This is a genomic window from Gandjariella thermophila (assembly GCF_005405885.1).
Lineage (GTDB): Bacteria > Actinomycetota > Actinomycetes > Mycobacteriales > Pseudonocardiaceae > Gandjariella > Gandjariella thermophila.
Map to the genome: position 1 here is coordinate 47,007 of NZ_BJFL01000010.1, position 112,608 is coordinate 159,614.

The window sequence follows — 112,608 nt, forward strand, 5'->3', positions numbered from 1 at the left end:
CACGCGGTGCGACCGGCACGCCACCCCACTTCGGCGTCAGCCCCAGCAGCCCGGTCGCACCGCGTGCGCCGGGTCGAGCGCGTTGCGCACCAACCGGATGGCCACCGGGTCGTAGGTGATGTTGATGTGCTCGGTGAGGTCGGGCCAGCAGTACGCCTGCACCGTGGTGTTCACGACGTTCGGCGCGTCGGCCAGGAACGCCGAGGTGTACGGCGTGACGATCTCGTCGCGCTTGGTAGCGATGGTGACGTAGTTGATCCCGCTACGCGTTTCGCCACCGGAGTTGAGCTGGGTGAGGAACGGCGATCCGGCCTGCTGCTCGAGGCACGCCTCGCAGGCCATGCCGAGGATCGCCGATCCGCCCGGCAGTGAGGTGATCACGTTGAGCAGGCCGTTCAGCGTGGTGCCGTGGTTGGACGGGGCCAGCGCGATGAGCGAGTGGACCTTGCTGGCGCCACCGAGGTTCTTGATGTAGTAGCGCGGCATCATGCCGCCCTGTGAGTGCCCCACGATGTCCACTGTGGACGCCCCGGTGGCGGCGAGCACCCGGTCGACGAACTGGGCGAACCCCGCCGCGGTGTCCTCGATCCTGCCGATCGTCTGCAGCATGAATCCGGGCGGGCCGCCGAGGTTCGGCACGAACACGCAGTAGCCGTCCTGGGCCAGCACGCCGGACAGGCCGGCCCAGTCGTCATAGGCGTTGGCCCCCGTGCCGTTGGAGAGGACCACCGGCCGCGGGTGTGCGGCGCTCGGCCGGCAGGACCAGTCGTTCGCCCCCGGGGGCGAGATGGTGGGGTCAGCCAGTGCGTACAGCGCCGCCGCGACGATGTTCGGCTGCGGCGGGCCGGACTTGGTGGACGCCTCGTCGGCCGAGGCCATGCCCTCGGTCGCGCCGGCCAGCCCGATCGCGGCGACCAGTGCCACGATCATCCGGGCGAGCCGGTGCCATCCCGGGCCACATAACGATCGCGGCGTCCGCCGTAACGTTCGCACGTCCATGGGTGAACCTCCCGGTCCGGCGCGGGCTACGCTGCCCGCACTTGTTCCGGAAACGAAGCGTTCACCTATGGGTGACGCGATACACACGAAATGCGGGATCCGGACGCGCCGGCTACGCCGAACGAAGTAGCTGATCGGTAGTCCAGTTTGCCCTGGGTGGCCTTGTTGTGATCTTTGTGGAACAGTCACCGTGAGTCCGCACGCCGTGACCGCGCGCCGTAAGCCGTCCGGACCGGCGCCGGCACCCCGGATCCGGCCGGCCGCGCAGGGCCCCCCGCTGCGCAGGCCGGCCCCTCGCGGGCGGTGACACGCTCCGTCGCCCCCCAACGGCCGTGTCACCGCCCGCCCTCATCCACCGCGACCCGGACGGGGTACACCACACCGAAGTGGGTGATCTCCCGGATGTGCTCCACCCCGAGGATGAGGCACGGTACGACTGGAGTCGCTGCCACGGAGCCGACCGGGGGCGGATGTGTCCGGCCGGGACGCTCTGGCAGGGTGCCCATGTCGGGCGGGCCGCCGGGCAGCGTCAACCAGCGAGCAACCTGCCGACGAGGAGCTTTGCCATGACCATGTCACGCCGCGGCGCCGCCGGAGCGCCGGAAGCCGGGTACCGGACCGCCGTGGCGCTGCCGCGGCCGCGCAGCCGCACGCTGGCCGGGGAGTCGTCGTGATCGAGGCGTCGGGGCTGACCAAGCGCTACGGCCGCACCCTGGCCGTGGACGACCTCTCCTTCACGGTCCGGCCCGGGCGCGTCACCGGCTTCCTCGGCCCCAACGGCGCCGGCAAGTCCACCACCATGCGGCTGGCCCTGGGCCTGGACCACCCCACTTCCGGCGCGATCCACATCAACGGCCGCCCCTACCGCCAACTCAGCCACCCGCTGCGCGCGGTGGGCGCCCTGCTCGACCCTCGCTGGGTCCATCCCAACCGCAGCGCCCGCGCCCACCTGCACTGGCTGGCCGTCGCCGGCGGCATCCCCACCAGCCGCATCGACGAGGTCCTCGACCTCGTCGGGCTCAGCGCCGTGGCCGGCAAGCGCGCCGGCGGCTACTCCCTGGGCATGTCCCAGCGCCTTGGCATCGCCGCCGCGCTGCTCGGCGACCCGGAGGTCCTGCTCTTCGACGAACCCGCCAACGGCCTGGACCCGGAAGGCATCCACTGGATCCGCACGCTGCTGAAGAACCTCGCCGCCGATGGCCGCACCGTGTTCGTCTCCAGCCACCTGCTTTCCGAGATGGCCAACACCGCGGACGACCTCATCGTCATCGGCAGGGGCAGGCTGATCAGCCAGACCACCACCGCCGAGTTCATCGAACGCGCCACCAAGGCCACGGTGCTGGTGCGGACGCCGCAGGCCGAGCGGCTGCGTGCGGTACTGACCCAGCAGGGCTGCGGCGTGGCGGACCAGCCGGACGGGGCGCTCCTGGTGACCGGCGCGACCGGCGAGCAGATCGGTGAGGCGGCCGCCGCGCACCAGGTGGTGCTGCACGAGCTCAGCCCCCAGCGCGGTTCGCTGGAGGAGGCGTTCATGCAACTGACCGGCGACGCCGTGGAGTACGCCGCGCAGCCCGCCGGCGCCGAGGACAGCGATCTGCTGGCGGCGGGGCGGTGACTCCCATGACGCTGCTCGCCGTCGAACGCATCAAGCTGTTCTCCACCCGGTCGCCGTGGTGGTGCATGCTGCTTGCCCTCGGGCTCACCGTCGGGCTGTCCGGGCTGATCGCCGGGGAGTCCTCGGACCAGTTCCCACTCACCATCGGCGGCACTCAGGCCGGCTACCAGTTCGGCCTGATGGTGATCATGGTGATGGCCGCGCTGGCGATCACCACCGAGTACCGGTTCGGCACCATCCGCACCACGTTCCAGGCCCTGCCGCCCCGGTGGGCGGTGCTGGCCGCCAAGACCGCCGTGGTGGCCGTGGTCTCCGGACTGGTCGGCGAGGCCACCGCGTTCGCCTCCTGGGGCATGGCCAAGGCGGTCAGGCCATCCGCCGACCTGGCGCTGCGCCACGCGAACGACTGGCGGACGGTGGCCGGCGTCGGGCTGGTCTACGCGACCGGCGCGGTGCTCGCCGTGGGCGTCGGCACGCTGGTCCGGCAGACCGCGGGCGCGGTGAGCATCCTGCTGGTGTGGGCGCTGCTGGTGGAGAACCTGGTCGGGCTGATTCCCAAGATCGGCACCGACGTGCGCAAGTGGATGCCGTTCAACGCGGCCAACCACTTCCTCACCTCCGGCCAGGCTTCGCTCGGCACCGGCGGGGCGCAGCAGACGCCGATGCCCTACGGGCCGTGGGGCGGGCTCGGTTACTTCGCGGGCGTGGCGGTGGCGGTGCTGATCGTCGCCGTGGTCACGGCGGAGCGGCGGGACGCCTGACCAGCCGCGGGCGGCCGGACCGGTGGCGGTCGGCAGGCCCGGACCGGGGAAGCGGGCCCGGGCCGTGACGGGGGCGGCCCGGGCCCGCACTGGCACCGAGGCCCGTTGCCGACCGGGCCCGCGCCGGGGGAGTCCGCCGTTCTCAACTTCGGCCCGGGCCGCCGGCGGGTCACCGGCCGCGGCAGGCAGGATGACCTGGTGACTCGTGGACGCACGAACGCGACGGAGGGGCCGTGGTGTCGGGTACGGCGATGACCGGAGTGGTTTTTCGATGCTGATGCCGGTCACGCTGCTGAACACCGAGCGGATCAAGCTGTTCTCCACCCGGTCGCCGTGGTGGTGCGCGCTGCTCGGGTTCGCGCTGCCGGTGTGCTTCGCGGCGATGTACGCGACGGAGTCCGGCGACTTCCTCTCCCTCACCGTGCCGGCCACCCAGGATGGCTACCGGTTCGGCATGGCCGTGCTGATGGTGCTCGGCGTGGTCGCGGTGACCGGCGAGTACCGGTTCGGCACGATGCGCACCGCGTTCCAGGCCGTGCCGCGCCGGTGGGCGGTGCTGGTCGCCAAGACCGCGGTGGTCGCCGCGGTGTCCGGCGCGGTCGGCGAGGCCACCGCGTTCGCCTCGTGGGGCGTCGCGTGCCTGATCAGGCCGGACGTGGACCTGACGCTGAACACGCCGGCCGAGTGGCGATCCGTCGCCGGGGTCGGCCTGGTGTACCTGTTCGCCTCGGTGATCGCGGTCGCGGTCGGTGTGCTGGTCCGGCAGACGGCGGGAGCGATCACCATCCTGTTCATCTACACGCTGCTCGCCGAGAGCCTGATCGCGGCCGTCCCCGGCGCCGGGCCGGCGATCGTGCACTGGATGCCGTTCTACGCCTCGCGGGTGTTCCTGGAGGCCGGGCTGGGCTTCGACGCGGCCGGATCGGCACCGTACGGGCCGTGGGGTGGCCTGCTCTACTTCGGCGGGGTGGCACTGGCGCTGCTCGGCGTGGCCCTCGTGGTGGTGGAACGGCGCGACGCCTGAGCCCCTGTAGCGCACGTCACAGGCGGTCACGCCGGAACGTAATAACCTTGTGAAAACATCGTGAACAAGGCCCTGTTCGGGCATCGCACGACGGTAAAAAGGAACCAAACCAACCGTGGGGCGCCGCCGCGGTCACATGCGGTGTTGTTCCGGCGTTCCCCGCGTTCCTACCGAGTACCGGTTCACCGACCGGTCCCCCGGGGCGTCCGGACGTGTTTCGCCACCGCCGTGGCGTCGGCCGCCGGGGTCGACGAGGAGGTGGTGCGGCAATGACCGGGCCCACACTTGGTCTGCCGAACATCCCGACATCCGATCCGTCCCGTGCCCTGGCCACGGCGTTCTCCTGGCCCACGTGGTCCACCGATGACGACACGCTGCGCGTCGAGCCGCTGGCCGGGCTGGAATGGTCGCACGCCGTGGAACTGCCCCACGTGGACGCCGCCACCACCCCGGCAGGCATCCGGCAGGCGTGGATCCACCGTGCCCCGGAAGCCAGAGTGCTCGCGCTGTACCGAGCCGTGCTGGCCACCGAGCCGGACGCGCCGGCACCGTGGTGGCTGCGCGCGCTGCACGACGGTCTGCTGGCCTCCCGGGAGGCCGGCTTCGAGGTCGAGGACGACGTGGCCACGCTGCTGGCCAACCGGCCGGGGTGGGTGTACGTGCCGTGGACCGGCGCCGGCGAGGACGGCTACTGGGAGTTCGTGCCCTCGGAGACGACCGCACACGGCGTCGGCGTGCCCACCACCGTGGTACTGACCCACCGCCACCCCGGCTGGATCGACGTGTTGCCGGCGCACCGGGAAGGTGCGGTGCAGGCCGTGGTGCCCATGGATGGCGTACCCGACCTGGCCGCCCAACTCGACGAGTTGGAGGCCATCGCGCTGCCCTGACCCGTGCCTCGGTATCCCTCGCGTAGCAGGCACACCCGCCAACCCAGCAGGACCCACCGAACAGCCCCGACATCGGAGTGAGGCACAGTCATCGGGAGTGGGAGGAGCAGCACACCCGATGACACCGACCGAGCACCGTCCACGGCACCACCGCACCGTCGTCAGCTACGTCCGGCGTGGCGAGCGGATGACCACCGGCCAGCAGCGCGCCTGGGACACGCACTGGCCGAGGCTGGGGCGGGAGGTGTACGATCTTCCGCCCGGTCCGCTGGACCTGCCCGCGTGGTTCGGCCGCGAGGCGCCGGTGGTGCTGGAGATCGGCTCGGGCATGGGCGAGACCACGGCCCAGCTCGCCGCGGCGGAGCCGGAGGTCAACTACCTCGCCGTCGAGGTCTACACCCCCGGGCTGGCCCAGTTGCTGCTGCGCGCGGAGAAGCTCGGCGTGCACAACCTGCGGTGCCTGCGCGGCGACGCGGTGGATCTGCTGCGCGACCATCTCCCGCCGGACTCCCTGGCCACGGTGCGGATCTTCTTCCCGGACCCGTGGCCGAAGAAGCGGCACCACAAGCGCCGGCTGGTGCAGCCGCCGCTGGTGTCGCTGATCGCCTCCCGGCTCGCCCCCGGCGGCCTGCTGCACCTGGCCACCGACTGGGCCGACTACGCGGAGCAGATGATGGCCGTGTGCTCGGCGGAACCGGCGCTGCACAACGTCTTCGGCGACGAGCCCGGGGGCTGGGCGCCGCGGCCGGAATGGCGTCCGGTGACGAAGTTCGAGGGCCGGGCGCACGAGGAGGGCCGGGCGGTGCGGGATCTGCTGTTCCGCCGCGCGGCCTGAGCGGCCCGGATCCCGCTCGCCAACAGCACCCGACCAGGTAATCAAGCCGTCCAGGCACCCGGTCGAGGCCAACGAGGTGTTGACACCGGCAGTAGGTCCCCAACGCGTTTCCGTTCCGCCCGTTGACCTCGCGGCGGCCGAAGAGTTCGTCCGCATGTTCCACGAGGCGCACCCGGATGCGGGGCCGGTCGAGGCCCGGCTCGCCCAGGTCCGCGCCGAGATCGCCGGCACCGGTACGTACTGGCATACCCGGGAGGAGCTGGCCTACGGCGCCCGGGTGGCGCTCCGCGACAGTGGTTGGTGTACCAACGTGCTGCCCTGGCGCAGGCTGACCATCCGTGACCTGCGCGGGGTACGGGACGCGCGGGCGGTGGCCAGCGAGTGCGTGGAACACCTGCGCATCGCCGGCGGGGGCGGCCAGATCCGCCCGCTGGTCACCGTGTTCGCCCCGGACGTGCCCGGCGCGCCGGGGCCGTGCGTGTGGAACGAGCAGCTGATCTGCTACGCCGGCTACCGGGACGGGTCCGGGCGGGTGCTGGGGGACGGGCGGTACGTCGCGCTCACCGAGACGGTCCGCAGGCTTGGCTGGCAGCCGCTGGCGCAGCCCACCGCCTTCGACGTGTTGCCGCTGGTCGTGGAGACCGCGCACGAGGGTCCCCGGCTGTTCCGCGTCCCCGGTGACGTGGTGCGGCAGGTGCCGCTGACGCATCCCGAGCTGCCCTGGTTCGCACGGCTCGGCCTGCGCTGGCACACGGTTCCGGTGGTCAGTCACATGAAGCTGGTGATCGGCGGGGTGACCTACCCGGCGGCGCCGTTCAACCGGTGGTTCGTCGGCTCCGAGATCGGTTCCCGCAGCCTGGCCGACGAGGCGGCGTACGGGCTGGCCAGGGAGGTGGCCGAGCGGCTCGGCCTGGACACCTCCACCGAGCGGACCCTGTGGCGGGACCGGGCGACGGTGGAGATCAACCGCGCGGTGCTGCACTCCTTCGACGCCGCCCAGGTGACCATCACCGACCACTACGCCGAGGCCATGCACCGGCTGGCCTGGCTGCGCTCCCGCCGCCCGGGGTTGCGGCGCCCGGCGTTCCGGCTCGATCCGCAGAGCGCGCAGCGGTCCCGGTTCGGTGGCCCGCCGCGGTTCGGCGTGCCACCGCAGCGGCCGGAGGAGCTGACCGAGCCGTCCGGCCGGCTGGTGCTGCTCACCAGCCGCCGCGCCGGAGCTGGCCGGGCGTCCTGACCCCGATCCGGGGCGCACCTGGCGGGCCGCGGACCGCTCACGCGGCCGGCGAAAGCCGCTCGCCGACCGTGGCTGGCGCGTCCGACCGGTCCCGGTGGGTCGGCGGCGCATCGACCAGAGCGTCGGAGGCGGCCATCAGCACCAGCATCAGCAGTCCCAGGGACACGCCGGACCAGCCCAGCACCGTGGCGACCATCGTCATCCCCTCCCGTTTCCGCTCCGCGAGCCGGCACGCGACCGCGGTGCTACCGCCGGGGCGCGGCCATCGCGGCGCGCCCGGTTGGCTCCAGACTCGCCCCGCACCGGGTCATCCGGCATCGGCCTGCGGGGGCGTTTCGCCGACCTGGGCATCACCCTCCCGGATGACGCGTCGCCAGCCCGGCGAACGATCCGCGTCGTACCACCTGACCAGGTCTTTCCCACCCGCGATGACGACCGGGACGGGCTTTTCCGGCCAATCGGTTGATGACCACATATACCGCACGAGGCGCATAGTGGCATTTGTTCGCAAACCACCCATGTGTGGGCGGCCGGTCGGCCCGAGCGGCGGAAGGGTGCGGTGAACGGGGTGACCTCGGCAGTACGTAACGCGTTGACGCTTGCCGGCTGCCTGGCGCTGCTCGGTGTCGGGTGCGCGGTGGCGCTGTCCGCGCTGGAGTCCTACAGCGCACCGCCCACCCGGACCGCGCGGGTCGCCGTGCGGGTGGAGGCCTGGACGTCGAGTGCGGTCATGCGGGTCCGCACGCTGTCCACCGTGCGGGTCGGCGGGCTGTCCGGCACGGACGTGCCTTCCGGGACGCCGCTGGACGTGGTGTCAGCCACGCTGGCCGGGGCGGACGCCGTGCCGCCGCACCCCCAGGTCGGCAGCGTCCTGGGCTGCGACGTGCGGATCCGCCGCAACCCGCAGGGGGAGACCGTGGTGGATCTGGCGAACTGCGTGCCGAGTACGACCACCAACCCGCGGTCCTGACCGCGACGCCCGCGCCGCCACGTGTGGCGACCATCGCCATCCGCCCGGCGCCTCGATGCGGGCCGGGGTGGCCTGGCAGGATCGCGGCCATGAGCCCGGCCGCGCCTCACCTCCGCCTGCATGCTCCGATCGTGCTGCCCTGCGACCCGGATTGCTCGGTGCTGCGGGACGCGGTGGTGGACGTGGTCGCCGACGGTCGGATCGCGTACTGCGGCCCGGCTACGGAGGCACCGGAAGCGCCGGAGGGCACCCCGGTGCGGCGCTGCTCCGGGATACTGCTGCCCGGCCTGGTGAACGCGCACGCGCATACCCCGATGACGCCGCTGCGCGGCATCGGCAGCGACCTGCCGCTGCCGCGCTGGCTGCGGGAGGCGATCTGGCCGGCGGAGGCGAAGCTGCGGCCCGAGGACATCGGCGCGGGCATGTTGCTGGGCAGCGTGGAGATGCTCCGCCACGGGGTGACCACCAGCACCGAGATGTACTTCCACGGCGAGCACATGGCGGAGGCCGTGCTGGCCGCCGGCTCCCGGATGCTGTTCGCCGCCGGCATCCTGGACGTGCCCGGCTGGGACTGGCGGAAGCTGGTGGACGAGCAGTCCGCGTGGATCGACGCGGACGGCCGGTTCCTCGGCCCGGCCCACCGGATCGAACTCTGCTACGGCCCGCACTCCGCGTACGCGCTGCCGCCCGAGGCGCTCGCCCTGGTCGGCGAGGAGGCGCAGCGGCGCGACGCGCTCGTGCACATCCACGTCGCCGAGCACGCCGAGGAGGACGCCGAGCAGCGCGCCGCGCACGGCTCGGTGCCGCGCATGCTGGACCACCTCGGCGTGCTGGACGGCCGGGTGGCCATGGCGCACGCCGTGCACCTCGACGACGAGGACATCGCGCTGCTCGCCGCCAAGGGGGTGGGCGTGGCGCACTGCCCAGGGTCGAACGCCAAGCTGGCGTCCGGCACCGCCCGGCTGGTCGACCTGCTGCGCGCCGGCATCCCGGTCGGGCTGGGCACCGACGGCCCGGCCAGCAACGACGACCTGGACGTGCTGGAGGAGGCCAGGCTCGCCGCGCTGCTCGCCCGGCTGTCCACTGCGGACTCCTCCGCGCTGACCGCGGCGCAGGCGCTGCTGCTGGCCACCCGGGGCAGCGCGGACGCCCTGGGCCGTGACGACATCGGTGCGCTGGAACCGGGCCGGTGGGCGGACATCGTGCACGTGGCCGTGGACGATCCGGCGTTCGCCACCGGCCTGGCGGTGCCGGACGACCAGGTGCTGGCCAACCTGATCTGGGCGGCCGGGTCCCGGCTGGTGCGTGACGTGTGGGTGGCCGGCGAGCAGGTGGTGGCCGACGGCGAGTCGACCCGGGTGGACCGGGCCGGGGCCCAGGCCGCGGTTCGCGCGGTCTCCGCCCGCCTGCACGGCTGACGCCGGCGGCCGGCCCGCAGCGCCGGTTCCGGAACGCGCACCGTGATCGCGTCGGCGGGACGCGGCACCGCGCGGAGCCGACCCTCCGCGCGCGGTCGTCCCGCCTCCGCGCTCGTGGGGGCTTCGCCCTGGCGCGTTCCTGTCCTCGACAGCGCGGGTCCCGCCGGCTTCCGAACAGGCTGTCAGTGGTCAGCCGCCGAGGGGCCGGACCATGATCTCGGTGAGGTGGGCGTCCGGCGTGACGGTCACCGCGGAGAGCACGGCGGCGGCCACCGACTCCGGCCGCAGGTACTTCTGCGGTTCGAACTCGCCGCCCTCGCGGGCCCGCACCGCCCGCTGCATGTCGGTGGCCACCCGTCCCGGATGCACCGAGGTCACCCGCACCCCGTGCGCGGCCTCCTCGGCGCGCAGCACGTCGGCGTAGGCACGCAGGGCGAACTTGCTCGCCGCGTACACCCCCCAGCCCGGGTTGGCGCGCAGCCCCGCACCGGAGTTGACCAGCACCACGTGCCCCCGGGCGGCGCGCAGCGCGGGCAGCAGCAGCCGGGTCAGTTCGGCCACCGCAACGACGTTGACCTCCAGCGTGCGGCGCCAGACCTCGACGGAGGTGTCCGCCAGCGGGCCGATGTCGGCCACCCCGGCGCTGTGCACCAGGACGTCCAGCCGGTCGATCCCGGCCGTGGCCGCGCGAAGCGCCTCCGGATCGGTGAGTTCGGCCACCCACGGCCGGGCGGCGGGCAGCGGCTCGGCGACCCGAGCGAGCGCCGCCTCGTCCCGGCCGCCGAGAAGCAGGTCGTGGGTTGGCGCCAGGGCGTGGGCGACGGCGGCGCCGATGCCGCGGGAGGCGCCGGTGACGAGTGCCAGGGGCCGGTTGCTCATGGGGTGACGGTAAACCGGCCGGGCGGAGCGCTCGCCGGTCGGCACCCCGGTCCGCCGCGATAGCTCGCCGGTGCCCGTTCCGGAACGTGATCGTGGCTCGCACAGGAACGGGATCAGAGTTCCTCGCCGACCAGCACGGCCTCGACCGGCACCCGGCGCCGCTGGCCGGCGGCGGCCGCTGGCCAGCGGCGCCGGGGCGACCAGGCACAGCAGGGCCGCCACCACGAACGGCGAGTGCACCCAGCCGAGCCAGCCGGCGACGTGGCCGACCAGGGTCGCGGCCAGGGCGCCGCCCAGCCAGCGGCAGAAGCCGTTGGTTTCACGTGGATCAGCGCGGCTTTTTATTAGCTATGCTAACAGTTTAGTTGGCTACTGCTAATTCGGTTCGCTCACACCGGTACCGTGCCGGTATGGCGGACCTCGCGGCGGTGGTGTTCGACCTGGACGGCGTGCTGGTCGACTCGGAGCAGGTGTGGGACGCCGTGCGGCGCCAGGTGGTCGCCGAGCACGGCGGCGCCTGGACCGAGGAGGCCACCGCCGCGATGCTCGGCATGAGCACCCCGGAGTGGGCGCGCTACCTGGTCGACGTGCTCGGCGCCCGGCTCGACCCGGGCGCGGCGGCGAAGCTGGTCATCGGCCGGATGGCGGACCGCTACGCCGAGGGCCCGCCGCTGCTGCCGGACGCCGTCGACGCGGTGCGTGCCGTGGCCGAGGACTATCCGGTGGCCATCGCCACGTCCTCGCCGCCGGTGCTGATCCGCTCCTTCCTGGACGGCACCGGGCTGGCCGGCGTGGTGCGCGCCGCGGTGTCCAGCGAGGAGGTCGGCGCCGGCAAGCCCGCACCGGACGTGTACCTGGAGGCGACCGGCCGCCTCGGCGTGCCGGCCGCGGACTGCGCCGCCGTCGAGGACTCCACCAACGGGCTGCGCGCCGCGCTCGCCGCCGGTATGACCGTGTTGGCCGTGCCGAACCCGCACTTCCCGCCGGATGAGGACGTGCTGGCGCGGGCCGCGGCCGTGCTGGGCGGGGTGGGTGAGGTGCCCGCGGCGCTGCGCTCGCTTCCCGGTTAGCGTCCGGCGAGCATGGCCTCGAACCGGCGGGCGAACAGGTAGGCGTCGCCGGGCCAGCGGGCGGACAGGTAGTTGCCGTCCCGCACCACGAAGGCCGGCCCGTCGTCCGTGGCGGTGCCCCTGGCCAGACCGATCGGGCCGCGCTCGAACCGCGCCGGGTCGTCCAGCGCCGCCTTGACCTCGTCCTCCACGTAGGCGGGGTAGGTGCGGTAGTACCGGCCGAGCCGCCATGCGGTGAGGTAGTAGGCGGCACGCTCCAGGTACTTGGGCAGGCAGGTGGTGCGCCGCTCGGCGATCACGCTCCGCCCGGTCGCCGGGTCCATCGTGCGGGCGAGCACGATCACGCCGTGGCAGATGGCGCCGACCGGGCGGCCCAGCGGCCAGTAGGCGGCCACCTTCTCCCGCAGTACGGCGCCGTCCAGGTACTGCCGCATGCCGGGGGCGTGCCCGCCGGGCAGCAGCAGCCCGTCGAAGTCGGTGGGCGTGATCTCCTGCCAGGGAATCGGCGAGCGGTACTCGGGCGCGCCGGTGAGCTGCCGGTAGAACTCCTTGGGTTCGGGGTCCGCGCCGAGTTGACCGAAGATCACCCCGGTGAGCAGGCGGGGGTCCGCCTCGGGCGCCCGGCCGCCGCGCTCGGTGGCGAACACCACCTCATGGCCGGCGTCCCGCAGCAGCCGCCAGGGCACCGAGACCTCGGTGACGTCGAAGTCCCGGTCCGGTAACGGGATCAGGATTCGCATGGGGCCCACTCTCCCAGCGCGGGGACGGGCGCGTCATGGTGATCTCCGGCGCGCCGTTGCGCCGGAGACACCGCGACGGCTACCGGTCCAGCTCGCCCCGGATGAACGCCTCGACCCGGTCCCTGGCCACGGAGTCGTGGTACTGCTCGGGTGGGGACTTCATGAAGTACGAGGACGCGGAGAGGATCGGGCCGCCGATGCCGCGATCCTTGGCGATCTTCGCCGCCCGGATCGCGTCGATGATGATGCCCGCCGAGTTGGGCGAGTCCCACACCTCGAGCTTGTACTCCAGGTTCAGCGGCACGTCACCGAAGGCCCTGCCCTCCAGGCGCACGTAGGCCCACTTCCGGTCGTCCAGCCACTCCACGTAGTCCGACGGTCCGATGTGGACATTACGGGCGCCGAGGTCGTGGTCCACCTGCGAGGTCACCGACTGGGTCTTGGAGACCTTCTTGGACTCCAGGCGCTCGCGTTCGAGCATGTTCTTGAAGTCCATGTTGCCGCCGACGTTGAGCTGCATGGTGCGGTCCAACACCACGCCGCGGTCCTCGAACAGCCGGGCCAGCACCCGGTGCGTGATGGTCGCGCCGACCTGCGACTTGATGTCGTCGCCCACGATCGGCACGCCGGCCGCGCGGAACTTCTCCGCCCACACCGGATCGGAGGCGATGAACACCGGCAGCGCGTTCACGAACGCCACGCCGGCGTCGACGGCGCACTGCGCGTAGAACCGGTCGGCCTCCTCGGAGCCCACCGGCAGGTAGGAGACGAGCACGTCGGCCCGGGCCTCACGCAGCGCCCGGACCACGTCCACCGGTTCCTCGTCGGACTCCTCGATCGTCTCCCGGTAGTACCGGCCCAGGCCGTCGAGGGTGTGCCCGCGCTGCACGGTGACCCCGAGCGGCGGCACGTCACTGATCTTGATCGTGTTGTTCTCGCTGGCCACGATCGCCTCGGACAGGTCGCGGCCGATCTTCTTCGCGTCCACGTCGAACGCGGCGACGAACTCGATGTCCCCCACGTGGTAGTCGCCGAACCGCACGTGCATCAGACCGGGCACGCGCGAGTTGGGGTCGGCGGCGCGGTAGTAGTGGACGCCCTGCACCAACGATGCCGCGCAGTTGCCGACGCCCACGATCGCTACCCGAACGCTCCGGCGGTTTCCGCCCATGCCGGGTCCTCCTTCTCGTTCTGCCGTGACGTTGCTCCCCCCGCAATCCCCCCGCCCGCGGCACCCCGCCGTGACCGGCGGCCGCCTAGGTCTCCCGCTGGCGTTGCTCGGCCTGCTCGTGGGCGATCAGCTCGTTCAGCCAGCGCACCTCGCGGTCGGTGCTCTCCAAGCCCATCCGGTGCAGCTCCCTGGTGTACCGGTCGATCTGCTCGCCGGCCCTGGCCAGCGCGGCGCGCAGCCCCTCCCGGCGCTCCTCCACCCGCCGCCGGCGGCCCTCCAGGATGCGCATCCTGACCTCGGCCGGGGTGCGGGAGAAGAACGCCATGTGGACGCCGAACGCGTCGTCATCCCACGTCTGCGGGCCCACGTCGGCGACCAGGGCGGCGAACCGCTCCTTGCCCTCGGCGGTCAGCTTGTAGACCCGCCTCGCCCTGCGCCCCCACGCCCGCGCGGGGCGCACGTCCACCTCCTCCTCGTCCGGCACGTCCTCCATGATCCAACCGGCCCGTTGCAACCGGCGGAGCGTCGGGTACAGCGAGCCGTAGGAGAACGCGCGGAACGCGCCGAGCAGGTCGTGCAGCCGCTTCCGCAGCTCGTAGCCGTGCATGGGCGCCTCGTGCAATAGGCCGAGAACGGCGAGCTCCAGCACGGGTCACCTCCCGCCGTTCCAGCGCCGATGCCTCGACTCACTATATCGCTCCGATACATCCGCAGCCACCGGTCACACGGCGTTCCACCGGCTGTTGCCCCGTCCGAGACCACCCTGCCCTGAACGGCCCATGGTGCCGCCTGGGCCGCCACGTACCCTGGTGGCGTGCGGACCCAACGGCAGGTGGTGGACTACGCGTTGCGGCGCAGGGCGCTGCTCGCGGAGGTCTACTCGGGCCGGGTCGGGACGATGGAGGTCTGCGACGCCAGCCCGTACCTCCTGCGAGCCGCGAAGTTCCATGGCGAGCCGAGCGAGGTGACCTGCCCGGTATGCCGTAAGGAACAGCTCACCCTCGTGTCGTGGGTCTATGGCGACGAGCTGAAACACGCGTCCGGGTCGGCCCGCAACCCCGAGGAACTCGCCCGCATGGCCGGTCTCTTCGAGGAGTTCACGGTGTACGTCGTCGAGGTGTGCCGCACGTGCAGCTGGAACCACCTGGTGCGGTCCTACGTCCTCGGCACGCGTGGCCTGCGTGCGCGCCGGAGAACCGCGGCGGAGTGAGCGGGCTGTAGACCACGAGCGCCGCGCACCCGTCATCATGCGGCGTACGACCACCGAACCGCGACCTCGTATGGTGCCGGTCTGGGAGGCCAACTCGTGAACGATCAGCATGACGACCGACACCGTGGCGGCGAGCCGCAGTGGCCGACGGGAGACGACCCCGACCTCGCCGAGGGAGCCGGACCGAGACGCCGGCCGGGACCACCGCATGCCGACGAGCGCACCAGCCTCTGGCCGACCACGGACGACGACGAAGCAGCAACCGGTGACGTCGGCGGGCGGCTGCGCGGCGGTGCTGGGCCACCACCGGCCGGTCCGCCACCACGCCCGCACACCCCGCCCGGCGGGTTCCCGGGCCAGGGTGGACCGCCGCGCCGCCCCGGACCGCCACCGCCCGGCGCGGGGGGCCGACCGCCAGCCGGCGGGCAGCGGCCCGGCCCGGGCACCCCGCCCGGCGGGTTCCCCGGCCAGGGCGGGCCACCCCGCGGTCCCGTCGCACCGCCACCCGGCGGCCCCGCGGGCAGGAACCCGCACGGTGGCCCGGGCACGCCCGGCGGTATGCCGCGCGGCGGCCGACCACCCGCGGGCAGCGGCCCACCCGGAAGCGGCCGCCCGCCCGGGCCCGGTGGACCGCCGCCCGGGTACCACCCCGACGACGCGCCCACCGAACTGGTGGAGCCGGCGACCGAGACGATCGACCCGAGGCACCAGCCCGAACCGGCGCTGCTCACCCACGCTGACGCCTTCGGCCCCGAGCACGACGCCGGGTTAGCGGCCGGCCTCGACGACGGCGATCTCGACCCGGACGAGGAACAGCGGTTGCGGCGCAAGAAGATCTGGCGGCGGGTACGCCGCACCTGCTACGTCCTTGCCGCCGCGGGCATCCTCGGCCCGATCATCGGCTTCGTCGTGGCGTACCAGTTCGTCTCCGTGCCCGACCCGCAGGAGGTCGCGGCGAAGCAGCAGCAGGTCGTCACGCTGTACTACGCCAACGGCCAGGAGATGGGGAAGATCAACCCCGAGGGCGGCGCCCGCGTCCTGGTCAAGTACGAGCAGATCCCGGACCAGGTGCGGCACGCCGTCGAGGCCGCGGAGGACGCCAGCTTCGAGGACCCCTCCAACCACGGCTTCGACATGAAGTCGATCGTGCGGGCGGTGTGGATCCAGGCCACCGGCGGCGCCAGCGGTGGTTCCGGGATCACCCAGCAGTACATCAAGCAGGCCACCGGCAACGACCAGCACACGATCACGCGAAAGTTCTTCGAGGTCGTCAAGGCCTACAAGATGAGCCAGCAACAGTCCAAAGAGGACATCATCACGGCTTATCTGAACACGATCTACCTCGGCCGGGGCGCGTACGGCATCCAGGCGGCCGCCCAGACGTACTTCAAGAAGGACGTCGGCCAGCTCAGCCCGGAGGAGGCTGCCTACCTCGCCGGGCTCATCCAGGCACCGGGTCGTTCCGAGAACCGCGACTACGTGCAGACGCGGTGGAACTACGTGATGGACCAGATGGCCAAGAACCGCTGGGTCGACCCGGCCGAGCGGCAGTCGGCGACGCTGCCCACCCCGATCCCGCAGTCCCAGTCCCGGGCCAGCCAGCTTTCCGGACCGGCACGGTTGATCAAGAACCAGATCGAGGCCGAGCTGGACAGCAGGCACCTCACCTGGGACCAGGTACAACTCAACGGCGCGAAGGTCTACACCACGATCGACCCGAAGGCGCAGAAGGCGGCGGAAGACGCCGCACGCCAGGTGATGGCCGCGGACGCCAAGACGCCGAGCCTGGCCACCGCGCTGACCGCGGTGAACCCGAGGACCGGCGGGATCATCGCCTGGTACGGCGGGGACGACCCGGGCTACTACGACCTGGCCACGCTGCCGCAGCCGCCGGGTTCGTCGTTCAAGCCGTTCGTGTTCCTCGCGGCGATGGAGAACAACCCGCAGGTCGGGATCAACTCGCTGTACGACGGCAGCGACAACCAGCAGATCCTTGGCCAGACCGTGCACAACTCCGACGGCGAGACCTGCGGTCCACTATGCACGGTGAAGACCGCGATGACCGAGTCGGTGAACACCGTGTTCTACAAGATGGGCGCGGACACCGGAACCGCCAAGGTGCGTGATGCCGCGCTACAGGCGGGCATTCCGGAGAAGATCCGCGACCCCGCGCGGAACACGTCGTTCCCGAGCCTGCTCACGGTGGACGACGCGGGTAGGCCCGCCGGGGTCGAGGCCGGCATCTCGATCGGCCAGTACCCGGTGCGCCCGATGGACATGGCGGCGGCCTACGCCACCCTCGCCAACAACGGGATGAAGACCACCGAGCACTTCGTGAACAAGGTGGAGGACAGCACCGGCAACGTCATGTACCAGGCGCCGGCCCCGGCGCCGCAGCCGGCGTTCGACCCGAGCGATCCCGACCACAACGCCAAGCTGGCCCGCAACGTCACCGAGGCGATGCTCGACGTGGCCCAGCACAGCGGCGTCCCGCTGGACAACGGTCGGCCGGTGGCCGCCAAGACCGGCACCGTCCAGTTCAAGCTGGACAACAAGGACACCGGGCACAACATGGCGGCGTGGATGGCCGGCTACACCCCCTCGGTGGCCGCGGCGGTCTGGGTCGGCAACAAGGACAAGCCGGGGCCCATCTTCGGCAACTACCGCAACACCATCGGGCCCAGCCACAACTACGACATCTACGGCCGCGAGGAGCCCAGCTACATCTGGCAGTTGTTCATGAACAACTACCTGAAGGGCACCAAGATCGAGCAGTTCCCGCCGTTCGTGCCGCTGGGCACGAACAGCAACTTCAGCGGCCACCCGACGGAGGCGCCTCCGCCGCCGTCGTCGACGCCCGAGTCGACGCCGCCGACCACCAGTTCGGAGACGTCGTCGCAGACCGAGACCAGCAGGCCCACGAAGTCCAGGCCACCGCACTGCGGCCTGTTCGGCTGCCCGACGACGGAGCCGCCGACCACCACGTCGACCAATCCCTTCGGCGCCCAACCACAGCCGGGAGCAACCAGCGATCCACCCAGTGGCTAGCCTGACCCGGCTCGAGCGGCCCGGCACACCCTGTGCGTGCCGGGCCCTCTCTTTGTCGAGCCACAGCGCTCGCAATGCGGAGAGCAGCGCCGCACGAGCCGGCATCGAGGGCCAGCGACCTGCGGAAACAACACCTGCGCCGATGATCGCGGTAACGTGGCATGGCGGCCTCTGCGGGGCCAACCGTCGGGGGGCGGGACACGACCGGGCGGAGCGGTCCGTCCGGTGCCTGGCGTGTCCCGGCCAACACGCTCCGACCACCGAACGGTGGCCCGCAGCGGGTCGCCGGTCTGGGAGGCCCACACAGATGCGCATGGGACAGAACAGACCACGGGGGAGACAGCCGTACTGGCGGGACGCCGTCGAGCCGCCGTACGGGGGTCCGGCGCCATGGGTGCTCCAGCAGCGGGAGGCCCACCGCCGGCGGTTATGGCGGCGGATTCGCCGCGCCAGCTACGTGCTCGCGGCGGCGGGCATCCTCGGCCCGATCGCCGCCTTCGTCATCGCCTACCAGTTCGTCGACGTGCCGTCGCCGGCGGAGGTCGCTGCCTCCCAGAACCAGGTCGTCACGCTGTACTACGCGGACGGCACCGAGATGACGAAGATCATCCCGGACGGTGGCGACCGGACCCTCGTGCGGTACCAGGACGTCCCGGAGCAGGTGCGGCACGCCGTGCTGGCCGCGGAGGACGCCACCTTCGAGACCAACCCCGGATTCGACATCGCCGGCATCGCGCGCGCCGCGTTCAACAACCTCAGCGGCGGCACCGGCGGCGGGTCCACGATCACCCAGCAGTACATCAAGAACGCCACCTCGAACGACCAGCACACGCTGACCCGCAAGTTCTTCGAGGTCGTCAAGGCGTACAAGATGAACAACCAGCAGTCCAAGCAGGACATCCTGACCGCCTACCTGAACACCATCTACTTCGGTCGGGGCGCCAACGGCATCCAGGCGGCGGCGCACGCCTACTACGGCACCGACGTCCAGCACCTCACCGCGGAGCAGGCCGCGATGATCGCCGGCATGATCCAGCGGCCGTCCGACACCGACCAGGCGTTCGCCGAGCGGCGGTGGAACTTCGTGATGGACCAGATGGTGAAGAACGGCTGGCTGAGCCCGACCGAGCGGCAGTCCGCCAGCTTCCCCCAACCGCTACCGCGCGAGCTGACCAAGCCGAAGACGCTGCAGGGCCCGGATCGGCTGATCCAGGACCGGGTGATGGCCGAACTCGACCAGCGCGGCATCCCCGAAGACCAGGTGCAGCATCAGGGCATGAAGATCTTCACCACGATCGACCGCAAGGCGCAGCAGTCGGCCAAGAAGGCCGTGACCGACGTGATGAACGGGCAGCCGGACAACCTCCGGCAGGCGCTGGTGGCCGTGGACCCGCGCACCGGCGGGGTGAGGGCCTACGTCGGCAGCATGACCGGCACCGGCATCGACTACGCGATGCAGCCGCAGGAACCCGGCTCGTCGTTCAAGCCGTTCGACCTGGTCGCCGCGCTGGAGAAGGGCCACGGCATCGGCGAGGCGTACGACGGCAGCTCACCGCGCACCTTCGCCGGGCTGGCCAAGCCGATCCGCAACTCGGAGAACGTGCAGTGCCCGTTCCCGTGCGGGGTGCGGGAGGCGATGCGCCGCTCGATCAACACCGTGTTCATGGACATGGTGATGAACGTGACCGGCACCCAGGCGGTGGCCAACGCGGCGCACCAGGCCGGCATCCCGGAGACCATCGGGGACGCCAGGACGCTGGTCGGTGAGAACGGCGGCGCCCCGGACGCGAACATCGCCATCGGCGGCGGCCGGACCCAGGTGCGGCCGTTCGACATGGCGTCCGCCTACGCCACGTTCGCCGCCGACGGTGTGCGGCGCGCCCCGCACTTCGTCGCCAAGGCCGAGGACTCCCGCGGCAACGTCGTCTACCAGACGGCCATCCAGGCGGTGTCCGCCTTCGACCAGAACGACCAGGCGCACAGCGCGAACATCGCCCGCAACGTCACCGAGACGCTGCTGCCGATCCCGGGCGCGTCGAACATCGGCTGCACCAACAGCCGGCCGTGCGCGGGCAAGACCGGCACGCAGCAGTTCAACGACACCGATCTGAACGCCAAGGCGTGGATGGTGGGCTACACACCGTCGATCTCCGCGGCGGCCTGGGTCGGCACGGACCGGGCCGAACCGATCATGGACTCCAGCGGAAAGACCATTTTCGGCAGCGGGCTGCCCGGCCATATCTGGCAGGCGTTCATGAACACCTACCTGGCCGGGACAAAGGTCGAGCGCTTCCCGAAGGCCAGCCCGATCGGCCAGTACCAGGACGTCGCCACCGCCATCAAGCAGGGCAGGTCGACGAACGAGCAGGACAAGCAGAACCAGGGGGACCGTAACCAGCAGGCCGAGTGCGACAACCCGTTCAACCTGTTCTGCCTGTTCGAGCCGGACCGGAAGCACCGGCGCAAGGACACCGACAACGGCGGGTAGGAAACCGACGAGATGACGCTCGCCGGCGGCCAGCCGACGCTCCGGCTGGCCGCCGAGCGGGAGCGCGCCGGGCCGCCGGCATGGCACCCGTCCGGGGCAGCGCACGCCGGCGCGGAGGATGCCTGACCTCGGGTTGACCCGGATACCCGTAGCATCCGCCGCGTGTCCAGCACCGCGCAGACCAAAGCGACCAGCCCGGCCCCGCCCGGTCCCGGCGACACCGACTCGCTCGGACCGTCCGACCGGGTTGTCCCGACCTGGACCGAGCCGCTGGCCAGGCAGGCCAGCCGGCTCGTCGGCGGACCGCTGGGCCGGCACGCCGCCGTGGGCCGGCAGTGGTTCTGGACGCCGCTGCGCGTGGTGCTGCTGCTCGCCCTGATCACACTCGCGCTGGGCTGGTTCCAGAAGGCGCCGTGCGTCCAGACCTACACCGACGACAACGGCGTGCAGCAGTTGGACTGGCGGGGCAGCAAGCAGTACGTGGCCATGTGCTACTCGGACACGGTGCCGCTCTACACCGCGGAGCGGCTGGACCGGCCGAGCACCTTCCCGTACCGCACCTCGTGGGTGGACAACCCGGGCACGCCGCAGGCGCAGGTGCGCTACATGGAGTACCCGGTGATCACCGGGCTGTTCCAGTGGTTCAACGCCAAGCTGGCGCAGGGCTGGCAGACCATCGCCTCGTACGGCTGGCTGCCCGGCAGCATGACCGTGGTCGCCTACTTCGACATCACCGCGTTCTGGCTGGCGCTGGCCTGGCTGGTGACCACCTGGGCGGTGGCCAGGATCGCCAGGCGCCGGATCTGGGACGCGGCGATCGTGGCGGTCTCCCCGCTGGTCATCGACCAGGCTTTCACCAACTTCGACACACTGGCCACCGCGCTGGCCACCGCCGGGATGCTGGCCTGGGCCAGGAAGAAACCCGTGCTGGCCGGCGTGCTGATCGGGCTGGGCGGGGCGACCAAGCTGTACCCGCTGTTCCTGCTCGGCCCGCTGCTGCTGCTCGCGTTGCGCGCCGGGCGGTTGCCCGCCGCGCTGCGTGCCACGCTGACCGCGGCGATCGCCTGGGCCGCAGTGAACCTGCCGATCGCGCTGCTCTACCCGGCCGGCTGGCGGGAGTTCTTCCGGTTGAACACGGTGCGCGGCGCCGACCCGGACTCGCTGTACAACGCGCTGTCCTACTTCACCGGCTGGCGCGGTTTCGACGGCACGCTCGGACCGGGTCAGGCGCCCACCATGCTCAACACGGTGAGCGCCGCGCTGTTCCTGGCCTGCTGCGCCGGCATCGCCTGGGTCGCCCTCTCCGCGCCGAGCCGACCCCGGTTCGCCCAGCTCGGCTTCCTGTTGGTCGCCGCGTTCCTGCTGACCAACAAGGTGTGGAGCCCGCAGTACTCGCTGTGGCTGGTGCCGCTTGCGGTACTGGCCGTGCCGCGGTGGAAGGTGCTGCTCGCCTGGATGACCGTGGACGCGCTGGTCTGGGTGCCGCGGATGTTCTACTACCTCGGCGTCAACAACAAGGGTCTGCCGGAGGACTACTTCCTCGGCACGGTGCTGGTGCGGGACGCGTTCGTGGTGCTGCTGGCCGTGCTGGTGCTGCGGGACATCTACCGCCCGGAGGGGGACCCGGTGCGCCGGGCCGGTGACGACGACCCGGCCGGCGGTGTGCTGGACGGCGCGCCGGACCGCGTGGTCCTCGGTCGCGCCCGCCGGCCCGCCGCCGTTCCGGCCTGACCCCGGTGGCGGCTACGCGTTGACCACGCCCGGCGGGACCGGCCGGTCCCGCTCGACCGTGCTCCGAGCGGCCAGGAAGGCGAAGAACAACCCGGCGAGCAGCGCGGCCCTGCCCCATACGCCGATCACCACGGCCTGCGCGGCGAAACTGTCGTAGATCCCGGACGGCCGGCCGAACTCGATCTCCCAGTACCAGCGGAAGATGCCGATGCCCATCGCCGCGTCGGCGAGGAGGTAGCCGATCACCCAGCCGAGCCGGATGCGGAGCAGCACGAACATCGGCACCAGCCACAGCGTGTACTGCGGCGAGTGGACCTTGTACAGCAGCAGGAAGCCGCACAGCATCGCGGCGGACACCTGGATCCACGGGTAGCTGCCCTCCCGCCGGTACCGCCGCCAGCCCAGCGCGCACGCCAGCAGGAACGACCCGGCGACGGCGACCGCCGATACCACGCCGATGGCCTGCTGGAACGGCAGGTTGCTCGGGTCCGAGTAAGGCCGGAGACCCCAGAACCAGATCGAGTTCGTGGTGATGTCCACCCGGCGGGTCCGCTGGAAGTCGAACGACGCCAGCCACCCCTGCCCGCCGAGCAGTGCGAACGGCAGATTGATCAGCACGGCGGTGACCACCGCGGCCGCCGCCACCCGCACCGCGCCCACGAGGTCGTAGCGGCGACCGGCCGGCAACTCCCGGCCCCCGGCACCGCCGGTGGCCACGTACAGCACCAGCGGCGGCACGAAGATCGCCGGGTACAGCTTCAGGCAGAACCCGACGGCCAGCAGCACCGAGGCCGCCGTCGCGCGCTGGACCAGCGGCCGGTCCGCGCCCCGCCGGCCCCAGCCGCGGTGCACCACGTAGCCGGCGGCCACCGCGCAGGCCACCACCGGCAGATCCCAGTTGTGGAACGCGTACAGCACCAGCGGCGGCCCGACCGCCCACAGCAACGCCCGCCAACCCGACATCCGGCCCAGCAGCCACGCGGTGAGCAGGCCGAACGGCGCCAGCAGCAGCGCCGAGACGAGCAGGAACCCGGCGTCGGTGTGCACCCGGTTCGCGCCCACCCAGATCAGCAGGCCGGTGAGCACCGGGTACTCGATCGCGCCGCCGGACAGCTCGCCGTCCGGGCTGATCCGCCCACCGATGTAGGGAAAGACGTGCCGGTCGATGTCCCGGCCGATCCACAGGTGCTGGATGTCCGAGTAGCAGGCGTCCCGCTCGGTGCGCTCCTTGTAGTCGGGCTGGCTGCGGCCCCACTGGTCGAACTGCGGCCCGGCGCACCGCGCCTTGTTCAGATAGCCGCCGAGCAGCGTCAGCCCGCACAGCAGCACCAACAGCACGAGCGCGACCCGGCCCAGCGCGCGCCGGGTGGGGGACGGTTCGGAGGCCACCCGCCGGCGACCGACTTCGCCCTGGGTCACCGGCGCCGCCTCCGATGCCGGCTGCCGGGTGGAGCGCACCCGGTCACCGACCGAGCTTGTCGCGCAGGAAGGCGATGTCGTCGGCCTGACCCTCGGCGGGTGTCTCCACCACGATCGGCGCGTCCGCGGCGGCACACACCGCGACCAGCAGTTCCGGGTCGATCGTGCCGCTGGGGATGTTCGCGTGCCGGTCCCGGGACGACCCGAACGGGTCACGCGAGTTGTTCAGGTGCACCAGGTCGATCCGGCCGGTGATTGCCTTCACCCGGTCGACGATGCCGAGCAGTTCCTCGCCCGCGGCGAACGCGTGGCAGGTGTCCAGCACGAACCCCGGCTCGAACTCGCCGATCTGCTCCCACAACCTGGCCACCATGTCCAGCCGTCGGGCCATGGCGTTGTCCCCGCCCGCGGTGTTCTCCACCAGGACAGGTACCGCGAACCCGCCCTCGGCGGCCTGCCGCTCGAACAGCTTGCGCCAGTTGGCCAGCCCCTCGGCCGGGTCGTCGGTCCTGGTCACGTGGCCGCCGTGCACCACGAGCCCCCTGGCGCCCACCGCGGCGGCCGCCTTCGCGTGCTGCACCACCAGCTTGCGGGACGGGATGCGGATGCGGTTGTTCAGCGACGCGACGTTGATGACGTACGGCGAGTGGATGTAGACGTCGATGTCGCTGGCTCGCAGTTCCTCGGCCTGCGGATGCGGCTGCGGAGACTTCCAGCCCTGCGGGTCCGCCAGGAAGAACTGGATGATCTCGGCACCGCGCTCGCGCGCCGCGCCCAGTGGATCACCATCGCGGACGTGAGCTCCGATGCGCATATCCGGCAAGCCTAGTCGGGTGCGCCGTGTCGACCTAGCTGTCACACCATGCGGTCAACCGGCGTTTCGGCCCGTGCGCGTTGTCCGCGACCGGGCCAGCGCGGTTCACCAGCGCGCGCCTCCAGACGGCGCGGTGCCACCCGGAGTACCGCTGCTACTGGACCGAATTGGTTCGGTCCGGGTATGGCGGGCGTCACCGTCGAGGCGTAGCGTGACCCGTTAGGTTACTCACCGGTAGATCCGGAGGGATCAGCATGCGAGCGCGGCTCGGGCGGTTAGTGGCGACCGCCGCGGTGGTCATTGCCGCGAGCTCTGTGGGTGCCGCGGTCGGCACCGAGCCGGCCGCCGCCGCTGCCCCGATCGTGGTCGGCAGCTGCTCGACCTCGGCACAGGGAGCCCCGGGGCAGCCCGTGTCGCTGAGCCCGGCCGCCGTGGTCGAGCCGATCGTGACCGTGATCGACGCGCTGCCCGGCGGCTCACTGGTGGCAGGCTCATTCCGGCAGGCGTTCCTCGCGCTGCCGCCGATCCCGATCGGCGCCATCCCGTCCGGCCAGGGCTACATCTCGGGCGCCACCATCGCCAACCAGGTGGTCGCCCAGCTCGGCAAGACGCCGCTCGGCGCGCTGCTCACACCCGTGAGCAACGGCGTGCGGCAGGTCCTCACCTCGGCGTGCGGGATCGCCGTGACCGGCGTCAACGCCGCCGCCGGGCAGGTGCAGGCCGGCGCGTCCGCCGCGGCGAGCGCGGTCCAGCAGGGCACGGCGGCGCTGTCCCCGCCGAGCCAGTCCTCCGGCGGCCCGGGCAGTGGCCAGCAGAGCCCGCCGGCGAGCCCCGGCGCGGCGCAGCCGGGCGGTTCCGGCTTCGCCGCGGTGGGCGGCTACTCGCCCGGCGGCGCGCCGCTGTACGACTTCGGCGGCGGCTTGGTGGGCACCGGCCGGGCGTCCCCCTTCAACTACGGCGACCTGCCGTTCGCCATCCCCGGGGACTGGGCGCCCTCGCCCGGCCTGCTCTACGGCAACGAGGTACCCGGCTACGCCCCGCAACTCGGCACGCTCGGCGCGGCCCAGGACGACGTGCGCACGGCGGCCGGCGGAGCGCAGGCACTCAACCCGGTCCGGGACGACAACCGGGTCGGCGCCCCGGTGCTGCTGGCCGTGGTCATGCTGTCCTGCGTCACGGCCGCGCTGGTACGCCGCTGGGTGCTCACCCGGGCTGCCGCGGCGACCGGCTGAGAAGGCCTCCGGTACCGGTTGCTATCCTTCCCGGGTTGCTGACGCGACGACCCTCCTGCCACGGAGAGCCCGTGGCCGCCAGTCCACAGGAGGTGACAGGTCTTCATGCGTCATTACGAGGTCATGGTCATCCTCGACCCCAGTCTCGACGAGCGCACGGTCGCGCCGTCGCTGGACACCTTCCTCAACGTCATCCGGACCTCCGGGGGCAACGTGGAGAAGGTCGACGTCTGGGGTCGCCGGCGGCTGAGCTACGAGATCAAGAAGCACGGCGAGGGTATCTACGCGGTGCTGGACGTGGTCTCCGAGCCGGACGCGGTCAAGGAGCTGGACCGTCAGCTGTCCCTGAACGAGTCGGTGCTGCGCACTAAGGTCCTGCGGCGAGAGGACGCCCGGGCCTGACCAGCGAGGAGTTCACTGATGGCTGGCGAGACGACGATCACGGTGGTCGGCAACCTGACCGCCGATCCGGAGCTGCGCTTCACCCCTTCCGGGGCCGCGGTGGCGAACTTCACCGTCGCCTCCACGCCCCGCACCTTCGATCGCCAGACCGGTGAGTGGAAGGACGGCGAGGCGCTGTTCCTGCGATGCAACATCTGGCGTCAGGCCGCTGAGAACGTGGCCGAGTCGCTGACCAGGGGGATGCGAGTGATCGTGTCCGGCCGGTTGCGGCAGCGCTCCTTCGAGACGAAGGAGGGCGAGAAGCGGACCGTGATCGAGCTGGAGGTCGACGAGGTCGGCCCCTCCCTGCGTTACGCGACCGCCAAGGTCAACAAGGTGAGCCGCGCGGGTGCTGGCGGCGGTGGCGGTGGTTTCGGGGGCTCCGGTTCCTCCGCCGCGCCGGCCGACGACCCGTGGGGTTCCGCGCCGCCCGCCGGTTCCGGCGGGTTCAGCGACGAGCCGCCGTTCTGACGCCGAACCCTCGGCGGCACGAAGCCGCACCCGAAAGCATCGCGTACCTGTGCCTGATCCAGGCGATCCAGGCACCGTCATCCAGAGCAACCGAACCGCGTTCGATCCAGGAGTTCAATGGTGGCCAAGGCACCAGTCCGCAAGCCCAAGAAGAAGGTTTGCGTCTTCTGCACGGACAAGTCCGCGCCGTCGATCGACTACAAGGACACCACGATGCTGCGGAAGTTCATCTCCGACCGCGGCAAGATCCGTGCCCGCCGGGTGACCGGCAACTGCAGCAAGCACCAGCGTGACGTCGCCACCGCGGTGAAGAACGCCCGCGAGATGGCGCTGCTGCCGTACACGTCGACCGCCCGCTGACCACGCCTGTCTCCGCTGGGACGGCGGTGCCGCGCGGGATTCCGCGCGCCCGTCTCCGGCGGGACACGCTCGCCAGACCCAAGGAACGAAAGAGGAGTGCGTCGTGAAGCTCATCCTCACCGCTGACGTGAGCGGCCTCGGCGGTCCGGGCGACCTCGTCGAGGTCAAGGACGGCTACGGCCGCAACTACTTGCTGCCCTGGGGGCTGGCCATCGCGGCCACCAAGGGCGCCGAGAAGCAGGTGCGCACCATCCGCCGGGCGCAGGAGGCCCGCCGCATCCGCGACCTCGACCACGCCAAGGAGGTCAAGGGCACGCTGGAGGGCATCAGCCCCGTCGCCCTGTCCGCCAAGGCGGCCGGCGCCAGCGGCAAGCTGTTCGGCTCGGTCACCCAGGCCGACATCGTCTCCGCGGTCAAGGCGGCCGGCGGCCCGACGCTGGACAAGCGGGCCATCGAGTTGCCAGGGCACATCAAGACCGTGGGCACGTACTCCGTGAAGGTGCGCCTGCACCCGGAGGTCGTCGCCGCGCTCGACGTGAACGTCAGCGCCCAGGGCTGAACCGGGCCGGACCACCCGGCGCGATCGCCCGCGCACGGGGGATCGCTCACGCAGCGTTACTGCGGCACGGCCATTATCATCCGGAAGCGCCGTTCGACCTGAATCAATCCAGGGAACGGCGCTTCCGTCTGTTCCGGCGGTCGCACGCATCCACAACGCCTGTGGATAGCTGGCTGTGACGGCTCGATCGCGACACGCCGAAGGGTCGGTCAGGCGCGACACGCCGATCACTTTCGAGCAACGTTTTCCACACCTTACCCACATGGTCTGACCTGGGCTTTTACATCACCCCTGGTCAGGGCTCCACAGGTTTTCCACAGCGAAGGGTGCGCCTGTGGTCACCTGCCCCCGATCATCCCCAGGTTGTCCACAGATCCGTCCCCAGGGCCATTTGCCCGGCGCGGTGAGCCCGATCTAGCGTCCGCCATCACCGGCGCGTGCCATGCCCCAGAACTGTCGGCGCGACGGGGTAGAAAACGGAGGTCGTCGCAACGCTGTGTTGCGACGCGGGAGACGGGGAGGTGCGAGCAAGGTGGCGCTCGCGGACGACCGGGGAGTGGCCGAAGCGTTCGAGAAGCAGCCGCCCCAGGAGATCGCCGCGGAGCAGTCGGTGCTAGGCGGGATGCTGCTGAGCAAGGACGCCATCGCCGACGTGGTGGACGTGCTCCGGCCGGAGGATTTCTACCGCCCCGCCCACCAGGCCATCTACGACTGCATCCTGGACCTGTACGGCAGGGGCGAGCCGGCCGACCCGATCACGGTGTCCGCCGAGTTGGACCGGCGCGGCGAGTTACTGCGCGTCGGCGGGGCACCCTACCTGCACACCCTGATCGCCACCGTGCCCACCGCGGCGAACGCCGGGTACTACGCGGAGATCGTCGCCGAGAAGGCGGTGCTGCGCCGGCTGGTCGAGGCCGGCACCCGGATCGTGCAACTCGGCTACCACGGGGCCGAGGGCGCCGAGATCGACGAGATCGTGGACCGGGCCCAGGCCTCCATCTACGACGTCACGGCGCGGCGGACCAGCGAGGACTTCGTCTCTCTCGAGGACCTGCTGCAGCCGACCATGGACGAGATCGACGCGATCGCGTCCCGCGGCGGCGCGGCGCTCGGGGTGCCCACCGGCTTCGCCGACCTCGACGCGGTATCCAACGGCCTGCACGCCGGTCAAATGGTCATCATCGCCGCCCGTCCCGGTGTGGGCAAATCCACCCTCGGGCTGGACTTCGCGAGGTCGTGCTCGGTGAAGCACGGGCTGACCAGCGTGATCTTCTCGCTGGAGATGAGCCGCACGGAGATCGTCATGCGGTTGCTCTCCGCCGAGGCGAAGATCCGGTTGCAGGACATGCGCGGCGGCCGGATGACCGACGACGACTGGACCAGGCTGGCCAGGCGGATGAGCGAGATCAGCGAGGCCCCGCTGTTCATCGACGACTCGCCGAACATGACCATGATGGAGATCCGGGCCAAGGCCAGGCGGCTGAAGCAACGCAACGACCTGGCGCTGATCGTGGTCGACTACCTCCAGCTGATGACCTCGGGCAAGCGGGTCGAGTCCCGCCAGCAGGAGGTGTCCGAGTTCTCCCGGAACCTCAAGCTGCTGGCCAAGGAGCTGGAGGTCCCGGTGGTTGCCATCAGCCAGCTCAACCGCGGCCCGGAACAGCGCACCGACAAGCGCCCAATGCTCGCCGACCTGCGCGAATCCGGTTCGCTGGAGCAGGACGCCGACATGGTGATCCTGGTGCACCGGCCGGATGCGTGGGAGCGGGACGATCCGCGCGCTGGCGAGGCCGACCTGATCCTGGCCAAGCACCGTGCCGGCCCGACCACCACCATCACCGTGGCCCACCAGCTGCACTACAGCCGGTTCGTCGACCTCGCCCAGGGCTGACGGCGCCTCGAACCGCCGACCGACACGAAGGTTGACGGCGCCTGCACGGCCAGCCGGCACCAGAGCAAAACGCCGTTATGTTCCTCGTGACGGGGATGCGACGAGTGGGGTGTTTGCCTTTGTTGTTGGACGGAAATGAGCGGGTGTGGGAGGTGAAGCGAGATGTCGACACGCCCCGCGCAGACGCCGATCGAGGCACACCCGGACCTGATGGCCCTGCGTGCCCACTATGAGGAGGCCTCCGAGACGCCGCTCGCGAGGACGCTCTACGGACTCACCTGCCTGGCCGGCCTGTACGCCGCGATCTCGCCCTGGGTGGTCAAGTTCAGCGTTATCCCCTACATCACGGTGAACAACCTGATCGTCGGGCTCGCCGTGGCCGTGATGGCGCTGGGGTTCGCGTCGGCGTACGGCCGGACGCACAACCTGGCGTGGACCACACCGGTCCTCGGGGTATGGCTGATCATCAGTCCGTGGGTGATCCTGCAGAAGGCGGCGACTACCGGCCTGATCGCGAGCAACGTCATCGTCGGCGCGATCATTCTCCTGCTGGGCGCGGGAGTGGCCTCGCTCGGGATGACCCGCCAGTTCGGCTGACCGTCCCGATCCGGCTGCCGGTCGCCACGGCCGGCAGCAGGGCTTTGCCTGCATCGATTACACAGAGAATTTACTACTGACTGTGCGTAGTCGACGCGCCGGCGGCACAGGAAGATCACCTTTACGGGTCCGGCCGACCTCTTGAAGTTTGTCCGGCCGGCAGAGCAGGCTCAACGCAGAGGCCGAGGCCAGCGGGGGGTGTGAGCCGATGAGTGCCGTGAACGTGGCGGCACCGAACACCGTCGGGGCGATCTGGGACGACCTGGTCGCCGAGCTGCCGGTGGGCGTGATGCTGCGGGATCAGCACGGTGACGTGCTGGCCGCGAACAAGCGCGCAGCCAGCCTGCTCGGGCTGAGCCAGGCGGACCTGCTGTGCGGCCGCCGGCCCGCGCGGTGGCGGCTGTGCGACGAGTCCGGCGCGCCGCTACCCAGCGACGCCGACCTGGCCGACCAGGTGTTCCGCATGGGTACCCCGCTGGCCGTGCCGATGGTGGTGACCAGGGACGGCACGCCCAGCGCACGGATCTGGGCGGACCATTACCCGCTGAACGTGCACGGTCGCCCCCGGCTGCTGGTGCTGCTGCAGCCGGTGGACGACGACGTGGCCCGCAGCCGAGGGCTGCTGGACCCGGTCACCGGGCTGCCCGGCCGGTTGCTGCTGCTGGACCGCCTGCAGCAGGCGCTGGTCCGGGCGCGTACCCGCGGCACGCTGGCCACCCTGGTGCTGCTGGACGTCCGACAACTGGCCGAGGTGAACGCGCGGTACGGCTTCGCCCGAGGTGACGAGGTGCTCTCCGTGCTGGGTGCGCGGCTGCGCAGCGGGCTGCGTGCCGACCACACCGTGGCCCGTTACGGCGGGGACGAGCTCGCGGTGGTCGCCGAGCATCCCAACGGCACCGGGGAGCCGATCGCGGAACGCGTTCGCGAACTGGCTGAGCGGCCAATCCGGGTGGGCGGGGAGCACCTGCGGCCCGGAGTCCGGGTCTGCTGGGTGACCAGCGACGGCAGTGCTCCGGTGCACTCGGTTCTCGCCTACGCGGAGAGCCGGCTGCATCCCTAGCGTCGTGCGAGGGGCCCCGCCGCGATGACGTGGAATCCCGGCAAGGCCCCTCGGCCACACACCCCCGTCTCCCGGCCCGCCGGCACCAGCGGGCCGGAGGTCAGGCCCTGGGCAGCTGGATCCCTCGGATCCGGTCGCGCAGGCTGCCCAGCAGGGTCCCCGGGTCCACCGGTGGCGCGGCCGGCGACGGCGCGAGCCCGCTGTACCGGTCGAGCCCGGCGCCGGACGGGTCAACGTGCATGCCGGACAGCTGCGCACCCTGCCCGCCGATCACCGGCAGTTCCTGGGTGGGCTCGTCGTCCAGCGCGTGCGCGCCGGAGCGCTCGCTGAACGGCGTGGCCGTGGGCGCGGGCAGCGGCGGCAGGTCCGGAGCCGGCAGCGTGATGCCGATGGGCCGCGCGGCCCTGGCGTGCCGGCCCTGCTGGAGCGCGGCGAAGGTGGGCAGGTCGGCCGGGCCGAGCCCGTCGCCGGTCGGCGGCAGGTCGAGGTGCGGAGTCTCGTCGCCGATCCCGATGTGGTCCCGGTCCTCCCCGTGGGTCAACGCCCGGCCGAGCACCTGGATCGGCACGTCGAAGATCTCCACGGCGGGGTTCGCCGGGGCGTAGCCGATCAGCCCGGACAGGCTGCGGTACGGGCCCTCGGTGGTGTTGCGGCCACCCACCTGGCCGAGGTTGTCGTCGTAGCCGGTCGCCTGGCCGATGCCGCCCACGGCGAGGGCGTCGCCGTACGCCTGCGGCACCTCGCTGGCCACCGGGGCGTTGAGGATGTTGCCGGAGAGCGCCCCGCCGCGGCCCGACGTGTCGTTGTTCCCGCCCGCGGCCGCGTGGGTCCCGTCCTCGCCGAACGCGCCGCCCACCCCGAGCGCGCTCACCGTGTCGCCGAACACCTGGCCGAAGGACAGCACGGCAGGGCTGGCCAGGTTGCCGGACAGCGCGCCGTGGTCGCCCGAGGTGCTGGCGTTGCCGCCGGCGTAGGAGTCGGTGGCGTTCCCCGCGACGCCGCGGGCCAGGCCGAACCAGGCGAGCGCGTCGCCGAACGCCTGGGTGGCGCCGGCCACCGCGGGGTTGGCGACGTTGCCGGAGCCGGCACCGCCGAAGCCGTCCGTGGTGCTGTTGCCACCCGCCTCGGCGGCGGTGTTGTTCAGCGCGGCCGCGTCCGCGGTGCCCACCGTCGAGCTGGCCACGCCGAACAGCTGCGCTGGCTGCGCGAGGGAGCCGTAGAGGATGTTGCCCGAGCCGCTGCCCCTGGTGCCCTTGGCCTCGGTGTCGCCACCGGCCGTAGTGGTGGTGTTGTTGGTGCCGCGGCCGCGCACGTTGGCGATCCACCCGGCGGCGTCGCCGAATGCCTGCACCGGCATCGCCACCGCGCCACCGACGATGTTGCTGCTCAGCGTGCCTCCGTCGTCGTTGGTGTTGACCTTGCCGTTGCCGGAGTGGATGTCCTTGTCGGTTTCCACGCCCTGCGCGTCGGCCGTGCCGGCCACCGCACCGGCGAGGCCGTAGCCCTCCACCGGAGGGGCCAGCGGGGTGCTGATCACGTTGCCGGAGCCGGTGGCGTCGTTGCCGGTGGTCCCGGTGTACCCGCCGGTGGTGGCGCTGGTGGTGTTGCTGCCCCGGCCGCCGGCGTTGCCGAGCACCGAGCCGGCGTTGCCGAACACGTCCACCGCACCGGCGGGCGGCACGTTCACGCCCTCGGCGGACAGCACGGAGTGGTCGCCGTTGGTGAAGGTGTTGCCCCCAGCGCTGGAGTGGGTGACGTTGTCGAAGCCGCTGTCGGCGTTGCCGATCACAGAACCACCATTACCGAACGCCTGCACCGGCACCGCCACCGGCCCCTCGATGGTCGACCCGGATCCGGTGGAGCCGACGCCGCTGGTGTCCACGCCGCCACCGGCATCGGTGTGCTTCTCGGCGCTGCCCCTGGCCAGCGCGTTGCCCACGGCGGAGAGCGCGTTGCCGTCCAACTCCGCCGGGCCGGACAGCGGCAGTTCGCCGCCGTTGCCGGAAAGCGTGCTGTGGTCGCCGCTGGTCCGGACGTAGCTGGGCAGCCCGAACTTGTTGGGCACGGTGCTGCCGGCGATCGCCTCGGCCTCGGTGTCCGAATGCGACTTGGCGTTGCCGCCCGCGCCGATGGCGTTGCCGTTCACGCCGAGCGGCGTGCCGACCGGCAGGCCGAGCGCGTTGCCGGAAAGGGTGGCCTGGTCGCCGCTGGTGGACAGCGCGCCGGGGGCGTGCGCGCTGGACTCCGACGTGGAGTCCGAGTGGGCGTTGCCGAGCACGCCGGCCGCGTTGCCGTCGGCCTGCACCGGCAGGGCAGCCTGGCCAGCCAGGACGTTGCCCGCGAGCACGCCCCGGTCGCCGCCGGTGGTCACGCCGCCGCCGGAGGTGGTGTCCTGCGAGGAGTGGCTGTGCGTGCCGGCGTTGCCGCCCACCGCCAGCGCGTTTCCGGTGACCTGCAGCGGGACCGCCCCGACGAACTGCAACACGTTGCCGGTGAGCACGCCGTGGCCGCCGTCGGTGTCGACGGGGTGGTACGCGGCGGCGGACTGCTGGGAGTCGCCGTTCGCCTCGGCGTTGCCGAGCAGGCCGATCGCGTTGTTCTCCACCTGCACCGGGATCACCAGGTCGGCGCTGGCCCGGTTGCCGCGGAAGGTGTCCCCACCGTCCTGCTGGTGCATCGGTCGGAGGGCGTGCCTGCCGGTCGGCTCCGCGGCACCGGCCAGCGGCGCGGTGAGCCGGCCGGCCGGCGCCTGGAGGGCACTGGGCAGCGCGTGGGCGACCTGGTCGGTGTTGATGTCGCGGTGGATCTCGGGTGCCGCCTTGCTGCCCTGCGGCGTGCCCACCACGTTGTTGCCGATGTCGATCGGCACGTCGACCCCGCCGCCCAGCGGCGTGCAGGGACGGTCCGCGCACTGCTCGGCGGAGGCGATGCCCGCGCCGACGGCCAGCATTCCCCCGGTCATCAGCGCGGTCTGGATGCCGCGCTTCGCCCAGGTCTGCATGGGTTCTCCTTCCATTGGGGTGACGCGAGTGGCCGGTCTCGGGGTACGTCGGGGTTTGGTCCGGCCACCCGGATGGGGATGCGGGTCGGTTTGCCCGCGTGGTCGAGTGCGCCGCGGTCGCGGCAGCGGAGGCGCGCCGGTTCTCCGGCGATCGCGCCTGCCGCAGGCGGCGGGTCAGTCGGGGGTGACGCCGGGCTGCGCGCCGCTGGCGGCCGGCTCGGACTGCGCACCCGGGCGGAGGGCGCGGGCCAGCGCGGTCCCGGGCAGGTGCGCCGGCGAGGCGGTGGCGCCGGCCGGGTGGCCACCGGAGGACGCGGAACCCTGCGATCCGCAGGCGCAGGAGCTGACCGGCACGATCACCGGCGGACCGCCGGGGGCAAGCGGAGCGGGCGGGGGTGCCGGCACGGTGGACCGGTGCGCCGGGATGCCGCGGGGTGCGGGCACCGTGGTCGCGGTGCCGGTCCAGCCGTCGGGCGACACGGCGGTCGCCGGCTCGGCGCTCGGGGCGGTGGGCACAGCCGGCACGGGTGGCGCGGCCATCGACTCGCCGGCCGCCGCGGCTCCGGGCACGCTCTGCGCCAGCCCGCCGGCCGTCTCGACCGGGTTCGGCACGAGTCCGCCGGCGGCGAGCTGGCCGCCGCCGAAGGCGTCGCGTAGCGCGCCGGCGACCTGGTCGATGCCCGGCCGCGGGTTGGGCGCGCCCGGTGCCGGCGCGAGCCAGCCGCCCAGTGCCGGAACGGCCGGGCGGGTCAGTTCGTCGAGGGCGCCGGCGACCGGACCGGTCACGGCGTCGGCCAGCAACGGGGGTGCCAGTCGCGGTGCCGGCACCGGGCGCGCGTCGGAGCTGGCGACCGGCTCGCCCGGGCAGTCCCCGTAGCCGGCCGCCGGGTCGCCCGGGCCCGCGCCGGAGCCGGTGACCGGGACGGTGGGGCGCGCGCCGGGTTCGCTGGTCCACGGCCCGGGCAGCCGGTCGGCCAACCGCCACTCCGCCACCTGCGGCCCGTGCGGGGTGAGGCGGTGGGCCGGGTGGTGCGGGGCGAGGCGCGGCGCATCCGGAAGGTCGATGCCGTGCGAGTGGGTGGGTGGCCGCTCGGCCGAAGTTCTCGCGACGGGGTGCGCTTCGCCATCGGCGCTCGGGGCCGCGGCGGCGCAGGCGGTGGAGAGCAGCCAGGCCGCCGCGGTGCCAGCGACGGTGCCGCCCAGCACGAGCAGGGTGCGGGACAGCAGCCGGCGCACGCGGGTCGCCCCCGCCGTCGCTCGCTGCTCGGCCGCCATCGCTTCCTCTCGTACTTCGTGGCGACGACCCGACCCGGTCCGCGGGCGGCGGAGCCCAGCTCCGATCAAGGACCCACCGGTTACGCGTGGGCGGCACTGCGGTAGCTCGCCGTGCTCGATCCGCCACGCGTCGTCGCAGCAGGCACTCTGCCAACATCGGCCGGCCGGCGCATCCGTTGAGCGAGAAGATCGCTACATCGGGTGACGCACACTGCGTGTATCCGGATGTGAGCGTCCGTATCAGGCCGCGCGGTCCCGGGAGCGGAACGGCGCCACCGCCACAGCCGATCCGGCAAACCGTCTAGAGCGGTGGGCGCCACGGGTTAACGTGCACTGGTGAGCACCCCTGAGCCGGGACGCGGCACCGACAACGGGATTCAGCCACGCGGGAACCAACCGGCGGACGTGACCACGGCGGTCCCCAAGGTGATCCGGGTGGCGGCCGCGCTGAGCTGGCGTTTCCTCGTCGTGGTGGGCGCGCTCTATGTGATCGGGATCGTGGTCGGCCGGCTGGCGGCGGTGGTCATTCCGGTGGCGATCGCGCTGCTCATGTCCGCGCTGCTGGCGCCGGCGGTCAGGCACCTGGTCGCCTGGCGGGTACCGCGCGCGCTGGCCACCGTGGTGGTGCTGGTCGGCGGGCTCGCGGTGGTCGGCGGCGTGCTGACCTTCGTGGTCACCGAGTTCGTCAACGGGCTGCCCGCGCTGCAGGCCCAGGTGGGGCGCAGCCTGGACACGATCAGCCAGTGGCTGCAGAAGGGTCCGCTGCACGTCAGCCCGCAGCAGGTGCACGAGTACCTCAACCGGATCGTCGCGACGATCAAGGAGAACCAGGCGTCGATCACCACGGGCGCGCTGAGCACCGCGGCCACCGTCGGCGAGGCGCTGACCTCGATGCTGCTCGCGCTGTTCACCCTGATCTTCTTCCTCTACGACGGCGACGGGATCTGGCGGTTCGTGCTGCGCGGGCTGCCCGCGAACGTCCGGGGCCGGATGGACGTGGCCGGCCGGCGCGGGTTCGCCTCGCTGGTCAACTACGTGCGGGCCACGGCGGTGGTCGCGGTGGTCGATGCGGTGGGCATCGGCATCGGGCTGTGGGGGGTCGGCGTCCCGCTCGCCGTGCCGCTGTCCGCGCTGGTGTTCCTCGGCGCGTTCGTGCCGATCGTCGGGTCGGTGGTGGCCGGGACGGTCGCGGTGCTGGTCGCCCTGGTGGCCAACGGCCTGATCCCGGCGCTGATCGTGCTCGGCGTGGTGATCGCGGTGATGCAGCTGGAGGGCCACGTGATGCAACCGCTGCTGATGGGCCGGGCGGTGAAGCTGCACCCGCTGGCCGTGGTGCTGGCGATCGCCGCGGGCACGGTGGTCGGCGGTATCGCCGGTGCGCTGCTCGCCGTGCCGCTGCTCGCCGTGGTGAACTCGGGTATCCGCTCGCTGCTGGCGCAGCACGAGGAGCCCTCGGCGGAACCGGCCACGGCGCAGCCGCCCGAACCGGAGCAGTCCCGCGCGGCCGGTACTGAGCGGGAGACCGGGACCGACGTGGAGTCCTCCGGGTAGCGGTGCCCCGCCCGGTTACGCCATGGCGACCAGGTTGCGGCCGAACCCCTTGGCGGACAGCAGCGCGGCGTCCGCGGCGATCAGCAGGTCCGGCAGCTCGTAGCCGTAGCGCACCGAGGTGGCCACGCCGATGCTCACGGTCAACCCGTCCAGCACGTACGGGTCGCCGTTCGCGGTGGTGGTCGGCACGTGCATGGCGGCGACGGCCAGCCGCACCCGCTGCGCCACCGCCTCGGCCTCGGGCGGCTCGGTGTCCGGCAGCAGCACGACGAACTCCTCGCCGCCGAACCGGCCGACCACGTCGCCGCGCCGGACGCTGGCACGCAGCCGCAGCGCCACCGCGGCCAGGGCGGCGTCCCCGGCCAGGTGGCCGACCCGGTCGTTGACCCGCTTGAAGTGGTCGAGGTCCAGCAGCATCACGGCGACCGGCTGGCTGCGCGCCCGGGCCCGGCTCAGCTCGTACCGGGCCAGCCGGTCCCAGTGCACCGCATTGGCCAGCCCGGTCTTCGCGTCCCGCTGCGCCGAACGCCGCCAGTGCGGCAGCTGGGCGGCCCGTTCCAGCAGGGCCATCGGCGGGCCGGCGAGCACGCCGAGCGACGGCTGGAACAGCAGCGCGGTCCCCATCAGCGCGCCGATACTCACCGCGACGATGCCCAGGGTGACATCGATGGAGTCGCCGATGATCTCGTCCATCCCGGCGCCCGGGTTGCGCAGTCGCAGGCCAACCGCGACCAGCACGGTCCTGGTGAGCAGCAGCGCCGCCCCGGCGAGCAGCAGGTGCGCCACGTCCCACCGGGTTTCGTGCCAGCCGATCACGAACCGGCCGGCGAAGGTGCCCAGCGCGCTCGCGGAGAGGGTGAACAGCCAGCGGTGCGGCTCCGGCCGCACCACCATCACGCCGTGCAGCGCGGGGCCGAGGAACAGCAGCGCGAGCAGGTTCAGCGGCAGCACGCACACCCCGGCGGCGAGGTAGCAGACGTGCACCGCCCACGGGTTGCGTTGCGGTTCCCGGCGCATCTGGCTGGCCAGCGTGGTGCCGATGACCACCGCACCGGCGGTCGCCGCGATCATCGTGAACCGGCCCAGATCCGCCGCGTCCGGCGGCGGTGTGTGTGTCACCACAAGTGCTGTGCAGGCGATCGCGGCGAGATCCACCAGCAACCAGTAGGCCAGTGCGGGTCGCCGTAACGACCACAGCGTCCACGTGCGCAAGGAACGGCCCTCCCCCCGACGGGAGCGACACGGAACTCCGAGAAGCCAACGGATTTCGCCGGACATCGGCGGCGTGCTGAGCCTTGCACATGGTGCGCTCCGGCCCCAAGACACCGGCTGCGAGTTCATCCGACTACCCGACACGGCAGGATTAGGTGGGGAAGGGAGCGCACCGTGGGAGAACGCCTATCCGGTTCGGGCCACCCGACCGACGACGACCCGGCCACGCCGTTGTGGCGCGGCACGATCGTACTGCGCATTCTGACGTTCCTTTTCGCCATCGGCGTTTTCGCCGTGCATGACGCGGACTACGCGCGGCCGTGGCTGGGCTGGCCGGTGATCGGGGTGATGGCCGCGTGGACCGCGTTCACCGCCTTCTGCTACGGCCGGCAGGCGGGCCGGCGTGCCTGGGTCGTGGTCGCCGACCTGGTGTTGACCTGCGGGCTGATGACCACGTCGCTGGTGATCCTGACGCCGGAGCAACTGATCCGGCCGGCCCCGCTGATCACCACGGTGTGGGCGTGCGGGCCGGTGGTGTCCGCGGCGGTGTACGGCGGGCGCACCTTCGGGATGGTCGCCGGTGTGATCGTCGCGGTGTTCAACGTCGGCGTGCGCGGCTACTTCAACACCGACATGGCCAGGGACACCGTGCTGCTGGTCGGCGTCGGCGTGGTGATCGGGATGGCGTCGCAGACCGCTCGCCGGTCCGCCGAGCAGCTGCGCCAGGCGTTGCGCACCGAGGCGGCCACGGCCGAGCGGGAGCGGCTGGCCCGGTCCATCCACGACGGCGTGCTGCAGGTGCTCGCCCGGGTCCGCCGCCGCGGCGCCGAGCTGGGGGGTGAGGCGGCCGAGTTGGCGAACCTCGCCGGAGCGCAGGAGATCGCGTTACGCGCCCTGGTCTCCGCCGCCGCACCGGAGTCCACCATGGACGGTGAGGTGGACGTTCGCGGGCAGCTCCAACTGCTGGTGACCCCCAGGGTCCAGGTGTCCGTGCCGGCCACCCAGGTGATGCTGCCCGCGGCCGCCGTGGCGGAGCTGGCCGCGGTCGTTACCGAGGCGCTGTCCAACGTGGACAAGCATGCCGGCGAGGCGGCGCGGGCCTGGGTACTGCTGGAGGACCTCGGCGACGAGGTGGTCATCAGCATCCGGGACGACGGTCCGGGTATCCCCGAAGGGCGGCTGGCCGCCGCCGCGGCGGAGGGCAGGATGGGCGTGGCGAAGTCGATGCGGGGCCGGGTGGCCGGGCTGGGTGGCACGCTGGTGCTCTCGACCGGTCCCGGCGAGGGCACCGAGTGGGAGGTGCGCCTGCCCCGGCAGGAGTCACCGAAGCGTCGCGGGAAGGGAACCTGAATGACCGGGTCGAGCAGCGGCACAGCAGGCGACCACGGCGCGCGCAGCGGTCGCCAGGCCGCACGGGTGTCCGTGATGGTCGTCGACGATCACCCGATCTGGCGGGACGGGGTGGCCCGCGACCTGACCGAGCGCGGGTTCGACGTGCCGGCCACCGCCGGCGACGCGGAGGCGGCGATGCGGATCGCCCGGACCGTGCGGCCCGACGTGGTGCTGATGGACCTCAACCTCGGCCAGCCGTCCGGAGTGGACGCCACACGGTGGATCGCCACCGAGTTACCGGACACCCGGGTGCTGGTGCTCTCCGCGAGCGGCGAGCACTCCGACGTGCTGGAGGCGGTGAAGGCGGGCGCCTCCGGCTACCTGGTCAAGTCGGCGTCGGTGGAGGAACTGGTCGACGCGGTGCGCCGGACGGCCGCCGGGGACGCGGTGTTCACCGCCGGGCTGGCCGGGCTGGTGCTCGGCGAGTACCGGCGGATGGCGGTCAGCCCGAACGACGGCAAGCAGGCGCCGCAGCTCACCGAGCGGGAGACCGAGGTGCTGCGCCTGGTGGCCAAGGGGTTGACCGCCCGGCAGATCGCCAACCGGCTGGTCATCTCGCACCGGACGGTGGAGAACCACGTGCAGTCCACGCTACGCAAGCTGCAACTGCACAACCGGGTCGAGCTGGCCCGGTACGCCATCGAGCACGGGTTGGACGGCGAGCCGGAGGAGTGACCCGCGCCACCGGCGGCGCGGTCGCGGCCCGGCCGGCGGCGCCGGAGTCAGGTCGCCGGCCACCGGGTCGGGCGTGGTCGGGCTCGATTCAGGCGTGGTCGACCAGGCTCATCGCGCCCTCCGACTGGGCGCAGTGCGCGCAGCAGAAGAACCGGCCGTCGGCCTCCATGCCGTGCCCGATGATCCGGCAGCGGCAGTGCTCGCACACCGGCGCCATGGCCTGGATGGCGCACTCGAAGCAGTCGAAGATGTGCACCGCGCCATGCGCGTGCACCTCGAAGGACATGTAGTAGTCGTTGCCGCAGGTCTCACACGTGGCCATGGCCGAGAATCCCTCCGCTCACCGGTGCCTTGTTGGCAGCGTGCGACGGCGCGGGGCGCTCGGCAACCGCAGCCCCGACCCACCCACCCGGACCAGCGAAGCCGGCGGCGGTCACCCGAGGGCGGCGTGCACCGCCTGGCGGGCCGCGGTCGGGTCGGCCGCGGCGGCCGCGGCGCGCGCCGCGCTCTGGCACTGGTCGTGGTTCACCCTCGCCAGCGTCGCGCCGACCATCGTCAGCGCGGCCGCGTTCATGGAGAGGCTGGACACGCCGAGGCCGACCAGCACGCAGGCCAGCCGCGGGTCCGCGGCGGCCTCGCCGCACACTCCCGCCGGCTTGCCGACCTCGCCGGCGGCCTCGCCGACCCGGGCGATCAGCCGGAGCAGCGCCGGCTGCCACGGATCGTTCAGCGCGGCCACCGCGCCGGCCTGGCGGTCGGCCGCGAACAGGTACTGCGCCAGGTCGTTGGTGCCCAGGCTGACGAAGTCGACGGCGTCGAAGATCTCCCGCGCGGTGAGTGCCGCGGCCGGAACCTCGATCATCACGCCGGCCCTGGCGATGCCCGCGGCCCGCACCCGCTCGGCGAACCAGCCCGCCTCCTCGGCGGTGGCCACCATCGGCGCCATCACGGACACCTCGGCGCCGGAGTCCTCGGCGGCGCCGGCGATCGCCTCGAGCTGGCGGTCCAGCACGCCGGCGCGTTCCCGGGCCACCCGCAGGCCGCGGACGCCGAGCGCGGGGTTGGGCTCGGCCGCCAGGCCGAGGAACCCCAGCGGCTTGTCCGCTCCCGCGTCCAGGGTGCGCACCACCACGGGCTTCCCGGCGAACGGGGCGAGCACGGCGCGGTACGCCGTGCGCTGGTCGGCCACGGAGGGCTCGTCGGTGGCGGCGAGGAAGCAGAACTCGGTGCGGAACAGGCCGACCCCCTCCGCGCCGGCATCGGCGGCAGCGCGGGCGTCCTCGGGTTTGCCGACGTTGGCGAGGACCTTGACGCGAAAGCCGTCCTGGGTGGCGCCCACACCGTTCCACCCGGATGCCGCGGTGGTCTCGGCGGCGTGTACCTCGACCGGGCCCTCGGGCACCTCGACCCGGCCGGTGTCGCCGTCCACCGCGAGCCCGGGCACCTCGCCGAGGTCCAGGACGCCGCGGCAGGCGACCACCGCGGGAATGCCGAGCGAGCGGGCCAGGATGGCGGTGTGGCTGGTGGGACCGCCGTCCGCGGTGACGAGGGCGAGCACCTTGGCCGGGTCCAGACCGGCGGTGTCCACCGGGGCCAGGTCCCTGGCTACCAGGATGCTCGGCCCGGGCAGCTCGGGCACGCCGGGCGGCTCGACCCCGAGCAGTTCGGCGACCAGCCGGTCGCGCACGTCGTGGATGTCCCGTACCCGCTCGGCCAGGTAGCCGCCGGCGGCCTGCAACGCGTCGGCGAACCCGGAGGCCGCCTCGTACACGGCGCGCGGCGCGGGGACACCGCGCGTGGTCACGAGTTGCTCGGCCTGGGACAGCAGGGCGGGATCGGCTGCCATGGTGGCGGTCGTCTCCAGGACCGCCCGCATGTCGCCGCCGACGGCGGCGGCGCGGCGGCGCAACTGCTCGGCGACCGCCTCGGCGGCCGGCCGGATGCGCGCGGCCTCGGCCAGCGGGTCCTCCGGGGACGGCGTCTCCGGGGGTTCGGGCAGCGGATCGGCCACCCGCACCACCGGGCCCGAGGCCCGGCCCGGACTGACCCCGACGCCGCTGAGTCGTACGCCCAACATGGTCTAGACCATACCTCTCACCGCCTGCCCCGTGTCGATGATAGGTGTGCGTGACGCACGCCACCGCACGAGCGATCCGGGCTGCTCCGGCCGCTGGCGCGCCGGTCACGGGCCCGCCGGCGGCCGGAAATGTCCATGGTGGACGCGCGCTCTGCCCCGGCACCCGCCCGCACCGGAGCGCCCGCGCAGGGCCGGGAGCCGGGGTCAGGCCAGCAGCACGTCCTCGGCGGCCGGGTAGGACGGCTGGGCGCCGGCCCGGGTCACCGAGAGCGACGCGACCCGCACGGCGAAGTGCACCGCGGCGGCCAGCTTCTCGCCCCCGGCCAGCCGAGCCGCCAGCGCCCCGGTGAACGCGTCGCCCGCTCCGGTGGTGTCCACCGCGCGCACCTCGGGCGCCGGCACCTCGACCACGTCGCCCCGCTCGGCGAGTGCCGCCCCGGCTGCGCCCAGCGTGACCACGACCGAGCGCGGCCCCAGCCCGAGCAGCGCGCTGGCCAACTCGACGCCCGGCACGGCGTCCTCGGCGGTACCCAGCAGCCATGCCGCCTCGTGCTGGTTGACCACCAGCGGATCCAGCGAGGCCAGCGTCTCCTGGCGCAGCCGGGCCACCGGGGAAAGGTTGAGCACCGGGCGGACGCCGGCCGAGACCGCGACGGCCACCGCCTGCTCCACCGCCGGGACCGGCACCTCAAGCGAGCACGCCAGCACCCGCGCCGCACGGAGCGTGCCGGCCGCCGCGACCACGTCGTCCGCGGACACCTCGGCGTTCGCTCCCGGCGACACGACGATCGAGTTCTCCCCGTCCGGGGTGACCGTGATGTAGGCGATCCCGGTCGGCCGCGCCGAGGTGCGCACCAGCTCGGTGGCGACACCGGCGGCGGCCAGCGAGTCGCGCAGCAGGGTGCCGTACTGGTCGTCGCCGAGCGCGCCGAGCAGCGCGACCGGGGCGCCCAACCGGGCGGCCGCGACCGCGGTGTTCGCGCCCTTGCCCCCGGGCACCACCACGGTGTCCGCGCCGAGCACGGTCTCCCCGGCGCCCGGCCGGCGCTGCACGGCGACCACCAGGTCCGCGTTGGCGGAGCCCACCACGACGATCTTCGGCGCCACGGCTGGCCGTCACTCCCTCCCGGTACTCAGGGCGTTCTGGTCCGGCTGACCACCCGGCCCTCGCCGCAGGACCGGCGAGTGACCAGCCGGGCGGGCAGCAGCACGTCGTCCACCCGCTCGCCGGCCACCAGGGCGAGCAGGCTGCGCGCCGCGGCGCGCCCGATCTCCACGGTGGGCTGGGCGATGACCGTGATCGGCGGGTCGAGCAGCGGGAACCACGGCTGGTCGTCGTAGATGGCGAGGCCGACGCCGTCCGGCACCACCCAGCCGCCACCGCGCAGCTCCGCCAGGGCACCCAGGCCCATCAGGTTGTCCATCGCGACCAGGACGGACGGCCGCTCGTCCAGCGCCATCAGCCGCCGGGCCGCCGCGGCGCCGCTCTCCCTGCGGAAGTCGCCGTGCACCACGTGCGCGGGCCGGGGCGAGATGCCCAGCTCGGTCAGGGCGGCGAGGAAGGTCTCCAGCCGCTCCCGGCCGGTACTGGTCCGTTCCGGCCCGGCGATCACGCCGATCCGCCGGTGCCCCAGCCGGACCAGGTGCGCGGCCAGCTCGCGCAGCGCTGCCCGGCCGTCAGCGCGCACCACCGGCACCCTCGGCTCGCGCACTGTGCGGTCGATCAGCACCAGCGGGACCCCGCTGGCCACCGCCTCGGCCACCCAGCCACCATCGTCGGTGGCCGGGCAGACCAGCAGCCCGTCCACCCGGCGGTCCAGCAGTGCCCGGACGTAGGTGAGCTGCTGGTCGTCCCGCTCGTCGGCGTTGCCGAACACCACGCAGTAGCCGTGCTCGCGGGCCTCCTCCTCGACCGCCTGGGCGATCTCCGCGAAGAACGGGTTGAGCAGGTCGCTGATCACCAGCCCGAGCGTCCTCGTGGTGTGCATGCGCAGCGACCGGGCCAGCACGTTCGGCCGGTAACCCAGCTCGTCCACGGCGGCGAACACCCGCGCCCTGGTCTCCTTGGTGGGTGCCGGATGCTCGTTGAGCACCCGGGAGACGGTGGCGACGGAGACACCTGCCCGGGTTGCCACATCACGCATGGTCGCCACGCTGAGCCCCTCACCACTCACCCGACAGCGGGAGATCCGCACCGCTCACCGGTCAGCCCGGCCGCTGAGGTCAAAGGAAGACTAGTGCGACGTCGGTCAACTCGGCGACGTGGCCACGATCGGGTGGCTCCGGTTTTCCCCCGTTCCGCCCCTTGCTCCCGGCCGTCCACGGCGCGGTTTCGCCGAAGATGAGTAATCGTGCGGATCCAATCGGGGGTCTCGTGCGTCAACGTAGGTAGGGCTTCCGCACGGAAGGCCGTCACCCGGGCCCTCCGCCCGTCGACGAGGGGGCGACGGGCGGAGGGAGGGGGCCCGGACGTCCAGCCGGGTTCGCCGGGGGCCGTCGCGCACGGCCCGTTCGCGGCGGGTCCGGACCCCGGCGCCGGTCGCCATGCCCCCCGAGCGGCCGGTGCCGGGGCCCGCCGTCCCGCGGGCTCGGCGCTCCGCCCGCCCGGGCCGGGGCACCCGCTCAGCGGCGCCCGGACAGTTCCGGCGCCCGCTCCTCGATGACCGGCTCGGGTTCCGGCTCGCCGTGGTGCGCGCCGATGCGCCGTCGCAGCCGGCGCAGCCGCCCCGGCGCCCACCATGCCGCGTCGCCGAGCAGCCGGAGCACGGCCGGTACCAGCATCATCCGCACCACGGTGGCGTCCAGCGCCAGCGCGACGATCATGCCCAGCCCGATGAACCGCATGGTGGCGAGCTGGGACAGGCCGAAAGCGCCGACCACCACGATCAGCAGCAGGGCGGCGGCGCTGATGGTGCGCCCGGTGCGCAGCAGCCCGTGGCGCACCGCCTCCGGGCTGGACATGCCCGCGTTGCGGGCCTCGATCATGCGGGACAGCAGGAACGTCTCGTAGTCCGTGGACAGGCCGAACACGATCGCGCCGATCAGCACGATCATGCCCGGCTCCAGCGGCTCCGGGGTCACCCCGAGCAGACCGGCGCCGTGGCCCTGCTGGAACACCCAGACCAGCACGCCGAAGGTGGCGCACAGGCTCAGCGTGCTCATCAGCACCGCCTTGACCGGCAGCAACACCGAGCCGAACGCCAGGAACATCATCACCAGGGTGGCGCCGGCGAGCACCGCGACCATCCACGGCAGCCGCTCCATGATCGCCTGGACGCTGTCCACCACCCGCGCGGAGAACCCGCCGACCAGGGCCTGCTCGCCGGGCGGCACGGGGATGGCGCGCAACCCGCGGACGGCGTCCTTGGCGTCCTCGCCCAGCGGGTCGCCGGCCAGCGTGGCGCGCAGCAGCACCACGTCGCCGGACGCTCCGGCGGGCGCGACGCCGCGCACGCCGGGCACCCGCCGGGCGTCCTCGGCGAACCGCCGCACCTCGGCGGGGCCGGCACCGCGCAGCACGATCTCGGCGGAGCCGTTGCCGCTGGCCGGAAAGGAACGGTCGACCGCGGCCACGGCCTGCCGCGTCGGGTTGCCCTCGGGAAGCTGCTTCTCGTCCACCGCGCCGAACTTCACGCCGAGAAAGGGGGCGCCGAGCACCAGCAGGCCGGCCACCAGGGGCACGGCGAACAGCGCGGGACGGCGCAGCACCACCCCGGCGAGCCGGGCCAGGCCGCGCGGCTCGCCCACCGAGCCGGAGGCCCGGCGCCGCCACGGCACGGCCAGCATGTCCACCCGCCGGCCGAGCAGTCCGAGCAGCGCGGGCAGCAACGTCAGCGACACCACGGCGGCGACGGCCACCGCGGACATCCCGCCGTAGCCGACCGACCGCAGGAAGCCCAGCGGGAAGACCACCAGCCCGGCCAGCGCGACCACCAGCAGCGTCGCGGAGAAGGCCACCGTGCGGCTGGCCGTGGCCACCGTCCGGCGGACCGCCTCCGCCGGGCTCCGGCCGGCGGCCAGTTCCTCGCGGAACCGCCCGACGCTGAACAGCCCGTAGTCGATGGCCAGGCCCAGCCCGAGCAGCGAGGCGACGTTCACCGCGAACGGGTTGACCTCGACCAGGTCGGCGAGCAGGTGTAGCACACCGAGTGAGCCGAGGATGGCCAGCCCGCCGACGGCCACCGGCAGCAGCGCGGCGACCAGGCTGCCGAAGATCACCACGAGCAGTGCGAGGGTGATCGGCAACGAGACCAGTTCGGCGGTCCGCAGGTCGGCGTTGGACCGCTCGGTGATCGCCTGCTGCACCGGTACCGCGCCGGCGATGTCGGCACGCACGCCGGGTACCGCGAGCCGGTCGCGGATCCGGGTGAACTGGGTCTGCTGCGCACCCGGCTGGTCGGCGGCGAGCGTGAGCACCGCCAGCGCATGGGTGTGGTCGGCGTCCACCAGTTGCGCTGCGTGGCCGTCCCAGTAGTCGAGCACGCCGGCCACCGCGTCCCGGGGCAGCGCGCGCAGCGCGGCGGTGACCCCGCCGGCGACGGCGGGGTCGTCCACGGTGCCGCCCGGTGGGGCGCTGTAGAGCACCATCACGTCGCCCTGCTGCCGGCCGAAGTGTTGCTCGACCATCCGGTCCGCCTGCGCCGACTGGCTGGCCGGATCCTCGTATCCGCCCTGGGTCAGCTTGCCGAAAACCCCGGAGCCCCAGGCGCCGGCGCCCAGGGATGCCAGCAGGACCACCACGGTCACCAGCCACCGCCGCCGGTACACCATCGAGCCCCACGTGCCGAACAAGGCCAACGCTCCCCCTCTTACTGGTCACCGGACGTGTACGCGGGTAACGTCCGGACGAACGACGATCGACGTGAACGCCGTTAACTCCGCGCCAGGCTAGCCATGGTGAACGGTGTTCACAACTTTCGAGGATGGGTGCATGGCGCAGGCCACACGTCGCGAGCGACCCCGTTCCGACACCGAGCGGGAGATCCGGGAGACCGCCAGGAACCTGCTGGTCCGGCACGGCAGGGAGGCCGTCACCCTGCGCGCCATCGCCCGCGAACTGGGCATCACCGCACCGGCGCTGTACCGCTACTACAACTCCCGCGAGGACCTGCTCCGGCAACTCTGCGACGACATCTGCCTGGACGTCTCCGGGCACCTCTCCGCCGACCTGGCCGGCATCCCCGAGGGTGACACCACCGCCCAGGTCTTCGCGGTGTGCCGGGGTTTCCGCCGCTGGGCGCTCGCCCACCCGCACGAGTTCGCCCTGGTCTTCGCCTCGCCGGAGGGATCGAAGGCGCCGCCGGCCGGCGAAGCGGGCGAGTGCGGCCCGGGTCCGGCCCACGACCAGTTCGGCCGGGTGTTCCTCATGGTGGCCGGGCGGGTGCTGATCACCCACGAGGTCCGCCCGCCGCGCCCGGTCGCCATCCCCCGTGCGCTGGTCGCCGACCTGGAGGCGTTCCGCGACGCGCTGCTGGCCAGCCTGGCGGAGCACGGCATCGAGGTGCCGCCGGAACGGCTGGGCCTGGACACCGTCTACTTCATGCTGCAGTTCTGGGTGCGGCTGTACGGGCACGTGGCGCTGGAGGTGTTCGGCCGCTTCCCGATCGCGGTGTCCGACCCCGAGCCGATGTTCGAGTCCATGCTCACCGACCTCGCCACACAGGTCGGCCTGCAGGTGCCCTGATCCCGCCGCGGTCGTGCCCCGGCGGGATCAGGGCCAGAGTTCACACCACCACGTTGACCAGCCGACCGGGCACCACGATCACCTTGCGCGGCTGCCGGCCCTCCAGCAGCGCCACGATCTTCTCCTCGGCCAGCGCCGCGGCGCGCACCTCGTCCTGCCCGGCCGAGGCCGGAACCACCACCCGCGAGCGCACCTTGCCGTTGACCTGGATCGGGTACTCGGCGGTGTCCTCGACCAGGTACCGCTCGTCCGCCTCGGGGAACGGCCCGTGCGCCAGGGAGTGCTCGTGGCCCAGCAGCGACCACAGCTCCTCGGCCAGGTGCGGGCTCAGCGGCGCCAGCATCAGCACCATCGGCTCGGCCACCGCGCGCGGCGTGCCGTCCCCGTTGCCCGGACCGAACGTCTTGGTGACGTGGTTGTTCAGCTCGATCAGCCGGGCGATGCCGGTGTTGTAGCGCAGGTTCGCGAAGTTCTCCCGGACCTCGGCGATCGTGCGGTGCAGCACCCGCAGCGTCTCGGCGTCCGGCTGCTCCTCGGACACCCGCGGCGCACCGGTGTGCTCGTCCACCAGGTTGCGCCACAGCCGCTGCAGGAAGCGGTGCGCGCCCACGACATCCTTGGTGGCCCACGGCCGGGAGACATCCAGCGGCCCCATGGCCATCTCGTACAGCCGGAACGTGTCGGCCCCGTAGCCGTCGCACATCTCGTCCGGGGTGACCACGTTCTTCAGGCTCTTGCCCATCTTGCCGTACTCCTGGTTGACCTCCTGGCCGTTCCAGAAGAACCGCCCGTCGCGCTCCTCGACCTCCTCAGCCGGCACGTACGTGCCGCGCGCGTCGGTGTAGGCGTAGGCCTGGATGTAGCCCTGGTTGTACAGCCGGCGGTACGGCTCCTCGCTGGACACGTAGCCCAGGTCGTACAGCACCTTGTGCCAGAACCGGGAGTACAGCAGGTGCAGCACGGCGTGCTCGACGCCGCCGACGTACAGGTCGACACCGCCCGGATCGTCCTGGCCGTGCTCCGCCGGCCGCGGCCCCATCCAGTACCGCTCGTTCTCCGGCGCGCAGAACTGCTCGTCGTTGTACGGATCCAGGTAGCGCAGCTGGTACCAGCAGGACCCGGCCCACTGCGGCATCACGTTCGTGTCCCTGCGGTAGCGCTTCGGCCCGTCCCCCAGGTCCAGTTCCACCTCGACCCAGTCGGTGGCCTTGGCCAGCGGCGGCGCCGGCTCAGAGTCCCGGTCGTCCGGGTCGTAGGTGCCCGGCGAGAAGTCCGGCACGTCGGGCAGTTCCACCGGCAGCATGTGCTCCGGCAGCGCCACCGGCAGGCCGTCCTCGTCGTACACGACCGGGAACGGCTCGCCCCAGTACCGCTGCCGGGAGAACAGCCAGTCGCGCAGCTTGTACTGCACCGAGCCCTCGCCGTGGCCGTGCTCCTCCAGCCACTGAATGATCGTCTTCTTGGCCTCGTCGATGCCCAGGCCGTCCAGGAAGCCGCTGTTGATCGCCGGGCCCTCGCCGATGTACGCCTCGCCGTCGAAACCCTCCGGCGGCCGGACGGTACGGATGATCGGCAGCCCGAACTCCCGGGCGAAGTCCCAGTCACGCTGGTCCTGGCCGGGCACCGCCATGATCGCCCCGGTGCCGTAGCCCATCAGCACGTAGTCGGCGACGAACACCGGGATCGCCGCGCCGTTCACCGGGTTGGTCGCGAAGGCACCGGTGAAAACCCCGGTCTTGTCCCGGCTCTCCTGGCGGTCCAGCTCCGACTTCTGCGAAGCGGCCAGCCGGTACGCCGCCACCGCCTCGGGCGGGGTGGCCGCGCCGCCCGTCCACCGAGAGTCCACATCGGACGGCCAGGTGGTCGCGGTGATCTCGTCGACCAGCGGGTGCTCGGGCGCCAGCACCAGGTAGGTGGCGCCGAAGACGGTGTCCGGTCGAGTGGTGAACACGTCCACGCCGTGCTCGCCCACCGGGAAGCGGATCCGCGCGCCGTACGAGCGGCCGATCCAGTTCCGCTGCATGGTCTTGACCTTCTCCGGCCAGTCCAGGCGGTCCAGGTCATCGGCCAGGCGGTCGGCGTACGCGGTGATCCGCATCATCCACTGCCGCAGGTTGCGGCGGAACACCGGGAAGTTGCCGCGCTCGCTGCGGCCGTCCGCGGTGACCTCCTCGTTGGCCAGGACCGTGCCCAGCCCGGGGCACCAGTTCACCGGCGCCTCGTCGAGGTACACCAGGCGGTACGAGTCGATGATCTTCCGTTGCTCCACCCGGCTCAGCTCGCCCCAGGGCCGGCCGTCCGGTGTGGCCCGCCTGCCCTCGGCGAACTCCGCCTCCAGCTCGGGGATCGGGCGGGCCTTTCGCGCGTTCGTGTCGTACCAGGAGCCGAAGATCTTCAGGAAGATCCACTGCGTCCAGCGGTAGTACGGGATGTCCGTGGTGGCGATCCGGCGGCGCTCGTCGTGCCCCAGGCCCAGCCGGCGGATCTGCGCCAGGTACCGCTCGATGTTCGCCTCGGTGGTGGTCCTCGGATGCGTCCCGGTCTGCACCGCGTACTGCTCGGCGGGCAGGCCGAACGCGTCGAAGCCCATGGTGTGCAGCACGTTGCGGCCCAGCATCCGGTTGAACCGGGCGAAGACGTCGGTGCCGATGAAGCCCAGCGGATGGCCCACGTGCAGCCCGGCGCCGGACGGGTACGGGAACATGTCCTGCACGAACAGCTTGTCCTCGGGCACCGGTCCGGCCAGCGAACCGACTGGGTTCGGCGCGTGGAACGTGCCGTGCCGCTCCCAGTACGCCTGCCAGCGACGCTCGATCTCCGCGGCCAGCTCGGCGGTGTAGCGGTGCGCCGGCACCGCCTCGGCGGCCGCGGTGGATGTCCCGGGGTTGCCGGTCCCGCCGTCACTCATCGCAAACGTTCCTCTCTCCGCGGGTCTGCGCGCCCACGATCCCGTCGGCAGGGCACGTCTCGCCGGTGGCGTCGCGTCCCGTGGAAGGGTGCCCCGCCTCGTCCACGCCCCTGACAACACAAAACCCCTCAGCCCGACCAGGGGCATGAGGGGTCGCCGCGCTGACCTCTGAACCGGATCAGCGCGGCCAGCGAAGAAGCAGGCGGGCCATGGGACGAGGATAGCGCACGGGTCCGAGTCGATTCCGCAGGTCCGTACCGGACGACGGGTGGCGATACCACATGCGTAGACCGCTTCTTGCGACGATCGTCGTGCCGCTGCTGCTGGCCGCGGCATGCGGCACCGGCGGGTCGGCCGGGGACCCGGCCGGCATCCCGCCCACCACCAACGCGGACCGGCACGCGTCCGCGCCGCTCGGCCCGGACGACTGGCCCACCTACCACCGGGACAACGCGCGCACCGGGTTCGTGCCGGCCTTCCCCGCGCCGGCCAACCCGGCCGTGGCGTGGCGGGCCGGCCTGGACGGCGCGGTGTACGGGCAGCCGCTGGTGGTCGGCGGCCGGGTGCTGGTGGCCACCGAGAACGACACGCTGTACGCCCTGGACCCGGCCACCGGCGCGGTGCGCTGGTCCACCCACGTGGGCACGCCGGTGGCGAAGTCGACGCTGCCCTGCGGCAACATCGATCCGCTCGGCGTCACCGGCACGCCGGTCTACGACCCGGCCACCTCCCGGGTGTTCGCCGTGGCGGAGACCACCGGCGGCCGGCACGAGCTGGTCGGGGCGAACGTGGACACCGGCCGGATCGAGGTGCGGGTGGAGGTCGAACCGCCCAGGGGCGACCGCACGGTGCACCAGCAGCGCGCCGCGCTGACCGTGCTGAACGACCGGGTGCACATCGCCTACGGCGGGCTTTACGGGGACTGCGGCGACTACTTCGGCACGGTGGTGTCGGTGTCCACCGCGGGCACCGACCCGCGCTCCTACACCGTGCCGACCAGCCGGGAGGCGGGCATCTGGGCTCCGGGCGGCGCGGTGGTGGACGGCGAGCGGCTGCTCTACTCGATCGGCAACGGCGAGGCCACCTCCAGTTTCGACGACAGCGACTCGGTCACCGCCCTGGACGCGAACCTGCGCCGGGTGGACCTGTTCGCGCCGGCCACCTGGGCGGAGGACAACCGGAAGGACCTCGACCTCGGCTCTGGCGGCCCGACACTGCTCGGCCCGTGGGTGCTCATGGCGGGCAAGTCCGGCACCGGGTACGTGCTGGACCGCAACCGGCTCGGCGGCATCGGCGGGCAGCGCGGCCAGGGCTCGGTGTGCAAGTCCTACGGCGGCAGTGCGGTCGCCGGCGACACCGCCTATCTGCCGTGCCTGGACGGTCCGAGGGCGGTCACCGTCGGTGCCGACGGCACGCCGAGCGTGCGCTGGAAGGCCGCGGTCCCGGCGAACGGCTCCCCGGTCGTGGGCGGGGACGCGGTGTGGGTACCGGACTGGCGCGCCGGCGTGCTGTACGCGCTGGACCGGGCGACCGGCGCGGTCCGGGCGCAGGTCGCGGTCGGCCAACTGCCGCACTTCGCCTCGCCGACGCTGTCCGGCCGCCGTGTCTACCTGGGCACGATGAGCGGCGTGGTAGCCGTGGACGCGGCCAGGTAGCCCGCCGTTTACCCTCGTCCCGTGAACCTTGCCGCCGCCGAGTCCGCGCCCGCCGCCCTGCGGGCCACCGCCCTGGTCGTGCTGGCCGTCGCCGGGCTGGGATTGGCCGTGATCGGTTACCTGGGTTGGCGCGCCCGGTTGCCGCGCAACCGCTTCGCCGGGGTGCGCACCCCCGCCGCGATGCGCTCCGACGACGCGTTCCGCGTCGCCAACCAGGTGGCCGGCATCCCGGTGATGGTGGCCGGGCTGGTCGGCGTGTTCGGCGGGGTGGCCGCGTTCTTCCTGCCCTCGGCCCCGGCCACGGTCACCGCCCTGGTCATTGTGGTGCTGGGCATGGGTGGCCTGGCGGTGGCCGGCGGCGTGCTCGGCAGCCGGGCGGCCGGAGCGGTACCCGAGCCCCGGGCCGGCGGCTGCGCCGGGTGCTGCTGCGGCGGCTGCGGCTGAGCCTGTTTCACGTGAATCCGGGTGTTCGTGCACCCGGCGCGCCGGATCAGTTGCGCTGCAGGTCAATCGGGTGCGTGGCGAGCAGCGCCAGCGGCATGCCCTGGCGGCGGAGCACCCGGCCCCACAGGTCGGCGCCCATCGGGGCGAGCACGTCGTCCGGCAGCCCGGGCACGACCACCCAGTCACCCCGCTCGATCTCGCCGGCCAACTGATCGGCACCCCAGCCGGCGTAGCCCGCGAACACCCGCATCCCGCGCACCCGAGGGACCAGCACGTCCGGGTCGGAGTCGAGGTCGACCAGGGCGACCGGGCCGTGCACGGCGATCACCCCGTCCAACTCGCCGACCACCTGCCCGGTGCGCAGCGCAGCCAGGCACAGCGCCGTCTTCTGCTCCACCGGCCCGCCCACGTACACCGCCTGCGGGCGGCTCACGTGCGGCCCCCATGCGGGCAGCACGTCGTGCACGGCGATCTCGCTCGGCCGGTTGAGCACCACGCCGAGCGTGCCCTCCGCACGGTGGTCGATCACGTAGACCACGGTGCGCCGAAAGTTCGGGTCGAGCAGACTCGGCGCGGCCACGAGCAGCGTTCCGGGCTCGACGTCTGCGTCTGGTCGCACGGACACATGATCCCACCCGGCGCCGACGGTTCGGGCACCAAGCATGGGGCCGGCGGGAACAACGCGGCCCGGCCTCGCGTTGGGTGAGATGTCGGGCGTCATCGAGTCCCCCGGGCCCACCAGACAAGAGCCTTCGCGGAATACCGTTCGGCTGGAGCCGCGTCGCGCCATTCGCCGAGAGGCGACCGGGGCGCCCGACCCCGTACTGGCCGAGTCCCACCGGATTCGGCCAGTACGGTTTCCGGGCCAGGTCCCCGCCGCATCCCCGGGGCCACCGACCGCACCGGCGGTGGAGTGTTCGCCCGCGCGAACCGTCCCACGACCATGCCGCCGCCCCTAGGCTCGGAAGCGTGAGACCCGCAGCCGGTGCCGCGGCCGGCACGCCCAGCAGCGCCGCCATCCCGGATCCGGCAGGCCAGCGACGTCGGCTCGGACCGAGGCGGCTGCTCGCGCAGCGCGGCTACCGCCGGCTGCTGGCCAGCCGGTTGGCGGCGCAGTGGGGGGACGGCGTGTTCCAGGCCGGGCTGGCCGGTGCGGTGCTGTTCAACCCGGAGCGGCAGACCGACCCGCTCGCCATCGCCGGCGGATTCGCCGTGCTGCTGCTGCCGTACTCGGGGATCGGCCCGTTCGCCGGCGCGCTGCTGGACCGCTGGGACCGGCGCCGGGTGCTGGTGGTGGCAAACCTGCTGCGGGGAGTGTTGGTCCTACTCACCGCGCTGCTGGTAGGTGCCGGGGTGGGCGGCGCCGGCCTGTACGCGGCGGCGCTGCTGGTTACCGGCGTGAGCCGGTTCGTCAACTCGGGGCTTTCCGCGTCGCTGCCGCACCTGGTCCGGGATCGCTACCTGGTGGAGGGGAACGCGTTCGCGGTCACCTCCGGCGCGGTGATCTCGGTGGTCGGCGCGGCCTGCGCGGTCGGGCTGCGCGGGCTGTTCGGCGCCGGCAACCACGGCTCGGCGCTGACCACCGCGGTGGCCGTGCTCGGCTCGCTGACGGCCGCTTCCCTCGCCGGCCGGTTCGCCCGCGGCTCGCTGGGGCCGGACGCGGTCGACGAGCCGGCCGCCACGATGGTGGCCGTGGCGCACGGCCTGCTGGACGGCGGCCGCGCCGCGCTGCGTGCCACCGGGGTGGCCGCCGGGTTCGCCGCGTTGCTGGCGCACCGGGCGGCGTTCGGCGCCTCGCTGCTGATGACCGTGCTGCTGCTGCGCTACTCCTTCCACGACATCGGTCCGCTGCGGGCCGGGCTGCCCGGCCTGGGCGAGGCGGCCACAGCGGGCGGCGCGGGGCTGCTGGCCGCCGGGCTGGTCACCGCGCGCATCGTCGCCCGGTTCGGCCGGCCGGTCGCGGTCTGCGGCGCGCTGCTGCTGGCCGCGGTCGCCCAGCTCGGGCTGGGCCTGCCGATGACGCTGCCCGCCGTGCTGCTGGCCGCGTTCCTGGTCACCGGCACCGGTCAGGTGGTGAAGCTGTGCGTGGACGCGGCCGTCCAGCAGGAGGTGGGCGACGAGACCCGGGGCCGCGTGTTCTCCGTGTACGACATGCTGTTCAACGTCACGCAGGTGGTCGCGATCACGGTGACCGCGATGCTGGTGCCGACCGACGGCCGCTCGCCCGGGCTGGTGGTCGCCGCCACCCTGGTCTACCTGGTCGGGCTGGTGGGGTACCTGCTCGTGCGGCGCGCCCGGCGCGGCACCACGGCGGCGCACCGCCAACCGGCTGGCACGGCCTGCGCGCCGGCGCCGAGGGGTGCCTCCGAGTAGCTACTCGGCCGGCGGCTCGACGCCGTTCTCCCTGGCCCAGCGCAGCAACTCGGCCTCGGCCTCCTCGCGGGTCAGCGGGCCGCGGTCCAGCCGCAACTCCTTGAGGTGCCGCCACGCCCTGCCGACCAGCGGGCCGGGCGGGATGCCGAGCAGCCGCATGATCTCGTTGCCGTCCAGGTCGGGGCGGACCCTGGCCAGGTCCTCCTCCTCGGCGATCCGCGCGATCCGCGCCTCGAGGTCGTCGTAGGAGCGCTGCAGCGCCTGCGCCTTGCGCCGGTTACGGGTGGTGCAGTCGGCCCGCACCAGCTTGTGCAGCCGGGGCAGCAGGTCCCCGGCGTCGGTGACGTAGCGGCGCACCGCCGAGTCGGTCCACTCGCCGCGGCCGTAGCCGTGGAAGCGCAGGTGCAGGTAGACCAGTTTGGCCACGTCCTCGACCACGTCCTTGGGGAAGCGCAGCGCGCGCAGCCGCTTGCGGGCCAGCTTCGCGCCGACCACCTCGTGGTGGTGGAAGCTCACCCCGCCGCCCGGCTCGAACCGGCGGGTGGCCGGCTTGCCGATGTCGTGCAGCAGCGCGGCCAGCCGCAGCACCAGGTCGGGGGAGGAGTCCCGGTCCTCCAGGTCGATCGCCTGGTCCAGCACGACCAGCGAGTGGTGGTAGACGTCCTTGTGCTGGTGGTGCTCGTCGATCTCCAGCCGCATCGCCGGCACCTCGGGCAGCACGTACTCGGCCAGCCCGGTGTCCACCAGCAGTTCGACGCCCTTGCGCGGGTGCGCGCCGCAGATCAGCTTGGTCAGCTCCACCTGGACCCGCTCGGCGGTGATCCGCTCGATCTGCTCGGCCATCGCCCGCATCGCGTCGACCACCCTGGGCGCCGCGGTGAACCCGAGCTGACTTTCGAACCGGGCGGCGCGGAGCATGCGCAGCGGATCGTCGGCGAAGGAATCCTCCGGAGCGGCCGGCGTGTCCAGCCGCCCGGCGAGCAGCGCGTCCATCCCGCCGTACGGGTCGATGAACCGCTGCTCGGTGAGGTCGACCGCCATCGCGTTGACGGTGAAGTCCCTGCGCAGCAGGTCACCCTCGATGGTGTCACCGAAGGTCACCTCGGGATTGCGGGACACCCGGTCGTAGGTCTCGGAGCGGAACGTGGTGATCTCCACCGTGGTGCCGCCCCGGGACGCGCCGACGGTGCCGAACGCGATCCCGGTGTCCCACACCGCGTCGGCCCAGCCGGAGACGATCTTCAGAACCTTGCCCGGGCGGGCGTCGGTGGTGAAGTCCAGGTCGCCGGCCAGCCTCCCGAGCAGGGCGTCCCGCACGCTGCCGCCGACCAGGTACAGGCGGTGACCCGCGGCGGTGAACCGCTTGGCCAGCTCGCCGACGACCGGGGACACCCGCAGCAGCTCCACCACTGCATTCTGCTGCGCCTGCGCCCGGCTACGGGCAGGCGCACGCGAAGTGCCCGGCCGAGGGTGCTCGGTGTGACTGAGGGTGCGCGAGGTGGCTGCTGCGGAGCGGGACACGGGATATCAGGGTAACGGTCCGCTACCGTCACCTCGCGCACACGACGTACCACGGGCGGGGGTCCCGGCCGCCATTACCATCGGCTCCATGCCCCCGTCGCCCGGACGTTCCGGCGGTACCAAGCCGGGGCGCCGGACCCGGCGCCGGGGCCGTCGGCTGCGTACCGTTGACGAGACCTCGGCCGGTGGTCTGGTGCTGGATCCACGTCGCACGCGGGCCGCCGTCATCGGCCGGTTGGACCGCGGGGGCAGGCTGCTGTGGTCGCTACCGAAGGGCCACATCGAGCCGGGAGAGACGGCGGAGCAGACCGCGGTGCGCGAGGTGGCCGAGGAGACCGGGATCGAGAGCAGGGTGCTGCACCCGCTTGGCACCATCGACTACTGGTTCGTCGCGGAGGACCGCAGGGTGCACAAGACCGTCCACCACTTCCTGCTGGAAGCGATGGGCGGTGAGCTTTCCGACGAGGACGTGGAGGTCACCGAGGTGGCGTGGGTGCCGCTGGGTGAACTGGAGGAGCTGCTCGCCTACGCGGACGAGCGCCGCCTGGTGCGCCGGGCGACCGAACTGCTCACCGAACCGGCCGGCGAGTTCGGCGGCACCGAGGCGGCTGCCCGGCGCGCCAGCGGAGCGGAGATCCAATGACCCCGCCGCGGCACGCCGGCCTACTACAGCGCACGCCGTGGCCGACCGAGGCGCGAGAGAGGGAGCGCGCGTGAGTCGGCTGCTGGCGGCCATCGTGGCGGCCGGCTTCGCGCTGGTCAGCTCTCCGGTCACGGCACAGGCCGGCACGGATCGTCCGGTGCGCGCGCCGTCAGCCGCCCCGGCCGCCGCCCGGGTGGACCAGCGACCGCCGGCCGACGCACTCCTCCCCGGCCGGGCGGCGGGCCGACCCGCCGAGATGCCCGTCGCGGCCGCGAACCAGTCCGGCGCCGCCAGCCGGATCCACCTCGAGGTCACCGGGCTGACTCCGCGCACGGTCACCGCGGACGGCCCGCCGACCGTCGTGGTCACCGGGAAGGTGACCAACACCGGCGACCGCCGGATCGACGACGTGGCCGTCCGGCTGCAGCGCGGCGACGCGGTGACCACCGAGGATCGGCTACGTGCCGTGTTGCGCGACCCTCCGCCGGCCGAGCGCGCCTCCTCACGCTGGGTGCCGGTGGCCGCGTTGCTGGAGCCGGGGCAGAGCCAGCCGTTCCGGGTGGAGGCGCCGCTGCAGGGCGCGCAGAGCGGATCGCTGCAGATCGGCGAGCGGGGCGTCTACCCGCTGATGGTGAACGTCAACGGCCAGCCGGACCACGGCGGCCAGGCGCGGCTGGCCGTGCTGAGCACCCTGCTGCCGGTGCTGTCCCTGCCCGGCGGCCCGCCCGCCGGGAAGCCGCCGAACCCGGCGGCGATCACCATGCTGTGGCCGCTGGCCGACCGGCCGCGCCTGGTGGAGACGCTGCCCGGCCAACCCGCGCTGCTCACCGACGACGACCTGACCGAGTCGTTCGGCGCCGGCGGCCGGCTGGCCAACCTGCTGCAGGCCGCCGAGCAGGCCGCAGCGAACCCCGCGGTCGGCGCGTCGCTGTGCCTCGCGGTGGACCCCGACCTGCTGGTCACCGCCCAGGCGATGAGCGGCGGGTACCGGGTCCGCGCCGGTGCGACGACAGTGCCCGGCCGGGGCGTGGACGCGGCCAGGGAGTGGCTGGCCCGGCTGCGCGCGTTCGCCCCGGGGCACTGCCTGATCGCGCTGCCCGCCGCCGACGCCGACCTGGTCACGCTGTCCCGCGCCGACCAGAGCGGGCTGACCAAGCTGGCCCTCTCCGGCACCGACACCCTGCAGGAGATGCTGCGGCCGGCGCAGCCGCTGACCGGAGTGGTGTGGCCGAGCGAGGGGGCGCTGGACGACAGGACGCTGGGCAACCTGGCCGCCGACGGGGTGACCAGCGTGCTGGTCTCCCCGGACAGCATGCGCCCGAACGCCGGCAGCCAGCCGGTCGCGCTCACCGCGGCCCGGGCGCGCGTGCGCGGCGTCCGGCTGGATCCGCTGCTGGCCGCCGCGCTCGGCGGGGCTGCCGGTCAGCCGCGCGCCGCCGGGGTGACCACCGCGGCCGACGAACCCTCGCTGGCGGTGCAGAACGGGCTGGCCGCGCTGGCGTTCCGCACCGAGTTCACCGGCGACCCCGGCCGTACCGTGGTGATCGCCCCGCCGCACGTCTGGAACGCGTCCCCGGGTGAGCTCGGCGCCCTGGTGGACGCGCTGCAGAACCTCTTCGCCGGCCGGATCGCCGTGCCCGTGGGCCTCGCCCAACTGGTCGGCGGTCCGATGCCGGCGCAGCCGGCGGCGCTCGCGTACCCGCCCCAGGACGCGCCGGCCACGTTGCCCGCGGCGGTGACCGACGACGTGACCGCCGCGGAGAACACGCTGACCGACCTGACCAGCGCGATGCAGAAGGACGTCAGCGGCAACATCGGCCCGGCCGAGTTCGCCGTGCCGTTCGCCAGGAACGTGCTGCGCAGCGAGTCCAGCGGGTGGCGGGGTGACGAGGCCGCGGCCCGTGGCGCGCTGCGGGACGCCACCGAGCAGACGGCGGCGCTGCAGGGCAGGGTCACCGTGGTGCCACCGACCAACCCGCTGTCCTGGGCCTCCGGCGACAGCCTGCTGCCCGCGCTGGTGACCAACGAGCTGCCGGTGCAGGTGGTCGTCCGGGTGGTGCTCGGCGACACCCAGGGCGTGCGGCCGCAGGCCTACGATTCCCAGCTCATTCCTGCGATGCAGCGCCGTACCCTGTACATCCCGGTGCAGGTGCTCCGGTCCGGGCGACTGTCGGTCGACGTGCGGCTCACCACGCCTTCGGGCACGCCGCTGGGCACAGCCGCCCGGTTCGAGGCCACCTCCACCGCGTACAGCACGGTCACGATCGTCATCACGGCGACCGCCGCGGCGGCACTGGTGCTGCTCGTCGCCCGGCGGATCTACCGGCGGGTGCGGTCGAGCCGGCGCGGGGCCGGGGCGCACGACACCGCGCGTGGCGTGCGGCTGCCGGTGAACGGATCGGTGGCGGTCGACGATGTCCAGACGGGCGGCCGGACGAGCGAGCGGGGGCGAGCGGACCGGCCGGAGCCAGCACCCCGGCCGCCGGCCGGGGTGCCCGGTGAAGAGGGGTCGAGCGGGAGTTGAGCGACGACACGACGGCCACCATCGTGATCGAACAGGTCATCCCCTCGGACGGTCACGGGGACGAGACCCCCTCGCTGGCCAGAGCCAGCGGGTCGATGGCGATCGCCACCCTGTTCAGCCGGATCACCGGGTTCGTGTCCAAGCTGGTGATCGCCTGGCTGATCGGCTTCAGCGTGATCAACGACTCCTACACGATCGCCAACACGCTGCCGAACCAGGTGTTCGAACTGCTCATCGGCGGGGTGCTGACCAGCGTGGTGATCCCGCTGCTGGTGCGCGCGCAGGATGACCCGGACGGCGGAGTGCTCTACACCCAGAAGCTGCTCACGGTGGGGTTGGTCGTGCTGGCCGCCGGCACCGTCGTGTCGATCGCGGCCGCTCCGCTGATCGTGCGGATGTTCATCGACTCCTCGGCCGGGCAGTCCAACCCGGAACTGGCCACCGCGTTCGCCTACCTGCTGCTTCCGGAGATCTTCTTCTACGGCCTGGGCGCGCTGCTGGGCGCGATTCTCAACGCCAAGAACGTGTTCGGCCCGCCCGCGTGGGCCCCGGTGCTGAATAACCTGGTGGTGATCGTCACCGCGGCCGTCTACTACGTGGCGCCCGGCACGATCTCGCTGAACCCGGTCCGGATGGGCGACGCCAAGCTGCTCATCCTGGGGCTCGGCACCACGCTCGGCATCGTGGTGCAGGCGCTGGTGCTGGTCCCGCCGCTGCTGCGGCTGGGCTTCCCGCTGCGCTGGCGGTGGGGATGGGACTCGCGGCTCTCCGAGTTCGGCGGGCTCGCGCTGTGGGTGCTCGGCTACGTGGCGGTCAGCCAGGTCGGCTACGTGGTGGTCAACCGGGTGGCCACCGCCGGCGAGCCGGGCGGGGTGACCATCTACAGCTACTCCTGGCTGCTGCTACAGGTGCCGTACGGGGTGCTCGGCGTCTCGCTGCTCACCGCGATCATGCCGAGGATGAGCCGGGCCGCCGCCGACGGGGACACCCAGGGCGTGATCGACCACCTGGCGCACGGCAGCCGGCTCACCGCGGTGATGCTGGTACCGATCAGCGCGCTGATGACGGTGCTCGGTCCCTCGCTCAGCGACGCGCTGTTCTCGCTGGGCAAGGGTGGCGCGGACGCCGGCCGGCTCGGTCTGGCGCTGACCGCCTCGGCGTTCGGCTTGCTGCCGTTCTCGGTCACGCTGCTGCAACTGCGGGTGTTCTACGCGCTGAAGGACGCGCGCACCCCCACCCTCATCATGATCATCATGATCGCGGTGAAGGTGCCGCTGTCCTACCTGTGCCCGGTGCTGCTGTCCCCGGACGCGATCGTGTTCGGCCTGGTCTTCGTCAACTCGCTGAGCTTCGTGGTGGGCGTGGTGGTCGGTGAGGTCTGGCTGCGCGCCCGGTTGGGCCGCACCGGCACCCGCGGCGTGCTGGTGTGCACCGGGAAGACGCTGATCGCATCGGTGTGGGGCTCGGCTGCGGCGCTGCTGGTCAGCCAACTCGCCGACCGGGTGCTGCCGAACTGGCCTGCGGCCAACGCGTGGCTGTCCCTGCTGGTGGGCGGCACGCTCGGCATGGTGTGCGCGTTCGGGATGATGGCCGTGCTCGGGGTGGACGAGCTGCGCCCGGTGATGAACCGGATCACCCGGCTGGCCGCACGTCGCTGACCTGCGTCGTCGATCCTCAGCCGGCGCCATCACGTAGGCTCGGGCACGGTATGTGACGGCACGGGCGCGGATGCCGATGGCCGCGGCGGCGGCCCGGAGTCGTCGAACACGTGGGAGGGCCGGGCGAAGACGGGAGACCTTCGGTGCGGAGAGTGCTCCCCTGATGCGCGTGTCGAGCCATGATGCCCGAGGTGCCCACGGTGCGCGCGCCGCCGTCCGCTCCGCCGACAGGGTCGCGGGGGCGCGCGAGGCCGCGAGAGGGAGGCAGCGTGAGCGGTAGTCCGACCGAGCACACGGCACGCCACCAGGACGGCGCCGGTGGCGGCGGATCGGGCACGCTGCTTCCCGGTGCGGTACTCGGCGCGGGCCGGTACCGCCTGCTCGCCCAGGCCGGGTCCGACGCCCGCGCCGGTGCCGGGTTGTGGCGGGCCAGGGACGGTCAGCTCAAGCGGGACGTGGCGCTCACGGTGCTGCTCGGCGATCCGGCCGACCCGGCGGCGGCCGGCCGGGCCAGGCGCACGCTGGAGCGCGCCATGCACGCGGCCAGCTTCGTCCACCCCGGCGTGGCCCGCGTGCTGGACGTGCTCAGCCCGGGCAACGGGGTCAAGCCGACCGAGGGCATCCTCGGCATGGTCGTCGCCGAGTGGACGCAGGGCACCGACCTGGTGGACCTGGTCGCCGACGGCCCGCTGCCGCACGCCACCACCTGCCGGCTGCTGGAGCCGCTGGCCGCGGCGGTGGAGGGCGCGCATCACGCCGGCCTGGTACTGGGCACCGATCATCCGCAGCGCATCCGGGTGACCGCGGACGGCCGGTTGCGGCTGGCGTTTCCCGGGCCGCTGCCCGACGCGGTGGCGCAGGATGACGTCCGTGGCCTGGGTGCCGTGCTCTACCTGCTGCTGACCGGCCGCTGGGCGCTTCCGGGCGGGCCGGAGGGCCTGCCCGCCGCACCGCAGGGGCCGGGCGGCTCGGTCGTCGCGCCGCGCAGCCTGCAACCGGCGGTCCCGCATGCGCTGTCCAGCGTCGCGGTGCGCAGCCTCGAGAACACCAGCGTCGGCGGCATCCGCACCAGCGCGGCCATCCTCCAGGTGCTCGCCGAGGTGGCCGAGGCCGAGTTGCAGGCCACCCAGCCGCACCAGATCAGCGACGACCCCGAGGACGAGGTGGTTTGGACCACCCGCAAGCCGGTGCGGGACCCGGAGCAGCAGCGCAAGCTCATGATCGGCGTGGTGGCACTGGTGGTGGCCACCCTCGTGGTGATCGCCTGGCTGGGCATCAGCGTGATCAACTTCTTCAGCGACTCTCCGGCCCAGGGCGGTCCGCCACTGGTGGTGAGCCCGACCACACCGCCGCCGAGCCCGCCGCCCACCTCGGCGCCGCCGCCGACCACCAGCCCCTCGGCGGCCGCCGGGCCGGTGCGACCCTCCGGCATCGTGGTGTACAGCCCGGACGGCGACCCGGACAGCCCGAACCGGGCCAGGCTGGCCATCGACGGCAACCCGGGCACGGTGTGGAAGACCGACAACTACTTCCAGAACTTCCCGGCGCTCAAGTCGGGGATCGGGCTGATGGTCAGCTTCCCGACGGCCGTCCGGCTGGCCGCGGTCACGGTCACCTCGCCCAGCCAGGGCGCGACGGTGGAGATCCGCACCGCACCGTCGGACAACGCCGACCTGGACCAAACCCAGGTGATCGGCTCGGCACCGCTGGGCGCCGGGGACACCCGGATCCCGGTGAACATGCCCGCTCCCGGCCAGCGGGTGCTGATCTGGATCACCTCGCTGGGCGGAGGCGGCCGATCCTTCCAGGCCGCGATCGCGGAACTGGTGTTCCAGCCGGCCTGACCGGTCGGCGTACGGCGGTGAGATCGGCTTGGGGCGACGCTGCGTCGCCCCAAGCACACCTCTGGGTGATCGAGATCACCTCGATATCCTCTTTCCGTGACCGCCGCCGCCAGTTCGGATGCCGACCTGATCGCGGCCCACGCTGCGGGTGACCCGAACGCGTTCACCGAACTGGTGAGGCGGCACCGGGACCGCATGTGGGCGGTGGCCATGCGCACCCTGCGCGATCCCGAGGAAGCTGCGGACGCTCTGCAGGAGGCGTTCATCTCCGCCTACCGGGCGGCGGCCTCGTTCCGCGCCGAGTCGCAGGTGACCACGTGGCTGCACCGCATCGTGGTGAACGCCTGCCTGGACCGCATGCGGCGCAGGCAGGCCCGACCGACGGTGCCGTTACCGGAGGAGGGTCCCGGTGAGCCGGCGGCGCCCAGGGACGTGATGGCCGAGCGGGAGACCCACCTCGTCGTCCAGCAGGCTCTGGACACGCTGCCGGCCGAGCAGCGGCTGCCGATCGTCCTGGTGGACGTGGAGGGATACTCGGTCGCGGAGGCCGCGGAGATCCTCGGCATCGCGCAGGGCACGGTGAAAAGCCGGTGCGCGCGGGGACGGACCCGGCTGGCCAAAGTTCTGGGCCACCTGCGGAACCCCGATGCAGTTGCGAACGTCCCAGATGGCGCGGTGGATGTGCGTCAGCAACGGGAGGGTCGATGACCGGCGACGAGCGCCGTTCCGGGGCGCCGATGGGGCCGCCGTGGTCCGTCGACCTCCTCGCCGACCTGCATGCCGGCGCGCTGGACGAGGCCACCGAGGCGAACCTGCGGCCCAGGGTGGCGGCCGACCCGGAGGCCACGGCCGTGCTGGACGCGCTGGAGCGCACCCGCACGCAACTCGCCTCGCTGCCGCGGCTGACCATGCCGGATGACGTGGCCGCCCGGATCGAGTCCGCGCTGGCCGCCGAGGCACGGCAGGCGGCGATCAGCGCCCCGCCGCGTGGCGCAGCGGCGTCCGAGTCGGCCGCTCCGGTCACCGACCTCGGCGCGGCCCGCCGCCGCCGGAACCGTCGGATGGGCTGGGCCACCGGGTTGCTGGCGACCGCGGCGGCCGCCGGGGTCGTCCTGCTGACCATCCCGCGCGGTCCCGCCCCGTCCACCGCGCCACCTCCCCAGGCCGGCGGCGCGCCCACCGGCGGAGCGTCGACCTCCGGCCCGCTCGCGCTGCGCAGCGGCGACCTCGGTGCCTCGGTGTCGCAGGTGATCGGCGTCACCGACTACGGTCCGCTGCGCGACCAGCAGCGGCTGGCCGGCTGCCTGACCGCCAGCAACGTGGCCGCCGCGGGCCGGCCGCTCGGCGTCCGCCCGGTGGTGCTGGACGGCCAGCCCCGGGTGCTGGCGATCCTGCCCGCCGGCAGGCTCGGCGCGTACCGGCTGCTGGTGATCGACCCGAGCTGTGGCCCTGGTCACCCCGGTGTGCTCTCCGACACCACCATCGGCGCCCGCTGAAGCGTCCTGACCAGCGTTGATACCGCCGGCCCCGGAGCGTCGCCCGGCCGCTGCCACGGTCCAGGGAACACCGGAACCTAGGATCGTGTTGACATCGATGCGCCCGGCCGCAGCAGTCGGAAGGGCGGCCGAAGCCGGTGAAGACGGAGGTCCAGGGTGACGGCGCAGAGTGGGGACGTTCGCAACGTGATCATCGTGGGGTCAGGGCCGGCTGGCTACACGGCCGCGCTCTACGCGGCCCGTGCGGAACTGGCCCCACTGGTGTTCGAGGGAACGCAGTACGGCGGCGCGCTGATGACCACCACAGACGTGGAGAACTACCCGGGCTTCCGCGACGCGATCATGGGCCCGGAGCTGATGGAGCAGATGCGGGCCCAGGCCGAGCGGTTCGGCGCTGAACTGCGCACCGAGGACGTCGAGTCGCTGGAGCTGACCGGCGAGGTCAAGTACGCGACCGCGAACGGGGTCCGCTACGCGGCCAGCGCGGTGGTGCTCGCGATGGGCGCCGCGCCCCGCTACCTCGGCGTGCCGGGCGAGCAGCGGTTGCTCGGCCGCGGGGTGTCCTCCTGCGCCACCTGCGACGGGTTCTTCTTCCGGGATCAGGACATCGCCGTGGTCGGCGGTGGCGACTCGGCGATGGAGGAGGCCACCTTCCTCACCCGGTTCGCCCGCTCGGTCACGATCATCCACCGGCGCAACGAGTTCCGCGCCTCCAAGATCATGCTCGAGCGTGCGCAGGCGAACGAGAAGATCAAGTGGCGGACCAACGCCGTGGTCACCGAGGTGCTGGGCGAGAACAGCGTCGCCGGGGTCACGCTGCGGGACACGGTGACCGGCGAGACCTCCGAACTCGACGTCACCGGCCTGTTCGTGGCCATCGGCCACGATCCGCGCAGTGAGCTGGTGCGCGGCCAGATCGACCTGGACGAGGACGGCTACGCGCTGGTCCGGGGCAAGACCACCCACACCAACCTGGACGGCGTCTTCGCCGCCGGTGACCTGGTCGACCGCAGCTACCGGCAGGCCGTCACCGCCGCGGGGTCCGGCTGCTCCGCGGCGATCGACGCGGAGCGGTGGCTGGCGGAGCGGACCCACGTGACGGCCGAGGCGCTCGACACCGCGCCCGCCGTTCCGGCAACCACCAACTAGGCAGTCGTCAGCAGCTTCCACACCCGACAGCAAGGAGACAACATGGCCGGCAGCACCGTGCAGGTGACCGACGCGTCGTTCAACACCGACGTGCTGGGCAGCGACAAGCCCGTCCTGGTCGACTTCTGGGCCACCTGGTGCGGCCCCTGCAAGATGGTCGCCCCGGTCCTCGAGGAGATCGCCGCGGAGCACGCCGACCAGATCACCGTCGCCAAGCTGGACATCGACGCCAACCCGTCGACGGCGCGCGACTACCAGATCATGTCCGTGCCCACCATGATCCTCTTCAAGGACGGGCAGCCGGTCAAGCAGATCGTCGGCGCCAAGCCCAAGGCCGCGCTGCTCAACGACCTCGCCGACTACCTGAGCTGAACCCTGTCCCGCCCGCGCTCGAGGCGGCAGGATGTCGGCGTGAACGTACGTGAACGGCCGGCGTGCTCCCCCGGCGGCGCGACGGCCGCGCACGCGGGAAAATTCAAGACATGCAACCTACGGCCGTGACCGGTCCGTCCCTCAACAGGGCGGACGGGTCACGGCCGTTGCATCCGTTCGGGCTAGCTACGTACGCGTGTGACAGCACCGCGTAGCCTTGCCATCGGCCACTTCGGGGGCAAGGCACAATGAACCGTCACCAGTCGCGCCGGCCGGGTCCGGCGCCCTAGTCGAGCGAGGGGTGCATGCAGCTGCTCCGCCGCGGTGATGCCGGACCGGCCGTTGCCGAGATCAGGGCGACACTCGCTGGGCTGGGCCTGCTGCCGCCAGCCGATCCGCAGGGGCCGCCGGTATTCGATCTCGCGGTCGAGCACGCAGTACGTGCCTTCCAGCAGCAACGCGGCCTCATCACGGACGGCGTGGTGGGGCCGGCGACCTATCGGGCCCTCCGCGACGCCACCTACCGGTTGGGTGACCGGCCGCTGGCCTACCTGGTGTCCCAACCGGTGAGCGGGGACGACGTGTCGGCTCTGCAGGAGCGGCTGCTGGAGCTGGGCTACGACGCTGGCCGGCCGGACGGCGTGTTCGGCCAGCAGACCGAGCAGGCGCTGCGCAGCTTCCAGCGCGACTACGGCCTCACCCCGGACGGCATCTGCGGGCCGGGCACCGTGCGTGCGCTGCGCCAGCTCCAGCCGAAGGTGCGCGGCGGGCGCCCGCTGTTCCTCCGGGAGCAGGAACGGGTGCGCATGGCCGGCCCCCGGCTGCGCGGCAAACGGATCGTCATCGACCCCGGCCACGGGGGCGGCGACCGGGGTGCCCAGGCCGGCGGGCTGTGCGAGGCCGACCTGGTCTGGGACCTGGCCCGGCGGCTGGAGGGTCGCATGGTGGCCACCGGCATGGAGGCCCTGCTCACCCGCGGGCCGGACAACTGCCCCGCCGAGGGGGACCGGGCCAAGTTCGCCAACGACGCCGGCGCCGACCTGTTCCTGTCACTGCACGTGGACGCGAACCGCTCGCCGCTGGCCCAGGGGCTGGCCTGCTTCCACTTCGGCACCGGAAACGGCACCACGTCCACCGTCGGCGGCGTGCTGGCCGGGTTCATCCAGCGTGAGCTGGTGGCCCGCACCGGCATGCTGGACTGCCACACCCATCCCAAGACCTGGGAAACGCTGCGGATGACCCGATGCACCGCGGTGCGGGTCGAGGTGGGCTACCTGACCAACCCGCAGGACCGCGCCCGGCTGGCCGATCCGGCGTTCCGGGACGTGGTGGCCGAGGGCGTTCTGGTCGCGGTGAAGCGGCTCTACCTGCTCGGCGAGAACGACCAGCCGACCGGCACGTTCACCTTCGACGACCTGCTCCGCCACGAACTGGCCAAGGCCGAGTAAGAGGATCAGGCGGGCCGGAAGCTCGGCTCCACCGCGCCGACGCTCACCGAGCCCAGCAGGCGTTCCAGCGCGGCCTCGACGTCCTCCTTCCAGGACAGCGCGGTGCGCAGTTCCAACCGCAGCCGCGGCCACTTCGGGTGCGGCCGGACCGTCTTGAAACCGACCTGCAGCAGGAACTCGGCGGGGATGACGCAGGTGGCGTCCGGGGTGGCGATGGCGTTGCCGAACACTTCGATCGCCTTCACCCCGCGCCGGGTGAGGTCCTTGGCCACTGACTGCACCAACATCCGGCCGAGCCCGCCGCCGACGAACTCCGGCATCACCCGCAGCGCGGTGAGCAACACCGCGTCCGGGCTGACCGGGGCGGTGGGGAAGGCCGCGACCCGGGGCACCGCGGCGGGCGGGGCGTACAGGGCGTAGCCGGCCGGGATGCCGTCGGCGTAGACGATACGGCCGCAGGACCCCCATTCCAGCAGCACACTGGACACCCAGGCTTCCTTCTCCAGTTCGGTCTGCCCGAACGCCTCGGCCTGGTCCTTGATGTGCGGCGCGAGCTCCCAGAACACGCAACCCCGGCACCGCCTGGGAAGGTGATCCAGGTTGTCCAGCGTGACGCCCACCACGCGTCGCGACACCCCTGACCTCCCGCAGCCTGCATTGCCCGCGTCCCCGCAGGCCACCGTGAGTCTAGGCACGCCGACCGGGGCCGGGAAGCGGCCGCGCCCGATCGGGACGCGCGTTACACTCCACCGATCTACCAGCACTTACCAGCCGGAGCCGAGCAGACCCCCGAGACACTCACTACCGTGGAGGCGTCGCCCAGCCCGCCGACCTCCTTTGTACCGTGACGGCGGCGATGGCGTCTCTCGTCAGCACCGCGACCACGGCTAGCTGCCGTGGGCGGCAACGAAGTCGGAGCAGCGCATGACCGCACCCGGATCGCAACCAGCCCGTCAGGGCGCCCGCAGCCTCGACCCGCACCTGCGCCGCTACGCGCGGCGGACCGCGGGCATGACGGCATCGGAGATCCGCGCGCTCTTCGCGGTCGCCAGCCGGCCGGAGGTCGTCTCGCTGGCGGGCGGCATGCCGCACCTGGCCGCACTGCCGCTGGAGTCGCTGTCCGCTGAGGTGGGCCAGTTGATCGCCAGCGACGGCCTGGTCGCCCTGCAGTACGGGTCCGCGCAGGGCGTCCCCGAGTTGCGCGAGCAGATCTGCGAGATCATGGCCCTGGAAGGGATCTCCGCCCACCCCGACGACGTGGTCGTCACGGTGGGCTCACAGATGGCCCTGGACATGGTCACCCGGATCTTCTGCGATCCGGGTGACGTCGTTCTCGCCGAGGGGCCGTCCTACGTCGGCGCGCTCGGCTCGTTCGCCGCCTACCAGGCCAACGTGGTGCACGTGACCATGGACGACGCCGGGCTGGTGCCGGAGGCGTTGCGGGAGGCCATCGTCACGGCCGTCGAGCGTGGGCAGCGGCCGAAGTTCCTGTACACGATCCCGAACTTCCACAACCCGGCCGGCGTCACCCTGGCCGCCGAGCGACGCGCCGAGATCCTCGACATCTGCGCCGAGCACGAGGTACTGGTGATCGAGGACAACCCGTACGGGCTGCTCGGTTTCGACGGGCAGACCTACCCCGCGCTGCGGTCGATGGACGCGGACAACGTCGTCTACCTGGGCTCCTTCTCCAAGACCTTCGCGTCCGGGCTTCGGGTGGGCTGGGCGCTGGCCCCGCACGCGGTGCGGGAGAAGCTGGTGCTGGCCGCGGAGTCCGCGACCCTGTGCCCGCCGACGTTCAACCAGCTCGTGGTGTCCCGTTACCTGTCGACGCACGACTGGAAGGGCCAGATCAAGACCTACCGCGAGGCGTACCGTGAGCGGCGGGACGCCATGCTCGGCGCGCTGGAACAGCACATGCCGCCGGGTTGTACCTGGACCAGACCGACCGGCGGCTTCTACGTCTGGCTCACCGCCCCGGAGGGGGTAGACACCAAGGCCATGTTGCCCAGGGCGATCACCCAGCGGGTCGCGTACGCCTCCGGGACTGGCTTCTACGCCGACCGGCTGGGGAGCAGGCAGATGCGGCTGTCGTACTGCTACCCGACGCCGGAGCGGATCCGCGAGGGTGTGCGGCGGCTGGCGAACGTGCTGGAGGACGAACTCGAGCTGTACCGTACGTTCGGCAGCGTGCCCGGCCGGGAGGTGTCGGGGCCGCAGGCGCCGTCCCCGGACACGGCATGATCGTCCGCTGGTAGGAGTTCTTCGGTCTCGCCGCGCGGTCCTGGCGGGTCGCGCGCGGGCCGCATGATGCGGATCGCGAGGAGTCGACGCGTGTCGGATCGTTGGGTGGCGGTGCTCGCAGGCGGGCTGTCGCACGAGCGGGAGGTGTCCCTCCGGTCGGGCCGCCGGCTGTCCGCGGCCCTGCGGGCGACCGGGCTCATGGTGGAGGAGTGGGACGCCGACGCGAGCCTGCTGGCCAGGCTGCGGGAGCAGCGTCCGGACGCCGTGGTGGTCGCCCTGCACGGCGGCGAGGGGGAGAACGGCTCGATCCAGGCGGTCCTGGAGATGCTCGGTGTGCCGTTCGTGGGCAGCGACTCCCGGGCGTGCCGGCGCGCCTGGGACAAGCCCAGCGCCAAGGCCGAGTTGGCCCGCGCCGGCCTGAGCACCCCCGACTGGGTGGTATTGCCGCACAGCACCTTCCGCGAGTTGGGCGCGCAGGCCGTGCTGGACGCGATGGTGGACCGGCTCGGGCTGCCCATGGTGCTCAAGCCGGACCAGGGTGGGTCCGCGCTCGGTGCCCGGGTGGTCCGGGAGGCGAGCGAGTTGCCCGCGGCGATGGTCGGCTGCCTCGCCTACGGCGAGACCGTGCTCGCCGAGCGGTTCGTCGACGGCGTCGAGGTGGCGGTCACCGTGCTGGAGGGGTCAGAAGGCCCCGAGCCGCTGCCGGCGGTGGAGATCGTGCCGGACAGCGGCATCTACGACTACACCGCCCGATACACCGCCGGACTCACCGAGTTCCACGCGCCCGCCCGGCTAGACCCCACCACCGCCGCGGCCGTCGGCGAACTCGCCGTGGCCGCGCACCGGCTACTTGGACTGCGCGATATCTCCCGAACCGACGCGGTGGTGGCGCCGGACGGCACGGTGCAGTTTTTGGAGGTCAACGTCTCGCCAGGGTTGACCGAGACCTCGCTGCTACCGATGGCGGTGGAGGCGTCCGGCCGCTCGCTGGGCGACGTGTTCGCGGCGCTGGTCGAGCGGGCCGTGGCCCACGACACACGCTGACGGTCACCCGGCCTCGGTGGCGCCCGCCGGCATGCCGGAAGGACGCCACCGAGGCGGTCGACCGGGGTTGTCACCGTGACGAAAAGACCCCGGTATGATCATTCCGGGCTGGTACGTATCCGTTTTGCCGTATTTGGCGCCATCAGCGCGACGATCCGCTCCAGGTCGTCGACGGACCCGAACTCGACCACGATGCGCCCCTTGCGCTGGCCGAGTTCGACCTTGACCCGGGTGTCGAAGGTGTCCGAGAGTCGCTCGGCGAGATCCTGCAACCCAGGGGCCTGCATGGGCTTGCGCGCCGGCGCCTTGCGCTTGGCCGGCTCCTCCCGCTTCGCGAGCGTCACCGCCTCCTCGGTCGCCCGCACCGACAGGCCCTCGGAGACGATCCGCGCTGCCAGCTCCTCCTGCGCCCCGGGATCCTCGACACCGAGCAGCGCGCGGGCGTGGCCCGCGGACAGCACGCCAGCAGCCACCCGCCGCTGCACCGGAAGGGGCAGCCGGAGCAGCCGGATCGTGTTGGTGATCACCGGTCGGCTCCGACCGAGCCGGCTGGCCAGCTCCTCGTGCGTCACGTCGAACTCGTCCAGCAACTGCTGGTACGCCGCCGCCTCCTCGAGCGGGTTGAGCTGGACCCGGTGGATGTTCTCCAGCAGGGCGTCGCGAAGCATGGCGTCGTCGGGAGTCTGCCGGACGATCGCCGGGATGCGATCCATCCCGGCGCGCTCGGCGGCCCGCCAGCGCCGCTCGCCCATGATCAGCTGGTACTGACCGGCATCCAGCTCGCGCACCACGATCGGCTGCATCAGGCCGAACTCGCGGATCGAGTGTTCGAGCTCGGCAAGCGCCTCCTCGTCGAAGACCTGCCTCGGCTGCTTCGGGTTGGTCTTGATCGCGTTGACCGGAACCTCGCGGTACACCGCGCCGGCAACCGTGCCGCCGTCCTCGCTCGCCCGGCCGTCGCCCTGGCCGCGCGACGGCACCCTGATCGCGGCCACCGCCCCACCAGCCGGCTCCGCCGGACCGCTCGGAATCAGCGCCGCCAGGCCGCGCCCGAGTCCCCCCTTCCGCTCGCTCACGCCGTCTCCTTTTCCGCCGATTCGAGGCCCCTGCGCGCGCCGCGGTCAACGTAGATCCCGCGGTTCGACCAAAGCATCAGGAAGTCTCCCTTCTGGCGCCCCGCTCGGCGATCTCCTTGGCGGCGTCGAGGTAACTCATCGCGCCCCGCGAGCCGGGGTCGTAGGTGAGTACCGTCTGCCCGAAGCCGGGCGCCTCGGACACCTTCACGCTGCGCGGAATGACGGTCCGGAGGGCCGTGTCGCCGAAGTGCCCGCGCACCTCGGCGGTCACCTGGTCGGCCAACTTGGTGCGGCCGTCGTACATCGTGAGCAGGATCGTGGTGATCTCCAGCGACGGATTGAGGTGCGACTGGACCAGCTCGATGTTGCGGAGGAGCTGGCTCAACCCCTCCAGGGCGTAGTACTCGCACTGGATGGGGATCAGCACCTCCTGGGCAGCCACCATCGCGTTGACGGTGAGCAGCCCCAGTGACGGCGGGCAGTCGATGAACACGTAGTCGGGGCTCAGCTCGTCCAGCGCCTCGGAAGTCAACGCCTCCTTGAGGCGGGACTCCCTGGCCACCATGGAGACCAACTCGATCTCGGCACCAGCCAGGTCGATGGTGGCCGGCACGCAGAGCAGGTTGTCCGACTGGTTGCTGACCGCGGCGGCGTCCGCGAGCGAGATCTCGCCCAGCAACACCTCATAGACCGACGGCGTACCCGAACGGTGCTCGACGCCGAGCGCGGTGCTCGCGTTCCCCTGCGGGTCGAGATCGATGACGACCACCTTGAGCCCGTGTAGCGCGAGCGCGGCGGCCAGGTTCACCGCGCTGGTCGTCTTGCCCACGCCGCCCTTCTGGTTCGCCACCGTCAGCACGCGGCGACGCCTCGGACGGGGCAGCCGCAGATCCTCGGGATGGAGAACCTTGGTGGCTCGTTCGGCCTCCTCAGCGATCGGCGTCCAGGGCAGCTCGCTCGCCACGCCGGTGTCGGTGGTGCCCGCGTTCACGTGGTCCTCCAGATCCTCGGTCGGGACGGCGCCGGCCCCAGCGCCATGATCTGCGTCGGAGAGTGTGGTTTCACGTGGAACATGGGCCGCTCCGTTCTGCGCCTCGGGGTGCACGCTCACCGATCCTTCCTTCTGGGGCGCATGCCGTCATGATGTCTTGGCGAGTTCTCCCGCTCGATGAGCACCACAGTGGTCGGCACGTCCATCACGTCAACTCCACAGGTCACGATCCGCCCTCGACACCCTCCGGCACGAAGCACGGAGTCCGCGTCCCGCGCGAGCTCCTCCTCGGCGCTCGCTCCCTTCAGCGCCAGCAGCGTGCCGCCGGGACGAAGCAGGGGAAGGCACCAGGTGGCCAGCCGACTGAGCGGCGCGACGGCGCGCGCGGTGACCGCATCGCAACCGCGCAGCCGCTGCCGCACGTCGACCTCCTCAGCCCGGCCGCGGATCACCGATGCGCGCAGCCCCAACCGATCGACCACCTCGTTGAGCCACGCCACCCGCCGCGCCATCGGCTCCAGCAGGGTGACGCCGAGATCCGGCCGCGCGATCAGCAGCGGGATACCCGGGAGGCCCGCACCAGAGCCTACGTCGACGACCCGGCTGTGCTCCGGTAGCAACTCCGCGATCACCGCGGAGTTCAGCAGGTGCCGGTCCCACAGCCGGTCCACCTCGCGCGGACCGATCAGGCCGCGGTCCACCCCGTGCTCGGCGAGCATCTCGGCGAATCGGACCGCCGTGGGTAGGTTCGCGCCGAACACCCGGTCGGCCCCCTCCGGTGGCGCGGGCACGGCCCGGGCGCCGCCGTGCGCTCCCGACTGCGTCATGCTTCCCGTCCGTCTTCGCCGTTCCACGTGAAACCATGCCGATCCGGTCGGCGCATGTGGTTCCTGCGAGCAATCGCCGCGAACCCGGGCACCGCGATTCCTTCGGCACGGGCGGTTCGATGTCCCCGACGACAAGCGTGCCGCATGACCCTCGGGTCGCGACTTTCGGGTCGGGCAAACGTTGCTCAGCCGTCACACGGCGACCGGACAGAACGCCACCGCCGGCACACCACCAGGTGCGGGCCGCCGCGCCGGGCTGTGACGCCGCGCCGTCTACCGGGCGCGCGGTAGCCGGGACGCCCGTGTTCCACGTGAAACCGGCGCCGTCGCGTTGCGCGCCTCAGCGCGGATCGAACTAACCGGCAGCTCTCTCACGATGGGTCGCCTCGAGACCAAGCCGCCGACTCGGAATGTCATCGCCGCCGGCGCCGACAACCGGAACCACGCCGTGCGCACCCGACCACACCGCCGTCGACCCGGAGGAACCGCTCGTGTCCATCGTCAGGTCCGGCGCCACGGGCCGTGACGCGAAGGGGCCGCCCTGCCGCCTCGGCGGCGCCTCCGGTGGGATCAGTTCGTCTCACCTCGCCGGGGACACGAGGGCCACCTCGCCATCGCGCGGTCACCGTCCTCGCCGCGACCCACGGCTTCGCGCCGCGTGGCCCGAGCACGGATCGGCGCCACGCCGCAGGCATGGGTTGCCTCACCACCGCGCGGTCACCACCCACCGGAGACGTTCCACGTGAAACGGAGCGCGTACGCGACAACACCTGTCCCGTCGCCGCCAAGGCCGGCGGCCGCCACCCGCTCACAGCGCCGGCCGCGCCTGACCCCACGGATATCCAACCCCGTCGGCCGTGCACCACGACGGCCATCGCGAACCCAAGACGCCAGCCCAGGGACCGGCTCCCCGGCGCGGGCAACGGGAGTGGCGGCACAGAGGCGGTGCCGGTAGCGGCGGAGCATCCGCCTTCCCCGTGGCGCGTCGAATGGAAGCACCTCCCGGTGCCGTGCGCGATGACCTCCCGGACAACTCTGGTCGTCGTGTCGCAGACGTCAACAGTGATCGCGAGCGCGGGATCGCGGAGCACTCGGCGGAGGAGTCCGGACCAGGGCCGGTAAAGATCCAGAAGCCACGTCCTCCCAGAGGTACCACACGGGCCGCACGGTCGGACCGTTCGTCACGACGGGAGCGACGACCGGCCGCGCCAGAAACGCGTCGAAGTCGGAAACGACGGCGCGGCGCGCTCCGGGGAGCGCGCCGCGCCGTGGGGCTTCGGTTCGGGCCGGTACCGGTCAGTCGGCCGGGAAGACCACCACCCGACGATGGGGCTCCTCGCCCTCGCTCTCACTGTGCACACCCTCGATCGCCGCGATCGAGTCGTGCACCACTTTGCGCTCGAACGGCGTCATCGGCTGGAGCTTCACCGGCTGCCCCGAGGCGAGAACCTTGTCCGCGTTGGCTCGCCCGATCTCGGCCAACTCGGCCCGTCGGCTCTCCCGCCAGCGGGCGATGTCCAGCATCAGCCGACTCCGCACGCCGGTCTCCTGCTGCACCGCGAGCCTGGTCAACTCCTGCAACGCCTCGAGCACCGAGCCACGCGGGCCGACCAGCTTCTCCAGATCGTCACCGCCGTCGATGCTCACCACGGCGCGGCCGGCCTCGACATCGAGATCGATGTCCCCGTCGTAGTCCAGCAGGTCGAGCAGCCGCTCCAGGTAGTCACCCGCGATGTCGCCCTCCCGGACCAGAAGGTCCTCACTGTCCGAGGACCGCTCGCCACCGCGGTCGACGTCCTGGTCGGGCGCCTCCCGTTCCGCCTGCTCGGCTTCCTGCTCAGCGCCGGTCGCCTGCAACGTCTCCGACACCATGTCTCCTCTCCAGGACCGCGGCCCTCAGCGACGCTTGCGGCCCTGCTTCTTGCTTCGGGCACGGCCTGAGGTCAGGCCGGGGACCTCACCGGACTCGGCGCGCGCTCGTCCGTTGCTCGACGTAGCCGACGTGCTCGACGTGCTGGCCGTCGTGCCGGAGTCGGAGGCGGCGGTCTCGGTGGTTGTCTTGGGGTTCGCCTTGCCGGATTCCGGGCGCTTGCCGCCCTTGGGCGCCGTCGGCTTCTGGCCGGGCTTCGGTGCGAGCGCCTGCCGCTTCTCGCTGGCGACCGCCTTCTTCTCCTGCTCCTCGCGGTCGATCGTGCGGTACACGACGTACTGCTGGCCCAGCGTCCAGCCGTTGTTGCTCAGCCAGTAGAGCAGGATCGCGATCGGCAGGAACGCGCCACCGACCAGAACACCGAGCGGGAAGACCCATACGGTCAGCTTGTTCATGATCGCGGTCTGCGGATTGGCCATCGCCGCCTCGGTCTGCCTGGCCACCGAGTGCCGCGCGGTGAAGTGGGTGGCGATGCTCGCCACGATCATCAGCGGAATGGCCACCAGGATGACGTTGAACCGGTCGATGTGGCCGCCGAAGGCGTCGAGTTGCTGCTGCGGCTCGATGATGTAGGAGGACAGCGGCACGCCGAAGAGCCGCGCGTCCAGGAAGGTCTTCACCTCGTCGGCGCTGAAGAAGTAGTTCGCCGTGTGCGCGTTCGCCTCGTAGCTCCACCCGGGGCGGTTGAACGAGCGCAGCACGTGGTACAGGCCGATGAACACCGGCACCTGCACGAGGACCGGTAGGCAGCCGCCCAGCGGGTTGACGCCGTGCTCGGACTGCAGCTTCTGCATCTCCTGGGCGAGCTTCTGCTTGTCGTTCGCGTACTTCTTCTGCAGCCGCTTGATCTCCGGAGCGAACTCCTGCATCTTCCGCATCGAGCGGACCTGCCCCACGAACGGCTTGAACAGCAGCGCCCGCAGGGTGAAGACCAGGAAGACCACCGAGAGCGCCCATGCGATGCCGCTGGTGGCACCGAGGTGCAGCCAGACGCCGAACACCTTGTGCCAGAACCAGAGGATGGCCGACACGGGGTAGTAGATGAAGTTGAGCACGGAGCTACTCCTCAGCCGGGGTGTGGTGAGCCTGGTCCGAACCCGCACCCGATTGCCCGGCCACTCGGGTGCGCGCTGGCGGAACTGGGTCCAGACCTCCAGGGTGCCAGGGTCCACAGCGCAACAGGCGGCGCACGGTCAGCCACGAGCCGCGCAGCGCGCCGTGGGTGGTCAACGCCTCCACCGCGTAGGTGCTGCAGCTTGGATAGAACCGGCAGCTTGGCGGCAGCAGGGGGGAGATCCACCGCCGGTAGAACCGGACCGGCTGCACCAGGAGCCACGCCGCGGGGCTGGACCGCGCGGCGCCCGACCGAGCCGAGGCCGTCACCGCGCATCGCCGCCGTTCTCGGCGGGGGAGAGCAGCCGGAGCCGGCGCAGCGTGGCGTCCAGGTCCGCACCGAGGTCCCGGCTGGTCGCGTCAGCCGACGGGGGCAGAGCGCGAACCACCAGGTCGGTGCCCTCCGGCAGGGCGGCGAGCCGATCGCGCATCAGGTGCCGCAGCCGCCGGGCCACCCGGTGCCGGACCACCGCGTTGCCGACGGCCTTGCTCACGACGAAGCCCACCCGCGGCGGGCTACCCCGACCGCGGGTGGGCGACGACGAGCGGATCCCAGCCCGCTGACCACCATCCATCAGCGCGTGCACCACCAGCCGGGGTCGCCCGGCTCGGCGACCTCGGCGGATCACCAGACCGAAGTCCTGGCTGCGGGTGAGCCGGGCGGCCGCGGGGAGCACGGCACGACAGGGGTCAGGCGGACAGCCGAGCGCGACCCTTGCGGCGCCGAGCAGCCAGGATGGCGCGGCCCGCACGGGTCCGCATGCGCAGCCGGAACCCGTGGGTCCTGGCGCGACGACGGTTGTTGGGCTGGAAGGTGCGCTTGCCCTTGCTCACGGCGGAACTCCCGGTGCTGACTACCAAGCAGGTCTGTAAGGCGTGTCCCCTGCCAGCGTCCGGCAGTGCGGGCTGGATCGGCTTGGTGCGGGCACACCAAACAAGCCCGGCACCAGCGGGAGACCATACGAGAGTACGCAGCGTGCATCCCGTTCTCAAACTCGGGGCATGCCTCGCCCCCGTTTCGGGAGGTCAACCCCCTTCGGTGTAGTCGTGACCTTCGGCGTCTTGTGACAAGCCACGCCCCTTGTTAGCGTGCCCCTCCACGGTTCCGGGCCGAGGAGCCTGGGGCAGCGGGAGCCGGTTCCCGGTCGCTCGGTACGTTGCATCTACGGGGGTTCTGCTGCGTCGCGGCGCGCCTTCGTGCACAGTTGTGGACAACCCTGTGGATGCCTGCCGTCGGTGTCCACGTGGTGAGGCGCCGCATGCCACCGGAGGCCCCGGCACGGTGTCCACCGCGGCGGTGAGCCATGGGCCAACGGAGGGGAGGGGAGCGCCGAGGTGTCCGACCACCAGGCCGAGCTTGGCTTTGTGTGGGAGCAGGTCGTCGAGGAGTTGTCCGCCGGCACCCTCTCCCCGCTGCAGCGCGCCTGGATGCGGGTCACCCGCCCGATCGGGTTACTCGACGGCACCGCGCTGCTCGCCGCGCCGAGCGAGTTCGCCAAGGACGCCATCGAGCGCGTACTCCGGGAACCGATCACCGCGGCGCTGTCCCGGCGACTGGACCGCCCCGTGTCGCTCGCCGTCAAGGTCGACTCCATCGAGTCGCTGCCGCCGCCGACCCCCAGCCCGGCGGCCACCGGGACCGGGATGAGCGGGCTACCCAACTTCGCCCCCGGCGTCGGTCCCGGCGCGGCGGCCCCCGGCCACGACGGCTCGAGCCAGCCGACCCGCGCCACCGGCACCGGCGAGACCGCCGGCACCGCGCCTACCACCTCCGCGCCCGCCGAGGAAAACGCCGGCAGCGGCGAGACCGAGGACGAGGTGGACGAGGAGCGTGAGGCGCTGGCCACCGTCCACGAGATCTGGCCCACCTTCGGCGGCCAGCGGCCACCCAGCGGCCAACCGTTCACCGCGCCGGCGCGGCCACCGAGTGCGCAGAGCCGGCTGAACGAGAAGTACACCTTCGACACGTTCGTGATCGGCGCCTCGAACAGGTTCGCCCACGCGGCGGCGGTCGCAGTGGCCGAGGCGCCCGCCCGCGCGTACAACCCGCTGTTCATCTGGGGCGAGTCCGGGCTGGGCAAGACGCACCTGCTGCACGCGGTCGGCCACTACGCCCAGCGCCTCTTCCCCGGCATGCGGGTGCGCTACGTCTCCACCGAGGAGTTCACCAACGACTTCATCAACTCCCTGCGGGACGACCGCAAGGTCGCCTTCCAGCGCCGCTACCGGGACATCGACGTGCTGCTCGTCGACGACATCCAGTTCCTGGAGGGCAAGGAGGGAACCCAGGAGGAGTTCTTCCACACCTTCAACACGCTGCACAACGCCAACAAGCAGATCGTGGTCTCCTCGGATCGGCCGCCCAAGCGCCTGGAGACCCTGGAGGACCGGCTGCGCACCCGGTTCGAGTGGGGATTGATCACCGACATCCAGCCGCCCGAGCTGGAGACCCGGATCGCGATCCTGCGCAAGAAGGCGGCGCAGGACAAGCTCAACGCCCCGGCCGAGGTGCTGGAGTTCATCGCGGCCCGGATCGAACGCAACATCCGGGAGCTCGAGGGCGCGTTAATCCGGGTCACCGCGTTCGCCTCGCTCAACAGGCAGCCGGTGGACGTGCAGCTCGCCGAGATCGTGCTGCGCGACCTCATCCCCGACTCGCAGGCGCCGGAGATCACCGCCTCCACCATCATGGCGATCACCGCCGAGTACTTCGGGGTGACCATCGAGGACCTCTGCGGTCCCGGCCGGTCCAAGGGCATGGCCCAGGCCCGGCAGATCTCCATGTACCTCTGCCGCGAGCTCACCGACCTCTCCCTGCCCAAGATCGGGCAGACCTTCGGCGGCCGCGACCACACCACGGTTATGCACGCGGACAAGAAGATCCGCAAGGAGATGGCTGAGCGGCGCCGCATCTACGACCAGGTGCAGGAGCTGACCGCGCGGATCAAGCAGCGCGCCCGCGGGGGCGTCTGAGCGCCGCTCGGTTCGCCATCCGAGGCCCCGCGACCGCCTTCCGGTTCGCGGGGTTTTCTGTTGCGCTCACCTGTCCCCCCGGTGTGGTGACCCTCGCCGCGCGCGCCCACCCTTTCTGTTCCGCCCGCTCCGCCCGACCGACCCCGTCACACAGAAACCCGGCGCGGCGCCGGCGAACTTTCTGGGCACCCCCACGGGCGGGACCGAGCCTCCCCAGAGAAACCGCCCGGCCCGGCGGCCGGGGGTCGGCACACCGCCACCCAGCCGCCGCCGCGAACACCGACACCCTTTCTGTTGACCCCGAGCGGTCCGACCCGCACGTCCCAGCAGAAAGCAAAAGCAGCGGAAAACCCGCCGTCCACACATCACTGATCAGGGGGCTTCCGCGAAGATCCACACCGCACTCACCCTGTGCAGGACCTGGGTACGAACGGCCGCGCATCTGGGGATGGAACTGTGGACAGCTGGGGAACACTGTGGATGGAGCCGGGACGCCGCCGAGTTCTCCACCGCCGGCCCGAGCTGTCCACCGCTCGTCCCCCGGGTATGTCCACACCGGGCAGCCTCACCCGACCAGCCCAAACAGCCGCTGTCCACACCGCCCACAGCCCCTACTACTGGCACTGGTTTTCTCCTTCGAGGAGATGAACAAACCAAGAACAGGCGATAGCCGAAGCTGGGGATGGCGGGCGCCGCGACGCGCCACGCGGTTGCCGCCCCGAGATGACGCCGGGGCGGCGCACGCTCTACGGTGGAGCAGCCGCGCCGGGACAGCCGACCGCCGCAGGACCCATCCGGGCCCTCCCGCTGCTGCCACCTCCGCCGCGCGGAACCATCCGCCCCGCCTGTTGGGTCGTGCCGAACACGAAAGGACGCCCCATGAAGATCCGCGTCGAGCGTGACGGCCTTGCCGACGCCGTCGCCTGGGTCGCGCGCAGCCTGCCGTCCCGACCGCCCGTGCCGGTGCTCGGCGGGGTGCTGCTCGATGCCGGCTCCGGGGCCGGAGACACCGACGAGCCGCTGACCATCTCCGCGTTCGACTACGAGGTGTCGGCCACCGTTGGCGTTCCTGCCACGGTCGCCGACGGCGGCCGGGCGCTGGTCTCCGGCCGGCTGCTGGCGGACATCACCAAGTCGTTGCCCAACCATCCGGTGGAGATCTCGGTCGACGGCGCCCGCATGTCGATCACCTGTGGCAACGCCCGGTTCAGCCTGCCCACCATGCCGGTGGAGGACTACCCGCAGCTGCCGGCCATGCCGCAGGTCGTCGGCGAACTCGCCGGCGAGGTGTTCAGCGAGGCGGTCGGCCAGGTGGCGGTCGCCGCGGGCAAGGACGACACGCTGCCCATGCTCACGGGCGTCCGGCTGGAACTCGCCGCGGACAAGCTCACCCTGGTGGCCACCGACCGGTTCCGGCTGGCCATGCGCGAGTTCGCCTGGCAGCCCTCGGCCGAGGTGAGCGAGACCGCCGTGCTGGTACCGGCGCGCACGCTGGCCGACGCGGCGAGGACGCTGGGCGCCTCGGGCACCAAGGTCGAGCTGTCGCTGGCCTCCGGCGACGGCCTGCTCGGCCTGTCCGGCGCCGGCCGCCGCACCACCAGCCGGCTGCTGGACGCCGAGTTCCCGAAGTACCGCCAGCTGCTGCCCAGCGAGCACAGCGCCACCGCGGTGGTCGAGGTGGCCCCGCTGGTCGAGGCGATCAAGCGGGTTTCCCTGGTCGCCGAGCGTGGAACGCAGGTGAGGCTGGAGTTCAACGAGAGCACCCTGCGACTGTCCGCCGGCGGCGACGACGAGGGCAGCGCCGAGGAGGAGCTGCCGGTCGAGTTCACCGGCGAACCGGTGGTGATCGCGTTCAACCCCGGCTACCTGCTCGACGGGCTGGGCGCCGTGCGCGCCAACCGCGCCCACGTGTCGTTCACCACGCCGAGCCGGCCGGCGCTGATCAAGCCGGCGGACGAGGAAGGCAACGTCGTCGAGGGCTACCTCTACCTGCTGATGCCGGTGCGGCTGCCCGGCTGACCAGCGGCAACACCGGCGCCCCGCTGCGGCCGCTCCCGCGGCGGTGGGCTCGCTCGAACGGGAGGACAGCGATCGTGCAGCTCGGACTCGTCGGCCTGGGCAAGATGGGCTTCAACATGCGGGAGCGGTTGCGCCGAGCCGGCCACGAGGTGGTCGGCTACGACCGCAACCCGGACGTGAGCGACTCCTCGTCGCTGGCCGACATGGTCGGCAAGCTGGGCGCTCCGCGCATCGTCTGGGTGATGGTGCCGGCCGGCGGTCCCACCCGGCAGACCATCGCCGAGCTCTGCGAGCTGCTGGAGGCCGGCGACCTGGTGATCGACGGCGGCAACTCCCGGTTCACCGACGACCGTGCCAACGCCGCGGAGCTCGGCAAGAAGGGCATCGGCTACCTGGACTGCGGCGTCTCCGGCGGGGTGTGGGGCCTGCAGAATGGCTACGGGCTGATGGTCGGCGGTGACGCGGCGCTGGTGCACCGGGCGATGCCGATCTTCGACGCGCTCCGCCCCGAGGGGCCGCGCGAGGAGGGCTTCGCGCACGCCGGGGACATCGGTGCCGGCCACTTCGCCAAGATGGTGCACAACGGCATCGAGTACGGCCTGATGCAGGCCTACGCGGAGGGCTTCGAGCTGCTGTCCGCCGCGGACTTCGTGCGGGACGTGCCGGGTGTGCTCAAGGCGTGGACCCGCGGCACCGTGGTCCGGTCCTGGCTGCTCGACCTGCTGGTCAAGGCGCTGGAGGACGACCCGGAGCTGGAGCGGCTGACCGGCTGGGTGGAGGATTCCGGCGAGGGCCGCTGGACCGTCGAGGAGGCCATCAACCACGCCGTGCCGGTGCCGGTGATCTCGGCGGCGCTGTTCGCCCGGTTCGCCTCCCGCCAGGAGGACTCGCCGGCGATGAAGGCCGTGGCCGCGCTGCGGAACCAGTTCGGCGGGCACGCCGTGCACCGCGCCGGCCCCAGCTCCGGCACCGGCAGCACACACCACTGACCACTCCGCCGTGTACGTTCGGCAACTCCAGGTGACCGACTTCCGCTCGTGGGCGCACGCCGACCTCACCTTCGAGCCGGGAGTCAGCGTGCTGGTCGGGGCCAACGGTCAGGGGAAGACGAACCTCATCGAGGCGATCGGGTACGTGGCCACCCTCGGCTCGCACCGGGCGCCCACCGACGCCCCGCTGGTCCGGCACGGCAGCACCCGGGCCATCGTGCGCACCGCGGTGGTCAACGCGGGCCGTGAACTCCTGGTCGAGCTGGAGATCACCCCGGGGAAGTCGAACCGGGCGCGGATCAACCGCGCCCCGGTCGGCCGGCCCCGTGACGTGCTCGGGGTGTTGCGCACCGTGCTGTTCGCGCCCGAGGACATCGCCCTGGTCCGCGGCGACCCCGCGGAGCGCCGGCGGTTCCTGGACGAGCTGCTGGTCGCTCGTTCCCCGCGGTACGCCGGGATCCGCGGCGACTACGACCGGGTGCTGAAGCAGCGCAGCGCGCTGCTGAAGACGGCGGGCGCCGCCCGCCGGGCCGGGGCCCGGGGCGAGGAACTGGCCACCCTGGACGTCTGGGACGGCCACCTGGCCAGGCACGGGGCCGAACTGCTCGCCGCCCGGCTGGACCTGGTCGCCGACCTCGGCCCGCACGTGGCCGCGGCCCACGCGGGGGTGGCGCCCGAGTCCCGGCCGGTGGAGGTGCGCTACCGGTCCACCCTGGGTGCCGCGCTGCCCGACGGCTACGGCGTCCCCGGCGGCGGGCGGGCCGACCCGGAGGCGCTGGCCGACGCGCTGCTCGCCGAGTTGGGCCGGATCCGCGCCCAGGAGGTGGAGCGCGGGGTGTGCCTGGTCGGACCGCACCGCGACGAGCTGGAACTGGTGCTGGGCGAGGCACCGGCCCGCGGGTACGCCAGCCACGGCGAGTCGTGGTCGTTCGCGCTGGCCCTGCGCCTCGGCGCGTTCCACCTGCTGCGCGGCGAGGGCACCGAGCCGGTGCTGCTGCTCGACGACGTGTTCGCCGAACTGGACCGCCGCCGCCGGGAACGGTTGGCGGAGGTCGCCGCCGAGGCCGAGCAGGTGCTGGTAACGGCCGCGGTGGAGGAGGATCTCCCGGAGAAGTTGGCCGGTGCCCGGTACGAGGTGCGCGACGGCGAGGTGAGCCGTGCCGGGTGACGGCCGCGGAAGGGCGGGACCGCCGGGCGGGTCCGCGACGACGAGTGAGCGGATCGGCTATGACGAGTAACACATCTGGGGACAACCCTGTGGATGGTGTGGATAACTCGGCCGCTCAGCGGGAGCAACGTCCCGCCGAGTCCGACATTTCAGACACCTCGACGCCTGCTGCGCTCACCGGAGCGGGCGAACAGGAGCTCCGCGGCGCCGACCTCGCCAGGGCGGCCCTGGAGTCGGCGCGGGCCTCCGCCCGGGCACGCGGCCGGCGCCCCTCGGCGGCCAGGGGCACGCCGCGGGGGGCGCGGCGCCGCCGCGGCTGGTCCGGCGCCCGGCCGGACGACAGGGACCCGCAGCCGCTCGGCCGCATCGCCTCCCGGATCGCGGCGGACCGCGGGTGGACCGACCGGCTGGCCGGTGGTCAGGTATTCGGCCACTGGTCCCGGCTGGTCGGCGCCGAGGTGGCCGAGCATGCTCGCCCGGTGTCCCTGCAGGACGGGGTGCTGACCGTGCAGGCGGCGTCGACGGCGTGGGCCACCCAGCTCCGGCTGCTACAGCGGCAACTGCTGGCCCGCATCGCCGCCGGGGTCGGCAGGGACGTGGTGAGGCGACTGAAGATCCAGGGGCCGACCGGGCCGAGTTGGCGGTTCGGCCCGAAGCACGTGCCCGGCCGGGGTCCCCGCGACACCTACGGCTGACCGCGATGACCTCGGCGAACGTCGCCCGACCGCCCGCCGTCCGCGCAGCCGGCGCGGACCCCGCTCGCCAGCGTCCGCACTCGTCCAGGTCCGTTTACGTCCGTCTGTGAGCTTTCTAGGGGTGTCCTTGGGCCACTTCCGCAGCCATGGCCAAGTAGAATCGAGGCCGACACCCGCGTGACCGTCCGCGACCCCGCGCGGCGCGTCCGCGGTCCCCGTCGGCTTGAGGAGAGACCGAGGCCCGTGGCAGCCAAGAAGAACGAGTACACCGCGTCGTCCATCACCGTCCTCGAGGGTCTCGAAGCCGTCCGCAAGCGGCCTGGCATGTACATCGGCTCCACTGGTGAGCGTGGCCTGCACCACCTCGTCTGGGAGGTGGTGGACAACGCCGTCGACGAGGCGATGGCCGGCTACGCGACCAAGGTCGAGGTGGTGCTGCGCGCGGACGGCGGCGTGCAGGTGATCGACGACGGCCGTGGCATCCCGGTGGACACCCACCCGGTGGAGAACCGACCGGCCGTGGAGGTCGTGCTCACCACGCTGCATGCCGGCGGCAAGTTCGGCGGCGACTCGTACGCGGTCTCCGGCGGCCTGCACGGTGTCGGCGTGTCCGTGGTGAACGCGCTGTCCAGCGCGCTGGAGGTGGAGATCCACCTGCGCGGGCACGTGTGGCGGCAGCGCTACGAGGACTCCAAGCCGGTGCACCCGCTGCGCAAGGGCGAGACCACCAGGCGCACCGGTACCACGGTGACCTTCTGGCCCGACCCGAACATCTTCGAGACCACCACCTTCAACGCCGAGACCGTGGCCCGCCGGCTGCAGGAGATGGCCTTCCTCAACAAGGGGCTGACCATCGTGCTGCGCGACGAGCGGCCGGGGGAGGTCGAGGAGGACGCCGAGACCGGCCCGGTCCGCGAGCGCGTCTTCCACTACCCGGGCGGCCTGGAGGACTTCGTCAGGCACATCAACGCCACCCGCGAGGCGGTGCACCGCAAGGTCATCTCGTTCGCCGCCAAGGAGGACAACATCGAGGTCGAGGTGGCGATGCAGTGGAACACCGGCTACAGCGAGTCGGTGTTCACCTTCGCCAACACGATCAACACGCACGAGGGCGGCACCCACGAGGAGGGCTTTCGCGCCGCGCTCACCCGGGTGATCAACGCCTACGCGCGGGACAAGCGGCTGCTCAAGGAGAAGGACACCAACCTCACCGGAGACGACGTCCGCGAGGGCCTGGCCGCGATCATCTCGGTGAAGCTCAAGGAGCCGCAGTTCGAGGGCCAGACCAAGACCAAGCTGGGCAACACCGAGGCCAAGTCGTTCGTGCAGACCACCTGCAACGAGTGGCTGGCCGACTGGTTCGACCGGAACCCGAGCGAGGCCAAGGCGATCATCAGCAAGGCGGTGTCCTCCGCGCAGGCCCGGATCGCCGCGCGCAAGGCCAAGGAGCTGGTGCGCCGCAAGGGCGCGCTGGACATCGGCGGGCTGCCCGGCAAGCTCAAGGACTGCCGGTCCACCAACCCGGAGGAGTGCGAGCTCTACGTCGTGGAGGGTGACTCCGCGGGCGGCTCGGCCAAGGACGGCCGGGACTCGCGTTTCCAGGCGATCCTGCCGATCCGCGGCAAGATCATCAACGTGGAGAAGGCTCGGCTGGACCGGGTGCTGAAGAACACCGAGGTGCAGAGCCTGATCACCGCGCTGGGCACCGGGATCCATGACGAGTTCGACCTCAGCAAGCTGCGCTACCACAAGATCGTGCTGATGGCCGACGCCGACGTGGACGGCCAGCACATCCGTACCCTGCTGCTCACCCTGCTGTTCCGGTTCATGCGCCCGCTGGTCGAGCAGGGGCACGTCTACCTGGCCCAGCCGCCGCTGTACAAGATCAAGTGGCAGCGCAGCGACCCCGAGTACGCCTACTCCGACCGGGAGCGGGACGGGCTGCTCGAGCAGGGCCAGGCCGCTGGCAAGAAGCTGCCCAAGGAAGAAGGCATCCAGCGGTACAAGGGCCTCGGCGAGATGAACCCCGAGGAGCTGTGGGAGACCACGATGGACCCGGCCAACCGGATCCTGCTCCAGGTCACGCTGGACGACGCGGCCACCGCCGACGAGCTGTTCAGCGTCCTGATGGGCGAGGACGTGGAGGCCCGCCGGTCCTTCATCACCCGCAACGCCAAGGACGTCCGCTTTCTCGACGTGTGAACCCCTTGTCCGTATTGGACTGGTGGGTGCCGACGGATGAAGGGAACGACGCCGTGAGCCCCTTGGAGCAGTGTCCGGTCTGTAACGGCACCGGAAGGAACCCAGCCGACAAACGACATATCTGCCCGAGTTGCGGTGGCTCAGAACAAGGGCGCTGACGCTCGTATCCCCGGCGGGCGCTTGAAAGGAAAACTCGGTCGTGACTGAAACCATCCCCCCCGAGGGCGACCGCATCGAACCGGTCGACATCCAGCAGGAGATGCAGCGCTCCTACATCGACTACGCGATGAGCGTCATCGTGAGTCGCGCGCTGCCGGACGTCCGCGACGGGCTGAAGCCGGTCCACCGCCGCGTCCTCTACTCGATGTTCGACTCCGGGCTGCGCCCGGACCGCAACTACTCCAAGTGCGCCCGGGTCGTCGGCGACGTGATGGGTAACTACCACCCGCACGGCGACTCGGCGATCTACGACGCGCTGGTCCGTCTGGCCCAGCCGTGGTCGATGCGCTATCCGCTCGTCGACGGCCAGGGCAACTTCGGCTCCCCGGGCAACGACCCGGCCGCCGCGATGCGGTACACGGAGTGCCGGCTCACCCAGTTGGCCATGCACATGCTGGCCGACATCGAGGAAGAGACCGTCGACTTCTCGCCGAACTACGACGGGCGCACCCTCGAGCCGGACGTGCTGCCGGCGCGTATCCCCAACCTGCTGGTCAACGGCGGTAACGGGATCGCGGTCGGGATGGCGACCAACATCCCGCCGCACAACCTGCGCGAGGTCGCCGACGGCGTGGTGTGGGCGCTGGAGAACTGGGAGGCCTCCGAGGACGAGACCCTCGCCGCGCTCATGCAGCGGATCAAGGGTCCGGACTTCCCGACCTCCGGGCTGATCCTCGGCACCTCGGGCATCGAGGACGCCTACCGCACCGGCCGCGGCTCGATCCGCATGCGTGCGGTGGTCGACGTGGAGGAGGACGCCAAGGGGCGGACCATCCTGGTCGTCACCGAGCTGCCCTACCAGGTCAACCCGGACAACCTGGTGGAGAACATCGCCGCGCTGGTGCGGGACGGGAAGCTCACCGGGATCTCGGACATCGCCGACGAGTCCAACCGGCGGCGCGGCATGCGGATCGTGGTCACGCTCAAGCGGGACGCGGTCGCCAAGGTGGTGCTGAACAACCTCTACAAGCACACCCAGCTCCAGACCACCTTCGGGGTCAACATGCTGGCCCTGGTCGACCAGGTGCCCCGCACGCTGCGGCTGGACCAGATCATCCGGCACTACGTCCGCCACCAGGTCGAGGTCATCGTCCGGCGTACCCGCTACCGCCTGCGCAAGAAGGAGGAGCGGGCGCACATCCTGCGCGGCCTGGTCAAGGCGCTGGACATGCTCGACGAGACCATCGCGCTGATCCGCCGCTCGCCCACGGTTGACGAGGCGCGCACCGGCCTGATCGAACTGCTCGACGTGGACGAGATCCAGGCGAACGCGATCCTGGAGATGCAGCTCCGCCGGCTGGCCGCCCTGGAGCGTCAGAAGATCATCGATGAGCTGGCCGAGATCGAGCGGGAGATCGCCGACCTGCAGGACATCCTGGCCAGGCCGGAACGGCAGCGTTCCATCGTCCGCGACGAGCTGATGGAGATCGTCGAGAAGCACGGCGACGACCGGCGGACCCGGATCGTGCCGTTCGACGGCGAGGTGTCGATCGAGGACCTGATCGCGGTCGAGGACGTGGTCGTCACCATCACCCGCACCGGCTACGCGAAGCGCACCCGGACCGACCTCTACCGCGCGCAGAAGCGCGGCGGCAAGGGCGTGCAGGGCGCGGTGCTCAAGCAGGACGACATCGTCGCGCACTTCTTTGTCTGCTCGACACACGACTGGATTCTTTTCTTCACCAACAAGGGTCGGGTCTACCGGGCGAAGGCGTTCGAGCTGCCCGAGGCCAACCGCAGCGCCCGCGGCCAGCACGTGGCCAACCTGCTGGCGTTCCAGCCGGACGAGCACATCGCCCAGGTCATCCACATCAAGGACTACGACGCGGCGCCGTACCTCGTGCTGGCCACCAAGAGGGGCCTGGTGAAGAAGAGCCGGCTGGCCGACTTCGACTCCAGCCGCTCCGGCGGGCTGATCGGCATCAACCTCCGGGAGGACGACGAGCTGGTCGGGGCGGCGCTGTGCCACGCCGACGACGACCTGCTGCTGGTGTCTGCCGGCGGCCAGTCGATCAGGTTCCACGCCGACGACGAGACGCTGCGGCCGATGGGCCGGGCCACCTCGGGCGTGCTGGGCATGCGGTTCAACGGCGGCGACGAGCTGCTCGCCATGGGGGTTGTCCAGCGGGACACGTTCGTGCTGGTCGCCACGGACGGCGGGTACGCCAAGCGCACCCCGATCGAGGACTACCCGGTGCAGGGCCGCGGCGGCAAGGGTGTGCTGACCATTCAGCACGACCGCCGGCGTGGCACGCTGGTGGGGGCTCTCATCGTGCATGCGGATGATGAGCTGTACGCGATCACCTCGTCCGGCGGGGTCATCCGGACCCAGGCCAGCGAGGTGCGGAAGGCCGGCCGGCAGACCAAGGGGGTGCGCCTGATGAACCTCGGTGAGGGCACCACGCTCGTCGCGGTGGCGCGCAACGCCGATGAGCCTTCGGACGTCCCCGTGACGGGGGCGCCGACCGACACCGCCAAGTAAGCCTGGACGTTTCGACCCAATAAGGAAGCGCTCGTGACTCCACCGGAGAAGCCGGAACACCAGCAGCGCAGCGCCGGCAGCGACGCGGAGCGAACCTCGGTGATGACCGAACCGGCGGCTGCCCGGCAGGAGTCCGGGCAGCACCCGGAGGGTTCCGACGGTCAGGAGCAGCCGGCCCAGGCCAGCCAGCAGCAGTCGCAGGCGGATCCGCCTACCGAGCGGGAGACGCCGGTCCCGCCGGCCGCGGCGGAGCCGGCCGCCGGGACCGGGCAGCAGCAGGACGAGCAGCAGGAGGAGTACCCCGACCCGGCCGCATCGGTGCCGCCGCCGTGGCAGCGGGTGACCAGCGACGCGCAGTACGTGGCCGAGAACGCAAGCCAGCAGCAGGCTCCCGCGGGCGACCAGTCCGCGGTGGGCCAGCCGGTCGGGCAGCCCGGTGCGCGGCCTGCCGGCCAGGCCGGTGGGCAGCCGAGCGCTGGGCAGGGCGACTTCGATCCGGAGGCCACCGTGGTGAACCAGCCGGCGCTGAACCAGCCCGGTGTGGTCGGCGCCGCCGCCGGCAACCTGTTCGGCGGCCCGCAGACCAGCTACGGGGCCGGTGGCGCGGGACGGACCGCGGTGAACCTGGGCCCGCCCGCCGGCCGGTCCGGTACCGCAGCGCCGAGCGCCCGGCGCCCCGGGCGCGGACCGCGGCGGGCGAGCCTGCAGGTGAAACGGGTGGACCCGTGGTCGGTGCTCAAGCTCGCCGGCGTGCTGTCGGTGGCCATGTTCTTCATCTGGATGGTGGCCGTCGGCGTGCTCTACGGCGTGCTGGACGGCATGGGCGTCTGGGACAAGCTCAACGGCACCTACAACGACCTGGTGCAGGGCGGCTCCGAGGGGTCATCGGGGAACCTGATCAGTGTCGGCAGGGTGTTCGGGGTGGCCGCGGTCGTCGGCGTGATCAACATCATCCTGTTCACCGCGCTGGCCACCGTGAGCGCCTTCATCTACAACGTTTCCGCTGACCTGGCCGGTGGCCTCGAGGTGACGCTGTCCGAACGGGAGTAGCGCCGGCTCGACCCGAGTTTGGGGTGCGCCGGGCGGTGGGGTAATCTTGCGGGCGCACCCCGGGGGCCTATAGCTCAGACGGTTAGAGCGCTTCGCTGATAACGAAGAGGTCGCTGGTTCGAGTCCAGCTAGGCCCACGAGCGAGCGATCCAGGTTTGCGTCATCCGCGGAACAGGTTCGCTCGCCCTGCTTTGTGGGGGTACCGCCTCCACACCCCGCCCGGGGCAAGCCCCGGCTCGCTGACGTGTTGGGCCCGCCGCTTTAGGAGGCGAACGGACGTGAAGAAGCTTCTCGTGCTCGCGGCTGTGGCTGGGGCTGTGCTCTTGTTCGTGCGCCGGAGCCGCTCGGCCAAGGCCGAGGCGGACCTGTGGCGCGAGGCCACCGCTCCGACCGAGAGCTGAGCGAGACGGGACGAGCTTCTCCCGCTCGCCGGGGGACGTAGCTCAATTGGCAGAGCACCGCCTTTGCAAGGCGGGGGTTAGGGGTTCGATTCCCCTCGTCTCCACTCGCGAGTGGGTGGGTCCGTTCGCGCAACATGCGGGCCGGGCTCGCTCACCGCTGCTGTGGGGGCGTGCCCCTCACACCGCCGCCCGGACACCGGGAGTGGTCGTCCGGGCCGGCCGAATTCCCGGGCCATCGTGGGGCCTGGTCGCATAACCTGCTGCCTCCCTGGCCCGCTGACCGGCCGTGGGCACACGGTGACGTGGCGAGATTCGGTAACGGGAGCATGTGTTGATCAGCCGGGTCACCAGGCGAGTCGTTCCGGTCGCCGGATCGCTGCTGGCGCTGCTCGCCACGGCGGCGTGCAACCTCACCGGGTCGCATCCGGCCGGCGAGTCGTCCGCCCAGCCGGCACCCGCCGCCGCGCCGGTCGCGTTGCCGCCGCAGCCGCAGCCCACCGCGAACGGACCGTGCCCCTACCTGCAGACCGAGTTCGTCGCGGAAGCGAACGGTCAGCATGTCGGCAAGGTACGGGTCTCCGCCGACCAGCCGCACCCCGCCTGCTTCTTCTACCGTCCGGACGGCGGCCTGCAGCTGACTGCCCGGGTCTACGTGGGTGACCCCAAGGTGGCGAAGGGGTTGGTCGACCAGGCCGCGCCGGTCGGCACGTCAAACCCGGCCAGCCTGGACGGCGGCTGGCAGGGCGGCTCGCAGCCGACCGACTCCGGCGCGGTGTACGCGGTCGCCAAGGGCGGCGAGGCGATCGTGGTGACCACCAACCAGAAGCAGACCATCAAGGCACGGCGGGTCACCGAGCAGGTGATCAGCGCACTGGCCCTCTAGGCCGCCGGGCAGCAAGGCGGATGCGGTGCACGCGGCCCCGATCGCGTGCACCGGCCTCGGGCCGTGCTTACTCCCCGCCGCGTGGGCGGCGGCGGGTGCCCCGGGGCGCCGTGGTCAGGGCCGCCGCTGGTGCCGTGGCCTGCCGGTGGTCTCACCGGCGGCGGGGCCGCGCTGCTCCGGCGCCAGCTGCTCGGTTTCCGCACCCTCGACCGTCTGCGGCTCCTCGCTCACGTCAGCCAGCCGCACTTCCTGCGGTCGGCGGGACAGCGCGACCAGCACCGCGCCTATGCCGGCGGCAAGCACGCCGAGCACCCACGGCCACCGGCGCCGCCGCGACCGGCCGATCTGGAGTGCGTAGTCCCGCTTGGCCCGCTTCGCCCGCCGACGCGCCTCGGCCGCCTGCTTGGCGGCCTCCTTCCGCATCGCCTTGGCGCTGCGCAGAAGCTCGGCCCGCCGCTTCGCGGCGTCGGCGCGAACACCCGCGGTCCGCTTGGCGAGTTTCCGGCGGGCCCGGCGACCAGTGGCCGCCGCCTGCTCGGTGGCCCGGGTCGCACTCTCGCTCAGCACGTCCGGCAACTGGCTTGGCGCGATGCCGCGCGCGGCGAGCCGCCGCTCGGCGCGCCGCGCGGCCCGCACCGCGGCCGCGCCCCCGGTCCGGCTGGCCCGGGCGGCCTGCACGCGGACGGCATGCAAACCAGTCCCCATGGCCCTACCGACCATCTCTCCGGCCCTGGTCATGGCTTCGACCTCGTCCATCGTCAGCTCCAGAAGCTCTCGACGGGTGACCCTCTGGCCATTCCCATCCTGCCCCCTGGACGGGGTTTCCGCTGATGGCGCGCTGCCGATCGTGGTGCGCGTTCGGGAACCGAGACGGGCGGTGGCACGATGGGCGGTGTGACAGACAGCAACGGATCGCTTGTCGGAACGAAGGTCACCGCGACCCTGCACACGTCGCAGGGGGATATTCGGCTGAACCTGTTCCCGGACCACGCGCCCAAGACGGTGGGTAACTTCGTCGGCCTCGCCGAGGGCACCAGGCAGTACACCCAGCCGAACGCGAAGGGCGAGAGCACGGGACCGTTCTACGACGGTGCGGTGTTCCATCGCGTGATCAAGGACTTCATGATCCAGGGTGGCGACCCGACCGGCACCGGGCGCGGCGGACCGGGCTACTCCTTCGCCGACGAGTTCCACCCCGAACTGCAGTTCAACCGGCCGTACCTGCTGGCGATGGCGAACGCGGGGCCGAACACCAACGGCTCGCAGTTCTTCATCACGCTGGTGCCCACCGGCTGGCTGAACTACAAGCACACCATCTTCGGGGAGGTCGCCGACCAGCGATCGCGCGGCGTGGTGGACGCCATCGGGCAGACCGCGACCGATCCCGGTGACCGCCCGCTGCAGGACGTCGTCATCGAGCGCGTCAGCATCGAGCGCGGCTGACCCGGCGTGTCCACCGAAAACCCTCCCGGGCCGCCCGGCGGCCAGGGGAACCACGTGCAGGCGCACCCACCCCTATCCACCTGTGTGCGCCACCCCGAGCGTCCCACCGGCCTGCGCTGCACCCGTTGCGGCCGGCCGGCGTGCCCGGAGTGCCTGCGTGAGGCGTCGGTGGGCTACCAGTGCGTCGACTGCGTGCACGAGGGACGGCGCAGCACCCGGCGCCCGGTCACCGTGGCCGGCGCCACGCTCGGCAGGCGGCTGCTCGTGGTGCCCACGCTGATCGGGCTGAACCTGCTGGTCTACGTGCTGACCGTGGTGCAGTCCGGCAGCGTGGTGTCGAACTCGGGTGCCCGGCTGTTCACCGAGTGGGCGCTGTGGCCGCCCGCGGTCGCCTCTGGCGAGCTGTGGCGGCTGGCCACCTCCGGATTCCTGCACTACGGCCCGCTGCACCTGGCGTTCAACATGTATGCGCTGTGGGTGATCGGTCGGGATCTGGAACTGGTGCTCGGCCGGCTCCGCTTCATCGCGGTGTACCTGGTCTCGCTGTTCGGCGGCGGGGTCTCGGTGTTCCTGTTCGGCGCGCCGCAGGAGCAGGTGGCCGGCGCGTCCGGTGCGGTGTTCGGGCTGATGGGCGGGATCGCGGTGGCCGCGGTGCGGCTGCGGCTGAACCCCGGGCCGGCGCTCGGCGTGATCGCGCTGAACGTGGTGATCAGCGTCACCCTCCCCGGTATCTCGCTGCTCGGGCACCTGGGCGGTCTGGTGGTCGGCGCGCTGGCCACCGCGGGGATGGTGTACGCCCCGGCGCGGCACCGCGCGGTGTGGCAGGCCGGCACGGTGGCCGCGCTGGCCGTGCTGCTGGTCGCCCTGACCGTGCTGCGCTACCAGCAGTTCGCCGGCGCGGTGTAGCTGCCCGGGTCAGCGGCGCAGCGCGGACAACTCGTCGGCCACCTCCTCCGGGTGGGCGCCGAGTTCGAGCCGGCCGAGCACGGCCAGCCGCTCCACCCCGTCCCGGTCGTAGCCGTCGAGTTCCAGCAGCGCCACCTCCCGGCCGAGCCGGCGGACGCGCACCACCCGCACGTCCAGTTGGGGCCACGCCCAGCGCCGGCCGCCATGCAGCCCGCGCACCTCGACCCCGTCAGCGTCGGCGACCAGGCAGGGGCGGGCCACCGTGCCGTACAGCGCCGCCAGGCCGAGGGCCGCGGCGGCCACCCCGGCCATCAGCCGGCCGGCCGGGTCCGGGGTGGCCACCAGCCAGCCCAGCGCGGCGGCCGCCAGCACCCAGCCCAGCGCAACCAGCGGCGGCTGGGGGGACCATGTTCGCTGCTGCACCGGCCGAGTGTCCCGCATGCGTCGCCGGCGGTCGGGCCCGGATCGCCGCGCGCCAGCTCAGGTCCCCGCTGATTCGTTGCTGAGCGTGGCGGGTTGGCGTGGTCGATCGGTCGCGAAGAGTGGTGACACTCGGCCGTTTGAGTGTGCCTGTGGACAGTCGGGCCGCTCTACCGGCCCTTGTGCAAGATCGCGCAAAGTTGTCCACAGAAGTTGTCCCCACTGGGGATGAGTTACAGCCGTGTGCTTCCGTGACGCTCCGGTGAACCCCGGACCAACGGGCGCGAAACGAGTGACGGCCCGGACGGGTGAACCGTCCGGGCCGTCGTCGCGGCGTGTGAAGGCTGCCCGGCGCCGGCCCGGCGACAGCGGGTCACCGGTCACGGCTGGGTCGTGGCTGGTCAGCGCCAGCGCATGGTCATCAGCAGACCGATGATCATGAACGCGAAGCCGATGGCGAAGTTCCACGGGCCGAGCGTGCTCATGAAGCTGATCTTGTCCCCGGCGATGTAGTTCACCACCAGCCAGATCAACCCGATCAGCATCATTCCGAGCATCACGGCGATGTACACCGGATGCGAGGGCCCGGCGGCCTTGGCCTTGACCGGGGTGCGCCGGTCCGGCGGTGGCGTGTATACCGTTTTCTTACGGACCTTCGACTTCGGCATTGCTGTCCTCGCGTGAATCGGTCGGTGGCGGGGAACTCGCAACCACCGCTCTCGCCAACACGTTAACGTAACCGGGCGGCTCCGCGAACCACCAGTAGATCCCCGGCACGGTGAGGTCGGGGGCTACACCCCAGCACTACACGGCCCCGTCTAGGCTGCGCGAGACGTCGGCGCGTCCGGCGGCCTTCGGACGAGGGCTGGAGGAGGTCCCCGGTGAGCAACGAACCGCCGGTCCCGAACCAGGGAAGACCGTCGGGCGGCCCGCCAGGATCGCGGTACGGGATGGGTTCGCAGCCCCCGCCATGCGGGCGGAACGGTGGTCCCGCGCCGCGCCCCGACGCGCCCACCCGGCCGGCCGTTCGGGCGGTCCCCGGCGGGCCGACCGGGCCGGACCGCGGGAGGATGAGCGGCGCCGGGCCAGACGCCGGCGGCTACCGGCCCCGCCCCTCGCCCCGCCCACACGACGCACCGACCGAGGTGATCGCCCGCCGGTCGGGCACGGTGGTGGCCGATCCGCCCACCGAGGTCATCCCGAGCTACACCGACCCGCCGCTGGACCCGCCGCCGCCCGAGGACGACCGCCTCGACGAGCTACCGCCGGAGGGGCCGGGGCGCAAGGCCGTCCGTACCTTCGGTGAGCTACTCATCACCGCGGGCATGGTGGTGCTGCTGTTCGTCTTCTACGAGATCTACGTGACCGACTGGCTGTCCGCGGGCAAGCAGCACGCGGCCACCAGTGAGTTGGACGACGAGTGGCGCAAGGACCACTTCAGCCTGATCGACGGCCGGGCCTTCGCCAAGCTGCACATTCCGGCGTTCGGCCCGGACTACGTGTTCAGCCTGGTGGAGGGCACCACGGACCAGGATCTGGACATCGGCCCGGGCCACTACAAGGGCACCGCGTTGCCCGGCCAGCCCGGCAACTTCGCGGTCGCCGGCCACCGGGTCGGCAAGGGTGCCCCGTTCAACGACCTCGACCTGCTGCAGTCCTGTGACGCCGTGGTGGTGGAGACCCAGACCGACTGGTTCGTCTACCGGGTGCTGCCGATGAAGAAGGAGGTGCAGTCCTGGCAGCAGGGCAGGGCGAGCCAGCCGCAGTGCAAGGGCGTCTCCCCGCTGGGCGGGCTGTACGGCGACACGGTGGGCCAGGAGATCGTGCTGCCCAGCGAGAGTGACGTGATCGCCCCGGTGCCGCACCACCCCGGGATCATCCCGAGCAGGGGGCAGGAGGCCGCGCTGCTCACCCTCACCACCTGCCACCCGAAGTTCTCCGCCGCGCAGCGGCTGGTGGTGCACGCGGTGCTGGTCAAGCAGTACCCGAAGGACCCGAAGAACCCCGGCCAGGTGCCGCCGGAGCTGAAGGAGTCCCAATGACCAGGCGCGGGGCCGTGGAAGGGAGGGAGCCCAGCTGATGTACGGGTGGATCTGGCGGCACCTGCCCGGCCCGCTGGCCGTGCGGGTGGCCGAGGCGGTACTGCTGGCCGCGGCGGTGATCGCGCTGCTGCTGTTCGTGGTGTTCCCCTGGGTCGAGCCCCGGCTGCCGTTCAACCAGGTGACCACCGGGTAAACCCGAGCCGTACCGGCTCGTGGACAACGCGGAGGTCTCGGATCGGCGCCGCAGGCTACGCTGGGCCAATGCGCGTGCTCGTCGTCGACAACTACGACAGCTTCGTCTACAACCTCGTGCAGTACCTCGCCCAGCTCGGCGTCGAACCGGTGGTTCGGCGCAACGACGTGGTGGAGCTCGCCGAGGTGGGCGAGGCGGACGGGGTGCTGGTCAGCCCCGGTCCCGGCACACCGGAACGCGCGGGCCGCAGCATTGCGGTCATCCGGCACTGCGCCGAGATCGGCACCCCGGTGTTCGGGGTGTGCCTCGGCCTGCAGGCGATGGGCGTCGCCTGGGGCGCCGTGGTGGACCGTGCGCCTGAGCTACTGCACGGCAAGACCAGCCAGGTGCACCACGAGGGGCGCGGTGTGCTGGCCGGGCTGCCCAGCCCGTTCACCGCCACCCGGTACCACTCGCTGGCCGTCCGGGCGGACACCGTGCCGGCGGAGTTCGAGGTCACCGGGCGCACCGAGGGTGGCGTGGTGATGGCCATGCGGCACCGGGAGCTGGCCGTCGAGGGCGTGCAGTTCCACCCCGAATCCGTGCTCACCGAGGGCGGGCACCGGATGCTGGCCAACTGGTTGGCGGCCTGCGGGTACCGGGTACCCGAGGCGCTGGTGGACGAGCTGACACACGGCATGCGCCAGCTCGCCGCAGCGGCACGTACCTGAGCAGAGGACTCTGTGACCAACGAGGGCTGTCCGGGCGAGTTCCCCCGCGACGACCGGCCCGACGAAGCGGCCGACACATTCGACGAGGCATTCGGTGGCCGGGGGCGCGGCGGTGCGGAACGCCCCGGTGACCACTTCCCCGGCGGCGAGTTCGCCGACGACGACGGAGGCGGCGACGTGGACGAGGGATTCGCGCCCGGGGTGGTGCGTGGCACGGTGCACACCGTCTGCCACCTCTGCGGCGGCATGGGAGAGATCGCCGATCCGGTGCTGGCCGTGCGCGGAGGTGCGCCGTTCACGGTGAACCCGGGCCGCCCCTGCCCCGCCTGCGCGGGCGAGGGTCACCTGCCGGGCCTGCAGCCGCCGGTCTGACCTGCGGTTCCGGCACTGACGGCGGGAAGCTCATCGACGCCCGGTCGGGCGGGGCCCGACCGGCGGACCGAGATGGTGGGGGGCGCTTCCCGGCCCGCCGGCGGGTCTGCCGGGGAGCCACGCGGAGCACGGGGAGAGTCGGTGCTCTACGCGATCACTCTCCGGCGTCGGCCACGGCTGGCGGGAGGGGGAACCACACGAGCCGGGCCGCGTTTCGGGGCGTGTTGTCCGTACGGCCGCGCGGATGGTGGAGAGCGCCCACCGGCGCGGGTACCGACGGGTGATCCCTCGGGCGGCCGCCCGGCTCTGGCGCGGCCGAGCTGCGGAGGCTCCACGCAGCCGGATCTCCCGTCGCTCGGTTCAACGAACGATATGCGTGGCTAGTTCCCGATGCCCGTTTCCATCGGTGCGGGCGGGCTCCGGGCGCGTGGTCCTCGCCCCGATCAGCCGCCGGACGAGGTACTCGAGGTGGCCGCGCCGAAGCGGCCGACCGTCACGTTGACCGTGGAGTCCTTGCCGACCTGCGTACCCGGGGCCTGCTGCTGGCTCACGATCCGGTTGTTCTGGGTGAGGTCGGTGATCGGGATGAAGGTGATCTGCAGCGTGCCGTCCCAACCCAGCGACTGCAGCTTCGCCTTCGCCTGCTCCACCGTCATCTGGGTGAGGTCGGGCATGACGATCAGCTGGTCGCCGTTTGACACCAGGAGCTGGACGGTGCTGCCCTTCTGCGCCTTGGTGTTCTTCGGGTTCTGGTCGACGACGACGCCCTTGGGCTGGTTCGACGACACCGTCTTGATGGCCACCTTGAGCCCGAGGCCCTGCAGGTTCGCGGTGGCCACGTCCTGCGTCTGGCCGGTGTAGTCGGTGACGAAGACCAGGTCCGGGGCCTTGCCGATGGTGATACTGACCGTCCCGCCGGCGGCGATCTGCTGCCCGGGGGACGGGGTCTGGTCGATCACCTTGCCGATCTTCGTGGCGTCGTCGGTGACTTGCTGCTGGACGTTCTGCCCGAGCTGGAGGTGCTTGTCGGCCAGGGCGGCCTGCGCCTCGGGGACCGTCATGCCGGTCAGGTCGGGCACGGCGACCGGCTGTGGACTGACCCCGACGCGGACGTTGACCGTGCTGCCCTTGTCCACCTGGGTGCCCGGTGGCGGATCGATCCCGTCGGCCAGCACGCGGTCGACCTGGTCCTGGCCGCACGGCGCCCTGCCGCTGGCGTCCGGCTGGCAGGGCACGCTCACCTGGTTCATCTTCAGGCCGGCCGCGGTCAGCGTGGACCGGGCCTGTGAGCTGGTCATGCCGACCAGGTTGACCGGTACGGAGGTCTTGTTTCCCTGCGACGAGCCGCCGCCGGACAGCAGGTTGGTGGTCAGCCAGGCGGCCAGCGCGAGCACCGCGAGGCACAGCACGACGACGCCCGCGATCATCCAGCCGCGGCGTCTGCCCCCTCGCCCGTCGCCGCCGTCGCCGTACCCGCCGTCGGCCACGCTCTCCTGGCGGTGCCGACCGCCACCGGAGGGCATCACCTCGGTCGGGCCGGGGCCGCCGCCGAGGATCGAGGTGCGGTCCGCCTCGGTCATCACCATCGGCGCGGCCGGTCGCTGCCCGGACAGCACGCGCACCAGGTCGGCCCGCATCTCCGCGGCCGACTGGTAGCGGTTCGCCGGGTTCTTCGACAGCGCCTTCAGCGCTATCGCGTCCAGCGCCGGGGTGACCTGCGGGTTCAGCGAGGACGGCGGCTTGGGTTCCTCCCGGACGTGCTGGTAGGCCACCGCCACGGGGGAGTCCCCCGTGAACGGGGGCTCCCCGGTGAGCAGCTCGAAGAGCACGCAACCGGCGGCGTAGACGTCGCTGCGCGCGTCCACCGCCTCGCCACGGGCCTGCTCCGGCGAGAGGTACTGCGCGGTACCGATGACCGCCGCGGTCTGGGTCACGGACGCCTGACCGTCGGCCACCGCCCGGGCGATGCCGAAGTCCATCACCTTGACCGCGCCGGTCCGGGTGATCATCACATTGGCCGGTTTGACGTCCCGGTGCACGATGCCGTGCCGGTGGCTGAAGTCCAGCGCGGCGCACACGTCGGCCATGATCTCCATGGCTCGCTTGCCGGAGAGCGGTCCCTGCGTCTTGACGATGTCCCGCAGCGTCCGCCCGTCCACGTACTCCATGACGATGTAGGGCAGCGGGCCGTACTCGGTCTTCGTCTCACCGGTGTCGTAGACGGCGACGATGGCCGGGTGGTTCAGCGCGGCGGCGTTCTGCGCCTCGCGGCGAAACCGCTCCTGGAACTGGGGGTCCCTGGCGAGATCGGCGCGCAGCACCTTGACCGCGACCTCCCGGCCGAGGCGAACGTCCCTGCCCCGGTGGACCTCGGACATGCCGCCATAGCCGAGTGTCTCGCCCAGCTCGTAGCGGTTGGAGAGCAGTCGCGGAGTGCTCATCGGTGCGTCGTCCCGCTCCTCGTCAACGTCATCTCATCATGCCTGCTGCTCGCCGTCAGGCCGGACAGGCTCAGCCGGTCGATTCGCCTGTTCCGCACCCGACCGCCGCCCCGGAAGCGATCGGCGCGCCGCGGGCCGTCGTTACCCCCCTGGTCACCCGGTCCCGTGGACCACCCGGCACCGCGTCGGTGCCGCCGCAGGAGTTCATGGCGAGCGTGAGGCTCCCGGCCCGCACCGAGCGGTCCAGGTACTCGTTGGCTTCCACCTCCACCGTCGGGTGCTCGGCGGTCGATGCTGGCGAGTCGGCGGGCCGCGCGGCAAGCCGGTAGCCGGCGCCCGGCCGGGTGGTCCACGCCTGGTGCGCCGGCGCCGCGCCCGACCCGCGCGGCGCGGACGGCGGCGGCTTGGCACTCCCGGACTGCATCGCGGCACGTACTCCCCACACGCCGATCGCGAGCAGCGCGACGGCCAGCACGGCCAGTAGCACCCACAGCGGCGCGCGGCTGCGCCTGGGCGGTGCCGGCGGCCAGGCGGCGAAGCCGCCGCCCGGCGGCATGCCGGCCGGGCCGGCCGCACGCAGGTTGCCCGGCATGCTCATCGGCCCGGGAGCGCGGGGCCCCGGCACCAGGGCCGGTGGTGGTCCGGCGGCGGGCGCGATCGGCGGCGCCGGCGGTCCCATCGGCACCAGCCCGGACGGGGCCGGCAGCGGCCGGCCGGCGCGGACGGCGGCCACCGCGGCGGCGAACTCGCCACCGGTGCGGTAGCGCTGCCGGGGGTCCTTCACAAGGGTTGCCTCGAGGAGGGCGCGCACCCCCGGCGGCACGTCCGGCGGCAGCGGTGGCGGGGCATCCCGGATGTGCATCATGGCCACGGTGACCGCGTTCTCGGACAGGAACGGTCGGTGCCCGACGAGGCACTCGTAGCCCACCACGGCCAGCGAGTACACGTCGCTGGCCGGCTCCGCCTCGCCGCCCAGCGCCTGCTCCGGCGCGACGTAGTGGGCGGTGCCCATGACCAGGCCGGACCGGGTGACCGGGGCGGCGTCGGCGGCCTTGGCGATGCCGAAGTCGGTGACCTTCACCTTCCCGGCCGGGGTGACCAGGATGTTGCCCGGCTTGACGTCCCGGTGCACCAGACCACGCTCGTGCGCCGCCTGCAGCGCGCCAGCGGCCTGCTCCAGCACGTCCAGCGTGCGCTCGACGCCGATCCGGCCCTCCCTGGCCAGGATCGCGGCCAGCGGCTCGCCCTCGACCAGTTCCATCACCAGGTAGGCGGTCTCCTCCGGGCCGTCCGGCACGGCCGCCGTCTCCCCGTAGTCGTGAACCGCGGCGATCCCGGGATGGTTCAGCGACGCGGTGGTGCGCGCCTCGGTGCGGAACCGGTGCAGGAACTCGGCGTCCCCGCACAGCTCCGGCTTGAGGATCTTGATGGCGACCGGGCGGTCCAGCCGGGTGTCGGCGGCCTCCCACACCTCGCCCATCCCACCGACGGCGATGCGCCGGGCCAGGCGGTAGCGGTCGACGAGCAACTGGCCGGAGGACAGCATCAGCCACCCCCCAGCGCGGCACCGATGACCGCCCGCCCGATCGGGCCGGCCACCTTGGCGCCGGTGGCGTCCAGGCCGCGGTCACCGCCGTTCTCCACCACCACCGCGACCGCGATCTGCGGGTTGTTCGCCGGCGCGAACGCCACGTACCAGGCGTGCGGGTTGGTGTGCTTCGGGTCGTTGCCGTGCTCGGCGGTACCGGTCTTGGAGGCGATGGTGACACCGGCGATCTTGCCCTCGCCGCCGGCGTGACCCTCGGCGTCGACCATCATGTCGCGCAGGGTGGCGGCGTTCTGCTCGCTCATCACGCGCTCGGCCTCCTCCGGCCTCATCTCGTCGAGGACGGAGAGATCCGGCGCGAGGATGGCCTTGACCATGTTGGGCACCATGCGCCGGCCGCCGTTGGCGATGGTCGCGGCGATCACCGCGTCCTGCAGCGGGGTGAGCTTGACGTCCCGCTGGCCGATGCCGCTCTGGAACAGCGCGGCCTTGTCCGGCAGCGGCCCGATGGTGGACGGCGCCACCGCCAGCGGGATGGAGATGTTGTCCCCGATGCCGAACTTCTTCGCGATGTCCCGCAGCCGGTCCGGGCCGAGTTGCCCGGCGAGGTCGGCGAACGCGGTGTTGCACGACAGGGTCAGCGCCAGGTCGAACGACGCGGTCGCGCCGCCGCCGCACGGCGTGCCGTTGAAGTTCTCCAGCGTGGTGTTGGTGCCCGGCAGGGTGATCCGTGGCGCCGCGACGAGTTGGCTGTCCTTGTTGTACTGGCCGCTTTCCAGCGCGGCCGCGGACACCACGAGCTTGAACGTCGACCCGGGCGGGTAGATCTCGGAGATCGCCCGGTTCGCCATCGGCTGCGCGTCCGAGCCGGAGAGCTGCGCGAAGGCCTTCTTCGCCACGTCGGTGTCGTGGCTGGCCAGCGGGTTCGGATCGTAGGAGGGGGTGCTCGCCATGGCCAGGATCTCGCCGGTTTTCGGGCGGATCGCGACCACCGCGCCGGTGAACCCGCGCCGGGTGAGGGCGTCGTAGGCGGCCTGCTGCACCCGCGGCTCGATGGTCAGTTGGACGTTGCCGCCCCGCGGGTCGCGGCCGGTGATCAGGTCGGACAGCCGGGGCACGAACAGCCGGTCGTCGGAGCCGTTGAGCACGTCGTCCTGGGCGCGCTCCATCCCCACCGGGGCGCCGATCAGCGTGTAGTAGCCGGTCACCGGCGCGTACACCGGCCCGTTGGGATACACCCGGAGGAAGCGCAGCCGGTCGTTGGTCTCCTGGACCCTGGCCAGCTGGGTGCCGTCGGCGGCGACGATCTGGCCGCGTTGCCGCGCGTACTCCTGCAGCACCACCCGCTGGTTGCGCGGGTCCTTGCGGTAGTCGTCGGCCTTGACCACCTGGATGTACGTCATGTTGGCCAGCAGCAGCACGATCAGCGCCATCAGCGTGACGCCGACTCGGCGCAGCGGGGTGTTCATGCCGGCCGCTCCACCATCACCGTGCTCGCCTCGGCGAGCGGCGCCTGCTGCACCTTGGGCTTCGGCGGGGACTGCGGCCGGCGAGCTGCGTCGGAGATCCGCAGCAGCAGGGCCACCAGGATGTAGTTGGCCAGCAACGACGAACCGCCGTAGGACATGAACGGCGCGGTGAGACCGGTCTGCGGGATCAGCTTGCTGATGCCCCCGACCACGATGAACACCTGCAGCCCGATCAGGAACGACAGCCCGCCGCCGAGCAGCTTCCCGAAGGTGTCCCGCACGGCCAGCGAGCTGCGCAGCCCGCGCAGGGAGAGCAGGGTGTAGACGAGCACCAGTACGGCCATGCCGATGAAGCCGAGTTCCTCGCCGATCGCGGATACGATGAAGTCGGTGTCCACCGCGGGGATCAGGTCCGGCCGGCCGGCGCCCAGACCGGTCCCGGCCACGCCCCCGGTGCCCAGGCTGAACAGCGACTGGGCGATCTGGTAGCCGCGGGTGTCGTAGTTGGCGAACGGGTCGATCCAGTTCCCCACCCGGACCTGGACGTGGCTGAAGAGGTGGTAGGCGACGAACGCCCCGACGAGGAACAGCGCCAGCCCGAGGATCACCCACGCGGACCGCTCGGTGGCCACGTAGACCATCACCAGCAGGGTGCCGAAGAACAGCAGCGAGGTGCCCAGGTCCTTCTCCAGCGCCAGCACGCCCAGCGCGATGATCCACGCGGCGAGCAGCGGCCCGAGGTCCCGGGCTCTGGGCAGCTCCAGGCCGAACAGGTTCCGGCCCGCGGTGGTGAACAGGTCGCGTTTGGACACCAGGAAGGCGGCCACGAAGACGATCAGCAGAATCTTGGCGAACTCACCCGGCTGGATGGTGCCCAGCGGGCCGAGCCTGATCCACAGCTTGGCGCCGCCGACCTCGGAGATGCTCGACGGCAGCACGCCGGGCAGCACCAGCAGGCCCAGCCCGACCAGGCCGCACGTGTAGCCGTAGCGGGCCATCGTCCGGTGGTCGCGGACCAGGGCCAGCACCGCGATGAAGAGGATCAGCCCGATCGTGGTGTACATCAGCTGCTTGGGCGCCTCGTCCGCGTACGTCTTCGCGGCCCGTGCCGCACGTTCCGCGAACGCCAGGTCGAGCCGGTGAATCATCACCAGGCCGAGCCCATTGAGCAGCGCCACGCAGGGCAGGATCAGCGGATCGGCGAACGGCGCCCAGCGGCGCACCGCGAAGTGCGCCGCGCCGAACAGCGCCAGGTAGGCCAGCCCGTAGTAGACGACCTGCATGGTCAGCGACTGCTGCTGGTCGCTCTCCACCAGGACGAGGGCGAGGGTGACCAGACCGGCGGCGAAGGCGAGCATGCTGAGCTCGGTGCCCCGCCGGGTGGGCGGCCGCACCGTCGGGCCGGAGCTGCTCGCCTGCCCGGTCGTCAAGCCCGCCCCGTCGGGGACCGGTGCACTCATTAGCCACCGACCTTCCGGCAGTCCACGCCGGGCCGCGGCGTGGGCGTCGAGAGCGGGGTGACACCGGGCTGTCCGCTCTCCGCAGGCGGCGGCGTGCTGCTCGTCGTGGGCACGGGAGGCGGCCCCCCGGCCAGGGTTGTCGATGCCGGCGGCGGCGCCCCGTTGGGCGGCGCCGGCTGGGTGGACGCGCTGGTCGACGGCGGTGTCGAGGTCCCGGGACCGCTGCTCGGGCACGGCGGCAGAAGCTGCTCGGTGCGCAGCCGCCGGATGGTGGACCTGGCGCCCTCCAGGCCGTCCACGTCGGTGATCCCGCGGCGCACCGTGTCCCGGGCCGCCTCCTGCAGGTCCTCCACGGTGATCGCCTCGCAGGACTGCGCACCCGGCGGGCAGGACCCCTCGTAGAAATGGTGCAACTGGACACCGAGCACGCTGCCCCGAACCCCCTGGAACACCGCCACCTCACCGTTGTCGGCCACGCCGACGTAGTACTGGCGGAGCACCCAGTACCGGGTGCCGACCACCCCGGCGGCCAGCAGCACCAGGATCAGCGCTCCGGTGAGGACCGCGCGCACCCGCCTGCGGCGCTTGGCCGACGGGTCCGGCGGTTCCTCCGCCGGCTCGATCCGCCGCGGCTGCGGCGGGGGCGGGCTGAGCGCGCCGGCCCGGGACGCCGAGGAGTCCGGCGGCGCCTGCTCGTCCTCGCCGTTGCCGGCCGCGCCGCCGACGATCGGGGCGTCCTCGCCGAAGTCCACGTCAACCACGTCGGCGACGATGCAGGTCACGTTGTCCGGGCCGCCGCCCTTGAGGGCCAGCTCGATCATCCGGTCCGCGCACTCCTGCGGGTCCGGGATGCGGATCGCCTCGCTGAGCGTCTCCATACTGATCACGCTGGACAGACCGTCCGAGCAGATCAGGTAGCGGTCACCGGCCCTGGCCTCGCGGACGGTCAGGCTCGGCTCCACCTCCTGACCGGTCAGCGCGCGTAGCAGCAGGGACCGCTGGGGGTGGTTGGCGGCCTCGTCCGGGGTGATCCGGCCCTCGTCGATCAGCGACTGGACGAACGAGTCATCGTGCGTGATCTGGGTCACGCTCCCGTTGCGGCACAGGTAGGCCCGCGAGTCGCCGACGTGCACCAGGCCGATCTTGTTCCCGCCGAAGAGGATGGCGGTCAGTGTGGTGCCCATGCCCTCGAGGTCGGGGTCGTTGGCCACCAGTTCGGAGATGGCGCTGTTGCCGGCCACCACCGCGTCGCGCAACTGGCCGAGCAGGTCGTCACCGGGGGCGTCGTCGTCCAGTGGGGCGAGCGCGGCGATGACGACCTTGCTGGCCACCTCGCCGGCGGCGTGGCCGCCCATGCCGTCGGCGACTGCGAGCAGGCGTGGGCCCGCGTACACGGAATCCTGGTTGTTGGAGCGGACCAGGCCCCGGTCGCTGCGGGCTGCGTAGCGGAGGACGAGGGTCATGAGCGCAGCTCGATCACCGTCTTGCCGATGCGGATCGGGACCCCGAGCGGGACACGGGTTGGCGCGGTGACCTTAGCCCGGTCGAGGTAGGTGCCGTTGGTGGAGCCTAGATCCTCCAAGTACCAGTCCGTTCCGCGAAGTGACAGGCGCGCGTGCCGGGTGGACGCGTAGTCGTCGTCCAGCACAAGCGTGGAGTCGTCGGCGCGACCGAGCAGGATCGGACGGCCGTCCAGGGAGATTCGGGTGCCGGCCAGCGCCCCGTGGGTGACCACGAGTTGCTTGGCGGTCTTGCCCCGCGATCCCTTCAGCGACCCGCGGCGAAAGCCCGGGACCGCCACCCGCACGCCGGAGGCGGCGTAGAGATCGGAGCGGACCACGCGAAGCGCGGCCAGCACGAACAACCAGAGCAGGGCGAGAAACCCTGCTCTGGTTAGCTGCATCACCAGCTCTGGCACCTGTTGTGACCGCTCCTACCTCGGAGGACTTTCGCCGTGGGTGGTGGTTGTCATCCCTGTGCGCGGAACACTAGCGAGGAGTGCCCGATCCGGACGACATCGCCATCCGCGAGCTGCCAGGTCTGCACGGGCTGACCGTTGACGGTGGTGCCGTTGGTCGAGCCGAGATCGGCGAGCATGGCCGTCTGACCATCCCAGTTGATCTCCAGGTGTCTGCGCGACACGCCCGTGTCCGGCAGCCGGAAGTCGGCGTCCTGACCCCGGCCGACGATGTTGCCGCCCTGCTTGAGCGAGTAGCTGCGGTTGGAGCCGTCGTCCAGGTGAAGCGTAGCGGTGAGCTGGCGGGGACCGGTCTGCACGGCGGGCGGCGCGTAGCCGGCGGCCGCGGCCGGGTCCTGCGGGTACCCGCCCTGGCCGTAGCCCTGGTCGTAACCGGGCGCGGGCGGCTGGCCGTAGCCCGGGGGCTGGCCGTAGCCCTGGTCGTAACCGGGCGCGGGCGGCTGGCCGTAACCCGGCTGCGGAGGCGCGTAGCCCTGGTCGTAGCCGGGCTGCGGCTGGCCGTAGCCCTGGTCGTAGCCCGGCTGCGGAGGCGCGTAGCCCTGGCCGTATCCCTGGTCGTAGCCGGGCGGGGGCGGCTGGCCCTGCTGCGGGTACCCGCCCTGGCCGTAGCCCTGGTCGTAACCGCCGTACTGACCCTGCTGCCCGTAGTTCGGGTCGTTGCCGTATTGGCCCTGTCCGTACCCGTAGTGCCCCTGGGCGTACGGGTCGCCCTCAGGGGGGTACTGGCCGTGGCCGGGAGGCTGGCTCATGGATCGGTCTCCTGCGGTGCGAGGTGGTGCTGACCGTCGGCGTACGTCGGGGTCGACGGACGAGCTGGTTCGGAACTGTCCGGTGTGCAGCGCTTCGGAGCGCTCCACGGAGACTACGACGTCACCATAGGTGTCCCACCCATGCTCGGCGAGGTGCTCCTCGACGCAGTCCGCGAGCAACTGAGTTATGCGCTGTTCGTCCTGCTCGTCCCCAGCCAGCTTGTCGTGATCGGCCGGTCCGAGCAGCACCTTGTAGTGGTTCGGGGCGAGGAGGCGTCCGCCGGCGAGCTCCCGGACGTTCACCTCGCTCTCCCGCTGCAGTGCCTGCGCCACCTCCTGTGGGACGACGTTGCCCCCGAATACGCGCGCGAAAGTATTGCCCACGATGCCTTCGAGCCGGCGCTCGAAGCGCTGCACGAGGCCCACTGTCAATACCCTCCACGTGTTCGGCTGCTCCAACCGATCGTATCGAGGCTGACGTGGTGTGACACGGGCCTGTTCGGGGACCCTTCGGAGACCCCTGTGAGCACATGCTAGGCTTCCGAGCGTCACTTCCAAGGGCGAGTGGCGGAATGGCAGACGCGCACGGTTCAGGTCCGTGTGTCCGTAAGGACGTGAGGGTTCAACTCCCTCCTCGCCCACCACCGAGTCACCGGCGTTGGGTCGGCCTGCGGCCGGGGGGTATTCGGTGGGCACCAGGTCTGACATGATCGTTTGTGCGGAGTGTCACGCAACAGTGTGGCACTCCGCACGTGTCTGTGGTACGGGTGCCCCCAGGTTGATGGCTTGATCGGCTGGTCAGCCAGCCGGGCGTCCAGGTCGGTGAGTGAGCGGGCCTGCCTTGGGCGGCGAGTGTGCGCGACGCCACTGGTCGGAGTTCGCGCAGGTTGGACGCGGCGATCTGGAACCGAGCAGGACGTGGTCCGCGGCGATGCCGCGGACGCTGCGGCCACCGAGAACTCCAGGTTGGCGTTGGTGGGGTCCTTGAGATAGCTGGTCGTGCCCCCACCCCGTTACGGAGCGTGTGATATCCATCACTCCATTCCGGCGTGCCGTCCGCCATCGCTCGGGCGTGCTCGGCGCCGGCTTCCGGAGGCATGGTGATCGACTGCCGGGGTGCGGACCGCTGGCGGTCCGGCCGGGCTCGGTGGCGGGTCGACGGTCGGCTTGGCCGAGTAGCGCCTCGGAATTTTTCAGCGGACAGCGAACAGTGGGCAGCCGCACGGCGTCATCCAGCTCGGCGTGGCCGGCAGCTGCCCGCGGCTCCCGTCTCCGGCGCCGTGTCGGTCCGGAGCGTTGTCCCGGCGGTCGGCGGTCGACGGGCACCGCTCAGGTGTCCAGTGAGGCGCGTGGTCAGGGACGCCGTCGGTGGTGCCCGGTCGTTTTCCGCTCCAGCGGTCCGTCTCGTACCAGATGTCGAGGTTCTGCTCCTGCAGCAGTTCCGCGCGGGCGATGACGCGGGCCAGCTCAGCCCGGTCGGCCGGATCGGTGACGGTGACCAGCCGCGCCTGCTCGGCGGCGGCCGCCTCACCCAACCGGTTCAGCAGCCTGGCCGGCCGTGGCGGCGTCAGCGCAGCCAGGTGCGGTAGCGGAGGGTTATCCGGTCGGTCCACCGGCCGAGCCCCCAGGTGTCGCCGGCGCCGGTGGCGGCGAGGACGATCAGCACCAGGGCGTAGATGATGTGGTAGTCGAGGAGCAGGTTGGTGGAGCCGCTGGGTTGCCCGGTGGTGGTGTTGGGCCAGCGGCCATTCGGCGGCCCACATCAGCAGCAGCATGACGGTCCCGCTGAGCGCCGCGATCCGCAGGGCGACGCCGGTGAGCACCGCGATACCGATGCCGGCGAGCCCGAGCACGAACAGCCAGTCCGCCCACTCCGCGCCGGCCCAGCCGTGGAACATCGCGGCGAACGGCCCGACGTTGACGTGGCCGAGGAAGCCCTTGGTCGGCGAGCCGCCGTTGATCCACGCGGCTGCGGACGGGGTCGAGTAGCCGAGACCGAGCAGCTTGTCGAGGAATGCCCACAGGGACACGAAACCGGTGGCGATCCGCAGCAGCGCCAGGGTGCGTGTGGCCGCTATGCCGCCGGTGGTGCGGGGTGCGGTGGCTGTCGCCCGTTGCGCCGGGATTTCCGTCGGAGCAGTGGTATTCGATTTCTGGTGAGTCAACATGATGGCTCCCTGGTCGGGTGATCGGGAGCAGTGTCGGGTGCGGGACGTGCGCCGAACCGTGGTCGAAGGTCACCGAACGGGAGGGGAAGGGGTAGGCGGCGGGAGTCTTCCGCTGGGGACCTCCGCCGCACCAGGAAGTGCCTTTTGGATGGCAGGGGGAAGACCTTGACCACTGTTGCTGGCCCGGCAGGTCGCGCACGGTTGGTGTTGCCGGATTGTGGGTCGGGAAGCCGCGTTCACTGAAGCCTCATGAGCGCTGTTCCCGCGTTATGAAGGTGGTCACGATGATGTTCTGGTACGGCAGCGGCATGGGGATGTGGGGCGGCCTGTTGATGACGCTGGGTTCGGTCCTCGTTCTGGCGTTGCTCGTCGTCGGTGTGCTTGCCGCGCTGCGCTACCTGGGCCGTGTCGCGCCCCAGGCCGGCGGCGCGTCCCGCCCGGCGGAAGACATTCTGGCCGAGCGGTTCGCTCGTGGGGAGATCGACGAGGACGAGTACCGGCGCCGGCTGGACGCGCTCCGCGGGACGATGTCCGCGGCGCGCTGAGGCCGCCCCGAGGCCAGCGGGCGGTGGGGACGCTGCTGCTGCGACGGACAACGGCTACCGCGCCGGCGGTGCTGGTTGTCAGGGCAACGGAGCGGACCACAGCAGCCGGGTGCCGCCCTGTTCACCGCGGCGGACGGTGCAAGATCCGCCGGCGTCGCTGGCGCGGCGGCTGAGGTTGTGCAGGCCGCTGCGGGCGACGGTGTCGGGGATGCCGATGCCGTCGTCGACGACCTCGACGACGAGGTCGTCGGCCACCGACACGGTGACCGCCAGCTCGGCGGCGTGGGCGTGTCGCACGGCGTTGCTGACCGCTTCGCGCACCACCGCCTCGGCGTGCTCGGCGAGCGCGTCGGGTACCACGTCCAACGGGCCGGACATGCGCACGGTGGTCCGGATGGGAGTGTCGGCGCTGAGTTCGTTGATGACGGCCTGCAGCCGGCCGCGCAGCCCGGCCGATCCCTGGGCGGTCTGCAGGTCGAAGATCGCGGTGCGGATTTCCTGGATGACCTCGTGCAGTTGGTCGATGTGGTCGGTCAACCGCTGCGAGACGGCCGGGGACTTGGCCCTGCGGTGGGTGCCCTGCATGGCCAGCCCGATGGCGAACAGTCGCTGGATGACGTGGTCGTGCAGGTCGCGGGCGATGCGGTCGCGGTCGGCGAGGACGTCCAGTTCGCGGCGGGCGGCCTGGTTTTCGGCGTCGCGCAGCGCGAGCGCGGCCTGGTCGGCGAAGGAGGAGACCACCTGCAGTTCGTGCTCGTCGAAGCCGGGTGCCCCGGGTTTGCGTAGGGTCAGCAGCACCCCGGAGATCGCCTCGCCGGCGCGCATGGGCACCGCCAGCGCCGGCCCAGACTCCCCGCCCAGCCCGACGGACAGGTCGTCGGCCAGGGCGGGAACGTTGCGCGGCACCCGTTCCCGGAACACCTGGCCCGAGGTGGACTCGGCGATTGGGATCTTCTGCCCGGTCAGGGCGTCGGCGTCCGGGCCGGCCCCGACGCTGATCCGAAGTTCGGCGATCTGCTCTGGTTCGGCCTCGGCATCGGCGGGTACCGCGATCAGGGCGTAGTCGGCGCCGGTCAGCTCCATGGCGCGCGCGGCGATCAGCCGCAGGGCGTCCACCGGGTCGGTGCCGCCGAGCAGCTCCCCGGTGATCTCGGCGCTGGCCTCCAGCCACCGCTCCCGGCGGCTGACCGCCTCGAACAGCCGGGCGTTGTCGACGGCGATGCCCGCGGCCCCGGCCAGCGCCTGGACGACGACCTCGTCGTCCTCGGTGAATCTCCCGCTGCCACGTTTCTCGGTCAGGTACAACCGGCCGAACACCTCGCCGCGGGCTCGGATCGGGACCCCGAGGAAGCCGCGCATCGGCGGATGGTGCTCCGGGAAACCCACCGAGGCCGGGTGGTCGGCGATGTTGTCCAGCCGCAGCGGCTTGCCCTCCTCGATGACGACCCCGAGCACGCCGTGCCCGGTGGGTAGCTGCCCGATCAGCTCCCGGGTGGGCTCGTCGATGCCCTCGTAGACGAACCGGGTCAGGCGGCCGTCCTCGCCGAGTACCCCCAGCGCGCCGTAGCGGGCGTCGACCAGCTCCATCGCTGCACGCACGACCTGCCGCAGCGTCGTGTCCAGTTCCAAGCCCGACGACACCGCCAGCACCGCGTCCAGCAGGCCGTCCATGCGGTCCCGGATACCGGCGATCTCCTGCAGGCGTTCCTGAACCTCGTCCAGCAGCTCACCCAGCCGCAGCTGGGACAGTGTTCCCGCGCTGCCCGGCGTCCGCCGCTGGTCGTGACGCGTCCCGTCCTGCGGTCCGTCATGCTTGCTCACCGGCTCACTGTGGCACGCGCGTTCCGCGCCGCCCATGGGTCGAATGACCTTGTCACCGCGCCGGCCGACGTGGGGTCCACGGATTTGACCGCGGACGACGTTGGACCCTCGGCCGAGGACGCACGGCTCTATGTGCGGCCGTCTCCCTCGGCGGACGCTGAGGTGGCAAACGGCCGGACGACGACGGGGAGGGCAGGCGCCATGGACG

96 protein-coding genes, 3 tRNA genes and 1 pseudogene are annotated in these 112,608 nt (G+C 72.1%); 59 read left to right on the forward strand and 41 right to left on the reverse strand.

Annotated elements, in window-relative coordinates; all coding sequences use genetic code 11:
- Positions 1-36: 36 nt before the first annotated feature.
- Positions 37-930 (reverse strand): esterase/lipase family protein, encoded by an 894-nt coding sequence (locus FFT21_RS12355; protein ID WP_137813977.1) that lies wholly within the window; start codon positions 928-930, stop codon positions 37-39.
- 739 nt (positions 931-1,669) lie between these two features.
- Between FFT21_RS12355 and FFT21_RS12360 the strand changes: the two genes are divergently transcribed.
- The 6 genes from FFT21_RS12360 to FFT21_RS12385 all read left to right on the forward strand — a co-directional run bounded on the left by FFT21_RS12360 (position 1,670) and on the right by FFT21_RS12385 (position 7,361).
- Positions 1,670-2,614, forward strand: a complete 945-nt coding sequence (locus tag FFT21_RS12360; protein WP_137813978.1) for an ABC transporter ATP-binding protein — start codon at positions 1,670-1,672, stop codon at positions 2,612-2,614.
- Positions 2,615-2,619: 5 nt separating this feature from the next.
- Positions 2,620-3,375 carry a hypothetical protein gene (locus FFT21_RS12365; RefSeq protein ID WP_137813979.1) on the forward strand — a complete coding sequence of 252 codons (756 nt, stop codon included), beginning with the start codon at positions 2,620-2,622 and terminating at the stop codon, positions 3,373-3,375.
- 271 nt (positions 3,376-3,646) lie between these two features.
- Entirely contained in the window at positions 3,647-4,399 is a 753-nt protein-coding gene (locus FFT21_RS12370; protein ID WP_225978340.1) for a hypothetical protein, read from the forward strand.
- A 269-nt stretch (positions 4,400-4,668) separates the two neighbouring features.
- A complete protein-coding gene (locus FFT21_RS12375; RefSeq protein WP_225978341.1) occupies positions 4,669-5,289 on the forward strand; it encodes a hypothetical protein in 621 nt (206 codons plus the stop codon).
- A gap of 118 nt (positions 5,290-5,407) precedes the next feature.
- The gene (gene trmB / locus FFT21_RS12380; protein WP_137813980.1) at positions 5,408-6,124 is read left to right on the forward strand and encodes a tRNA (guanosine(46)-N7)-methyltransferase TrmB; all 717 of its coding nucleotides are present in this window, start codon (positions 5,408-5,410) and stop codon (positions 6,122-6,124) included.
- A 76-nt stretch (positions 6,125-6,200) separates the two neighbouring features.
- A complete protein-coding gene (locus FFT21_RS12385) occupies positions 6,201-7,361 on the forward strand; it encodes a nitric oxide synthase oxygenase (RefSeq protein WP_225978342.1) in 1,161 nt (386 codons plus the stop codon).
- A 37-nt stretch (positions 7,362-7,398) separates the two neighbouring features.
- On the opposite strand, the gene FFT21_RS28840 is transcribed toward FFT21_RS12385, so the two are convergent.
- Positions 7,399-7,563 carry a hypothetical protein gene (locus FFT21_RS28840; protein WP_153816553.1) on the reverse strand — a complete coding sequence of 55 codons (165 nt, stop codon included), beginning with the start codon at positions 7,561-7,563 and terminating at the stop codon, positions 7,399-7,401.
- A 366-nt stretch (positions 7,564-7,929) separates the two neighbouring features.
- On the opposite strand from FFT21_RS28840, the gene FFT21_RS12390 reads away from it, so the two are divergent.
- Both FFT21_RS12390 and FFT21_RS12395 read left to right on the forward strand, forming a co-directional pair.
- A complete protein-coding gene (locus tag FFT21_RS12390; RefSeq protein ID WP_137813982.1) occupies positions 7,930-8,331 on the forward strand; it encodes a hypothetical protein in 402 nt (133 codons plus the stop codon).
- Positions 8,332-8,420: 89 nt separating this feature from the next.
- Positions 8,421-9,749 (forward strand): amidohydrolase family protein, encoded by a 1,329-nt coding sequence (locus FFT21_RS12395; RefSeq protein WP_137813983.1) that lies wholly within the window; start codon positions 8,421-8,423, stop codon positions 9,747-9,749.
- 189 nt (positions 9,750-9,938) lie between these two features.
- Here the strand turns inward: FFT21_RS12395 and FFT21_RS12400 are convergent, their stop codons facing one another.
- Complete coding sequence (locus FFT21_RS12400; RefSeq protein ID WP_137813984.1) at positions 9,939-10,628, reverse strand: SDR family oxidoreductase; 690 nt, start codon at positions 10,626-10,628, stop codon at positions 9,939-9,941.
- Between the two features lie 410 nt (positions 10,629-11,038).
- Here FFT21_RS12400 and FFT21_RS12405 point away from each other — a divergent pair, with 410 nt between their 5' ends.
- Complete coding sequence (locus FFT21_RS12405) at positions 11,039-11,698, forward strand: HAD family hydrolase (RefSeq protein WP_137813985.1); 660 nt, start codon at positions 11,039-11,041, stop codon at positions 11,696-11,698.
- Here the strand turns inward: FFT21_RS12405 and FFT21_RS12410 are convergent.
- The 3 genes from FFT21_RS12410 to FFT21_RS12420 all read right to left on the reverse strand — a co-directional run bounded on the left by FFT21_RS12410 (position 11,695) and on the right by FFT21_RS12420 (position 14,258).
- The gene (locus FFT21_RS12410; RefSeq protein WP_137813986.1) at positions 11,695-12,438 is read right to left on the reverse strand and encodes a type 1 glutamine amidotransferase domain-containing protein; all 744 of its coding nucleotides are present in this window, start codon (positions 12,436-12,438) and stop codon (positions 11,695-11,697) included. The genes FFT21_RS12405 and FFT21_RS12410 overlap by 4 nt on opposite strands.
- 79 nt (positions 12,439-12,517) lie before the next feature.
- The gene (locus tag FFT21_RS12415; protein WP_137813987.1) at positions 12,518-13,609 is read right to left on the reverse strand and encodes an inositol-3-phosphate synthase; all 1,092 of its coding nucleotides are present in this window, start codon (positions 13,607-13,609) and stop codon (positions 12,518-12,520) included.
- An 85-nt stretch (positions 13,610-13,694) separates the two neighbouring features.
- Positions 13,695-14,258, reverse strand: coding sequence for a PadR family transcriptional regulator (locus FFT21_RS12420; protein WP_137813988.1), 564 nt, complete (start codon positions 14,256-14,258; stop codon positions 13,695-13,697).
- A gap of 165 nt (positions 14,259-14,423) precedes the next feature.
- Here FFT21_RS12420 and FFT21_RS12425 point away from each other — a divergent pair, with 165 nt between their 5' ends.
- The 4 genes from FFT21_RS12425 to FFT21_RS12440 all read left to right on the forward strand — a co-directional run bounded on the left by FFT21_RS12425 (position 14,424) and on the right by FFT21_RS12440 (position 22,086).
- Positions 14,424-14,819: a DUF5318 domain-containing protein gene (locus FFT21_RS12425; RefSeq protein WP_192909505.1), complete on the forward strand. Its 396-nt coding sequence runs from the start codon at positions 14,424-14,426 to the stop codon at positions 14,817-14,819.
- A 558-nt stretch (positions 14,820-15,377) separates the two neighbouring features.
- Positions 15,378-17,867, forward strand: a complete 2,490-nt coding sequence (locus FFT21_RS12430) for a transglycosylase domain-containing protein (RefSeq protein WP_137813989.1) — start codon at positions 15,378-15,380, stop codon at positions 17,865-17,867.
- A gap of 313 nt (positions 17,868-18,180) precedes the next feature.
- The gene (locus tag FFT21_RS12435; protein WP_192909506.1) at positions 18,181-20,355 is read left to right on the forward strand and encodes a transglycosylase domain-containing protein; all 2,175 of its coding nucleotides are present in this window, start codon (positions 18,181-18,183) and stop codon (positions 20,353-20,355) included.
- Positions 20,356-20,517: 162 nt separating this feature from the next.
- The gene (locus tag FFT21_RS12440) at positions 20,518-22,086 is read left to right on the forward strand and encodes a glycosyltransferase family 87 protein (protein WP_137813991.1); all 1,569 of its coding nucleotides are present in this window, start codon (positions 20,518-20,520) and stop codon (positions 22,084-22,086) included.
- A gap of 12 nt (positions 22,087-22,098) precedes the next feature.
- On the opposite strand, the gene FFT21_RS12445 is transcribed toward FFT21_RS12440, so the two are convergent.
- Both FFT21_RS12445 and FFT21_RS12450 read right to left on the reverse strand, forming a co-directional pair.
- A complete protein-coding gene (locus FFT21_RS12445) occupies positions 22,099-23,505 on the reverse strand; it encodes a glycosyltransferase family 87 protein (protein WP_371856779.1) in 1,407 nt (468 codons plus the stop codon).
- Positions 23,506-23,548: 43 nt separating this feature from the next.
- The gene (locus FFT21_RS12450; RefSeq protein ID WP_137813992.1) at positions 23,549-24,319 is read right to left on the reverse strand and encodes a deoxyribonuclease IV; all 771 of its coding nucleotides are present in this window, start codon (positions 24,317-24,319) and stop codon (positions 23,549-23,551) included.
- 410 nt (positions 24,320-24,729) lie between these two features.
- Between FFT21_RS12450 and FFT21_RS12455 the strand changes: the two genes are divergently transcribed.
- From FFT21_RS12455 to FFT21_RS12490, 8 genes are all read left to right on the forward strand, one after another.
- A complete protein-coding gene (locus FFT21_RS12455; protein ID WP_225978343.1) occupies positions 24,730-25,551 on the forward strand; it encodes a hypothetical protein in 822 nt (273 codons plus the stop codon).
- Between the two features lie 105 nt (positions 25,552-25,656).
- The gene (rpsF, locus tag FFT21_RS12460) at positions 25,657-25,953 is read left to right on the forward strand and encodes a 30S ribosomal protein S6 (protein WP_137813994.1); all 297 of its coding nucleotides are present in this window, start codon (positions 25,657-25,659) and stop codon (positions 25,951-25,953) included.
- Positions 25,954-25,971: 18 nt separating this feature from the next.
- Complete coding sequence (locus FFT21_RS12465; RefSeq protein WP_137813995.1) at positions 25,972-26,463, forward strand: single-stranded DNA-binding protein; 492 nt, start codon at positions 25,972-25,974, stop codon at positions 26,461-26,463.
- 120 nt (positions 26,464-26,583) lie between these two features.
- Positions 26,584-26,823, forward strand: a complete 240-nt coding sequence (gene rpsR / locus FFT21_RS12470) for a 30S ribosomal protein S18 (protein WP_137813996.1) — start codon at positions 26,584-26,586, stop codon at positions 26,821-26,823.
- Between the two features lie 103 nt (positions 26,824-26,926).
- A complete protein-coding gene (gene rplI / locus FFT21_RS12475) occupies positions 26,927-27,382 on the forward strand; it encodes a 50S ribosomal protein L9 (protein ID WP_137813997.1) in 456 nt (151 codons plus the stop codon).
- Positions 27,383-27,914: 532 nt separating this feature from the next.
- Positions 27,915-29,273 carry a replicative DNA helicase gene (gene dnaB / locus FFT21_RS12480; RefSeq protein ID WP_225978344.1) on the forward strand — a complete coding sequence of 453 codons (1,359 nt, stop codon included), beginning with the start codon at positions 27,915-27,917 and terminating at the stop codon, positions 29,271-29,273.
- Between the two features lie 162 nt (positions 29,274-29,435).
- Entirely contained in the window at positions 29,436-29,870 is a 435-nt protein-coding gene (locus FFT21_RS12485; protein WP_137813999.1) for an SPW repeat protein, read from the forward strand.
- Between the two features lie 208 nt (positions 29,871-30,078).
- Positions 30,079-30,930, forward strand: a complete 852-nt coding sequence (locus FFT21_RS12490) for a sensor domain-containing diguanylate cyclase (RefSeq protein WP_137814000.1) — start codon at positions 30,079-30,081, stop codon at positions 30,928-30,930.
- Positions 30,931-31,030: 100 nt separating this feature from the next.
- Here the strand turns inward: FFT21_RS12490 and FFT21_RS12495 are convergent, their stop codons facing one another.
- Together FFT21_RS12495 and FFT21_RS12500 are read right to left on the reverse strand one after the other, a co-directional pair.
- Positions 31,031-33,931 carry a beta strand repeat-containing protein gene (locus FFT21_RS12495; RefSeq protein WP_137814001.1) on the reverse strand — a complete coding sequence of 967 codons (2,901 nt, stop codon included), beginning with the start codon at positions 33,929-33,931 and terminating at the stop codon, positions 31,031-31,033.
- A gap of 174 nt (positions 33,932-34,105) precedes the next feature.
- Positions 34,106-35,206 carry a hypothetical protein gene (locus tag FFT21_RS12500; RefSeq protein ID WP_137814002.1) on the reverse strand — a complete coding sequence of 367 codons (1,101 nt, stop codon included), beginning with the start codon at positions 35,204-35,206 and terminating at the stop codon, positions 34,106-34,108.
- Positions 35,207-35,581: 375 nt separating this feature from the next.
- On the opposite strand from FFT21_RS12500, the gene FFT21_RS12505 reads away from it, so the two are divergent.
- A complete protein-coding gene (locus FFT21_RS12505) occupies positions 35,582-36,757 on the forward strand; it encodes an AI-2E family transporter (RefSeq protein WP_137814070.1) in 1,176 nt (391 codons plus the stop codon).
- 15 nt (positions 36,758-36,772) lie between these two features.
- Here FFT21_RS12505 and FFT21_RS12510 read toward each other — a convergent pair whose 3' ends face one another.
- The gene (locus tag FFT21_RS12510) at positions 36,773-37,969 is read right to left on the reverse strand and encodes a diguanylate cyclase (RefSeq protein ID WP_137814003.1); all 1,197 of its coding nucleotides are present in this window, start codon (positions 37,967-37,969) and stop codon (positions 36,773-36,775) included.
- Between the two features lie 174 nt (positions 37,970-38,143).
- On the opposite strand from FFT21_RS12510, the gene macS reads away from it, so the two are divergent.
- Positions 38,144-39,319, forward strand: a complete 1,176-nt coding sequence (macS, locus tag FFT21_RS12515; protein ID WP_137814004.1) for a MacS family sensor histidine kinase — start codon at positions 38,144-38,146, stop codon at positions 39,317-39,319.
- A 75-nt stretch (positions 39,320-39,394) separates the two neighbouring features.
- Positions 39,395-40,036 (forward strand): response regulator, encoded by a 642-nt coding sequence (locus FFT21_RS12520; RefSeq protein ID WP_225978356.1) that lies wholly within the window; start codon positions 39,395-39,397, stop codon positions 40,034-40,036.
- An 88-nt stretch (positions 40,037-40,124) separates the two neighbouring features.
- On the opposite strand, the gene FFT21_RS12525 is transcribed toward FFT21_RS12520, so the two are convergent.
- From FFT21_RS12525 to FFT21_RS12545, 5 genes are all read right to left on the reverse strand, one after another.
- Positions 40,125-40,358, reverse strand: a complete 234-nt coding sequence (locus FFT21_RS12525) for a metallothionein (protein ID WP_137814006.1) — start codon at positions 40,356-40,358, stop codon at positions 40,125-40,127.
- Between the two features lie 111 nt (positions 40,359-40,469).
- Positions 40,470-42,113, reverse strand: a complete 1,644-nt coding sequence (gene ptsP, locus FFT21_RS12530) for a phosphoenolpyruvate--protein phosphotransferase (protein WP_137814007.1) — start codon at positions 42,111-42,113, stop codon at positions 40,470-40,472.
- A gap of 204 nt (positions 42,114-42,317) precedes the next feature.
- Entirely contained in the window at positions 42,318-43,220 is a 903-nt protein-coding gene (locus tag FFT21_RS12535) for a ribokinase (RefSeq protein ID WP_137814008.1), read from the reverse strand.
- 26 nt (positions 43,221-43,246) lie between these two features.
- Positions 43,247-44,257: a LacI family DNA-binding transcriptional regulator gene (locus tag FFT21_RS12540; RefSeq protein WP_225978345.1), complete on the reverse strand. Its 1,011-nt coding sequence runs from the start codon at positions 44,255-44,257 to the stop codon at positions 43,247-43,249.
- A gap of 478 nt (positions 44,258-44,735) precedes the next feature.
- The gene (locus tag FFT21_RS12545; RefSeq protein ID WP_225978346.1) at positions 44,736-46,904 is read right to left on the reverse strand and encodes an MMPL family transporter; all 2,169 of its coding nucleotides are present in this window, start codon (positions 46,902-46,904) and stop codon (positions 44,736-44,738) included.
- 139 nt (positions 46,905-47,043) lie between these two features.
- Between FFT21_RS12545 and FFT21_RS12550 the strand changes: the two genes are divergently transcribed.
- Positions 47,044-47,796: a TetR/AcrR family transcriptional regulator gene (locus FFT21_RS12550; protein WP_137814010.1), complete on the forward strand. Its 753-nt coding sequence runs from the start codon at positions 47,044-47,046 to the stop codon at positions 47,794-47,796.
- A gap of 40 nt (positions 47,797-47,836) precedes the next feature.
- Here the strand turns inward: FFT21_RS12550 and leuS are convergent, their stop codons facing one another.
- On the reverse strand, positions 47,837-50,704 hold the full coding sequence (leuS, locus tag FFT21_RS12555) for a leucine--tRNA ligase (protein ID WP_137814011.1): 2,868 nt from the start codon (positions 50,702-50,704) through the stop codon (positions 47,837-47,839).
- A gap of 281 nt (positions 50,705-50,985) precedes the next feature.
- Here leuS and FFT21_RS12560 point away from each other — a divergent pair, with 281 nt between their 5' ends.
- Together FFT21_RS12560 and FFT21_RS12565 are read left to right on the forward strand one after the other, a co-directional pair.
- Entirely contained in the window at positions 50,986-52,359 is a 1,374-nt protein-coding gene (locus tag FFT21_RS12560; RefSeq protein WP_137814012.1) for an outer membrane protein assembly factor BamB family protein, read from the forward strand.
- Positions 52,360-52,431: 72 nt separating this feature from the next.
- On the forward strand, positions 52,432-52,803 hold the full coding sequence (locus FFT21_RS12565) for an SdpI family protein (protein WP_137814072.1): 372 nt from the start codon (positions 52,432-52,434) through the stop codon (positions 52,801-52,803).
- Positions 52,804-52,849: 46 nt separating this feature from the next.
- Here FFT21_RS12565 and FFT21_RS12570 read toward each other — a convergent pair whose 3' ends face one another.
- Entirely contained in the window at positions 52,850-53,467 is a 618-nt protein-coding gene (locus FFT21_RS12570) for a YqgE/AlgH family protein (RefSeq protein ID WP_192909507.1), read from the reverse strand.
- 353 nt (positions 53,468-53,820) lie between these two features.
- On the opposite strand from FFT21_RS12570, the gene FFT21_RS12575 reads away from it, so the two are divergent.
- On the forward strand, positions 53,821-55,176 hold the full coding sequence (locus tag FFT21_RS12575) for an MFS transporter (RefSeq protein ID WP_137814073.1): 1,356 nt from the start codon (positions 53,821-53,823) through the stop codon (positions 55,174-55,176).
- On the opposite strand, the gene FFT21_RS12580 is transcribed toward FFT21_RS12575, so the two are convergent.
- Complete coding sequence (locus tag FFT21_RS12580) at positions 55,177-56,586, reverse strand: CCA tRNA nucleotidyltransferase (protein WP_225978347.1); 1,410 nt, start codon at positions 56,584-56,586, stop codon at positions 55,177-55,179.
- Between the two features lie 199 nt (positions 56,587-56,785).
- Here FFT21_RS12580 and FFT21_RS12585 point away from each other — a divergent pair, with 199 nt between their 5' ends.
- From FFT21_RS12585 to FFT21_RS12625, 9 genes are all read left to right on the forward strand, one after another.
- On the forward strand, positions 56,786-57,340 hold the full coding sequence (locus FFT21_RS12585) for an NUDIX hydrolase (protein WP_137814015.1): 555 nt from the start codon (positions 56,786-56,788) through the stop codon (positions 57,338-57,340).
- Between the two features lie 70 nt (positions 57,341-57,410).
- The gene (locus tag FFT21_RS12590) at positions 57,411-59,864 is read left to right on the forward strand and encodes a DUF6049 family protein (protein ID WP_137814016.1); all 2,454 of its coding nucleotides are present in this window, start codon (positions 57,411-57,413) and stop codon (positions 59,862-59,864) included.
- Positions 59,861-61,522, forward strand: a complete 1,662-nt coding sequence (gene murJ / locus FFT21_RS12595; protein WP_225978348.1) for a murein biosynthesis integral membrane protein MurJ — start codon at positions 59,861-59,863, stop codon at positions 61,520-61,522. Before FFT21_RS12590 ends, murJ begins: the two co-directional genes overlap by 4 nt.
- A 269-nt stretch (positions 61,523-61,791) precedes the next feature.
- Positions 61,792-63,366 (forward strand): protein kinase family protein, encoded by a 1,575-nt coding sequence (locus FFT21_RS12600; RefSeq protein WP_137814017.1) that lies wholly within the window; start codon positions 61,792-61,794, stop codon positions 63,364-63,366.
- 96 nt (positions 63,367-63,462) lie between these two features.
- Positions 63,463-64,074 (forward strand): RNA polymerase sigma factor SigM, encoded by a 612-nt coding sequence (gene sigM, locus FFT21_RS12605; RefSeq protein WP_137814018.1) that lies wholly within the window; start codon positions 63,463-63,465, stop codon positions 64,072-64,074.
- Entirely contained in the window at positions 64,071-64,862 is a 792-nt protein-coding gene (locus FFT21_RS12610) for an RsmA family anti-sigma factor (RefSeq protein WP_137814019.1), read from the forward strand. Before sigM ends, FFT21_RS12610 begins: the two co-directional genes overlap by 4 nt.
- A 156-nt stretch (positions 64,863-65,018) precedes the next feature.
- The gene (gene trxB / locus FFT21_RS12615) at positions 65,019-66,011 is read left to right on the forward strand and encodes a thioredoxin-disulfide reductase (protein ID WP_137814020.1); all 993 of its coding nucleotides are present in this window, start codon (positions 65,019-65,021) and stop codon (positions 66,009-66,011) included.
- 42 nt (positions 66,012-66,053) lie between these two features.
- Positions 66,054-66,383, forward strand: a complete 330-nt coding sequence (gene trxA / locus FFT21_RS12620; protein WP_137814021.1) for a thioredoxin — start codon at positions 66,054-66,056, stop codon at positions 66,381-66,383.
- Positions 66,384-66,688: 305 nt separating this feature from the next.
- On the forward strand, positions 66,689-67,831 hold the full coding sequence (locus FFT21_RS12625; RefSeq protein ID WP_137814022.1) for an N-acetylmuramoyl-L-alanine amidase: 1,143 nt from the start codon (positions 66,689-66,691) through the stop codon (positions 67,829-67,831).
- Between the two features lie 5 nt (positions 67,832-67,836).
- Here FFT21_RS12625 and FFT21_RS12630 read toward each other — a convergent pair whose 3' ends face one another.
- The gene (locus FFT21_RS12630) at positions 67,837-68,466 is read right to left on the reverse strand and encodes a GNAT family N-acetyltransferase (RefSeq protein ID WP_137814023.1); all 630 of its coding nucleotides are present in this window, start codon (positions 68,464-68,466) and stop codon (positions 67,837-67,839) included.
- 289 nt (positions 68,467-68,755) lie between these two features.
- Here FFT21_RS12630 and FFT21_RS12635 point away from each other — a divergent pair, with 289 nt between their 5' ends.
- A complete protein-coding gene (locus FFT21_RS12635) occupies positions 68,756-70,075 on the forward strand; it encodes an aminotransferase-like domain-containing protein (RefSeq protein WP_137814024.1) in 1,320 nt (439 codons plus the stop codon).
- Between the two features lie 90 nt (positions 70,076-70,165).
- A complete protein-coding gene (locus tag FFT21_RS12640; protein WP_137814025.1) occupies positions 70,166-71,119 on the forward strand; it encodes a D-alanine--D-alanine ligase family protein in 954 nt (317 codons plus the stop codon).
- Positions 71,120-71,217: 98 nt separating this feature from the next.
- Here the strand turns inward: FFT21_RS12640 and FFT21_RS12645 are convergent, their stop codons facing one another.
- The 8 genes from FFT21_RS12645 to rpmH all read right to left on the reverse strand — a co-directional run bounded on the left by FFT21_RS12645 (position 71,218) and on the right by rpmH (position 77,890).
- The gene (locus FFT21_RS12645; protein WP_137814026.1) at positions 71,218-72,195 is read right to left on the reverse strand and encodes a ParB/RepB/Spo0J family partition protein; all 978 of its coding nucleotides are present in this window, start codon (positions 72,193-72,195) and stop codon (positions 71,218-71,220) included.
- Positions 72,196-72,271: 76 nt separating this feature from the next.
- Positions 72,272-73,186 carry a ParA family protein gene (locus FFT21_RS12650; RefSeq protein ID WP_137814027.1) on the reverse strand — a complete coding sequence of 305 codons (915 nt, stop codon included), beginning with the start codon at positions 73,184-73,186 and terminating at the stop codon, positions 72,272-72,274.
- Positions 73,187-73,302: 116 nt separating this feature from the next.
- Positions 73,303-74,013, reverse strand: a complete 711-nt coding sequence (rsmG, locus tag FFT21_RS12655; protein WP_137814028.1) for a 16S rRNA (guanine(527)-N(7))-methyltransferase RsmG — start codon at positions 74,011-74,013, stop codon at positions 73,303-73,305.
- Positions 74,014-75,309: 1,296 nt separating this feature from the next.
- On the reverse strand, positions 75,310-75,882 hold the full coding sequence (locus FFT21_RS12660) for a Jag family protein (RefSeq protein ID WP_371856782.1): 573 nt from the start codon (positions 75,880-75,882) through the stop codon (positions 75,310-75,312).
- Positions 75,883-75,909: 27 nt separating this feature from the next.
- Entirely contained in the window at positions 75,910-76,998 is a 1,089-nt protein-coding gene (gene yidC / locus FFT21_RS12665) for a membrane protein insertase YidC (RefSeq protein WP_137814030.1), read from the reverse strand.
- Between the two features lie 4 nt (positions 76,999-77,002).
- On the reverse strand, positions 77,003-77,326 hold the full coding sequence (gene yidD / locus FFT21_RS12670; protein WP_137814031.1) for a membrane protein insertion efficiency factor YidD: 324 nt from the start codon (positions 77,324-77,326) through the stop codon (positions 77,003-77,005).
- Positions 77,323-77,733 carry a ribonuclease P protein component gene (rnpA, locus tag FFT21_RS12675; protein WP_137814032.1) on the reverse strand — a complete coding sequence of 137 codons (411 nt, stop codon included), beginning with the start codon at positions 77,731-77,733 and terminating at the stop codon, positions 77,323-77,325. Before rnpA ends, yidD begins: the two co-directional genes overlap by 4 nt.
- Before the next feature lie 13 nt (positions 77,734-77,746).
- Entirely contained in the window at positions 77,747-77,890 is a 144-nt protein-coding gene (gene rpmH, locus FFT21_RS12680; protein ID WP_137814033.1) for a 50S ribosomal protein L34, read from the reverse strand.
- Between the two features lie 501 nt (positions 77,891-78,391).
- Between rpmH and dnaA the strand changes: the two genes are divergently transcribed.
- The 12 genes from dnaA to FFT21_RS12735 all read left to right on the forward strand — a co-directional run bounded on the left by dnaA (position 78,392) and on the right by FFT21_RS12735 (position 92,137).
- A complete protein-coding gene (gene dnaA / locus FFT21_RS12685) occupies positions 78,392-80,029 on the forward strand; it encodes a chromosomal replication initiator protein DnaA (protein WP_137814034.1) in 1,638 nt (545 codons plus the stop codon).
- Between the two features lie 879 nt (positions 80,030-80,908).
- Entirely contained in the window at positions 80,909-82,048 is a 1,140-nt protein-coding gene (gene dnaN / locus FFT21_RS12690; RefSeq protein ID WP_137814035.1) for a DNA polymerase III subunit beta, read from the forward strand.
- A 71-nt stretch (positions 82,049-82,119) separates the two neighbouring features.
- On the forward strand, positions 82,120-83,037 hold the full coding sequence (gene gnd / locus FFT21_RS12695; RefSeq protein WP_137814036.1) for a phosphogluconate dehydrogenase (NAD(+)-dependent, decarboxylating): 918 nt from the start codon (positions 82,120-82,122) through the stop codon (positions 83,035-83,037).
- Positions 83,038-83,047: 10 nt separating this feature from the next.
- Positions 83,048-84,205, forward strand: a complete 1,158-nt coding sequence (gene recF / locus FFT21_RS12700; RefSeq protein WP_137814037.1) for a DNA replication/repair protein RecF — start codon at positions 83,048-83,050, stop codon at positions 84,203-84,205.
- 98 nt (positions 84,206-84,303) lie between these two features.
- Positions 84,304-84,900: a DciA family protein gene (locus tag FFT21_RS12705; RefSeq protein ID WP_371856787.1), complete on the forward strand. Its 597-nt coding sequence runs from the start codon at positions 84,304-84,306 to the stop codon at positions 84,898-84,900.
- A 243-nt stretch (positions 84,901-85,143) separates the two neighbouring features.
- Positions 85,144-87,102 (forward strand): DNA topoisomerase (ATP-hydrolyzing) subunit B, encoded by a 1,959-nt coding sequence (gene gyrB / locus FFT21_RS12710; protein WP_137814039.1) that lies wholly within the window; start codon positions 85,144-85,146, stop codon positions 87,100-87,102.
- 199 nt (positions 87,103-87,301) lie between these two features.
- Positions 87,302-89,803 (forward strand): DNA gyrase subunit A, encoded by a 2,502-nt coding sequence (gene gyrA, locus FFT21_RS12715; RefSeq protein ID WP_137814040.1) that lies wholly within the window; start codon positions 87,302-87,304, stop codon positions 89,801-89,803.
- A gap of 318 nt (positions 89,804-90,121) precedes the next feature.
- Positions 90,122-90,853, forward strand: a complete 732-nt coding sequence (locus FFT21_RS12720; protein ID WP_443093358.1) for a DUF3566 domain-containing protein — start codon at positions 90,122-90,124, stop codon at positions 90,851-90,853.
- A gap of 63 nt (positions 90,854-90,916) precedes the next feature.
- Positions 90,917-90,990: transfer RNA gene (locus FFT21_RS12725), tRNA-Ile, on the forward strand.
- A gap of 141 nt (positions 90,991-91,131) precedes the next feature.
- The gene (locus tag FFT21_RS29730) at positions 91,132-91,254 is read left to right on the forward strand and encodes a DLW-39 family protein (RefSeq protein WP_225978349.1); all 123 of its coding nucleotides are present in this window, start codon (positions 91,132-91,134) and stop codon (positions 91,252-91,254) included.
- A 31-nt stretch (positions 91,255-91,285) separates the two neighbouring features.
- Positions 91,286-91,358, forward strand: a tRNA-Ala gene (locus tag FFT21_RS12730).
- Positions 91,359-91,633: 275 nt separating this feature from the next.
- Entirely contained in the window at positions 91,634-92,137 is a 504-nt protein-coding gene (locus FFT21_RS12735; protein WP_137814076.1) for a DUF2020 domain-containing protein, read from the forward strand.
- A gap of 114 nt (positions 92,138-92,251) precedes the next feature.
- On the opposite strand, the gene FFT21_RS12740 is transcribed toward FFT21_RS12735, so the two are convergent.
- Entirely contained in the window at positions 92,252-92,893 is a 642-nt protein-coding gene (locus tag FFT21_RS12740) for a hypothetical protein (protein WP_137814041.1), read from the reverse strand.
- A gap of 129 nt (positions 92,894-93,022) precedes the next feature.
- Between FFT21_RS12740 and FFT21_RS12745 the strand changes: the two genes are divergently transcribed.
- Together FFT21_RS12745 and FFT21_RS12750 are read left to right on the forward strand one after the other, a co-directional pair.
- Complete coding sequence (locus FFT21_RS12745; RefSeq protein ID WP_137814042.1) at positions 93,023-93,580, forward strand: peptidylprolyl isomerase; 558 nt, start codon at positions 93,023-93,025, stop codon at positions 93,578-93,580.
- Positions 93,581-93,748: 168 nt separating this feature from the next.
- The gene (locus FFT21_RS12750) at positions 93,749-94,486 is read left to right on the forward strand and encodes a rhomboid family intramembrane serine protease (protein ID WP_307722924.1); all 738 of its coding nucleotides are present in this window, start codon (positions 93,749-93,751) and stop codon (positions 94,484-94,486) included.
- 9 nt (positions 94,487-94,495) lie between these two features.
- Here the strand turns inward: FFT21_RS12750 and FFT21_RS12755 are convergent, their stop codons facing one another.
- Positions 94,496-94,909 (reverse strand): PH domain-containing protein, encoded by a 414-nt coding sequence (locus FFT21_RS12755; protein WP_225978351.1) that lies wholly within the window; start codon positions 94,907-94,909, stop codon positions 94,496-94,498.
- Between the two features lie 398 nt (positions 94,910-95,307).
- Entirely contained in the window at positions 95,308-95,574 is a 267-nt protein-coding gene (gene crgA / locus FFT21_RS12760; RefSeq protein WP_137814045.1) for a cell division protein CrgA, read from the reverse strand.
- Between the two features lie 402 nt (positions 95,575-95,976).
- On the opposite strand from crgA, the gene FFT21_RS12765 reads away from it, so the two are divergent.
- The 4 genes from FFT21_RS12765 (at position 95,977) to FFT21_RS29735 (ending at position 98,223) form a co-directional block, all read left to right on the forward strand.
- Complete coding sequence (locus tag FFT21_RS12765; RefSeq protein ID WP_137814046.1) at positions 95,977-96,948, forward strand: class E sortase; 972 nt, start codon at positions 95,977-95,979, stop codon at positions 96,946-96,948.
- 37 nt (positions 96,949-96,985) lie between these two features.
- Positions 96,986-97,141, forward strand: coding sequence for a hypothetical protein (locus tag FFT21_RS29140; RefSeq protein ID WP_192909508.1), 156 nt, complete (start codon positions 96,986-96,988; stop codon positions 97,139-97,141).
- Between the two features lie 68 nt (positions 97,142-97,209).
- Complete coding sequence (locus FFT21_RS12770; protein ID WP_137814047.1) at positions 97,210-97,851, forward strand: aminodeoxychorismate/anthranilate synthase component II; 642 nt, start codon at positions 97,210-97,212, stop codon at positions 97,849-97,851.
- A gap of 12 nt (positions 97,852-97,863) precedes the next feature.
- Positions 97,864-98,223, forward strand: coding sequence for a hypothetical protein (locus FFT21_RS29735; RefSeq protein WP_225978352.1), 360 nt, complete (start codon positions 97,864-97,866; stop codon positions 98,221-98,223).
- A 443-nt stretch (positions 98,224-98,666) separates the two neighbouring features.
- Here the strand turns inward: FFT21_RS29735 and pknB are convergent, their stop codons facing one another.
- The 7 genes from pknB to FFT21_RS12810 all read right to left on the reverse strand — a co-directional run bounded on the left by pknB (position 98,667) and on the right by FFT21_RS12810 (position 108,292).
- Entirely contained in the window at positions 98,667-100,664 is a 1,998-nt protein-coding gene (pknB, locus tag FFT21_RS12780; protein WP_137814048.1) for a Stk1 family PASTA domain-containing Ser/Thr kinase, read from the reverse strand.
- 70 nt (positions 100,665-100,734) lie between these two features.
- The gene (locus FFT21_RS30535; RefSeq protein WP_307722925.1) at positions 100,735-102,210 is read right to left on the reverse strand and encodes a serine/threonine-protein kinase; all 1,476 of its coding nucleotides are present in this window, start codon (positions 102,208-102,210) and stop codon (positions 100,735-100,737) included.
- Positions 102,210-103,679, reverse strand: coding sequence for a peptidoglycan D,D-transpeptidase FtsI family protein (locus FFT21_RS12790; protein ID WP_137814049.1), 1,470 nt, complete (start codon positions 103,677-103,679; stop codon positions 102,210-102,212). The genes FFT21_RS30535 and FFT21_RS12790 overlap by 1 nt, the downstream gene beginning before the upstream one ends.
- Positions 103,676-105,139 carry an FtsW/RodA/SpoVE family cell cycle protein gene (locus FFT21_RS12795; protein ID WP_137814050.1) on the reverse strand — a complete coding sequence of 488 codons (1,464 nt, stop codon included), beginning with the start codon at positions 105,137-105,139 and terminating at the stop codon, positions 103,676-103,678. The genes FFT21_RS12790 and FFT21_RS12795 overlap by 4 nt, the downstream gene beginning before the upstream one ends.
- The gene (locus tag FFT21_RS12800; RefSeq protein WP_137814051.1) at positions 105,139-106,602 is read right to left on the reverse strand and encodes a PP2C family protein-serine/threonine phosphatase; all 1,464 of its coding nucleotides are present in this window, start codon (positions 106,600-106,602) and stop codon (positions 105,139-105,141) included. Before FFT21_RS12800 ends, FFT21_RS12795 begins: the two co-directional genes overlap by 1 nt.
- The gene (locus FFT21_RS12805) at positions 106,599-107,057 is read right to left on the reverse strand and encodes an FHA domain-containing protein FhaB/FipA (protein WP_137814052.1); all 459 of its coding nucleotides are present in this window, start codon (positions 107,055-107,057) and stop codon (positions 106,599-106,601) included. The genes FFT21_RS12800 and FFT21_RS12805 overlap by 4 nt, the downstream gene beginning before the upstream one ends.
- Positions 107,058-107,107: 50 nt before the next feature.
- Positions 107,108-108,292 carry an FHA domain-containing protein gene (locus tag FFT21_RS12810; protein ID WP_137814053.1) on the reverse strand — a complete coding sequence of 395 codons (1,185 nt, stop codon included), beginning with the start codon at positions 108,290-108,292 and terminating at the stop codon, positions 107,108-107,110.
- A gap of 132 nt (positions 108,293-108,424) precedes the next feature.
- On the opposite strand from FFT21_RS12810, the gene FFT21_RS12815 reads away from it, so the two are divergent.
- Positions 108,425-108,510, forward strand: a tRNA-Leu gene (locus tag FFT21_RS12815).
- Positions 108,511-109,059: 549 nt separating this feature from the next.
- On the opposite strand, the gene FFT21_RS12820 is transcribed toward FFT21_RS12815, so the two are convergent.
- Both FFT21_RS12820 and FFT21_RS12825 read right to left on the reverse strand, forming a co-directional pair.
- A complete protein-coding gene (locus FFT21_RS12820) occupies positions 109,060-109,401 on the reverse strand; it encodes a hypothetical protein (RefSeq protein WP_192909509.1) in 342 nt (113 codons plus the stop codon).
- Positions 109,402-109,433: 32 nt separating this feature from the next.
- Positions 109,434-110,034: pseudogene (locus tag FFT21_RS12825) on the reverse strand (hypothetical protein).
- Positions 110,035-110,303: 269 nt separating this feature from the next.
- Between FFT21_RS12825 and FFT21_RS12830 the strand changes: the two are divergent.
- Positions 110,304-110,579 (forward strand): SHOCT domain-containing protein, encoded by a 276-nt coding sequence (locus FFT21_RS12830; RefSeq protein ID WP_225978353.1) that lies wholly within the window; start codon positions 110,304-110,306, stop codon positions 110,577-110,579.
- A 78-nt stretch (positions 110,580-110,657) separates the two neighbouring features.
- On the opposite strand, the gene FFT21_RS12835 is transcribed toward FFT21_RS12830, so the two are convergent.
- Positions 110,658-112,250, reverse strand: coding sequence for a sensor histidine kinase (locus FFT21_RS12835; RefSeq protein ID WP_443093359.1), 1,593 nt, complete (start codon positions 112,248-112,250; stop codon positions 110,658-110,660).
- Between the last annotated feature and the right edge of the window lie 358 nt (positions 112,251-112,608).

Coding starts and splice junctions, on each gene's coding strand:
- FFT21_RS12355 (WP_137813977.1), bottom strand. CDS start 930: ATGATCGTGGCACTGGTCGCCGCGATCGGGCTGGCCGGCGCGACCGAG.
- FFT21_RS12365 (WP_137813979.1), top strand. CDS start 2,620: ATGACGCTGCTCGCCGTCGAACGCATCAAGCTGTTCTCCACCCGGTCG.
- FFT21_RS12370 (WP_225978340.1), top strand. CDS start 3,647: ATGCTGATGCCGGTCACGCTGCTGAACACCGAGCGGATCAAGCTGTTC.
- FFT21_RS12375 (WP_225978341.1), top strand. CDS start 4,669: ATGACCGGGCCCACACTTGGTCTGCCGAACATCCCGACATCCGATCCG.
- trmB (WP_137813980.1), top strand. CDS start 5,408: ATGACACCGACCGAGCACCGTCCACGGCACCACCGCACCGTCGTCAGC.
- FFT21_RS28840 (WP_153816553.1), bottom strand. CDS start 7,563: ATGACGATGGTCGCCACGGTGCTGGGCTGGTCCGGCGTGTCCCTGGGA.
- FFT21_RS12395 (WP_137813983.1), top strand. CDS start 8,421: ATGAGCCCGGCCGCGCCTCACCTCCGCCTGCATGCTCCGATCGTGCTG.
- FFT21_RS12400 (WP_137813984.1), bottom strand. CDS start 10,628: ATGAGCAACCGGCCCCTGGCACTCGTCACCGGCGCCTCCCGCGGCATC.
- FFT21_RS12405 (WP_137813985.1), top strand. CDS start 11,039: ATGGCGGACCTCGCGGCGGTGGTGTTCGACCTGGACGGCGTGCTGGTC.
- FFT21_RS12410 (WP_137813986.1), bottom strand. CDS start 12,438: ATGCGAATCCTGATCCCGTTACCGGACCGGGACTTCGACGTCACCGAG.
- FFT21_RS12415 (WP_137813987.1), bottom strand. CDS start 13,609: ATGGGCGGAAACCGCCGGAGCGTTCGGGTAGCGATCGTGGGCGTCGGC.
- FFT21_RS12430 (WP_137813989.1), top strand. CDS start 15,378: ATGCCGCGCGGCGGCCGACCACCCGCGGGCAGCGGCCCACCCGGAAGC.
- FFT21_RS12435 (WP_192909506.1), top strand. CDS start 18,181: ATGGGACAGAACAGACCACGGGGGAGACAGCCGTACTGGCGGGACGCC.
- FFT21_RS12450 (WP_137813992.1), bottom strand. CDS start 24,319: ATGCGCATCGGAGCTCACGTCCGCGATGGTGATCCACTGGGCGCGGCG.
- rpsF (WP_137813994.1), top strand. CDS start 25,657: ATGCGTCATTACGAGGTCATGGTCATCCTCGACCCCAGTCTCGACGAG.
- FFT21_RS12465 (WP_137813995.1), top strand. CDS start 25,972: ATGGCTGGCGAGACGACGATCACGGTGGTCGGCAACCTGACCGCCGAT.
- FFT21_RS12485 (WP_137813999.1), top strand. CDS start 29,436: ATGTCGACACGCCCCGCGCAGACGCCGATCGAGGCACACCCGGACCTG.
- FFT21_RS12490 (WP_137814000.1), top strand. CDS start 30,079: ATGAGTGCCGTGAACGTGGCGGCACCGAACACCGTCGGGGCGATCTGG.
- FFT21_RS12495 (WP_137814001.1), bottom strand. CDS start 33,931: ATGCAGACCTGGGCGAAGCGCGGCATCCAGACCGCGCTGATGACCGGG.
- FFT21_RS12500 (WP_137814002.1), bottom strand. CDS start 35,206: ATGGCGGCCGAGCAGCGAGCGACGGCGGGGGCGACCCGCGTGCGCCGG.
- FFT21_RS12520 (WP_225978356.1), top strand. CDS start 39,395: ATGGTCGTCGACGATCACCCGATCTGGCGGGACGGGGTGGCCCGCGAC.
- FFT21_RS12525 (WP_137814006.1), bottom strand. CDS start 40,358: ATGGCCACGTGTGAGACCTGCGGCAACGACTACTACATGTCCTTCGAG.
- ptsP (WP_137814007.1), bottom strand. CDS start 42,113: ATGTTGGGCGTACGACTCAGCGGCGTCGGGGTCAGTCCGGGCCGGGCC.
- FFT21_RS12540 (WP_225978345.1), bottom strand. CDS start 44,257: ATGCGTGATGTGGCAACCCGGGCAGGTGTCTCCGTCGCCACCGTCTCC.
- FFT21_RS12550 (WP_137814010.1), top strand. CDS start 47,044: ATGGCGCAGGCCACACGTCGCGAGCGACCCCGTTCCGACACCGAGCGG.
- leuS (WP_137814011.1), bottom strand. CDS start 50,704: ATGAGTGACGGCGGGACCGGCAACCCCGGGACATCCACCGCGGCCGCC.
- FFT21_RS12560 (WP_137814012.1), top strand. CDS start 50,986: ATGCGTAGACCGCTTCTTGCGACGATCGTCGTGCCGCTGCTGCTGGCC.
- FFT21_RS12570 (WP_192909507.1), bottom strand. CDS start 53,467: ATGCTTGGTGCCCGAACCGTCGGCGCCGGGTGGGATCATGTGTCCGTG.
- FFT21_RS12585 (WP_137814015.1), top strand. CDS start 56,786: ATGCCCCCGTCGCCCGGACGTTCCGGCGGTACCAAGCCGGGGCGCCGG.
- FFT21_RS12610 (WP_137814019.1), top strand. CDS start 64,071: ATGACCGGCGACGAGCGCCGTTCCGGGGCGCCGATGGGGCCGCCGTGG.
- trxA (WP_137814021.1), top strand. CDS start 66,054: ATGGCCGGCAGCACCGTGCAGGTGACCGACGCGTCGTTCAACACCGAC.
- FFT21_RS12625 (WP_137814022.1), top strand. CDS start 66,689: ATGCAGCTGCTCCGCCGCGGTGATGCCGGACCGGCCGTTGCCGAGATC.
- FFT21_RS12635 (WP_137814024.1), top strand. CDS start 68,756: ATGACCGCACCCGGATCGCAACCAGCCCGTCAGGGCGCCCGCAGCCTC.
- rsmG (WP_137814028.1), bottom strand. CDS start 74,013: ATGACGCAGTCGGGAGCGCACGGCGGCGCCCGGGCCGTGCCCGCGCCA.
- dnaN (WP_137814035.1), top strand. CDS start 80,909: ATGAAGATCCGCGTCGAGCGTGACGGCCTTGCCGACGCCGTCGCCTGG.
- FFT21_RS12740 (WP_137814041.1), bottom strand. CDS start 92,893: ATGGACGAGGTCGAAGCCATGACCAGGGCCGGAGAGATGGTCGGTAGG.
- FFT21_RS12745 (WP_137814042.1), top strand. CDS start 93,023: ATGGGCGGTGTGACAGACAGCAACGGATCGCTTGTCGGAACGAAGGTC.
- crgA (WP_137814045.1), bottom strand. CDS start 95,574: ATGCCGAAGTCGAAGGTCCGTAAGAAAACGGTATACACGCCACCGCCG.
- FFT21_RS12765 (WP_137814046.1), top strand. CDS start 95,977: ATGAGCGGCGCCGGGCCAGACGCCGGCGGCTACCGGCCCCGCCCCTCG.
- FFT21_RS29140 (WP_192909508.1), top strand. CDS start 96,986: ATGTACGGGTGGATCTGGCGGCACCTGCCCGGCCCGCTGGCCGTGCGG.
- FFT21_RS12770 (WP_137814047.1), top strand. CDS start 97,210: ATGCGCGTGCTCGTCGTCGACAACTACGACAGCTTCGTCTACAACCTC.
- pknB (WP_137814048.1), bottom strand. CDS start 100,664: ATGAGCACTCCGCGACTGCTCTCCAACCGCTACGAGCTGGGCGAGACA.
- FFT21_RS30535 (WP_307722925.1), bottom strand. CDS start 102,210: ATGCTGTCCTCCGGCCAGTTGCTCGTCGACCGCTACCGCCTGGCCCGG.
- FFT21_RS12790 (WP_137814049.1), bottom strand. CDS start 103,679: ATGAACACCCCGCTGCGCCGAGTCGGCGTCACGCTGATGGCGCTGATC.
- FFT21_RS12795 (WP_137814050.1), bottom strand. CDS start 105,139: ATGAGTGCACCGGTCCCCGACGGGGCGGGCTTGACGACCGGGCAGGCG.
- FFT21_RS12800 (WP_137814051.1), bottom strand. CDS start 106,602: ATGACCCTCGTCCTCCGCTACGCAGCCCGCAGCGACCGGGGCCTGGTC.
- FFT21_RS12830 (WP_225978353.1), top strand. CDS start 110,304: ATGAAGGTGGTCACGATGATGTTCTGGTACGGCAGCGGCATGGGGATG.
- FFT21_RS12835 (WP_443093359.1), bottom strand. CDS start 112,250: ATGGACGGCCTGCTGGACGCGGTGCTGGCGGTGTCGTCGGGCTTGGAA.